Below are 115343 nucleotides of genomic sequence, written 5' to 3'. Positions count from 1 at the left end.
TGATAAGCCAGAGGTGCCCCCTTCAATACCGGATAGAGCAATCCATGTGCATCACAATCACTACTATGCGCAGGAGCGATAGCGCTAGCTTTTTAACCTTTCTCCCTATGAAGAGTGAATTTCGATAAGCGATGGGTACTTTGCCTTGCTAGATCGAGGGGTTGAAGTTCTTCATTAGGGTCTGTTCAATTCTTTCACTTTCTTACATTTTTATATCATTTCTTGAACAGATTAGTTGCTTTCATTCCATGCAAAATAGCCACAGCAGTACCTTCATATACAAACTTCAAATCTCACTAAAAGAAGGATCTTTTATGACGAAAATATATAAGGCTTGGCTTTGCTACGCACTTGCTGGTGTGTTGAGTTTGGGAGGGGCTTTGGTTGGTTGCGAATCGACGTCGCCAGCCAGTCAACCAGAGGTTATCGCTAGCGTTACCTTTAAAATTAAGGTGCCGAACTCTACGCCATCAGAGGACGAGATCTTTATGATTTCAGACTTCGATGATTTTTTTAATCTAGATGTGATAGATAAATATACTGCCACGCGTGAAGAGGACGGCTTCTATTACTTGGAGGTGCCTCAGCCTAATGTCGATCATTTCTATTTTCTTTTTGCCCGTCGCAGTGATGAGCGGCTAAAAGAAGTTGCTGAATCAGGAAAGTTAAGACCTGACCGTTTTTACCAATACAAAGGCGCTGATGAGCAGGTAGAGATCAGGATTGAAAACTGGGAGGACTTCCCTACAGACTTAAAGCTGGGTGATACCGTCAGCCCAAACGTTCATCAAGTGGCTGATTTCAATATGCCTCAGCTGGGCAGAACGACAGATTTAGTTATCTATCTTCCTCCTGATTATCAGAGTGCATCCACCCAGAAGTATCCGGTCATCTACATGACCGATGGTCAGAACCTGTTCGATGAATTTACTTCATTCGCTGGCGAGTGGCGCATTGATGAGATCCTGGATAAGGAGATTGCCGCAGGCAATATGCCGCCAGTGATTATTGTTGGTATCTACAACGGACCGAAACGAGCCAATGAGTATATCCCCTGGGACTTTGGCTTTATGGGCCAGCCAGAGCAGTCCGTTGCTGATCAGTTTATTGACTTTATTCAGGAGACGCTGAAGCCCTATATCGACAGCAATTACCGCACCTTGTCAGGCGCAACCAATACTGGCATCGCAGGCAGCTCTTTTGGTGGCTTGTTTGCACTGTATGCTGGAATAACACAACCAGATACCTTTGGTATGGTGGGGGCGTTTTCCCCTTCGGTTTGGGTCAACTTGGGAGATGCTAAGTACCCTGGAATCAAAGAGCTGGTGACTGCGGGCGATCTGTCTGCTCAATTACGTTTGTACATGGATGGAGGGGCTGAGGAGCCACCCGCTATTGATGAGATGCGCATGATGAAGCGTTTGTTGAAAGAGCATAAATTCCCCGAGCAACAATTGATGATCGTTGAAGATCCTACCGGTGGTCATCATGAGCGTTCATGGTCTGCTCGCTTTCCTGTAGCGCTGAAATGGCTGTTAACAGCAGACTCGTAAGACGTTTGTTCTTTCTGGTTTTCTCTCATTTGCCCAGCTTTGCGTTGGGCTTTTTTGTTTTTTGCTCGGTGTATGGAAATGACTGGTCGAATATGAGACAAATTCTCAATACTTGGTCCTGCTGTGCAAATGGTATCTCTTTGCCGGTACTTCAGGCTCACATTACGGCCTGACATTTAGGTCTTGCCATATCACAACCTATGAAATGGAAAGGCAAGGAAGATGAAAGAAAGCTTAAGAAGAAAGATCATCGAGGTCTGCGACAAAAAAATTGCCAGCAAAGGTGAAAATGTCGGCTTATCTTTTTATGCCTTTTTCGCAAATAAGAATGATGATCCTGAATTGCTCATGGAAGCGGCGACGTGGTGGATCATGGAAAATAAGTTAGATCACTTTGAAAAAGCATTGAAAATAAAGGGAATGATTGAGTCCGTTTAGTAAACATAAGATTTATCAAGCAAGGAAGAATAGGCTGATGAGTTTTGTACTTATGACTAACGCTTCTGTCAGCAAACGCATCATCTTTTAAATATTAAACCGGAGTTTACCCAATGATTGGCAAGTGTCTTTGCGGAAGTGTTGAGTTTGAAATCAACAAAGATCATATCAAACTGTATCAGTGTCATTGTCAGTTGTGCCGGAAGCAAAGTGGCACCTATTCCAATGCAGCGACTATCGTACCGACCTCTCTATTTAAGCTTGTTAAGGGTCAGTCGCAGATCCGAAGCTGGGTAAAACAGACCGGCTTTCGTTCGGACTTTTGCCAGCAATGTGGCTCACCAGTGCCTAACCCATTACGAGATACCCCATACTATTGGGTGCCTGCGGGGTTAATTGAAGATATCGGGGATGCCGAGGTGATCTCCCATCTTTTTGTTGGCTCAAAAGCGTCGTGGGATAAACCTAACCCTGATGCAGACACCCACTTCGCTTTTCCTGAGCATGGTTTGCAGGAGCACATTGAGCAGCTTAATAACGAGTAGGATTAGATAAACGATGAAGGAATCTTTTGCGGGCGATCTGGGGTTTGAGTTCGTTACCTTTAAAAATGAAACGCTGGAGATCTATCACCGGAGAAAATTTGCCACTCGATTTACCGGTGCAAAAGCGGTGAAGCTACAGAGCCAACTAGAAACAATTTCGTTTGCCGAGCAACAGCAACTTATGGCTAGGTTAACCGGCAACTATAAGCGGGGCAGTGAAAGAGTCGCAAAGACCCATGGGCGGAATTATCGATGAATCGGCAGGCATGAGCCCTTGGCGACTGATCTTTTTCAGCTGGTGCTAGAACTCGTAAGCTAGCTGTACTGTGATTGTGCTGGCATTCTCACCAGTACCGCCATCCGACTCGTCGTAGTCTGTGTCATAGGCGTACTCAAACGCCAACGCAGTGTTGTCAAAAATACCGAGCGACAGCGCAGCAACAATGCGCGATTCCGGTAACTCCAGAGCCACCGCTTCATCAGTGCCCTGATAAGCCAATGCCGCTACGGCACCCATGTTGGCTATTGCAAAAGCGTAATCAACTTCCAGGTTCCAGGCTGACGGCTCAGCCCCTTTGCCGTTAAAGGCTATTTCGTCTGCTGCAAAGTTGTCTGTGGCTGATACATATTCGCCGATCAGGGTGAAATCACTGAAGCTGTATGTGGCGTTGAAGGCGATACCGGCGACATACTCCTGCACTTCACTGGAGGGGAGGGTGTCACTCAGCGCATCTGCATCACCGATACTGTTGATGTAGCCGACGTTGGCAGTAAACGCATTGTTATCGTTTTCAAAACGGTATCCAGCGGTGGCACCGAAACTATCTATCTGGTTATCACCGTCCTCGTCGAGGTCACCGTTAAATACGTAGCCAGCTATATGGAAGCCACTATTTTCGACGCCAATCAGAACTGCTGATTCAAGGATCTCGCCAATTTCTAGTGTCAGCGGATCAGATATGGCGCTTGTTTCATAGTTTCCGAACGGCAGATATTGTTTACCAGCGAGCAGATGCCAAGAGCCATCAGGGTTAGCGATGGTGACAGTGGCAACGTCTACTTCAAGATCTGTCTCATCCTCTTCGTAAAGGAACACGATGTCGGCTGCAACCCATGGATGCACTATAGCGGTGACCCCTAGCTCTGCGGTCGCCAGTACAATATCGCTCTCGCTGTCGCCTATAAACGGATCGGCATGGCCAGCTTCTACTTCAACGACCCCTGATACGGTGATGTATTTGTTCCATTCGCTGGCGAGTGCATTCGCTTTAGCTTGCTCATCCTGCGCTTTTTCCAACTGTTCGAGGCGATCTTTTAGACGCTCGATCTCGGTTTTTGGATCGGCTGCGAGTGCGTTCCCGCTGCTCAAAGTAAACAATACTGCAGATGCGATAAGGGGCTTATTCATACTGACCACTTCCCTGATGAGTGAAAGATAAACAGAGACCAATAAATTTTTATTTTAATGACAATGAGAATAAGTTCGATTTGTATTCGTGGTGTTCGGTTGATGCAAATCAACGCAAACCGTTTTTTCGGGGCTGTTTTCGCAGAAGTGCGGATTTTTGTTACGACGGAAGCGTAGCCGTAACCACTTTATGTTGGTGGAGAGGAGTTAACGGCGTGGCTATTTCATTGCCGAAAACTGACGGCGGCAGGGGGCTATATGACTTGTAGCCCCGCAATCGTCCGTTAATGAGTATAGCTAATGGTTACTCGGCGGCAGGTGGGCCTGAATTATCCGGTAGCTTTCATCGCCGATATTAAAGCGGGGTAACCAGCCCCTGAATACTTCAGCGTAGAGGGTGATTTCCCCCAAGCGCTGTTGCTGCTGTAGTGTATGCAGATAAACATCTATTTCGGTTGTGGCGACGGATGCTTGAGTTTGTAGCCAGATAAATTGGGCGCTGAGCTGCTCTGCGTGTGCGGTGTATTCCGCAGCCATGATTGCTGTCTGTTCTGCTAACTCCTCAGCTGCTTCAATATCGCCACAGTAGAGATGTGCTTGGGCGATATTGCGGCGGTGATGGAGGTCGAACAGTGTCCGGCCATGGATCTGATTGAGCTGCTCAGAGAGCCAGCGTTGCATTTTTACGCCGTCGTTTTGTTTATGCCAGCAGTGCAGTAGTAATTGTTCCGCGCGGTGCCTGACAAAAGGGTGATGCTGATAGTCGCGGGTGATACGTTCTATCTGTGCGATCTGCTCCGCAAAGCCATGGTTATCACCTTGGGTGGCGAGGTGGTGCAGGGCGGTTAACACCAGGCAAGGCAGCTGTGCATCTTCTGGCCAGCTGCGGGTAATATGCATCGCCTGTTGGGTATCGACAATCGCGACCTCCCAGTTACCGCGTAGCAGCGCCAGTTCCGCTTCCGTGCGATAGATACACCAAAGTGCATCGTTATATACCAGCTGGTTACGCTTTTCGAGCTCGTGGGCTTCATTGTAAAAACGTGCCACCGTGCCCGCATTGCCCTGATAGAAAAAGGTGGTAGCAACAAAGTGCAGTTGCCACAGGAGGTCGGTGACATAGTTGCGCTTTTTCGCTTCTTGCAGTGCGCCCAGCCAGAGGAATCTGGCTTTCTCGATATCGCCTTCTAGCCATAGCTGCTCTGCCAACGCGGCATAGGCCGACGGTACCAGAATGTCTGGCGCTACTGGTGCTAGTTCATAAGCGGTTTTGGCATATTGCCGTAACAGGGGAAGATCACACTCTTTCAATGCATAGGTGGCGGTAAGGCAGGCGTGGCTGACCTTAATTGCCCGACTGGCTTCGCTATTATCAACAATATGTGCAGCTAGCTGGTCAAGTGCCTGATGAGCGGCGGGCACATCGTTAATCAACAATACCTTGGCTGCCACCATCAGCAGGGCGGGATCCTGCTTTCGGATCGTTTCTGGTATTGCCAGTAGCGTCTCTTTCAGCAGTTGGTGGTAGCCCCGCTGGAACATTAACCAACCGTGCTCAGCCACAAGCTGTTGCATCAGTTGCACATCGTCAGTGGTACGGGCGAGGTAAATCGCTTGTTTCGGCTGCTTATGATCCATCCACCATGTGGCGGCCCGACGCACTAGCCCTTTGGCTAGATCGGCATTTTCACTTAGTAGTACTTGTCGCAGCTTTACTCGCCATAACTGATGAAAGTGAAACCAACCCTGATCGTCATTTTGCCCCAATAGCAGCTGTTGCTTTAATAACCCTGGAAGCAGTGAGTGGCAATCCTGTTCCAGCATCTGCTCTACTAAGGTCAAGTTGAAATAATCCATGAGTGAACTGGCAAGGATAAATTCACGGGCAGCAGGGGGCAGTGCTGCCGTGATCTTTTTCTGGCCGTGCTCTATGAGCTCTTCTGGACTATTGATCGCTTCCAGTTCCTGCTTGTTGAGACAAGCATTTTTGGCGATCCAGGTGATTGCAGGTGAGCCATCGATAAACGGCAGTGCCAGCGATTGTAATGCGGGAGATAAGCTATCACCGAGCAGGGCGATGGTTTCTTTGTCATCGAACCGAATGGTATTTAAAGCGGGTGAGCAGAGCGCTGCGATATTGGTGATTGATAGATGCTTTTGCCATTCCGTTGCACTGCTATTGATCAACAGTTTGTGTTGCTTTGGCCATTGTTCAATCAATTGGTCTAGAGCGCTAAGCGTATCCTGAGTATCGATGTTTGGCAGATTATCCAGTATCAGCAGGGTGGGTGTGGGATTGTCGGCCAGTTGTTGTAACAGGGATTCGAGCAGTGATTTCGGATCATCGATTAACCCTTGTTGAATGCGTTGCAGCAGCGCTTCATCAAACTGCAGTGCGTGCTGGCAGGCACCGATCAGTATTCTCACTAAATCATGTAAGCGGAGATCTATGTCGGCGAAGGTGCACCAGGCGCGCATCCCTTGCCATTGTGCGAATAGCTGTGCCGACAATACGGTTTTACCATAGCCAGAAGGGGCCACTACGGAAGTAACCAATGGCGTTTCTGCCAACTGGTTAAGTAGTTTCTGCTTTATAATCAGCGGTCTGGGCAGTGCCGGTGGTTGAAAGCGCCACTCATCGCCGAGACTGATTTTTGACTGTGACAAAAGCGTTGCCTGCATCCGAAATCGTTTTCCTTAGCCATATCAAGCTTAGTCTAGAACACTGTTTTACCAGCATATTTCGTTAGGTATTGCTAGCCAACTCCCATCTTTCGTATTGCCCCCTGTTTTCATTTGCACGATCGCCTAATGACTGACAGGAAACCAGTCCGGGAGATGTTTTGGCTTTAATGGCTGCGTCAGGGGAAGTACCCACTCATTGTTGCCTAAGTCTCGCGGTACTTTGGTCAGGTCGACTTTGGGATCAATAAACATGGCCAGCTTGCGATAGTTTAAACGACAGTGGCTGCGTACGGTGACCTCTGCATTCTTCACTGATAATTGTTGTGGTGCCCATATCTTTTGCACGTATTGTGCCATTTGCCAGATCATATCTGGCTGGCAGGGCATCTTAAAATTCTGTCGTCTATTAAGTATTGGCCGTGGGTTAAACTTCCATTGTTTACCGCTGACAGGATCTTTGACATAGAAAGTCGCCGAGCCCTGCTTACTGCGCAGTTTCATTCGCCAGCTGAATCTGTGCCCCCCCTCATTCCAGGCAACCTCACCTTGATAGAGCAGATTGCGGGCAGGCACTAAGGTTTGAAAAACTAGCCAGGCGCATACACTGAGCGTGATTGCGGTTTTCACCTGAGTGCCGGGCAGTGCAATGGGGGTGAGCTGTGGCGCGTGGTAGGGCAAGCGGCGGAGTTTAGCCCAAAACTGTCGCGGCCAGTCAGGAGAGAAACAGAGCAGGCTGGCAAACAAGGTAACCCAGGGGAATACACCGATATCAAACACGAAGTGATTCAGCGTGTGGAAACAGGCGTACACACCAATTACATAAAGGCGTGTGCGTTTAAACAGTAATAAGGGGGCGCCGACCAGATGCAGGGCGATGACGCCATAGGCGGCAATGGCAACCGCGGTCGGGTCAACAAAGAGCTGACCGACTAGGGGCATAGCCTGGCGCTTGGCTAGCCATGAAGCGAGTGGCTCAAGCTGCAGCCAGTCGGGGTTGATTTTAACCAAGCCGGCATAGATGAGAATGATCTCTAGCTGCACGATTAACAGGATCAGGCACCAGGTTGGTAGCGTATCACTGGCGATATTGGGGCGGCGTTTGGCATCCAATGACCAGTACCTATGGGCAGGTACAAAAACCATTAGGCTGCTGAACAGGATCAGCAGATAAAGGTGGTTCAAGTACTGTGCTTGATCCTGTAAAAAAATGGCGGCGTTACAGATGGCGACGATGGCGGCACTCAGTCGATAGTGCCAGCCGAACATCAATCCCAGTGACGCGATCGCCGACACACCGTAAACCCAGTAGACGCCCTCTCTAAGTACCGGTACCCACTCAAAACCGTAATATTTAAAGAACAGGACAGGTGTGACATACATACTATCCAGATCAACAAAACCCAGATGGCCAATGGCATCGGCGAACATGACAAAGCCGAAGCCGATGCGGAACACGGCGATAGAGGCAGCATCTATCGGGCGGAAAAAATAGTCTGTTAGTTTGTTCAGCATGAGGGTCAGATCGAAAAAGCAATAAGTCTTAATACGACTCAGTGTGCCAGTGGTTCACTGCTAGGAGAATATTGCTGTGACAGCACTGTGATCTGTAACGTAAGGGAGCTAATCCCTCCACCTAAAACCATAGAGAGAGGGGGGACCTTAATAGGGTCAGTTTTGCAGTGGCAAGCGCACCGTGTCAGGAGTAAAGACCAGTGAGCTAAGCGCTTCACTCAGCCGGATATTAACGGTATTCACCTGCTGGTGGAGATGGCCAAAGAGCAAGCTGTTTTGCAGCTGATAACCGGCAAAGGATGTGGGAGCAGCGACTTCCTGATAGATGAACAGGTAATGGGTGTCTAGCTCTGTGCCTACCCAAAGCAGTGCTTTTTCATTGTTGTTGCCATCATAAAGCTTGAAGTGATTCTCCACATAGCTGCGTATTAGGCTGACTTGCTCGGAGGTAAGTGCATCATCAAAGCGGATGGTCTGTTTGCTTTCTGCACTAAGCACCTTAGCGACATCATCGGCGAAGAAGCGGTGGATCACTTCCAGCTGGCCAGTTTGTTGATTGACTACCATGTCGGTCAGTGTGGCGTGATAGGTGTGAGCGACTGTTGTGCTGGTGAAACCCAGCAGCAAGGCAATAAATAGTGTGCGCAAGGTGATAAGCATCTTTAACTCTCTTTTAAAGCGGGCAAACAAAAAAGCCGACGCCATTATGCGTCGGCTTTTACTGAACGGCGAGTATTACTCTTCGCTCTGCATCTCTTTCATCAGGTTACGCTTCTTCTTGTCTTTGAACAGTTCCAACCGTGATGGCAGGATCTTGCGGGGGAAGAAGTTATTGCTGATATCTGCGTCAGCAGTTTCCCAATGCGGGTCAACGGTCACTTGAGTGATTACCTCTTCGCGCCACAATTGAATTGATGCCTGTTTCGGATCCTGACGCCATACTTCGGCTGGAATTCGTAGCTCTTCCACATCGCCATTGTCATATTCGATGGCTAGGATAATCGGCATCACCAAGCCGCCAACATTGCTGAAGTCGAGCAGGTAGAAATTGCCTTCCGTTTCCAGCAGCTCCCGCTCCCACTCTTCGTAGGGCTTGAGTTTGCCTTCGGCATCTTTGGTACTTTTCGGTGAAACGGTGAACTCATCATGTTCGTTATAGAAGTCTTTGAGTTCACTGTAGTCGTCAACACGGCGATGCAACTCTTCATTACGCTGCTCGGTTAACGAGCGTGGTGCAGCTTCATGGCGCTCTCGTTTCCATTCAGCTTCAATTTCAGGATCGTCGGTATTCACCTGCATGATCCGCACATCGTCGATGCTGATATCTACATGATCTGTACTGTAGAACCAGCCGCGCCAGAACCAGTCCAGATCGACTGCAGAGGCGTCTTCCATGGTGCGGAAAAAATCTGCAGGCATTGGGCGTTTAAACTTCCAACGTTGTGAATATTCACGGAAGGCATAATCAAACAGCTCGCGACCCATGATGGTCTCGCGCAAAATGTTCAGCGCCGTGGCAGGTTTGCCATAAGCGTTGTTACCAAACTGCAGAATACTCTCTGAGTTGGTCATGATCGGTACCTGTTTAGCACTGACCATGTAATCGATAATTTTACGCGGCTCGCCACGGCGAGAAGGGTAGTTCTCTTCCCACGCTTGCTCAGCCAGGAATTGCAGATAGGTGTTAAGACCTTCATCCATCCAGGTCCACTGGCGCTCGTCTGAGTTGACGATCATGGGGAAGTAGATATGGCCAATTTCGTGGATGATCACCGAGATCAGACCATATTTGGTGCGACGAGAGTAGGTGCGTTTGCTCTCGTCTTCTTTGTCAATTTCCGGACGAGGACCGTTGAAGGTCATCATTGGATATTCCATGCCACCCACCGGGCCGTTGACCGAGATGGCCACAGGGTAGGGGTAATCGAAGCTGTACTTATTGTATTGTTCGATAGTATGGGCAATGGCTTGGGTGGAGTAACGCTCCCACAGCGGATTACCCTCTTGCGGATAGTAAGACATCGCTAAAACGGTGTTGTCACCGCTTTTCACTCCCCATGCATCCCACAGGAACTTACGTGAGCTGGCCCAGGCAACGTCACGGACATTGTCTGCTTTAAATGTCCATACTTTGCGTTTGCTAGTGTCGTCTTCTTCGTTAGCGCGAGCTTCTTTTTCGGTGACGATCATCACCGGCTTTTTCGCTGTTTCAGCTCTTTTCAAGCGGTCTTGTTGTGGCCCGCTGAGCACCTGTTCGGGATTTACCAAAGTTCCGGTGGAGGCAACGATATGATCAGCGGGTACGTCATAGCTGATTTCGTAGTTGCCGAACTCGAGGGAGAACTCCCCGCGGCCAAGAAACTGTTTGTTTTGCCAGCCATTAACATCGTCGTAAACGGCCATGCGAGGGAACCATTGCGCGACCAGGAAGATACAGTTGCCATCTTTTTCAAAACACTCGTAACCACCCCGGCCACCATGGGTCTTGGCTTCAACCATGTTGTATTCCCAGTCCAGGCTGAAGCTGAACTGTTGACCCGGCAGCAAAGGCTGATCCAGATCGATGCGCATCATGGTTTTATTGATGATATGGCGCAGCGGCTTGCCATTCGCACCTTTTAGATTACTGATCTGATAACCGCCTTCGAAATTCTGACGGCTAGTGCGACCACGAAAATCTTTCAGCGATTGCTTGTCACCCGCGTTAGAGGGCTTGAGCACATAGCGGGTTTGCGCCCGCATACTCAAGTTATAGTCAGAGTTTTTGTCGAAGCGATTTTGGTCCAGTTGCAGCCATAGGTAGGAGAGCCGATCTGGCGAGTTATTGGTGTAGGTGATGGTCTCACTACCGGTAACGCGCTTCTCTTCTTCATCCAGTTTTACCTGGATCGTGTAGTCCGCCTGTTGTTGCCAATATTTATGGCCGGGCGCACCAGAGCCGGTACGATAGTCATTCGGCGTTGGCAAGATCTCTTCTAGCTGACGGAATTTGTCATCAAACGGTTGTTTGGTCCACGTCTGGGCGTGAACAGGTAACACCGCGCTGGCTACCATAGCCAACCCAGCGAATAGATACCACTGCATACTTCTGCTCCCTGGAGAGGATGATTTATATTATTTTTTTCTTATTTGAGGCTGCATGTTGCCGAAATGTTGGTCACAGAGCAAGGTTTGCTCTGGTTTTACTGCTGTTTTGCGCAGTGGAATTTGTAACTGGTTGTTGTTTGTCGTCCGAGCATCGGGTTTGTGTATTTTGACGAAACAGACACAGCTGATCCTAGGCTGACGATCCCCTTACTAGGCTTGATCCTCTCTCCAAGGAGAGAGGGCGAGGGTGAGGGGTCTATGCTTGCTATAGGTTGGTGTATGTTGAACAAAACAGATACAGCTGAGCCTAGCTGACGATCCTCTTACTAGGTTTGATCCCCTCTCCAAGGGGAGAGGGCTAGGGTGAGGGGTCTATGTTATTTGCTACAGCTCCGGCATTAAGTGCCGTTCAAAGAACTGTTGTATCGTTCGGTACAAGTGAATGCGGGTTTCTTTGCCGCGGATTGAGTGCTTCTTGCCCGGATAGTTCATCATCTCAAACGGCAGCATCGCTTGTTGCAGCTGGCTGTAAAGTTTGGTGCTATGAGTAAACAGCACGTTGTCATCCGCCATGCCGTGGTAGATCAACAGCGGGCCTTTAAGCTGGGGCGCATACGGGAACACAGCGGAGGCATCATAGCCTTTACCATTTCCCGCCGGGTGGCCGAGATAGCGTTCAGTATAGTGGGTGTCGTATAGCCGCCAGTCTGTCACCGGCGCACCAGAGACACCTGCGGCGAATATGTCACCCGCCTCGAACATACTGATGAGTGTCATATAGCCACCGTAGCTGTGACCGAAGATACCGATCTGGTCACCGTCGACATAAGGCAATGATTTAAGATATTGCGCACCTCTGATCTGGTCTTTCAGTTCGACTTTACCGAGATGACGATAGATAGGATCTTCAAACGCTTTTCCGCGGTTGTATGAGCCGCGGTTATCCAGTTCAAATACCAGAAACCCGCGCTGCACCATCACCTGCGTCCATAGATTCTGCCAACTCCATTTATTGACGACGCGTTGTGCGTGAGGGCCGCCATACACTCGAACAATCACTGGATACTTGCGTGATAGGTCAAAGTTGACCGGCTTAAACAAGCGGTATTGCATCTCTTGCCCATCTTCGGCGTCTAAAACACCAAACTCGGGACGGGACCACTGATCTTGATAAGGCGTCAGTGGATGACGGCTATTGAGGCGATTCTCGTCGATCCAAGCCACCTGTTTGCCGAGAGTTTGATGCAAACTGACTTGTGGAGGCATGTTTACGGTGGAGGATGTATCTAAATAGTGGCTGGCATCTTTAGCAAACGCGACATCATGGTAGCTGCGCGACCGGGTAATTCTTTTGATTCTTGGTTCGCCACTCAAGGCGACGTAGTAAAGGTGCTTCTCCAGTGGGGAATCTTTGCGACCGGTGAAGAAGACGAGGCCCTTGGTTTCATCAATGGCTTCGAGTTTATCGACGATCCAATCCCCTTGGGTAAGTTGGCGCAGTAGTTTTCCTTCCATGGTGTAGAGGTAGAGGTGCTTATAACCATCCCGCTCTGACGCCCAAATAAAATGCTGACCATCTTTAAGAAAACGCAGATCATTATGCAGGTTGATCCAGGTATTGGAGGTTTCCCGCAGTACTTCTCGTTGGTTACCGGTTTTAGTATCTACGAGCATTAACTTCAACAGTTGTTGGCTGCGGTTTTGCCATTGATAACTTAACTGCTCACTGGTGCTGCTCCAGCGCACGCGGGGCAGGTAAAAATCGACTTCAGTGCCAAGATCTATCCATTGTGTGGTTTTGTCACTGAGCTGATATATACCCAGTTTGTAGCTGACATTGGGGCGACCGGCGGCAGGGTAGGCCTGTTCTATCTGTTTGATCTCTTCAGCGTAGATTTCGCTGCGTACTATGCGGTCGACCGAGCTGTTATCTACACGAATAAAAGCGAGTTTGGTTTCATCCGGTGACCACCAGTAGCCGGTCATTCGCCCCATCTCTTCTTGAGCAACGAACTCTGCCATGCCGTTCTTAATGGTGCCCCCGCCGTCTGTCGTGACGCGGGTTTCTTCTGCGGTGACAGGGTTAACCAAGTACAGATCCTGATCGCGAACAAAGCTAACGTAGTTGCCGTTGGGGCTGACTTTAGCGTCTGTTTCGAACGCGTCAGTTTTCACCAGTTGGAGCGACTTTTGCTCCGTTAATTGGTAAAGGTAGAGATCACCAGCGAGGGGGAATAGCAGTGTTTTGCTGTCTGGAGACCATTGGTATTCCAAAATACCGCTACCGAAAATACGTTGACGCTCGCGGCGTGCTTTCTCTTCATCCGATAGTGTTTCAGCGCCGCCGGTTAACTCTGCTGCATCGACTAACTTGGCGGTTTTACCTGTTTCCAGATGGTAACTCCATAAATCGTAAGCGTTGTAATCATCTTCGCGGGGGCGGATAAAGCTGACTTGTGAGCCATCGGGAGCCAGTTGAAGTTTTTTCGGAGGAGTGCCGGATAGCGAGGGATCACTGAAGATGCGATCAACTGAAAGCATCTCTGCCTGCAGCGGTAAACTCAGGCTGAATGCAAAAAGTGTCAGACAGGTACGGCGAGAAAAGTGGCTGAAGTTGTACATAGTGACCTCGAATGATAGCAGCGAGGTCACTTTGCGTTTTTTTTTGACTCAGGGCAAGTCGGCGAGAGATTTGCTATCTGGTTAGGCTGTTTCCACCCGGTTACGCCCAGCTTGCTTTGCCCGGTATAGCCGTTTGTCGGCTAAATCCAGCAGTGAATCGATATCTCGTTGCGCCGCGGTCAGTTCGGCGACACCGATGGATATCGTTATATTGCTGGCCTGATCGCCGTGGGATACCAAGGTTTGAGCTATGCGCTGGCGGATGCGCTCTGCGGTTACTTCCGCCAGGCAGATCCCGCATTCGGGTAATAGCAGGGCGAACTCTTCGCCGCCGAGTCGAGCGACACGGTCTGAATGACGACACTCTTCGCTGATTATCTCAGCAACCACGCGGATCACCTGATCACCCATGGCGTGGCCAAAGTTGTCATTTACGCGCTTGAAATGGTCTATGTCGATCATTAACAGACTCAGGGGGTGCTGATAACGTTGGCTACGTATTACCTCTTCGCGTGCGAAGGTCATAAAGGCGCGACGATTACTGGTACCAGTCAGAGCATCGGTGGTGGCCATGTTCTCCAGTTCCATCATCAGTTGTTTACGCTCCTGTTGCAAACAGAGCATTTTCAGTAGGTTCTGGTGAATCTGCAGGCCGACATGGATCATTAAAATAGAGAAGCAAACACTGAGTGCGGCCATCGAGTTGTAGAGCAGCCCCTGCTCAAATAATGGTCGTGTGCATGCAATAATGATGATGGGTAGCATATCGAGCAGAAACAGACGTTTTGAAGGCGAGCTCATGGCGGTGGTGGCGGACATCAAGCCCATGACGATCATGGCGATAAAGATATGGTTGGCGAAGTTACCGGGTTGCCAGGCCCACATCGATAGTCCAGCCCAGTGCAACATATGTAAACCATGGGCCATGGCGATACGCCGCTCCCATTGATAGGCATCTTTTGCCTGCGGTGCGCTTTTTTTGAAGTTACTGTAGACCCGCAGATAATTGCGGGTGATCAGAAAAGAGATCAGCATCCATAGTGCGGCCACCTGCCAACTGACCCAGACGCTTAGTACCGAGCCGGTGATCAATGAAAGCATGGGCGCCAGCAGACGATCGTGCTGGTGATTATCTACGTAGAGATGCAGTTGCTGCAGACGGATCTCAGACAGTTCGAGTGATTCGATATTCAGAGATGATGATCGGGTCAGTGATGATAACCCTGATGAATGGCTCGCTTCCTGCTTCACTAAACTGGCCTCCTTGGACAAGAGGCCAAATTATCAGCTTTAAATGTGACGGTAAAGCGGTTCCAATCGGTTACTTTTGATTTTGCTCAATGAAGCTGTCTACCTGAGTTTCCAGCACGTTCAAAGGTAAAGCGCCGTGGATCAAAATGACATCATGAAAGGCTTTGATATCAAATTTTTCTCCGAGTGCCTGTTTGGCCTTTTCTCTCAGTTCAAGCAGCTTAATCATGCCAATTTTGTAGCTGGTGGCCTGACCGGGCATGACGACATAACGGTCGATAGCGCGTTCCGCGTCATTGAGTGCATTTGGCGTATTTTCCGCAAGGTAGGCGATCGCTCGTTCGCGGGGCCAACGTTTTTCGTGTAGCCCGGTGTCAACCACTAGACGGGCGGCTCGCCATAGTTCCATCGCCAGTCGGCCAAAGTCGGAATAAGGGTCCTGATAGAGGCCAATCTCTTTTGGCAGTAGCTCGGAATAGAGTCCCCAGCCTTCAATGTAAGCGGTGTAATCACCCAAGCGACGGAACAGCGGCAAACTTTCTAGCTCTTGCGCGATCGCCAGTTGCATATGATGCCCCGGGATCCCCTCATGGTAGGCGAGGCCTTCCATCTGATAGCTAGGCATATTGCTCATTTGGTAGAGGTTGGCGTAATAGGTTCCGGGTCGGCTACCGTCTAGTGAAGGTGCTTCGTAAAATGCTTTACCGGCGGTCTTCTCGCGAAACGGCTCGACCGCCTTGACCTTAAGGTCGGCTTTCGGCTGAGTGATGAACAGTTCGTCTAAACGGCTTTTCATATTATCAATCAGTGCCGTGGCTTCGTGCAGATATGCCGCGCGCCCTTCATCGGTGTTGGGGTAATAGAAACGAGGATCTTCGCGCATGAACTGGAAAAACTCCCGTAATGATCCGGTGAAACCTGTTTTAAGCATCACCTGGCGCATTTCGGTGTGGATACGCGCTACCTCTTGCAGCCCTATCTCATGTATCTGCTCGGCAGTGAGATCGGTTGAAGTATGGAAATGTAGTGTACTTTGATAAAACTGCGCGCCGTCTGGAAGCTTCCACACGCCCGCATGATTATCCGCTTTGTTCTCTAGTTGTTGCAGGTAAGCGATCAGCTTTTCGTAGGCCGGGGCAACATGCTCTGTCAAAGCCAATGCGGCAGCATCCAGCAGTTTTTGTTCGCGTTCATCATCCAGATCGAGTGCCAATAACTTAGTTTTGAAATCGGCGAACAGGGTACTGTCTTGGTCAGCCTCTTCAAATGGCACGCCGGTGAGTAAGCTCTGACTGTCACTGATCACCAGTGGAATAATAAATTTGGGGATGATGATGTCGAGCTCTTCGCGTTTTTTCAGTTGCGCCAGCAGCTGTTCAAACAGTCCTGGTACCCCATAAAGACGGGCAACATAGGCGAGGGCATCCTCTTCGCTGGTGACGGTATGTTGATTGATTAGCAGAGATGGTACGTGTGATTGCAAGCCGTCCATCTGCTCGACAGGGTAACTATGGTAGCGCCATTTGTAGTCATCGATTTTATCTTGCAGGTATTGCTTGAACAGCTGGTAGGAGAGGGCGGTTTCACCTACCAGTTCACTACTGTCGATATCTTGCACTCTTCTCAGGTGTTCTTGATATAGCAGCTGTGTTTGCGCGGCATACTCTTCTGAACGATCATCCCACTTGTCATAATCTTGCTTGATGCCAAGTATGGTGAGCATCTCCGGACTGCGCTCAAGTTGAGCCATATAGAGTTCGTCAATGAGCTTATTCACTTCAGTGTTGTATGCCGCTTGTTTGGCATCTGTCGGTTGCACACTGGTATCGATAACTGGTGTTGGTGGCTCAGGTTTTGGTTCACAGGCCGACAATAATGAAATCAGGGAAGCGGCGACCAGCAGAAGCTTTAATTTACGCATATGTCGGGTCATAAATAGGAAGTCCATTTTAATACTACACTCGATGCCTCATGGCGATAATGTTGACAATATCAGGCTTGCAGTGCGGAAGCCTACAATAAACTGCCGACAGCTTTCTGCATCAGCGACTGAGCTACCTGCTTTTACTCTGGTAAAAACATCTCTAATAAGCTGTTGAGGTAACGATGGCCTTTGGCAGTTAACTGAATACTTTCCTCAGTTAAACTCAGCAGTCCCTGTGCCTCGGCATTGGCGAGAATGGGTTCAATCTGGCTCATCGCCTGTCCAGTCAGTTTACTGTATTCGTTCTGCGGAAAAGCTTCAAATAACCTGAGTCGATTCATAAAGTATTCAAACGGTAGATCTGCAACGGCGATTGCTTGTGTTTGATGTCGGTAGCCGTTGCTGGCTTCAAGATAGCCTTTCGGGTGTTTAATCTTGCTGGTGCGAATAATCCGCCCTTCGACAGGTAAAGTGATCTTGCCATGGGCACCACAGCCTATCCCCAGGTAGTCACCAAATCGCCAGTAGTTCAAGTTGTGACGGCAGCGGTAATCCATCTGGCTGTCTGACTTGAAATAAGCCGATACTTCGTATTGCTGATACCCCGCCTGCCGCAGTTTTTCATCACCCTTTTCATAGATATCCCATAGGATGTCGTCGTCAGGTAGGGTGGGTGGACGGCTGTGAAAAAGGGTGTTTGGCTCAATGGTTAGTTGATACCAAGACAGGTGCGGGGGAGCTAAGGCGATGCCTTGGGTTAGGTCGGCCATCGCATCGGCAACCGATTGATCCGGTAAGCCATGCATTAGATCCAAATTAAAGCTTTGTAATCTGGCCTGTTGCGCCATTTGTGCTGCATTAATTGCCTCGTTACGACCATGGATGCGGCCCAGCGCTTGTAGCTTTTGTGGTTGAAAGCTTTGCACGCCAATAGAGATGCGATTGATCCCTGCTTGTTGAAATTGTGCAAATTTGTCGCTTTCCACTGTCCCCGGATTGGCCTCCAAGGTGATCTCACAATCATCGGCAAGCGGTATACGTTTTGCGATACCTTGTAATAGACGTTCGATCGCTTCGGCTGACAGTAGGCTAGGGGTGCCACCACCGATGAAAATGGTCGTTAGCTCGCGTTGCTGCACGTAGTGTAGATCTTGCGTCAGATCGGCGAGTAACGCATCGACATAGTCAGCCTCTGGTACACCGCCTTTGAGTGTGTGGGAGTTAAAGTCGCAGTAGGGGCACTTCTGCACACACCAAGGGACATGGACGTAAAGACTGAGAGGCGGCAGTGTCTGCACAATATGTTTCCGAATTGCAGCCTGATTAGGCTTGAGTGAGTTGAGCCAACAGTTGCTTTAACGCCTGACCACGGTGACTGAGATGATTCTTTCGTTGCTTGCTAAGTTCCGCGGCCATGCACTGTTCGGTAGGTACCCAGAACACTGGATCATAACCGAAGCCTTGCTCTCCTTGACGCGCTACAGCTATCTCCCCTTGCCATGTACCTTGGCAGATCACTGGTGTTGGGTCATCAGCGTGGCGCATATAAACCAGAACACATTGGAAGCGGGCCTTGCGCTCGGCAGCTGGCTTACCACTCAGTTCGAGCAGCAGTTTATCTATGTTGTTGCTGTCGTTGGACGGCTCGCCAGCATAGCGGGAAGAGTAGATCCCCGGCGCGCCAAATAAAGCGTCGACCTCCAATCCGGAGTCATCGGCGATAGTCGGTAGGCCGGTGATTTTTGCCGCGTGGCGTGCTTTGATGATGGCATTTTCGACAAAGGTGGTGCCGGTTTCTGCGACATCAGGCACATCGAATGCACTTTGCGCGATAACATCAAACGGTAACCCGGCAAGCATTTGATTGAGTTCTTTGACTTTGCCCTGATTGCCGGTGGCGAGAACGATTTTTTGCATGAGCAGCGAACCTGATTAGCGACAGTTGCTGCGCATTGTACAGCATGGCTTGCTGACACCCAACGGTATCAGCAGTGCGGGAAGCGGGGCTGTATTGGCCTAATCGGCGTAGAACTTTTGTTGAAACTTGACTGTATTGACTGTGCCGTCGTCATGGGTGAGTTCAATCTCGAAACGGAAAGTTTCTTCGTTGCTGTACGCTATCGGTGAGATGTAATAGATGGCGCTTTCTTCACGGATCTCTTTAAATTTCAGTGTCACTTGGTTGCCTATTAAATTTCGTGCTTCCCCTTTGATCTTCACGGCAACAGCAGGGCTCCCCTCTTTGCCAGTATCGAGTACTGAGATATTCACCAGCCCGTTGGTGCGGCTTCGGGTAATACCATAAGCTTTGGCAATCGCAGGGGTTAAAAATGTGCTGGAGAACGCTACATAATGCACGTGTATGTCGCCGAATTTCTCTACATTGGCAAAGGCGGATTGGCTGGTGATCGCTAGCAGTAGTAACAGTAGGGAGCCGAGTCCACGGTAAAGTTTTTGGCGCAGCATGATGGGTTACCTTAGTCAGATGATTAGTACTTAGTGCAGATGATTAGTAGTTAGTATAGAAGTGGTTAATTGATTTCGTTAGTCAGCAGTGCGGCTATCTGCGGCGGGATCTGCTGTGGTTGCAATATGCGCAAAAGCTTATGTCGACCGGTTGCACCTTTTAGCAGTTGTACCTGATTTTTAGCGACCCGGAACTGTTTTGCTAGAAACTTAATCAAGTGGCTATTGGCTTTACCATCTACAGGCGGGGCAGTAATAGCCAGTTTGATTTCATCGCCATGGATGCCTTGCCAGTTATCACGACTGGCCTTGGGCTGCACATAGAGTCGCAGCTCAAGGCTTTCTGTGGTGCGAGTGACAGCTTGCATCAGAACATGCTGCCGCCAAACAGTAATATTTTTAGAAACTGCAGGGCAATAATCAGTACCAACATCGACAGATCCAGTCCGCCCATGGGAGGAATAATTCGGCGGATCGGTGCCAACATTGGTTCGGTTAGCTGCGCCATCACCGCTTCGATGGGGTTATACCCTTGGCTTACCCAGCTCAGAATAGCGCGTAAAATCAGCACATAGAAGACGATGGAGAAGATCTCCTTGACCAAAGTGATGCCGCCGGCCATCAGAATAAACAAGGCATCAAACGGTACTTTGGCAATAAGAGCGAGCACCACGACTTTGACACAGGCGATGACCAGCGCAAATACTAAGCTGGCAGTATCTAATCGTCCTATGGCGGGGAGTACCCGGCGTAATGGTCCCACCACAGGGTGAGTGGCTTTCACTACAAACTGGCAGAATGGGTTGTAGAAATCAGCCCTGACCAGCTGTAACCATACCCGTAAAATCACTACCATCAGGTATAGATTGAACAGGATATCGATTAGAAATACAAAGGCGGATTGACTCGCCATAAAATGACTCTCCCAAATATGAAAATGCCTGCACTTGGCAACAGCCTAAACTACAAGCACCGATAACTTAAGTGATTCGATGACTAAAACTGTTTAGCCATCTCTTCTGCTCTGGCAACCGCCGCTCGCATCGCTTTAGCAACTAAGGTAGACAACTCGCCCTCTTCAAAAGTTCTCAGAGCTTCAGCCGTGGTGCCGCCTTTTGATGTTACCTGCGAGCGCAATGTGGATATGGGAAGATCGCTTTCTGTGACCATCTGCGCTGCACCTTGGGCGGTTTGTTGCACCAGTAAGCGTGCCGTCTCAGTATCAAAGCCCATATTTTCAGCTTCAGTTTGGATCGCTTCCATGAATAGGAAAAAATAGGCCGGAGCACTACCCGCCGCAGCGATAACATGATTGATACCGGCTTCTTCTTCCACCCAGACCACTTTACCGACGGCGGCCATTAACGATTGACTGAACAGTTTATCATCCTGCTTCGTGCCTGTAGGGGCGTACAACCCTGTCATGCCAAGCCCCAATAATGAGGGTGTATTAGGCATGGTGCGGACAATACGCGGAGCACCGCTAAGATAGGCTTGCAGGGTGTCAACAGTGACGCCGGCGGCAATAGACAGATAGAGTTTATCACCGTGGCCGCCCATATCGGCGACCAAGCGTTCGCAAACAATGTCTAATAGCTGTGGCTTAACTGCTAGCACCACCACATCAGCTTCTTTCGCACCTTTGGCATTATCTTCTGCGGTATTCACACCAAAATCATCGGCCATCCGTTGACGGGTTCTGTCCGTCGGGGCGGTGACCGTGATTAAATGGGCGGGGTAGCCGCGCTTGATCAGACCGCCAATAATACTGCGGGCCATGTTGCCGCCGCCAATGAAGGTAACTTTTTCCTGCTGGTCAAACATCTCTGGATCCTTATTTGATCGCTAATTCGATTGTGCGTGTTCATTATGAAACAGTGGCGGCTATTTGGGCGCGCGAGCCCCAAATATCGCCGTACCGATGCGAACCATGGTGGCACCTTCGGCAATGGCAGCCTCCAGATCGCCACTCATCCCCATGGATAGCGTGTCTAATTCTGGGTGGTGTTGCTGCAAATTGATAAAAGCAGTATTTAGCCGCTTGAACTGTGCGCGCTGAGCCTGATAGTCATCAACATCAGCGGGGATCGCCATCAGCCCGCGAAGCTGTAAGTTAGGTAATTCTGTGACCTGTTGAGCCAAGTCTGGTAAGGCCTCAAGCGAGATCCCGGCCTTTTGAGGTTCGTCACTTATATTGACTTGAATACAAATTTTTAACGGCGTAAGGTGGCTCGGACGTTGTTCGCTAAGGCGTTTGGCTATCTTAATACGGTCTACACTTTGCACCCAGTCAAAGTGCTCTGCTAATAAGCGGGTTTTGTTTGACTGGATCGGACCGATGAAATGCCATTCAAGCTGCGGGTTGGCGATGGCGACTATTTTGTCGACCGCCTCCTGTACGTAGTTTTCACCAAAACAGCGCTGTCCGGCAGCGACTGCTTCGAGGATTGCTGCGGCAGGCTTGGTTTTACTGACGGCTAATAGCGTAACGCTATCTGCCTCTCGACCAGCCTCTGTACAGGCTGCATTGATGCGCTGTTGCGAACTCTGCAGGCGAACTGTTAAGTCACTCATAAGAATTTAATTACCGATACCTTCTGGAGCTAGGCTATGGATGTTACCGAATTACTGGCGTTTACTGTTAAGCATAATGCATCAGATTTACATCTGTCCGCCGGTGTTTCCCCGATGATCCGTGTTGATGGTGAAGTACGTCGAGTCAATGTGCCGGCATTAGAACATAAAGAAGTTCATTCACTTATCTACGATATCATGAATGATAAGCAGCGCCGTGAATTTGAAGAACATCTCGAAGTGGATTTCTCATTTGAGGTGCCTAATCTGGCTCGCTTCCGTGTTAACGCATTTAATCAGGGGCGTGGCGCTGGTGCTGTATTCCGTACCATTCCGACGGAAGTTTTGACTCTGGAGACCTTAGGTGCACCAGAGATTTTTAAGAAGATTTCTGATCTGCCTCGTGGCCTTGTGTTAGTGACCGGGCCGACCGGCTCTGGTAAGTCGACGACGCTGGCGGCGATGATCGATTACGTCAATGACAACAAACATCACCATATTCTCACCATCGAAGATCCTATCGAATTTGTTCACGACAACAAAAAGTGTTTGGTCAACCAGCGTGAAGTCCATCGCGATACCCACAGCTTTAATGCCGCACTGCGCTCTGCGTTGCGTGAAGATCCGGATGTTATTCTGGTGGGTGAATTACGTGACCTTGAAACCATCCGTTTGGCATTGACCGCTGCAGAAACCGGCCACTTGGTATTCGGTACATTGCACACCACCTCTGCCGCTAAAACTATTGACCGTATTGTTGACGTATTCCCTGGGGAAGAGAAAGCGATGGTACGTTCAATGCTGTCAGAATCATTACGTGCGGTTATCTCCCAGACACTATTGAAAAAACTGGGTGGTGGTCGAGTCGCCGCCCACGAAATCATGATCGGTACCCCAGCGATCCGTAACTTGATCCGCGAAGATAAAGTGGCGCAGATGTACTCGGCGATCCAGACGGGTATGGCCCATGGCATGCAAACATTGGATCAGTGTCTGCAGGGCTTGGTTAGTCGCGGTATTGTTACTGCGGATGATGCGCGTCTGAAAGCTCATGACAAGAACGCTATCTAAGGGAGTGTAGGTGATGCTGCTGAATCAACTGCTGACGAGAATGAGTAATGAAAAGGCGTCGGATCTTTTCATTACCGTTGGCTTTCCACCCAGTGCCAAGATTGATGGCGAAATGACGCCGTTGGCGGAAACACCATTGAGTAAAGAGCGCGCGCTTGAGATCGTTGAAAGCGCGATGACCGAGAAGCAAAAACAGCAGTTTCACGACGAGCGCGAGTGTAATTTCGCCATCCCGCTAGCGGGGGTTGGTCGTTTTCGTATCAGTGCCTTCTGGCAACGTGATAGCGCGGGTATGGTTTGTCGTAAGATTGAAACTCAGATCCCCGACCCTGACTCGTTGGGGTTGCCGCCGACTCTGAAAGAGACGGTGATGGCGAAGCGAGGCTTATTGCTGTTTGTGGGTGCCACCGGTACCGGTAAGTCAACCTCGTTGGCGGCACTACTAGGGCATCGAAATCGCAACTCCCGCGGTCATATTTTGACCATTGAAGATCCTATTGAATTTGTTCATCAGCATGAAAAGAGCTTGGTGACGCAAAGGGAGGTGGGACTGGATACGGAATCGTTTGATGCCGCGCTAAAAAGTGCCTTACGTCAGGCGCCGGACGTGATCTTGATTGGTGAAATCCGCTCCATGGAAACCATGGAATTCGCCCTGAGTTTCGCCGAAACCGGTCACTTATGCCTTGCTACTTTGCACGCTAACAACGCGAACCAAGCGTTGGATCGTATTATGCATTTGGCACCAACCGAGAAACACAACCAGTTGCTGTTTGATCTGTCGTTTAACCTGCGGGGCATCGTGGCACAGCAGCTAGTGCCTCGTCGTGATGGCAACGGCCGTAGAGCGGCGATCGAAATCTTGCTGAATACGCCGATGATCGGTGAGCATATTCGTCGGAACGAAATGCATCTGATTAAAGAGACGATCACCAAGTCTCGAGAACAGGGGATGCAGACCTTTGACCAGGCACTGTTTGACCTCTATCAGGCGGGTGAAATCAGTTACGCTGATGCGCTACATTATGCTGATTCGCCTAATGATCTGCGTCTAATGATCAAACTGCAGGGCGATGAACCCGGTGGCGGCTCCGGCTTCCTCGATGGTGTGACGCTCGACAACGATGATGACGATTTTTAGTCCACATCAATCTAGTCGAACTATAACAAGCCCTGAGATTAATCTCGGGGCTTTTTTTATGGTTAATACCAGGTTGGTTAATTGACGATGCTATTGTCATAAGCTATTGATATAAATAACTTATAAATTCTACTCTTTTGTCCATCGCCGCGGACAGGAAAGGGAAGGGGATAGCAAGATGGATAGAGATTGTTTAAGCCGTGTTGTAAGCACTTGGATTTGGTTTGCCTCCGTACTTATAGGCTGTGCTGTTTGGGTGCCATCGGCTGCTGCGGAAGTGAGTGCTGATGCGGTAACCGCGCAACAGAAAACCTTGGTGATAGCGACACGTGACGCCCCGCCTTTCGCTATTAAAACCGAAGATGGTTGGCATGGCATTACGATCGAACTGGTTCGTCATATTGCTGATCAATCTGGTATTCAACTTGAGTTTAGAGAGATGGAGATCGATGAGATGCTGTTGGCGGCCTCGCGTAGCGAGATCTCAGCTGCTGCCGCTGCTCTAACCATTACCGCGGAGCGGGAACAATCCGTTGACTTTACCCATCCCTTTCTTACTTCTGGATTAGGTATCGCTGTGGCGAAAAGCCAGTCGGTTAGTTGGATAAGTGCGGTCAAAGCTCTCTTCTCCGGCCCATTTATTAAAGCGGCAGGTGCTTTGCTAGCCGTACTTACCATTGTCGGAGTGGTTGTTTGGTTGGCAGAGCGTAAACACAATGAGCAGTTTTCTGTTGCGCCAATCAAAGGGGTTGGAGCGGGTGTTTGGTGGTCAGCAGTAACGATGACTACCGTAGGGTATGGAGATAAAGCGCCAAAATCCCTGCTGGGACGGATTGTCGGTTTAATCTGGATGTTTGCCAGTATCATCATTATTTCCGGATTTACTGCGGCCATCGCCACCTCTTTAACGGTGGGGCAATTGGAACAGTCCATTACTGGTATTGATGATCTGTATGGTGAACCGGTGGTCTCTGTTAAAGGCAGCACCAGTTCCATCTATCTGCATGAACAGTTTGTTCGTCATGAAGAAGTGGCATCCGTTGAAGAGGGCTTAAAGCTACTTGCAGATGGCAAGGTGATTGCCATGGTGTATGACTTGCCGATTCTACGGTATGAAATTAACGCGAATTTTGCCCATCAATTGAGGGTGTTGCCGCAAACGTTCCTGCGCCAGGATTATGGTATTGCGTTACCGCCAAATGATCCCACCAGAGAACTGTTAAACCAACAAATATTGAACTTGATAGATACGGATGAGTGGCAGCAAATCAAAGACAGATATTTGGGTGTGACAAAATAGGTTAACGACATAATCCGGTTAGTTGATAGCCTGCGGTGGTCCAGCGCCGTTGCTTAATAGTTAGCGATTCGAAACAGAGTTGCTGCTCGTCTAATGCGCTATCCAGCCCGACCTCTGCTTGCTCTTCCATTTCAGGGTCTGTGATACCGGTTAAAGCAGCGTTTACGGGGGATTGTGGTTCGCGCAGGCTGCGGTATTGCCCCCCTTGAGGTTGCTGACGTTTTTTGTCGTTATTCAGGGTGGGAGTGGTAAACGGCAATGTGTAAACAAACTTAATTGAGCCGTCATCTAAGGCTTCGTAATTGAGTGTCGCTTGGGGAAGCTCTGCTTGGGGTTTACCTGAGCACGCCGATAACAGGCTTATCAAAATCAGTGCGGTACAAATATTTTGGCTTGCCATTCAACTGCTGTCCAAATCCGTTGCGCTACGATACTGCTTGCTATCAAGAAGCTCAGTATATGCTAACGGATATCGGCACCAGACAATATTAAGAAACGTGAAGTTGTGAAGTTGATTAGTCTCGTGGCTTCCCTTTAGCTACTGATAGGCTCGTTGCATGTAGCTTTCGATGATGAGTACTGCCGATACACTATCAATTTTGTCTTTTTGGAGTGCTTGATAGCCACCCAGCTCAAACAATCTTTCTTTTGCATCTGCCGTCGTCAGGCGTTCATCCTGCATCTCAAACGGTGTGCCAAAGCGGCCATGTAATCGTCCGGCGAATTTCTTGGCTCTGGCGGTTATCCATTGCTCTGTGCCATCCATGTTGAGTGGGAGGCCAATCACTAATAGATCGGGTTGCCACTCCTCGATTAGACGTTTGAGCTGATCCCAGTCTGGTATACCATCTTTGGCTTTCAACGCGGGCAGTGGTGATGCGGTACCTGTCAGCTCTTGGCCGATGGCCACACCGATGCTACCCGTGCCAAAATCGAAGCCCAGCAGGGTTCTTTGTGCCGCTTGTGAACCCATTAAGCGTGACCTATTTCTGGGCTGATATTCCAGATGTCGACACCCAGCCGTTTGGCTGCCGCTTCCCATAATTGATCCGCTGGGGTACTAAAAATCAGTTCATCATCGGCGGGGATCGTGAGCCAACTGTTGCGGACCAACTCTTCTTCGAGCTGCCCTTCCGACCAGCCAGAGTAGCCAAGAGTGATGATATATTGCTCCGGTGCTTTGTCTGTGCCCAGGGCGGTTAAAATATCTTTCGAGGTGGTCACCATGATTTGGTCACTGACCTTCAGACTGCTGGTCCAGCCGTGTTGGGCGGAGTGCAGGACGAAACCACGCTCAGGGCTGACTGGTCCACCGGAAAAGACTTTGCGTTGGCGGGTGGTTTCAGGCAGGTCATCCAAGTCAAGGTGTTCAACCTGCTTGAGTAGCTCGCTAACGGTGATGGGCGCGGGTTGGTTAATGATGAGACCCATCGCTCCCTTGTCATCATGCTCACAGATATAGGTGACGCTGCGTGAAAAAAACGGATCTTTCAGCGACGGCATGGCAATAAGCAGGTGATCGCGCAGACTTTCCATACATTTCACTCGGTTACTACAGACACTATTATTATGGCAGTTGCTGGCGTAAAACTCAGCTAAGGCGGCCATAATTCCTTAGCCGCCATATTGAAAAAGGGTTAGTTGGCTAATCGCTGCGCAATAGCGTCCATTAACTGACCAGCAATATCGATATCGAATGCCGCTTCTATTTCACGAATACAGGTTGGGCTGGTGACGTTGATCTCAGTCAGTCCTTCACCAATGATATCCAGGCCAACAAAGATCAGCCCTTTGGCTTTTAACGTCGGTCCGACAGCACGGGCAATACGCCAATCACTTTCACTCAGAGGCCGCGCTTCACCACGGCCGCCAGCGGCGAGGTTGCCACGGGTTTCTCCTTTGGCGGGGATACGCGCCAAGCAGTAGGGGACCGGTTCACCATCGATCATCAGGATCCGTTTGTCGCCATCTTTAATGTCTGGAATAAACGCTTGCGCCATACAGTAGCGTTGGCCATGTTCCGTCAGGGTTTCGATGATCACCCCTAGGTTTGGATCGTTGGGTTTGATCCGGAAAATCGAAGCGCCGCCCATGCCGTCCAGCGGCTTTAGAATAATGTCGTCATGTTTGGCATAGAAACGACGAATATTGTCAGCTCGACGGGTGACTAGCGTAGGGGGGGTTAACTCGGGAAACCAAGCAGTAAACAGCTTTTCGTTGGCATCACGCAGGCTTTGTGGCTTATTGACTATGAGTACACCTTCATCTTCGGCCCGCTCTAGCATGTAGGTGGCGTAGATATACTCGGTATCAAAGGGGGGGTCTTTGCGCATCAATACCACATCAAGTTCCGTCAACGGTAACTCTTCGGCCGCGCCTAAAGTGAACCAGTTTTCTGCATCTTGCTGTACTTGTAGTGGTGCCATTCGGCCGTAGGCTTTGCCTTGGTCGAGGTAAAGATCGGCCATCTCCATATAGCGCAGTTGCCAACCCCGAGCCTGTGCCGCCACTAGCATGGCAAAGCTGCTGTCTTTCTTGATATTTATATCTGTGATGGGGTCCATCACGATACCGACGGTAATAGTCATTCTGTTATCCCAAGTCACCAAATCTGAGTTGCAAAGCGCTGATAGCAACCAACGCTGCGGTTTCTGTTCGTAATATGCGAGGACCGAGTTTGACGGTAAAGAATTGCGCTTGCTCAGCGACGGTAATCTCTTGTTCGGAGAGTCCGCCCTCGGGGCCGATAAGTATCTCTACCTGATCCCCAGGCGCCGCCATGTTGCTAAAGCTGGTATCGGTATGAGGATGCAAAGTGAGACGAGTGGCGTCAGTTGTTCTGGCCAACCATTCCGATAGCGGCTGGGGCGAATTGATACGCGGCACTCTGTTGCGGCCACACTGTTCGCAGGCACTGATAGCCACTTTCTGCCAATGTGCGACTTTCTTCTCCCAGCGTTCATTGTTGAGTTTGACGCCGCAACGTTCAGTAATCAGTGGTGTGATCTCTTGTACGCCCAACTCGACTGACTTCTGTATTGTGATATCCATCTTTTCACCACGGCTTATTCCTTGGCCTAAGTGGATCGCAAGTGGGCTTTCCCGATCTGCGGGGTGAGCTTGCTGTATCTGCACTGACACATTGCGCTTGTCGACAACACTGAGTGTTCCAAGATACTCATGACCGTCGCCATTAAAAAGCGTCACCGGATCGCCGAGGCGCATTCGGAGTACGCGCGCCACGTGACCCGCGGCATCACTACTTAGCTCGACCGTTGACGGAGAGGTCAGCGGTTCTGGGTGAAATAGTCGAATGTTGCGCATGATGTAACTCTTATCCTGACCAAACGATATTGAAAAGCAGTGCGTAGAAAGCGAAGCCTGTTTTCGTGATCAATCAACGCAGTATAAACAAAAAAGGCAAGCTTTCGCTTACCTTTATCTTTGGGATGAAAAAATGCCGCAGGTGTATGGCACCCACAGCACTTTGTGGGGTGTGCTAATGCACGGGGGCGGCAAATTTAGTCAGTCAATTATAAGCCTGCAGAGGCGCGAAGAGCGTCTATTTTATCAACCTGCTCCCAAGGGAACTGCTCACGGCCAAAGTGACCATAAGCGGCGGTTTCTTTGTAGATAGGCTGCACTAAATCTAACATTTCAGTGAGACCATATGGACGCAGGTCAAAGTGTTCTCTAACCAGTTTAACTAACAGCTCGTCAGCCACTTTACCTGTACCAAAGGTTTCGACGCTGATAGAGGTCGGTTCGGCTACGCCAATGGCATAACTTACCTGGATCTCACAGCGTTCAGCTAACCCAGCAGCAACAATGTTTTTTGCCACGTAACGGCCAGCGTAAGCGGCGCTACGGTCAACTTTTGACGGATCTTTACCGGAGAACGCACCGCCACCGTGGCGAGCCATACCACCGTAGGTATCAACGATGATCTTCCGGCCAGTTAAGCCGCAGTCACCCATCGGGCCACCGATAACAAAGCGACCGGTGGGGTTGATGAAGTACTTGGTCTTGTCGTTTAGCCATTCGCGGGGTAGTACCGGATCGATAATGACTTCGCGAACCGCTTCTACCAGGTCACTTTGGCTGACGCTGTCACAGTGCTGTGTCGATAACACCACAGCATCAATGCCAACAGGCTTGCCGTTTTCATAAACAAAACTTACCTGGCTTTTAGCGTCTGGGCGTAACCAAGGAAGTGTGCCGTTCTTACGTACTTCAGCCTGACGCTTTACGAGGCGGTGGGCATAAGTAATTGGCGCAGGCATCAGGACATCAGTCTCGTTGCTGGCGTAACCGAACATCAAGCCTTGGTCACCAGCCCCCTGCTCGCGAGGATCACCGCGGTCAACACCTTGAGCGATATCAGGCGATTGTTTACCGATAGCGTTAACGACAGCACAGGAGTCAGCGTCAAAGCCCATATCCGAGTGCACATAGCCAATATCTCGAACGGTATCACGTACCAGTTGTTCGATATCTACCCATGCTTCTGTAGTGACTTCGCCTGCCACTAGCACCATGCCGGTTTTAACCAGGGTCTCACAGGCTACGCGTGCCATAGAGTCCTGTTCGAGAATTGCATCGAGAACAGCATCAGAGATCTGATCTGCGATTTTGTCGGGGTGCCCCTCAGAAACGGATTCGGAGGTAAATAAATGTTGTGCCATGGGTGTCATCCAGATAGATAGACTTATATATGTATGAACGTCTAGACGTCTATTCTAACCAAGAGAGCTGCAAATGTGCTAGCCCCGATCGTAAAAAAAGCGCATAACCGCTTTGTTGTACGTGTAAACGTAAATAATAGATTACATATATAGAGGCGTAGAATTTCGTTGCTAATGTACACAGAAACATTGACAATATGCGTCCATTTTTTCAGACACTTCAAATTATAGAGCTGGGAGTATTCGATGCCTTCTCGTCGTGATCTTGCCAACGCAATCCGTGCACTGAGCATGGATGGTGTACAAAAAGCTAAGTCGGGTCACCCCGGCGCACCTATGGGTATGGCTGATATCGCGGAGGTTCTCTGGCGCGATTATATGAAGCACAACCCAACTAATCCTGAATGGGTTGACCGCGATCGTTTCGTATTATCCAACGGCCACGGTTCTATGTTGTTGTATTCCCTGTTACACCTCACAGGCTACGACCTCTCAATTGATGATTTGAAAAACTTCCGTCAATTGCATTCTAAAACCCCTGGTCATCCTGAATATGGTTATGCGCCGGGTGTAGAAACTACCACCGGGCCACTGGGTCAGGGCATCACCAATGCGGTTGGTTTTGCGATCGCAGAAAAATCATTGGCCGCGCAGTTTAACCGTGGTGTTCATAATGTGGTTGACCACTACACCTATTGTTTCCTCGGTGACGGTTGCTTGATGGAAGGTATCTCCCATGAAGCCTGTTCATTGGCTGGCACCTTGGGTCTAGGTAAGTTGATTGCATTTTGGGATGACAACGGCATCTCAATTGACGGTGAAGTTGAAGGCTGGTTTACCGATGACACGGCCAAGCGTTTCGAATCATACGGCTGGCACGTTATTCCAGCGGTTGATGGCCATGATGCAGCAGCGATTGCAGCAGCAGTCGATGCGGCGCGTGCAGAAACTGGCAAGCCAACCCTTATCTGTTGTAAGACCGTGATTGGTTACGGCTCGCCGAATAAAGCTGGTAGCCACGACTGTCACGGTGCGCCATTAGGCGATGAAGAGATCGCTGCATCACGTGAATTCCTTGGTTGGAAGCATGGTGCATTTGAGATCCCTGCTGATCACTACGAGCAGTGGAGTGCGAAAGATGCGGGTCAGGCCGAAGAAGCCGCTTGGCATGACAAATTTGCTGCTTATCGTGGCGAACACCCTGAGTTAGCCGCTGAGTATGAGCGCCGCATGAAGGGTGACCTGCCTGCTGAGTTCTCAGCGCAAGCAGATCAGTACATTGCTGACCTGCAAGCCAAAGGCGAAGTCATTGCGACTCGTAAAGCAAGTCAGAACTGCCTGAATGCTTATGGCCCATTGTTACCTGAATTCATGGGCGGCTCAGCCGATCTCGCGGGTTCTAACCTGACATTGTGGAGTGGGGCGAAAGGCCTCACTGCTGATGATGCTGACGGCAACTATATCTTTTACGGCGTGCGTGAATTTGGCATGTCAGCCATCATGAATGGTCTTGCTCTGCACAAAGGTTTCGTACCTTACGGTGCTACTTTCTTAATGTTCGTTGAATACGCTCGTAATGCGGTACGTATGGCCGCGTTGATGAAGCAGCGTAGCATCTTTGTTTATACCCACGATTCTATCGGTTTGGGTGAAGATGGTCCGACGCACCAGCCAGTAGAGCAGATCTCCAGCTTGCGTATGACACCTAATCTGGAAAACTGGCGTCCATGTGACACGGTTGAATCAGCAGTGTCTTGGAAAGCGGCGATTGAGCGTAAAGAGGGGCCTACTAGCCTTATCTTTACTCGCCAGAACTTGGCTCATCAGGATCGTACCCCACAGCAGGTTGCTGATATCGCCCGCGGTGGTTATGTGTTGAAGGATTGTGAAGGTCAGCCTGAGCTTATCCTGATTGCTACCGGATCTGAGGTTCAACTCGCAGTTGAAGCCTATGCCACGTTGACTGCGGAAGGCCGTAAGGTGCGTGTCGTTTCAATGCCATCAACGGACGTGTTTGACGCCCAGGACGCAGCGTATAAAGAAGCTGTATTGCCTGCTGCGGTAAGTAACCGCGTCGCCGTTGAAGCCGGAATAGTCGACTACTGGTACAAGTATGTTGGCCTGAATGGTCGGGTGATTGGTATGACAACGTTCGGTGAGTCCGCTCCTGCGGATCAGTTGTTCGAGATGTTTGGTATCACCACCAAAAATGTTTTGGAAAATTGCCGCGAGTTACTGGGCTAATTCCACTCGATATTAGAGGCGGGCCTTAGGCTCGCCTTTTTATATCTCTTCTTAAATTGCACCTATCAGACTGTGGTATGACGATAAGAGTTGCGATAAATGGCTATGGCCGTATTGGGCGCAGTGTACTGCGTGCACTTTATGAGCGTGGCGAACAAGATATTAAGGTGGTAGCGATTAATGAGTTGGCTGATGTTGACGCCATTGCTCACTTAACTCGCTATGACACTACCCATGGTCGTTTTAACTGTTCAGTAGAATTGGAACAGACGACTTTGCGGGTGGGTGATGATGATATTCAACTCTTACAGCAGGCCGATATCTCTCAGCTACCCTGGGATGAGTTGGCTATTGATGTGGTGTTTGAATGTACCGGTAGCTTTAATCGCCGTGAACACGCAGAGCAACATCTTGCTGCTGGCGCGAAAAAGGTCTTGTTTTCGCAACCTGCCCGTACCGAAACAGACGTTGATGCCACCGTTATTTGGGGCGTTAATGAAGCTGTATTGAAGGCCGAAGATCGGATCGTATCTAACGGTTCTTGTACCACCAACTGCATCGTGCCTGTGATCAAGCTATTGGATGATGAGTTTGGCATCGAATCTGGCGCGATCACGACTATCCATTCGGCGATGAATGATCAACCCGTCATTGATGCCTATCATCCGGATTTACGTCGAACTCGCGCCGCTGGCCACTCCATTATTCCTGTTGATACCAAGTTGTCTGTGGGAGTGGAGCGGATCTTGCCGAAATTCGCGGGTCGATTTGAGGCAATTGCCGTGCGAGTGCCGACGATTAACGTGACTGCGATGGACTTGTCGGTTACAGTTCACAAGAAAGTATCGATCCGTGATGTAAATCAATTACTACAAAGCGCAGCTAAGGGAGAATTCTCCCAAATCCTGTCTTATACTGACGAACCTTTGGTTTCTGCTGACTTTAATCATGATCCACACTCATCGATTGTGGATGGAACGCAAACACGAGTCAGCCACCATCATTTGATCAAATTACTAGTTTGGTGTGACAACGAATGGGGATTCGCAAACCGGATGATTGATACATGTCGGTCTATAATGAATGCGGTCTCCCAAACTCAACCCAATTCGCTTAACTTCAGTCGAACATAGAGGAATCACCATGTCTGTTATTAAAATGACTGATCTGGATCTGGCCGGTAAACGCGTCCTGATCCGTGCAGATCTCAACGTACCTGTGAAAGATGGCAAAGTGACTTCGGATGCGCGCATCCTAGCATCACTGCCTACCATCGAAATTGCCCTGAAAGCCGGTGCAAAAGTGATGGTGACTTCTCACCTAGGTCGCCCAACTGAAGGCGAATACGCTGAAGAGTTTTCACTGCAGCCTGTAGTTAACTACCTTGCGGACGCTGTTAAAGCACCTGTACGTTTGGCAAAAGACTACTTGGCAGGCGTTGACGTTGCAGCTGGCGAGTTGGTTGTTCTGGAAAATGTTCGCTTTAACAAAGGCGAAAAGAAGAACGAAGAAGGTCTGGCAAAGCAGTACGCTGCACTGTGTGACGTATTCGTGATGGATGCCTTTGGTACGGCTCACCGTGCACAGGGTTCAACCCATGGTGTTGCTCAGTATGCGCCTGTTGCTTGTGCTGGCCCTTTGTTGGCGGGTGAGTTGGATGCATTAGGCAAAGCAATGGCTGAGCCTGCGCGCCCAATGGTGGCTATCGTTGGTGGTTCTAAAGTATCTACCAAGCTGACAGTACTTGAGTCACTGTCTAAAATTGCTGACCAACTGGTTGTTGGCGGTGGTATTGCTAACACTTTCATCGCGGCTTCTGGCCACAATGTAGGTAAGTCACTTTATGAAGCTGACTTGATCCCTACAGCGCAAAAGCTGATGAAAGAGTGCTCTATCCCAGTTGCTACTGATGTTGCTTGTGCCAAAGCATTCGACGAAAATGCTGAAGCAGAAATTAAAGACGTGAGTGAAGTGACTGACGACGACATGATTTTCGATCTTGGTCCTAACAGCTCTGCTGAACTGGCTGAGATCCTGAAGAATGCCAAGACTATTTTGTGGAATGGTCCAGTCGGCGTTTTTGAGTTCAAGAACTTCGAAGCAGGTACACTGTCTATCTCTAAAGCAATTGCAGAGAGCGAAGGCTTCTCTGTTGCTGGTGGTGGTGACACATTGGCTGCTATCGACAAGTTCGGTATTAAAGCAGATGTTTCTTACATCTCTACTGGCGGCGGCGCATTCCTTGAGTTTGTTGAAGGGAAAACTTTGCCAGCAGTAGCAATGCTGGAAGAACGCGCGAAAGGTTAATTCAAGCTGGCGGGTGTTGTTTACCCGCCTTTTGCTGTGTTCCTGCTACATTTGTTAGCAAACCATAAGTGATGGAACTGAGTCACAATTTGGAACACTAAGAAAACGTATCTCAATTAGGAAATTTGTTATGTCTAAGATCTTTGACGTTGTAAAGCCTGGTGTTGTTACCGGTGATGATGTTCAGAAAGTATTCGCCATCGCTAAAGAAAACAACTTTGCTCTGCCTGCTGTTAACTGTGTAGGCACAGACTCTGTAAACGGTGTTTTGGAAGCGGCAGCAAAGGTGAAAGCACCTGTTGTTGTTCAGTTCTCTAACGGCGGTGCTGCATTCTTCGCTGGTAAAGGTCTGAAAGCCGAAGGTCAAACAGCGCAAATCTTGGGTGCTATTGCTGGTGCTAAGCACGTTCACCAGATGGCTGAAGCTTACGGTGTTCCAGTTATCCTGCATACTGACCACGCTGCTAAGAAATTGCTGCCTTGGATCGACGGCCTGTTAGATGCTGGCGAGAAGTTCTTCGCAGAAACTGGTAAGCCTCTGTTCAGCTCGCACATGATCGACTTGTCAGAAGAGAGCCTGGAAGAAAACATCGAAACTTGTGCCAAGTACCTTGAGCGCATGAGCAAAATCGGCATGACCCTGGAAATCGAATTGGGTTGTACTGGTGGTGAAGAAGATGGCGTTGATAACTCAGACATGGATACTTCTTTGCTGTATACCCAGCCTTCAGAAGTAGACTATGCCTACGAGAAACTGAACGCAGTTAGCCCACGTTTCACTATCGCAGCGTCTTTCGGTAACGTACACGGTGTATACAAGCCTGGTAACGTTGTTCTGACTCCAACCATCCTGCGTGATTCTCAGGCCTATGTTTCAGAGAAGCATGGTTTGCCTGCTAACTCTTTGAACTTCGTATTCCACGGCGGTTCTGGTTCTACTCAAGAAGAGATCCAAGAGTCTATCGGTTACGGCGTAATCAAGATGAACATCGACACTGACACCCAGTGGGCTACTTGGGAAGGTGTGATGGATTACTACAAAGAGAAAGAAGCTTACTTGCAGGGCCAGATCGGTAACCCTGATGGTGACGATTCACCTAACAAGAAGCACTACGATCCTCGCGTATGGCTGCGTGCTGGTCAGGCTGGCATGGTTACTCGCCTGGAAAAAGCATTTGCTGACTTGAATGCGATTGACGTTCTGTAATTGAACTGTTTTTAGCATTTTTAAAAACCCGCCGTTAGGCGGGTTTTTTTATGGCCGATTCTAGCTCACACTATGGGGCGGATCGCCTGGGAAGAGTTGTACAGGGGTCTCATATTCAGAGAGACGTATAAGAATCAAAAGTAAGGAATGACTCCCATGGAACAAATTGAAGTCTTGATCACTGACAGCCAGCCAATGTTGCAAGCATTGATCACCAATGTGGTGCTGGCCTTAGTCATCTTTTTCGTTGGACGCCTGATCTCCCGCTCTGTGCGTAATATTGTCGAAAAAATGATGAACGCTAAATCTGTAGAAGCGACGTTAGTCGGTTTTATTGGCAATCTGGTTTACTACGCGGCGATGACGTTAACCGTGATCGTCACCTTGTCTCAGTTGGGTATTGAAACAACCTCTTTTGCGGCAGTTATTGCTGCGGCCGGTTTGGCTATCGGCTTGGCGCTGCAAGGGTCGTTATCTAATTTTGCCGCCGGTGTGCTGATTGTTATTTTCCGCCCGTTTAATAAGGGTGATTACGTGGAAGCGGGCGGCAAGTCGGGCAGCGTAGAATCTATTCAGATATTTTCGACGGTACTGAAAACGCCAGACAACAAAGTGATTGTGGTACCCAATGCACAGGTCACCGGTGGTGCGATTACTAACTTTAGTCGTGAATCTAAGCGTCGGGTCGATTTAGTGATCGGCGTTTCTTATGACAGCGATCTAGCTAAGGCAAAGAGTGTTGCGGAGCAAGTGATGAAGCAACATGCCCTCGTGCTAGATGATGATTTCACTATTGGCGTCGCTGCACTGGCGGATTCATCGGTGAATCTTGCTGTACGTTGCTGGGTGAATACCCCTGACTACTGGACGGTCTTCTTTGATCTTAATGAGCAGATCAAACGGGCCTATGACGAAGCAGGCGTCGCTATTCCATTCCCGCAGATGGATGTGCATCTCAGCAAGCCGTAATGTTGCGCTGAATTAGCAAAGCACTTGTTGCAGAGGCTCTAGCACTGCAACAGTGCTAGAGCTTTTGCTTGAATACAGGCATAATCCCCGTCGAATTATTAACCTAGTTTTCACGTCACATTTAAGTAACACACCCATTACCATAACAAAGTGTTGCCCCAGAAAAAGTTAGAGGAATTTTATGAAAGGTTTTGTATTGCCTGTGCTGGCGGTTGCATCGTTGTTATCAGCACCTGTTTTTGCTGAAACAGATTTAACTGAAGAAGAATTAAAGAAACGGGGTTTTGCTGGCGGTATTGAGTTTGGCTTCAATATGACGACGGGTAACACTGAGACCACCGCTTATCGCACCCGTATCGATGTAGACCATTTCCTGATTGGTTGGCGCAACAACTACGTTATCGAAACAGACTACAAAGAAGATGATGAAGAGACCAAAGAAGAGCGTTACTTTGGTTCTGCTCAGGGCAACCGCGAGTGGGAGTTTGCCCCAAACAGCTATACCTTCTTCCGTTACAGCTATGAGAACGACCGCTTTAACGGTATGGAAGATGCCAACACTATCTCTGTCGGTTATGGTCAACGGGTTCTAGAAACAGAAACTCTGTTTTTAGACTTAGAAGGTGGTCCTGGTTATCGTACTAATGATGCCAATGAGCAAGATGATGAATGGATTGCGCGTCTTGCCGGTAACTTAGCTTGGGATATCAGTGATACAGCCAAGTTCACTCAACGCCTAAGTTCTGAAATTGGTCAAAACAATACGATTAGTCGTTCTGAAAGTGCGCTGACAGCCAACGTGATTGGCTCATTGGCTTTGAAAGTCTCTTTTACTGTTACTCACCAGACCGATCCTGCGGAAGAGGATGATGGCGAAGAGCTGGATAGTACTGATACTCGAACGGCTGTGACTTTGCTTTACAAGTTCTGATCTTGTTAAAAGGAGCGGGTCTATGTTCGCTCCGCTCTGTGCTCTCAAGGATTGCCATTCGGTCAGCCTTGAGTAACATAGGCGCATATTGTTGTTTTTTTGTAATCTAGATGGAGGGGAGAGTGCGTTTAGTCATCATCCCTTTTATCTTGTCTCTTTTCTCTCTCTTTAGTTGTTCCGCTTTCGCTGATCTTTGGTCGCCACTGGATGATGAAGTCAGTGATGAAGATTTGGCTCGTAGAGGTTTCGCTGGCTTTGTCGAAGCAGGCTTCAATAACTCTACTGGTAATACAGAAACCACCAGCTATCGTAGCCGTATTGAGGTTGATCACTTCCTAATTGGTTGGCGTAACCGCTATGCATTCGAATCAGATTTTAAAAAAGATGACGAATCTACCTCGCAGGAGCGTTACAAGGTAACGCTGAAAGCAGAGAAAGAGTGGAACGAAACCAGTAGTTATACTTTTGTGCTTGGTGATTACGAAAATGATCGCTTTAACGGTATGCGCAATCTGATCACTATTTCAGCAGGGTATGGCTGGCGCGCATGGCAGGCCGATATTGCTTTTCTAGATTTGGAATTGGGACCGGGTTTTCGGAGCAATGAGGCGGGTGATAAGGACAAGGAGGCGATCGCCCGGGGGGCGGCTAGATTTGAATGGCAGGTCAGTGATACTGCTACTCTCACCGAAGTGTTCTCTACAGAGATTGGCCAAGAGAACCGTATTACCCGTTCAGAAACCGCTCTTTCGGCGGAGTTAATTGGTCAACTTTCTCTTCGATTAAGTTTCTTTATGGTTTATCAAAGTAAGCCCGTGGATGATGATGGCTTTGAAGATGAAACCTTAGAGGAAGTTGACACCCGTACTAGCTTAACCCTGCTCTATAGTTTCTGAGGCGGTCTTGCTCGCAACCAGCGAGGGTAAGCTTTCAATTGTATACTTCTATTTGCGATCGATATTGCTAAATTTCATATTGAAATATCGCAATAATTTCAAAAGCTTGTCTACTCTAAAAGAGTGCTTTCTTAAAGGTTATTGCGGTATACGCAGGATGCTTAGAAACAATAGCTGTGTGTGAATAAGCTTAGCCATTTCTAGCTTGGTTTGGAATTTAAACGGCGTCTAACTATTTAGTTAGACGCCGTATTTTTTTGCTTGTCAGGTCGAACACCCGACTGGGTAACTTAGTGCAAGATACGGCAGCGCATAGTGCCGTCAATTGCACGCAGTTCGGCTAACGCTATATCTGCCTGCTCTGTATCTATATCAATAACGACGTAACCTATATCCGCGCTGGTTTGCAGATACTGGGCTGCGATGTTGATCTCTTTCGCGGCAAACGCTTGGTTGATCTGATTCATTACGCCCGGACGGTTATGGTGAATGTGTAATAGTCGGCTACAACCGGCATGTTCAGGCAGTGATACCTCAGGGAAGTTAACCGCAGACAGCGTTGAACCATTATCACTGTATTTGGCTAGTTTACCCGCCACTTCAATACCAATATTTTCCTGTGCTTCTTGCGTACTGCCGCCCACATGGGGGGTCAGGATCACGTTGTCGAACTCGCGTAGCGGGCTCTCAAACTCTTCGCCGTTAGCTTTAGGCTCTACTGGGAATACGTCGATAGCGGCGCCTGATACCTGCTTACTCCGCAACGCGTCGCATAGTTCGTCAATGACAACGACAGTGCCACGTGCAGCATTGATGAAAATAGAACCTTGCTTCATCTGGGCAAATTGAGTGGCGCCAAACATATCTTTGGTTTGTGCGGTTTCAGGTACGTGCAGTGATACCACATCAGACTGTGCTAATAGCTGCTCCATACTGGCTACTTGACTGGCATTACCCAAAGGAAGCTTAGTTTCGATATCGTAGAACGAAACTTTCATGCCCATAGTTTCAGCCAAAATACCCAGCTGGGTGCCGATGTGGCCATAGCCGATGATGCCGAGGTTTTTGCCGCGGGCTTCGAAGCTACCGACAGCGCTTTTATCCCACTCACCACGGTGTGCTTTAGCATTGCGCTCAGGCACGCCACGTAACAATAACAGGATCTCACCTAATACCAGCTCAGCAACCGAGCGCGTGTTTGAAAACGGCGCGTTAAATACCGGGATGCCACGCTTTTCCGCGGCCGCTAAATCTACCTGATTGGTGCCGATGCAGAAACAGCCTATGGCCACCAGTTTTTCTGCGCAATCGAGCACTTCTTCGGTTAATTGGCTGCGGCTACGAATACCTACGAAATGAACGTCTTTGATCGCTTCTTTGAGGTCTGCATCGGACAACGAGCTTTTGTGGTAAACGATGTTCTCGTAGCCCGCGGCCTTGAGTACTTCCACTGAACTGTTGTGCAGTCCTTCCAAAAGCAGGATTTTGATTTTGTGTTTATCTAGCGAAATTTTGCGCATTCTGAAACCTAATTCCAAACGGATAAATCGGAGCTTCGCCCGCGCCGAGCGGGCTGGCTGTTAGTCTAGGGTAACCTTAGCGATACCCTGCTCACTGCCGATCAGTGCGATGTCTGCACTACGGCGAGCAAAAATGCCATTGGTCACAACCCCGGTCAGTTGATTGATCTGTGTTTCCAGTGCCGGTGGATCCATGATCTTTAGGTTGTGAACATCAAGAATATAGTTTCCGTTGTCGGTGATAACGCCTTCGCGCCATACCGGATCGCCACCGAGCTTGACCAGCTCGCGGGCAACATAGCTACGCGCCATCGGGATAACTTCTACGGGTAAGGGGAAGCTTCCCAAAACCGGTACCAGCTTGCTTTGATCCGCAATGCAGACAAACTGCTTTGCCACCGCGGCAACGATTTTTTCCCGAGTGAGTGCGGCACCGCCACCTTTAATCATGTGCAGATGTTCAGTGATCTCATCAGAGCCATCTACATACACACCCAGTTCGCCGACACTGTTGAGGTCAAACACAGGAATACCGAGAGCTTTGAGTTTCTCAGTTGAGGCTTCCGAACTGGATACTGCGCCTTCTATATCATGCTTGCGCGTGGCAAGGGCATCGATGAAATGGTTCACGGTCGAACCGGTACCGACACCCACAATGGTGCCTTCTTCAACATATTCAAGTGCGGCCCAACCGACCGCCTTTTTCAATTCATCTTGTGTCATGCCTGCCCCTATCTCGGAGTACTGACTGAAGGAGGCGGAATTATAGCCGAGAATCTTGCGCAGTAGAAGTCTAGACGTCTAAATAGATTTGATTGTCCATTGCCATTGTTTACTCGGGGTAATGATTGTCGGCAATGGCACATCCCAATGCTGATGCGGCAGGCTGTCGACATGTTGGCAGTCGTGGGCCAGACCCACAGGCAAGGGTTTGTTATTGGCATTGGTTTGCCATCGACTGAGGGTGCGATCATAGAAGCCACCGCCCATACCAAGACGGTTGCCGTCGGCATCAAAGGCCACCAAAGGGCAGAGGATAATATCCAGCTCGTTCAAGGGGGATATCTGCGTCACATCCAGGCTAGGTTCGGGAATACCAAAACGGTTTCGTATCAGCAGGGTATCGTGTTGATACTGGAGAAACAGTAGGTGGCCTTTACAAAAAGGGTGCAGCAGTGGCAGATACACTTGCCGTTGCTGCTGCCATAGCCATTGGATAATCGGATCGGGGTCGATTTCGCCATCATTGGCGAGATAAAGACCAACCCGTTGTGCATCAACAAATGGTTGAAACGACTGTAATTGGCTAAGCAGGCTTTCAGCGGCAAGGCGCTGCTCGCTATCTGAAAGCTGTTGACGTCGCAGGCGGATCTGCTGACGTATTTGTTGACGGCTGCTATTCAATGATAATCGCTGTCTAAAGTAAGGTGTTTCCCAGTGTGCCGCTGCGAGTGTCAGCCCTTGAACCCTCCGGTTCAAGGCGGGAATCCTGCTCTGCCGTAGGCGTCTCAGTCGAGCTGAGCATGCACAATAGCAGTGACGAGAAAACCCTTTAAATGTGGATATCGGCTCAGGGACGTAACCCGCTGGCAAACACACCAGGAAAGCTAAAAGGTAAGCTTCGCTTGTGCCGCCATTGTCTGTGGCAGATGGGGCTGAAGTCAACCCTATACAGATGACGGAGAGAGATTTTTCATCTAACTCATTGACTGCCGTTGGTCTGGCATCGGGTCAATGCTAGGATATCCAATGAATTTATTACGCAAATGGTTGGGCGATGAGCGCGAACTCAATTTACGATTTTGAAGATTTCAGCGAACTGTTAACTCGGTTTCAAATGTTGGCTTCTGCTGCTGAAGTTCATGGTGTTATCTCCGGACTGGTTTGTGGTGGAACGCCGCTGGATGGGCGCAGTTGGCGCGCGCCGTTGGCCGATGCGATAAATGAAGGCTATGGCCTGCCATCAGATCTTGAAGAAGCGTGTGGCCGTGTTTATCAACAGGTGTGTCAGGTGTTGATCGACGACACCATGGCGTTTGCGCCACTGTTACCAGACGATGAAACCGAACTGCTGTCGCGGGTGGATGCGATGGCAGATTGGGTTGATGGCTTTCTTGCGGGTTTTGCTTTGGCTTGTGGCTCGCTGGAAGAGGCGTCTGATGAGTTAAAGGAAGTGCTTAGTGACCTTTCCGAATTGACCCGGGTATCACTGGGTGATGAAGGGGAGGATACGGAAGAGATGGAATCGGCTTTCGTTGAAGTGGTTGAGTACCTTCGCGTGTCCGCGATGTACTGCTTTAATGAATTTGGTGATCGCAAGGGGCTCGCAGAGCCGAAGCCGAGATTGCATTAATTCCCGATTTTGTTGCAGCCTGTTTCATTGAAGCCGGTTTCGTTGAAGAGAGTAACGTAGTGAGCGCATCCCTAAAAATTTCGACAGCAGAGTATGTTCAGCGCCGGCAGCGTGTTTTAGAACAGATGGCGGAAAACAGCGTGGCTGTATTTTCTGCAGCCAGTGAGTTGACCCGCAGTCGTGACACCGAATTTCCCTTTCGTCAGGACAGTGATTTTTACTACCTGACTGGCTTTAATGAGCCAGATGCTGTGTTGCTTTTGCTTAAGGGGGAGTCGCAGCAAACCCAACTGTTATGCCGTGGTAAAAACAAGCTGGCAGAGGTATGGCAAGGGCGTCGCTTAGGCCCTGAACAGGCCAAAGAAGTGTTAGCCATCGATCAAACCTTCGACATCGAAGAGCAAAGTGAACGCCTGCGTGAAGCGTTAAACGGTAAGTCGCGCGTATATATGATCCAAGGGGTTTACCCGGAATTCGATCAACGCCTGTTTGATATCTTCACTCTGCTACGTAGCGGCCCGAAAAAAGGCTGGAAAGCGCCGACAGAAATTTTTGACGCGCGGACACTGCTGCATGAGATGCGTTTGCTCAAATCGGACGCTGAAATCGCTCTGATGCGTGAAGCGGCTGCTATCTCTTGTGATGCTCATCACCGCGCCATGGCGTTTGCCAATGCTGACGCTACGGAGTATCAACTCGAAGCTGAGATCCATCACGAATTTGCCATGCGTGGCGCTCGTTCACCTGCTTACGGCACCATTGTCGGTGGCGGTGACAATGCCTGCATTTTGCATTACACCGAAAATAGCGACGGTTTGAACCGTGGTGATTTAGTACTGATTGATGCTGGCTGTGAATTACAGATGTACGCTGCTGATATTACTCGTACCTTCCCCGTCAGTGGTCAATTCAGTGAGCCACAGAAAATCTTGTATCAGCTGGTGCTGGATGCGCAGTTAGCCGCCATCGCCATGGTTAAACCGGGTAACACTTTAAAGCAGGTTGGCGACACCGCGATCCGGGTGCTAACCCAAGGGCTGCTTAAGCTAGGTATTCTCGACGGAGAGCTGGACACGCTAATCAAAGAGAAAGCATTTAGCCCCTATTACATGCATGGTATCGGCCACTGGCTTGGCTTGGATGTGCATGACGTGGGTGAGTATAAGCTCGATGATGTTGAGCGGCCTTTTGCGCCAGGCATGGTGTTGACCATTGAACCGGGCTTATATATCGACGCCGACGCTGATGTCGACGCGCAGTGGCGCAGTACCGGGATCCGTATCGAAGACAATCTGCTGGTGACTGCCGAAGGGCATGAAGTGCTGACCGCTGCCGCGATCAAGGAGATCAGCGATATCGAATCCTTGATGGCCGCCGCTAACGCCCTCGCTTAAGGATATCGGCATATGTCAGCGCAAACGACACAGGTAGATATAGTTATTGTTGGCGCCGGCATGGTGGGGGCAACCCTTGCTTGGGGTCTGCTGCAAGCTGTACCTGAGTTGGCTATTGCGTTGGTGGACGGCTCCGCGCTAAAAAGCAGCGCACAGAATAGCGATAACCATCCCTCTTTTGATCATCGCGCGTTGGCGTTGTCAGCTAATACCGTGGGTCAACTGCAGCGGTGGGGGTTGTGGTCGGGGCTGGGCGATAAAGCCGCGCCTATCACCGATATCCAGGTGTCGGATCGTGGCCATTTTGGTGCTGCCAATCTCCATGCGGAAAAACTCGGCGCCCGTTGTTTTGGCCAAGTATTAGAAGTACAGCCATTTGGCGAGAGCATAACGGCGAAACTGAGCTCTCATCCGCAGGTGCAGTGGTTTGCCCCTGACACTGTGGTTGAAGTGGCGCCAGCGGTGGAACTCACCCAGTTAACTTTAGCCAGTGGCCACCGACTCAACTGTCAACTCTTGGTGGTGGCTGATGGCGGGAAGTCGACAACCCGTGACAAGTTAGGGGTCACCGCCAGTTTTTATCCTTATGAGCAAACTGCGGTGATTGCTAACTTGATGTGTGAGCAGCCTCATAATGGCTGGGCATTTGAGCGCTTTACCAGTCAAGGGCCTCTGGCTCTGCTACCGATGAGCGGTGGCCGTACTTCGTTAGTGTGGTGCTTATCAGCAGAGCGCGCTGCCGAAGTGCAGCAATTGAGTGATACACAATTTATCGCTGAGTTGCAGCAAGTGGCTGGTTATCGTTTAGGTCGAATTAACAAGGTTGGCCAACGGGACAGTTACCCATTACAGCTGATGCGTACGGATCATATTGTGCGTCATCGCAGCGTGGTGCTGGGCAATGCTGCCCATGCGCTGCATCCTATTGCCGGGCAAGGGTTCAACTTGGGCATGCGAGATGTTCAATGTCTGGTTGAGTTGATTAAGCAAGCCAAAACGGTGAACAGTGATATTGGCGGCTACGAGCTGTTACGCCAGTATCGCGATCAGCGGGAGCCGGATATCCAGCAAGTGGTTCAGTTTACCGATGGTCTTTGTCGGTTGTTTTCCAACGGCTCTCGTGTCTTGGCACTATCCAGAAGTAGCGGGTTGGCCGCATTACAGTTTATTACGCCATTACAGAAACCAGTGGCAGAGCTGGGTATGGGCTTAGTCGCCCGCTCGTTCTTGTCTGGCCATTCGCCGACATGATCACGATTTTAAGGAATGATAGATGAGCAGTTTTGACTTGATCATTGTCGGCGGCGGCATGGTCGGCCTAAGTTTGGCGGCGGCGCTGGCTGACAGTGAACTTCGCGTGGCCTTGGTTGATAAAGGCGAAGCACCGGTTGTCCCGAGTGGCGAGTTCAGTCATCGTGTCAGCGCGTTGAACCATGCCAGCGATAGTTTTTTGCAACGTATTGGCGCATGGCAATATCGAGATCAAAGCCGTCTAACTGCATACCGCGAAATGGCAGTTTGGGAAAAAGATAGCTTTGCCAGAATTGGCTTTAACAGCGATGACTTGGGCGTCGATTATCTTGGTCATATCGTTGAAAATAGCCACCTCTGTTATGCTTTGCATCAGCGTTTAACCCACGCCACTAATATCCAATTAATGTATGGGGTGGCACCGGAAAAGCTCACCGTCGGCGAGCGAGATGCCTGGCTACTGCTTGATAGCGGCGAACCGATCTCTGCACCGCTGGTCGTGGCCGGTGATGGCGCTAATTCATGGCTACGTAAACAAGCACAGCTGCCGTTAACCTTTTGGGATTATGATCATCATGCCATTGTTGCGACAGTGAAAACCGAACAGCCTCACCAAAGCACGGCTTACCAGACCTTTTCTGCCAGTGGCCCGTTGGCTTTTTTACCGCTACCCGATCCGCATTTAAGCTCGATTGTCTGGTCACTGCCGCCCAGTGAAGCTCAGCGCCTGACATCACTGCCTCTTGACGAGTTTAACAAAGCGCTCGCCAGCGCGTTTGATATGCGACTGGGCCTTTGTGAAACGCTTAATGCACCCGTGGCGTTGCCGTTAACCATGCGCTACGCGCGAGACTGGAGCTGTGATCGTGTGGTGTTGATGGGGGATGCTGCTCACACCATCCATCCCTTGGCGGGGCAGGGGGTTAATTTAGGCTTTAAAGATGCCAGTGCTCTGGCGACTCACCTGTTAGCGTTGCAAGCTGAACATAAAGATTTTGGGCAACGCCGTCATCTACGCAGTTATGAACGTGAGCGCAAAGCTGAAACCGTGGCGATGATAGCTGCAATGGAAGGGATCAAGCGTCTATTTAGTTTGGACATTGCACCATTGAAGTTTGTCAGAGGCATAGGTATGCGCGGAGTTGACGAGTTGTCGCCGCTCAAATCGTTGTTGGCGAAACTGGCGATCCGTGGTGTGACATCGTAGCTTGGATAGATCAAGGCAAGGGATTGATTACCGAATGCATTTTGTGATTTTCGTGGTTGAACTCTAACAATTCCGTCTTCTCTCCTTAAAACCAACTGTTTTTGCTTGAATTATCCTAGGTAGGCTGTTTTTATTAACATTAACTTAACTGGTTAGCGGGTTGGATGTTCTCAATGGTCACTAGTAGCCGACTCGGGCTTATTGCTTTGATGGGTCTTTTATTTGCGCCGATGTCGCAAGCGGATACCACTGAAGAGTTTCCCTTACTGGGCTTAGGTGCGAAATACGGTATTGATGACTTTAGTGATGGCCATGACATCGAGAATCAGGCCGTTTACGCTAATCTCGGCACGCCGTGGGATTGGCAAGTCAGTGATAATATACGCATGGACACAGAGGTTCAGTCGACATTGGGTCGCTATAAGGTCGATGAAGACTATTTTGGTTACTTGATGTTTGGTGTAGATCTACGTTTTCAGTATGCAGATTTTCCTGTGGTGGTGAAGTTGGGTACCGCACCTACTTATCTGTTTGATGATGAAAGCGAAGAGTTCGATGCAGGCGGCCCTTTGCATATGACAACGCACCTCACCGTGCTTGCCAATCCTGTTAAATGGTTAGATATTGGCGTGACCTATCAACACACCTCAAATGCCGGCACCAATAAAGAAAACCCAGGTATCGATGTGCTGTCGCTTGATGTTTCCTATCGTTTTTAAATAAAGCATTCACTTCTTTTTACTGTCCTGACGATAAAACTAAGCGTTAGCACCGTCACGTTTTACTTACCATACGGCCTTTTTCATCTCCACGTCAGGACGCCAGCTCTGAGTTTTAGGTGACGGGGCTGTTTGGATCGCAGTTCCTGACGATGCATACCTATTCAGTACCGGCTAGTTATTTAACTTATTACTTTTTTTGCATTTTTACGTGTCAGCTATTTTATTTAAACGAGGTTAGTTGGTTGTCACAAGGGAATTGCTTTATGTCGGTTGCTCATCGGTTGAGCTGGTTCGCGTGTCTCTGTGCTTGTTATTCCTCTCCTTTAATAGCTGAAACCCGTACTCAATTTCCATTGGTGGGCGTGGGCGTAAAATACGGTAGTGCTGATTTTAGTAGCAGCCATGATGAAGAAGTGGCTGCCATATATGCGTCATTGGCAACCCCCTGGTTTTGGCAAGTCGGTGAACACCGGAGTATTAGCACTGAAATCACTTTTACTGGTGGACGGTATGATATTGACGGAGACGACTTTTGGCATGTGGCGATCGGCCCTACATTCAAGGTCCGGCAAAGGGATTTCCCTGTGCATATCAAGCTAGGTATTGCTCCAACCTATCTTTTTGATGATGAAACTGAAAACTACGATGCAGGTGGTGAACTGCAGTGTACATTTCTTCTCGGTGCGGTGTTCGTTCCTTCTGAACAGTGGCATTTAGGTTTAACGTATCAACACACATCCAACGCTGATACCAATAAGAACAACCCAGGTATTGACGTATTAGCCATCGATATTGCTTATCGTTTCTGAGTTTCAGGTAAATTAACGCCTTGGTTAGCCGACATAACTCAGGCTTTGATTATGTCTATTTTTGCTATGCCGCTGGCTGGGGGAGAGACGTATTCTGGCATTTGGCAGCAAAATGTCGTCAACACTTTACAGTTTTGACCTAAATCAAAGTCAAACGACCTCAGTTAGCTATTTCTCCGACTAATATCGACAGGTATAATCCGCGACCAACAGATCCCCCCGTTGGAGCATGGCAATGTCGCAGAAAACTGTGTTATTCGATAAGCATTTGGCCGCTAACGCCAAAATGGTTGATTTTCATGGCTGGGAAATGCCGATCAACTACGGTTCACAGATCGAAGAGCACCACGCTGTTCGCCGAGCCGCAGGTATGTTTGATGTGTCGCACATGACCATCGTTGATTTGACCGGCGCTCGCACCCGCGATTTTCTGCGTTATCTGCTAGCTAACGACGTTGCCAAACTCAAAGTTGAAGGCAAAGCCCTGTACACCGCGATGTGTAACCCGGAAGGCGGTGTGATTGATGACCTTATCGTCTATTTCCTTGGTGAAAACTGGTTCCGTCTGGTAGTGAATTCCGCGACCCGAGAAAAAGATCTGGCGTGGATCCGTCAGCAAGCTGAAGCCTTTACGGTTGAAGTAAAAGAGCGCCCGGAGTTAGCGATGATCGCGGTACAAGGACCAGAAGCCAAAGCCAAAGCTGCTACTGTATTCAGCGCCGAGCAAAATGCTGCCGTTGATGGCATGAAGCCGTTCTTTGGTGTGCAAGCCGGTGATCTATTTATCGCCACCACAGGGTATACAGGGGAAGCCGGTTACGAAATCGTTGTACCACAAGATCAAGCTGCGGCGTTATGGCAACAACTGCTGGATGCTGGTGTTGCGCCTTGTGGCTTAGGTGCCCGTGATACCTTGCGCTTAGAAGCGGGTATGAACTTATATAGTCAGGATATGGATGAGCAAACCTCACCACTGGCTGCGAACATGGCTTGGACTGTAGCGCTAGAACCGACTGACCGTGATTTTATCGCCCGTGATGTGCTGGCAAAACAAGCCGCCGAGGGCACGGAACAACTGGTCGGTTTGCTACTCGAAAGCAAAGGCGTGCTGCGTGGCGGACAAGCTGTCAAAGTTATTGCCGAAGATGGTACCGAGCATAAGGGGATGATTACCTCTGGTACATTTTCACCAACACTGACTAAAGGGATCGCCATGGCGCGTATTCCATCGGTCACGGTTGCTTCAGTTGAGGTGGAAATGCGCAAAAAGTGGGTTACAGTAAAGCTGGTTCCCCCGGTCTTCGTCCGAAACGGTAAGCCTGTGGTTTAAGCGTCTGAATTGGTTATAAGAACAGAGAATTTAAGAAGGAAGAACTGATGAGCAATGTGCCTAGCGAACTCAAATATGCCGCCACCCATGAGTGGGTACGGAATGAGCATGACGGTACTTACGTGGTAGGTATTACCGAACACGCCCAGGGCCTGCTGGGTGACATGGTATTTGTTGAGCTGCCAGAAGTGGGCGATGAAGTAGATGCCGGCGACGATGTGGCCGTGTGTGAGTCAGTGAAAGCTGCTTCCGATATCTACGCGCCGATCAGCGGCGAGATCGTTGCAGTGAACGAAGAGCTGGAAGGTGCGCCAGAGAAGATCAATGCCGACCCCTACGGTGATGGCTGGATCTTTGCCATCAAACCTTCTGACGAAGAAGAGTTAGAAGCCTTGATGGATGCCGAGAGCTACCAAAACACTCTCGACGAAGATTAATTAATCGAATAATAGATAAGGCCTCGGTGGTTGCCGGGGCCTTATTGATTTTTATCCCTGACGCAGTAATTCAGACAGGTGCCCCTAGATGACGTCACTTTCAAATCGCCCCCTTCATGAACTGGAACAAAAAGATATGTTTGTTCGTCGCCATATTGGCCCCAGCGATGCTGAGATAGCGCAGATGCTGGAACAAACAGATGCCAGTTCGCTTGATGATTTGATGACCCAGACGGTACCCGGTCCGATCCGTTTGCCACAACCACTGGCGACCGGAGAGACTAAAACCGAACAGGAAGTGCTGGCTTACCTGAAAAACGTGGCCGCCAAGAACGTCATCGCTAAATCCTACATAGGTATGGGTTATCACCCGACGTTAGTGCCTAACGTTATCTTGCGCAACGTGATGGAAAACCCCGGCTGGTACACGGCCTATACGCCCTATCAGCCAGAGATCGCCCAGGGGCGATTAGAATCCTTGCTTAACTTCCAACAGCTGAGCATGGATCTGTCAGGGATGGAGCTGGCCAGTGCTTCACTGCTGGATGAAGCCACTGCGGCTGCCGAAGCGATGGCATTAGCTAAACGTGCAGGTAAGAGCAAATCTAACCTGTTCTTTGTGGCTGATTCCGTACACCCACAAACCATCGACGTGCTGCAAACCCGCGCCGAAGCGTTTGGTTTTGAGCTGGAAGTTGGCCCCGCAGCAAGCGTGACCGAGAAAGATGTGTTTGGTGCACTGTTCCAGTATCCCACCAGTCAGGGTGATATCAGCGATATCAGCGCGCTGATTGCTGCGGTACAAGCGGGCAAAGGCGTCGCCTGTGTTGCTGCCGATATCATGAGCCTATTGCTACTGAAATCACCGGGTGAACTGGGTGCCGACGTGGTATTGGGCTGCGCCCAGCGTTTTGGTGTGCCTATGGGTTATGGTGGCCCACACGCTGCCTTCTTTGCGACCCGTGATAAATACAAGCGTGCATTACCGGGGCGTATTATCGGTGTGTCGAAAGACACCAACGGTAAGACCGCACTGCGCATGGCGATGCAAACCCGCGAGCAACATATCCGCCGCGAAAAAGCCAATTCCAACATCTGTACTGCCCAGGTGTTACTCGCCAACATGGCGGCGTTTTATGCGGTTTACCATGGCCCTGAAGGGCTGAAAACCATCGCTGAACGTATCCATCGTTATACCGATATTCTGGCGTTGGGCTTAAGCAAGAAAGGGATGACTCCGGTGAATGGCCACTGGTTTGATACCCTGACCTTAGATCTAGGCGAAGCCAAGGCCGATATTGTTGAACGTGCGCAACAAGCGGGGGTTAACTTCCGCTTAGATCTGGATGGCAAAGTCGGCATCAGCCTAAACGAAACCGTGATCCGTGCAGATATCGAGCAACTGTTCGCTATCTTACTGGGTGATAACCATGGCCTTTCTGTGGTGGAACTCGACGCCGAACTGACCAGCGCAGGTAGTCACTCTATTCCGGCGGAACTGCTCCGCGACAGCAAAGTGCTGCAACACCCCGTCTTCAACAGCTACCACAGCGAAACCGAGATGCTGCGCTATATCAAGCGGCTGGAAAACAAAGATCTGTCGCTCAACCATTCGATGATCTCGCTGGGTTCATGCACCATGAAGCTCAACGCCACCGCCGAGATGATCCCAGTGACCTGGCCTGAATTTGGTGAACTGCACCCATTCTGCCCGCCAGAACAGGCAGTGGGTTATCGTGAAATGATCGATGAGCTGTCTGACTGGTTGGTCAATATCACTGGTTACGATGCTATCTGCATGCAGCCTAACTCCGGTGCGCAGGGTGAATACGCAGGCTTACTGGCTATCCACAAATACCATGAGAGCCGTGGCGAAGGTCACCGTAACGTCTGCTTGATCCCTGCCTCAGCCCACGGCACCAACCCGGCATCGGCACAGATGGTGAGCATGAAAGTGGTGGTGGTTGCCTGCGACAAGCAGGGCAATGTCGATATGGATGACTTGCGCGCTAAGGCCGCAGAAGTGGCCGAGAATCTGTCATGTATCATGATCACTTATCCGTCTACCCACGGCGTCTATGAAGACACTATTCAAGAGATCTGCGATATCGTCCACGAACATGGCGGTCAGGTGTATCTGGATGGCGCCAATATGAACGCACAGGTAGGCGTGACCTCACCGGGCTTTATCGGTGCCGATGTATCGCACCTTAATCTGCACAAAACCTTTTGTATTCCCCACGGTGGTGGTGGCCCGGGCATGGGCCCTATCGGTGTGAAAAAGCACCTAGCACCGTTTGTAGCCGGGCATACGCAATTTGACCTGGGCAATAGCAACAGCGCCGTCTCAGCGGCACCGTTTGGCAGCGCCAGTATCTTGCCTATCTCATGGGTATACATCGCGCTGATGGGCGGTATCGGCCTGAAAAAAGCCACCGAAGTGGCGATCCTCAATGCCAACTATCTGGTGGCCAAGCTGAAAGGGCACTTCCCGATCTTATATACTGGCCAGAACGACCGTGTGGCTCACGAATGTATTCTGGATCTGCGCCCACTCAAAGAGGCCACCGGCATCAGCGAGATGGACGTGGCCAAGCGCTTAATCGACTACGGCTTCCACGCACCCACCATGAGCTTCCCGGTAGCAGGCACGCTGATGGTAGAGCCCACTGAGTCAGAAGCGAAAGTGGAACTGGATCGCTTTATCGAAGCGATGCTGTCTATTCGTGAAGAGATCAGCAAAGTAGAGCAGGGCGAGTGGCAACTGGCCGACAACCCGCTGGTGAATGCGCCGCACACCCAATACGACATTATCGAAACCGACTGGCAGCGCAGCTATGACCGCAAAACCGCCGTCTATCCGGTAGCAGCCGTTAAAGCCAACAAGTTCTGGCCATCGGTAAACCGCATCGATGATGTGTTCGGTGACCGCAACCTGTTCTGCGCTTGTGTGCCGATGAGTGAGTATGAGTAGGGGTTAGTTTTTTGAGGATCATTAATTAAGTTGGTTAACGATTTAATGAAGATGGTTATCTTAATGAAGTTGGTTAACTTCTGAGTTTTAGACTGAAAAAGCGAACCGGTAGGTTCGCTTTTTCTCTTCTGGCTAGCTAGTCCAAGAGTTTGATAATGACTCTGCTTGCTTTAACACAAGCTCTACAGCTTCAGCGGCTTTGTCAGGTGGATATTTGTAACGCTGCAATGTACGCCGCACCAGTATTTTTAATTTAGCTCGAACACTGTCACGAACCTGCCAGTCAACCGTGGTTGACTTCCTGAGTTTGTCAGTAATTTCTACAGCAATCTTCTTAAGGATCTCATCTCCAAGTTCACGCACTGCGCTTTCATTGTTGGCCAGAGCATCATAAAACGCGATTTCATCTGGATTTAACCCCAGTTCAGCCTCGCGCATCATTTCTTCCTGAAACTCTTTGGCCATTTGAATAAGTTCTTCAATTACCTGAGCTGTTTCAATGGCGCGATTATTGTACTTTCTAAGCGTTTCTTGCAAGCGGTCTGCGTATTTCTTCTCTTGCACAACGTTATTACGTGTTTTCGCTTTAATGTCATCCTTGAGTAGTTTTTCAAGTAACTCAATGGCCAAGTTGCGCTCCGGCATCTGTCGCACGTCTTCTAAAAACTCATCCGATAGCAAACCAATATTGGGCTTGTCCAAGCCACAAAGTGCGAACACGTCAGCAACGCCTTCGGCGATCACTGCGTTATCTAGGATCTGTTTCAGTGCCGAGATCTTTTCTTCCTGAGTACGCTTTTTATCAACGCTGGTAAACTTGCTAATAGCGGCCTTAATGGCTGAGTAAAAGGCGATTTCTTTCCTTAATTCTTTAGCTTCATCCAAAGTACTGCATAGTGAGTATGATTTTGTTGCTGCCAACACTAAGTCTAAGAAACGCTTTTTACCATCCTCTAAGCCGAGTACATAGTTAGCGGCAGGCACCAAGAGTTTGTGCGCTTGCGTTTCATACCCTGATATGTCCAAACCATCGGATTTTGGAGTTTTCCCGAACATGCCACGGATAGCATCAATTTTTTCTAAAAGAATTGAAAACGCTTCTTCTGCATTGAGTGTTGGCTCGCCTTTACCTTTAGAGTCTGTATAGGTTTTTAATGCTTGCTTAAGTTCATTGGCTATTCCGATGTAATCAACGACTAGCCCGCCAGGCTTATTTTTAAACACACGGTTAACCCGAGCAATTGCCTGCATCAAGTTATGGCCTTTCATCGGCTTATCTACATACATGGTGTGACAATAAGGCGCATCAAACCCCGTTAACCACATATCCCTGACAATGACCAACTTCAGTGGATCGTTAATATCCTTAAAGCGCTTTTCTAAGCGTTTTTTCGTTTTTTTGTTATAGATATGGGGTTGCAGAAGTGGCTTATCCGAAGCAGATCCTGTCATAACAATCTTAATGGCGCCTTTTTCAGGATCATCCGAATGCCATTCAGGACGCAATGCAACAATCTCATTATAAAGGTGCGCACAGATATCACGGCTCATGGCCACTATCATGGCTTTACCATCCATAGTGGCATTGCGTGTCTCAAAGTGCTCGATCAAGTCAGCCGCAACTTGGCTTAATCTAGGAGTCGCACCAACAAGCTTTTCAAGACGGCTCCATTCCCCCTTAGTTTTCTCACGGTTGCTGACGTCCTCTTCATCCTCGACCACTTCATCAACTTGATCTGACAACTCGGCGATTTCAGCGTGGTTCAAATCAAGCTTTGCCAAGCGTGACTCATAATAAATAGGAACAGTTGCGCCATCATCTACTGCATCTTGAATGTCGTAGATGGACACATAGCCACCAAAAACGGCGCGAGTGTCTTTGTCTTCTTGCGAAATGGGTGTGCCAGTAAAACCAATAAAAGAAGCAGATGGTAGGGCATCGCGCATATGCTTAGCATAACCAAACTTATATTGGCCATCCGCACTTAGAGTGGCTTTCAGGCCATATTGGCTTCGGTGTGCCTCATCTGAGATAACAACAATATTGTGACGATCATTGAGAATTGGATGATGTTTCTCATCGTCAAGCAGGGCAAACTTTTGTACTGTGGTAAAAATGATACCGCCGGATTCTCTTTCAGCTAATAACTGTCTTAACGCATCTCGGTCAGATGCTTGAACAGGCGTTTGCTTCAAGAGCTCAACTGCGTTGCAGAACGTGGCATAGAGCTGACCATCTAGATCATTGCGGTCAGTAACGACAATCAGCGTTGGGTTATTCATAGCCTTTTGCTGAAGCAACATACCGGCATAGCAACACATTGAAATACTTTTGCCGCTGCCTTGAGTGTGCCAAACCACACCTGCTTTTTTACTACCAGGTACAACCTCATCACCATAGGTTGCCCGCTTCTCTGTTACGCCATCAATTTGCTGAGCCGCAATGACTGTCGCCTTTACCGCTTCTCGCACAGCATGAAACTGGTGATAACCAGCAATCTTTTTAATGATCGTCTCACCGTCTGTTTCAAACAATACAAAAAATCGTATGTAATCCAGCAGTAACTCACGATCAAAAAAACCACGAACCATGGTTTCTAGCTGCCACTCCAGTAGCGGTTTATCGTTTTCACTTTTAATAGTGCGCCAAGGCATAAAACGCTCTTGGTTAGCAGTTAGAGAGCCTACCCGAGCGGTGTAACCATCACTGACTACTAACGCCTCATTGAAAATGAAAAGGTCTGAAACTTCATCTTTATAGGTTTGCAGCTGATTAAAGGCATCCCAAATATCGGCATTTTCATCGCTTGGGCTTTTCAGCTCAAGCACAGCAATCGGTAAGCCGTTGATAAAACAAATGACATCAGGCCGACGTGGCTGTTTAGTGCCAGTAATCGTGAACTGATTGACAACTGAAAAGGTGTTGTTGTTTAGGTTATCGAAATCAATGATAAAAGCATGGTCTGCAATTGGCTCGCCATCGTCTTTTTTATATTCAACAGGCACACCTTCCAATAACAACCGATGAAATGCGCGGTTGTTGGTGATTAAATCCAAACTTTCAGGTTTTAAAACAATCGCTTTAAACTGCTCGTAGCAATGCTCAATCTGTATGGCAGGAAGGTGTTTATTGATCGTTTCAAATGCCGTTCTAAGTTGACCATCCAATACCACTTGCGCGTAGTCATTACGAAGTGGGCTGTCGCTATCTGGGGCAATATCAGGGCCATGCAAAACATCCCAACCACCCTCTTGAAACCAGTCTAAGCAGATGCTTTCTAATTGCTCTTCGTTCATTGGTTATTCCCTCCACCCACAACTTCTAAAATATTCTCGACTATGGTATCCCTCGCATTCACGGGGTAACCATACTTACGCAATAATACGCGGGTGGCATTTTTCATTTCGGCTTGCACCGTGTCGCGAGCTTGCCAATCCACTACCATTGATTTTGAAAGGTACTTATTCAACTCATCGGCAATTAGCTGAATTCGACTGGGTTCTACTTCTTGGCTTTCAGGCGTGGACGTCAGTAATCCGAGAATAGAACCAGCATTTTGACCCAATGGCAGTGAAGGTTGTTCTGGCTGCCCAGCTTCAACAATTAAGGGTTCACGGACAGGCTCAATTGGTTGTTGCTGCAAGGCTTTATCACGCTCAATCTCCGCCATAAAAATGTTGCAATAATCAGCCGCGCCAATTAAATCGGGGAATAAACTGGCGTGATGAACATTCATACGTCTAAGGTGTTTTAAACACTCTTGCTGTTCTTCGTTTTTGATGTACACCTTGCAGATATATTTAGCAAGAATGCCTGATTGCTCTCCTTCAGCCGCTGTTTTTAGTTCGTCATCTGGAAAGTCTTCATCGGTTAACACTTCGGTTAACTTGTTTTCAATCGTGGCGTCATAAGGCGAAAAGGTAAACAGCCCAGCTTGGCTCACCAAGCGGCCATGGTCGTCTTTTTTCGGCTCAAATACGCGAATATCCGGGCAAAGTTCATCATCTGATATAAAACTTTTATTGAGAATATAAACCGCACGGTAAGGATTATCTTTTTCGTCTTGCTGGTCTTCTTTGGCAAAAGCAAAAAACAGGGCTACATAAGGCGAGTAGGTCCAATCTAGCAACGGAGTCATCAAACCGTGGTGTTGGCCGATTGACCAAAGCTCATCGTGCTCACGTTCATCCCCATCATCTAACAACGAATGATCAGAGATTCGCCCACGAATTGCCTTACGGAACATATCCAACTGACGCTTAGCTAGCTCCTCTGTTACGATGTCATTTTTCGTCATACGTGCTAAAGTTGGCGTCATTCCCCAGTCGTACATACGTTGCCCACGAAAAATAAACTGGGTATCAATACGATTAAAAAAAGGGCTTTCCAATAGTGAAGTAAAGTCCCGCCAGTGTTCAATTTTGGTTACCGGAATTCGTCCACTTGGCTGTTCTGGCAGAATATCAAAGCTTTTTTCTGGGTGTTCGCTATTCCAAACAGGTATTTTACTGGCATCAAAAGCTGAGGCTGTCATGCAACGACCTCACTCATTAAATTGATTTCTCCGGAAAGCAGTTTAGGAAGTAAAGTATCTCTTAATTCAGCTAACTCTAAAGACTCCTTTCTGCCGGCGCCCACACCATTCAATAAGGATTTACAAATATTCTCAAAATTTTCCATTAACTCTAAGGTGGGCTTAATCAGCTCTATATTTTTTAAGTGTGACGAAGGGCGAGCTATTGATGGGACTCCAACTTGTGACGCATTTGAAAGCAAGACGTGCTGGCCGTAATTTGACTTGAAGAAAAAAACGAGATAATAAGGTGATGCTCTTTCTCTATCTACTCTTAAATAGAACTGACGCTGAGATATAACATATTCATCGTAAGTTGTGTTTTCGGGGATTAAGGACACTTGTCCAATATTCCCAGCATGAGTAAAAACTATATCTTCAGAATGGACACACGAGTTTTTCAGTTTGTTAGCATGTCCAGTTGAAATAAAATTATGATTACCTTCTGTGAGCAATGTTTCTTTTAAGTGGTGACCGCTAATAATTGGAACGCCATTATCGACAAAAGTAGAAACTTTTATATTGGAACCAAATGGACCCATTGCAATCTTTTCGGCAAGTTGTTCAGTTTTTACAACCTCCCAGCCCTCAGGTATCTCTCCAAGCTCAGAGTCTTGCATTGCCGCAGGAAACAGCGCGGCGGTTTGAGCGAGTTTGTTAAATGCCTCGGGATTGCTGGCTTTTAGACTATTTAGTTCATCAATTGTTTTGGCAGAAATAACACGCATGGCAGCCAGTTCGGCATCGTCAGCGCTACCACCCGCTGCCAAGGTTTCCATCTTGGCTTTGACCGGATCAAAATCGACAAACCAACTTTTAAACAATGCTTGGGCGATTTGCTCTAGGGTTTGGTTGGTTTGTGTGTTTACTGCAATTTTGTCTCTAAGATGGTTAAGGGTTCGGTTTAGCGATCTACGCTCATCTATAGGCGGAATCGGTATTTCAATTGTATCTAAGTTAGCTTTGTTTAACTTAGGCTGTACCGCACCTGTTATGTATGGGGTAAGGTCTAAAGTTGAAAAATAGTACTCTAAATAATCTAAGATTCCTTCTTCTTTTTCTTCCAGTATGTGCGCGTGGTTATTTACCCAGAACTTACCGTGAGCTTGAAAAGCAATTGGTGTTTTCCTTGTTCTAAGGTTTTCGCCATCTTCAGAGATTAATAAATAAGAACCGTCAAATATGTAATCATCAATATAGTCAACGACACCTGATGCCCCATAGTAGGGAAATTCACCTTGTCGTTTGGCTCTATCTAAGCTTTTCAGTGGTATACGTTTATTGTTCCGAAAATATGCAACATCTGATATTTTTTTAAGAGGCCAATTAGAACTCATAACCAATCCCCGCAAGATTATCCTTAATCGCCTTTTCTAAGCGGTCTGACTCTTCAAACTGCGATTTCAATTGCGCAGTTAATCGCAGCATTTTATCGGTGAATGGCTCGCTATCCTCTTCTGCATCGGCTGCGCCGACGTAGCGCCCCGGCGTTAATACATAATCATGCTTTTGCATGTCTGCTAGTTTGGCGCTAAAGCAAAAGCCTTTTTCGTCTTCGTAGCCTGTTCCAGATTGCCAAGCGTGGAAAATATCGGCTATTTTGCCAATATCATCATTGGTAAAGTCGCGCAGCACTCGGTCTTTCATAAATCCAAGATTACGTGCATCAATAAACAGGGTTTCACCACGGCGGTCACGCTTACCTTTTTGTGTTGGTGACGTACCGCCTTTTTTGTTTTTGGTTAAAAACCAAATACAGGCAGGGATTTGCGTATTGGTGAATAGTTGCCCTGGCAAAGCAACCATACATTCGACTAGATCAGCCTCAATCAATGCTTTACGGATTTCACCTTCGTTGTTGGTATTGGAGCTCATGGAACCATTAGCGAGTAATAAGCCCATTGAGCCGTTATCGTTAAGGTGGTGCAGCATGTGCTGTATCCAGCCGTAGTTGGCATTACCTTGCGGCGGTGTACCATATTTCCAGCGAGTATCGCCCTCCAGTTTGGCGTGCCACCAGTCTTTGATATTAAACGGCGGGTTGGCCATCACAAAGTCAGCACGCAGGTCGGGGTGTTGGTCATCTAAGAAGGTATCAGCATTCTTTTTGCCAAAGTTAAAGTCGATTCCGCGAATTGCCATGTTCATGGCGGCTAACTTCCAAGTAGTCGGGTTGCTCTCTTGACCATAAACAGAAATATGTTTGCGCTGTTCAGCTGCGTTGTAATGTTTATCAGCGGCATGAGCTTCTATGAACTTATCATTGCTCACAAAGAAGCCACCGGCCCCCATTGCAGGGTCATAGACTCGGCCTTGATAAGGCTGGAGCATTTCAACGATCAGTGTAACGATGCTTTTTGGAGTGTAATACTGGCCACCTTGTTTACCTTCTGCTAGGGCAAATTGGCCCAAGAAGTACTCGTAAACATGACCCAAAATATCTTTGCTGTGTAAATCGAGGTTTTCGCCGTTGTACTCTGGGTTACGGAAGCTAGTATCAGAGAAGCGGTTGATTAACTCAGTAAGGTTGTGATTATCTACCTCATAACGACTGATGCGAGGCAGAACCCCTTTTAGCTTGGGGTTGGCCAGCTTTTCATCAATCTTGTAGGTTTCGATTGCTTCTAATGCATTGTCGATGAGTTTAGAAATTGAGCTAAGTTTAAAAACTTCTTTTTCGTCATTAGGCCCGGCTGCTTGAATCTCAATTTCTGTACCAATAGGCAGCGCCGCTGTACTTTTAAGAAATTCCCAGCGTGACTGTTTTGGCACCCAGAAAACGTTTTTCTCTTGGTAGTATTCGTGCAGTTCTAACTCTGAGTTTACTGCTTCGTTGTACTCTTCGTCCGAGTCATAATCTTCACGAGGCATGAAATAAATATTGTCATCGCTATCGTCCTGAGTAAACAACTGACGTAACTCTTGTTGGCGCTCCTCGAAAGCATCAGATACATATTTCAAAAAAATGATACCTAGTACAACATGCTTATAGTTAGCGGCATCAAGGTTATTACGTAATTTATCAGCCGCTGACCAAAGTTTAATGTCTAGTTCTTTTAAAAATTGCTGTTCTGCATTATTCATGTGTGGTCTCGTTATTAATTCTCAAAAAATTCTTCGTCTATTTTCTTCAGGTGTAGCACCTGTTCGTCTCGGCTACCGATGTTGTAGCGAAGCATCAAACGCGCTAGCTCTTTGCCATTGATAAGCACGATGCGAGTACCCAGATCTTTAGCTGTTTGCATAGCCGATGATGTGAAATCGGATGTGGTAATGAAAATACCTTTTTGCGCTTTTTTTAAGTTCAAAGCTCCAAAGAAGTCTCGGATGTCACCTGCACTGATGTTATTACCTTCGGCATAACGCTTGGCTTGGATGTAGATTTGATCAACGCCTAGTGGATCTTGGTCTATTACGCCATCTACGCCATTGTCACCAGATTTACCTAGCGCATGTGCTGCGCCTTCTCCGCTACCTCCGTAGCCCATAGCCAGTAGCAGCTCGATTAACAGAGCTTCAAAGAAGGCCGGTGTGACTTTGCGAGTACGTTCCAAAATCTCTTCAGAAAGCGCATCGTTAATCTTCTTGTACGCTGCCCGCAATGCTTCATCAGGTGTGACGTCTTCATCGTTGGACTGCTGGGTTGATGGATCTTTAGACGTATTTTGCTGACCGACAAATTGGTGGTATTCGTCAAACTGCTTGAGGTAATTTACGTCAATAGTTGCGCCCGCATCATTCCGCGCGTCTATTCCCCGCTGGGTAATGACGAGGTGCGCGCGTCTCTTAGTTTCCAACAGTTTTGTTTTGGTCAGGTAGGTTCTGGCCCAGCCAACACGGTTGTCCAATATAGTTTGTTTTCCACTGGGGATCGTTTCGGCCCTTTCTTCCTCGCTGAGGCTGAACTTGTCCGCTAGCTCATTGATGACATCACGCAAACGAACCTCATGGCCGTTCGCCGCATTAGCGATCTCCAAAAATGGTCGCATAAATTGCTGGTAGCTGGGGATCACTGACGCTCCTTTATCCTTCATAAGCTTTGTTGTTAATATTCTTTAGCCGCAGGATTACTATCAATTCTCCGGTGTTCGAGAATAAGAGAAATTCCTTAAATGCTCAATGAGGTGGTGCACAAGATATGCGGTTTTCGTTGCAAGGATTATCAAAGATATGTTCTATCTCAATTCTGGCATTCTAGGCTCAGAAAACAAGCTTGCTGGCGCTGAAAGGCCACTTTGGGTGCCCATCTGATCAAAGGGGGCCAGAGTCATTGATTCCAACCCGTGTCCAAGATCACCACTGCTCAGTGGGGGACTCATTTCCTCGCTTAGATAAAGTAATTGTTAATATAGAGAACGCCGGTTGCTGTAAACACAATTTTTGTCTACATTCTCTACCTTAACGAGCTGATGGATATAGCTCTTTTTACCTCTTCATCTAAAGGGATTTAACATGTCAATTTTGCAGCTGAACGCTAGCGATAAAATTCTCGTCGAAAAAGTTACTAACGCACTCTCTGAGGCATCGGCTGAAAAATCAAATGAATTGATGGCTATGTTGGCTGCAGGAAGGGAGCCTGCATGGCTGCGCTTCACTAAAGGCGTTTATAATCATCCGATTACTTGGTGGGTTGGGATATTCCAACTACAAATGCAGTTGGGAGTTTGGGGGCATCAATGGCAGAGCAAGGCGGCTGTGCGCGCTAATTTACTTGCTCAACTTCAAAATCCACTGAAGCGTGAATTCAAGCAACTTTCTCATGGTGATATATCACCAGTGATCTCTTTGCTTGTGCGGTACAACCTTAAATATCGTAAAGCAGATATTGCAGGGCGTCTGCTTGGAGCGCAGTTCACTAACTACGCTAGTACTGGGGGCGCTATAGGTCAGCGGTATGTCAAAGGGAAGGCCAAGGCAGCAGTTAGTGGTGTGAATTTCGCGATATCAACATATGGTGCCGCCATCGCTGCTATTGCTAGTGGCATCACTGATCTGGAGTCAGTGTTACAGTCAGTCTTAACGGGGCGCCCCGAAATCGCACCAAGTAACTATCGTTCAAGTGTCGTTATCACTGTTTCAGATGAAGAGAGACAAGTTGTCGCAAACTTGAATTTAGCGTTAGTTGACGCACTGGAATACACTACGGTTACGTCTGCACCAGTTCCGATTAAAGAGTTTTGCCGACGCCCAGAAAACGTCAATTTGAAGGGACTTTGTAAATGAGTGAGCACAAACGAAATGGTTTTATGTCGGCAGTGAGATCTTTTGCTGCAGGTTATTTTTTAGAAGTCTATGTGCTTATCTTGGCCATTATCTGTTTACTTGTTTGGGCTCGTTTCGATTCGCTGATGGCGGGTGGTCTTGTCGCTGTGGTTGGCTTGGTTATGGGTGGTTTCTTGAGTGATAAAATAAAGGGTAACCTTAAGAAGGACGAGCAGTAAAAGCCTGCTGTGAGTTCTTTGAAATGGCTATGCCATTCTTTATCTTAAATGAGAGTGGTAAGAATGAATAAATGCATTGTATTCACCTCATTTGTTTTTTTGCTGTTCGGAGCTGGGTGTTCGGATTCCAGTACTCCGAGTAGAGACTTCTCTTTTGAGGTGCAGAGCCTGGATCTGGAGTCTCAAGATTCTGGTGTCTATGAAAGCGAAGTGGCCAAACTAAAAAAGCTTGCTGATAGCGACAACCCCATAGCGCAATACCGCTATGCTGATTTATTGCTTCATAAAGGCTCGGTTGGAGATGCCATCCCTTATTTACAACGCTCAATTGCGCTCGGCGAACAACACTCTGCTGAGTTACTGGGCATTCTGTATGTTAGAAACGATAACAAAAAAGATGATCTGGAAGGCTTCGAGTTACTTACTCAAGCTGCGGAATCTGGTCTTGGCACTGCGCAGCTTTACTTGGGGTTCTGCTTTACTTCTGATGAGTGCAAGTTGCCTCATAATACAGAGCTTTCTTACTACTGGCTGAACATGGCTAAGGACAACGGATCTTCTGAAACCAATCTCTTTATAGATGATGTTTCAGAGCTAATTCCAGATAAGGCGTTAGCAATGCAGCGATATGACGAGAACGTTAAGAAGGTCATCTGCGAGATGGATAGCAGCAGGTGTTATAGGCATATGTGAATGAGCGGTTGTTGAGTGATGGCCGCTCGCGGGACACCTTCCCGACGTGATGGTCAACCGATTCAGGTTTTGTGCTGTTGTATTGTGTTAGAGGGCTTTCAGGTGCGCTTGTTTACTATGAGACTGCTGGCTACAAGGCTGTTGTCGTGAGGGTATAGCTGTCAAGCAGTCGAACGGTGCATGTTGTAACGTCCACTTTCAGAAAAGTGGACGTTTGAAAAACTGCAATTTAGTTAGTTGAATTCAACGAAATCGTCGTCGGCGGAAGGTTTTGGAGGATTTTTCCGAAGGGAATCTTCGATTTCAGCCATATTGTCGTCCCACTCAGGCCAATTGGTTGTAAACGTATCCGTTATAACCCCTACACTTGTCCAGCCAACGACTTGTTGCTGTACGTCCCACACTTCACCATTCCAAAATGCAAAGTCACAGCTTCCGAAGCCTGTACTGTAATACACTGCAACTAGGTAGACGCCTTTTTGCTGGGGAGCGCCTTTTTTCCAGTCTATGTTTAGTTTGGTTTTCTTCATCAGAATTTGTCCCTAAATGATTCTGCCGCTGCTATCCATTCTCGCATTTGCTTCATATCTCTGGCTGTCTCATGCGCTTCTTCAGCAACAAAGTCGATGATGCAATAAGTATTTAGTCGTGTCGCCGCAACTGTGTATATTAGCGCTGCGTTACTGGTATTCCCACGCATCTGTATAGATTTTACTTTGTCGAGAACATGTAGGTGCTTTAGTTCCGCTCTTTCTGCATAGGGTTCAGGACGAATGTACCCTACATCCTTACCGAAGTAGTGAATGTATTCTCCACTCTTGTACTTGATAAAGTCTTTAACGAGCGCTGAAAGTGTTGAGTTTACTATGCCTTCCACTTTTAGGCGGGGATGAACGAAAACAGAGGCTTTACCAGCGGTCATTTTGCTAGCTCCTCAGGTTTTATTTCTACGAACTGCTGATTCTTTTCAGACTCTTGTTTCTTTGATTCTCGAACACGTTCGAAGCTTTTGCGAACTCGTTCGATATTGGCGTCGTGAGGAATAAAATGGTGAGATTGGCTCTTAGGGGACTGTCCCATGGTTATCATCCTTGAATATGTGCGCACCACTCCTAGTGCGCGGTGAATTATTGCACACAGGTGTTTGCGGAACAAACGCAATTTTGGCGTTGAGAGTTAATCATGATGCGAACTTTTAACGTCCAATAAGTTAACTAGTTATGGCTTGTTTGGGTTCGCTCGTTATCGACAGATTACCTTGAACGTTGGATACTAATATTTCCTTCTAACACATAGGTGTCCAATGACTAACGAGCGTGAAAATGGTCTAAACCGGCTTCGCCAAAAAGCAGAAGAGATGCGAAAAAACCTGAAGGTACCACCTATCGATGAGGATGAGCCTACAGGTTTGTTTTCTGGTGGCCCCGAACATTTAGACATCGAAGACGAGAAAGAAGATAAAGCGTAAGTCGCATTAGCTTATGGCTGTTACAGCTCATCAGAGCCATGAACACTGCTGTTGCTGCTATTTCCTGAGCTATTATCAGCGTGAATAGCATGTGCCAGCGAACTCATATCAAACTCACGCTGGCGACCAAAGACCACTTCAGAAATATCACGCTTCATAGATGCGTAGCTGGTGTCTACCCCCGCAGTGCTGCAGGCTCTAGCGCTTACTTGGGGGGAGCAGTACATAGCGTAAGCGTAACAGTTGTTTGCTGACATATGACTGGTTGATCTAATTAACCTCTTCCGTTTAAGGGCGCGCTCAACTTCACGCTTTGAGTAGTATCTTTTCTTGCCGTACTGAGCCCTTAGATCTTTAAGCAATCTCGTAAGCTGTCTGATTTTCCATCGCCTAAAAAGACGTTTAAGCATCGTAAACTTCCTTATTGAGCAAAGCGTTAACACAACGAAATAGCCCGGCGGTAGCTTGATGTTATAATGACATTCCTGCTGCAGCACGAGAGAAAACATCAGTTTCTCGCTCTTGTTGAGCTCAATCCGGTGGGACACCAGTCACTCGCTCGATGGGATGGATGATGTTCTACAAGTCGCTTTTCATTTCGTCAGGTGAAAAAGTGAGTGTGTTTTGCTTTCTGTTGAGCTGCGAGAGTTAGTGAAAGCTCCTTAAAAAAGCGCCATGAAACAAGCATGAAGTCATGTAAAACTACTGACCGCAATATACAGCTATCTCGTCTGTCTTTGGTGTTTCGGCTTTAAAAGCCGAAATGGACGCAGGGATAACTTCACCGTTATAGGTCATAGCGACATACTCATAGTACTGAGGTTCAACCGCTTCCGAAATGATAAAGCTAGGGTGCCCCTTTTTTGCAAAAAATACCGTGTAGTCAGACACATTGAATTCGGGATGATCGCTGGAATGATAGACTCTAATCTTATCCGCGTTAGCCATGGCAAAGTCATTTAGATAGGCTGACCAATCAGCGTACCACTCGCTATCGTCAGGCTTTGTATTTCCCACTACAGCGATAGCATCCCCAGAATGATATTGTTGGCATATAGCTGCCGTGTCTTTTACCGCGCTAGTCGTCGCCTCACATGCAACACAGCCAGCGAGTAGCAGCACGGAAATAATAGTTCTTAAAAACATTGTGGTGTCCTCATTAAACGACAAGTGGAAGCATGTGGTTGTTGACAACAGAGTGAATCGACCAGCCTTTCGTAGACCACTCGTTAGTTGTAATTTCTAAGTTTCTCATAAGCCAGCGGAGGCATGTCTCCAACGTTGCTGGATTGTCTGGCTGAGAGCATCAATGCTAATTTTTCCCTGCTCCGTTAAATCCGGCCATTCGTACCTTTTCAAGACTGGTGCTGGCCATCGCAGCGATCTCTTGCGGAAAGACTGGCACCTTTGATTTGCTCCAGTTTAAGCAGGCTCGCGGGCCCCCCCGACGCGATGGTTAACTGATTCAGATTTAATGCTTTTAACACTACCTCTACTGGACTTGAGGAACACTTGTTGAGAGGGTGAGGGGTGGGGGCTGAGGCTTGCCTCCAATAGAAAAGGCTCATGTTAGGTAACCCATGCGCCTTTTTGCATTTGTTACCTGACTAAATTCGCTTCGGGAAAAAGACCTCTTTTGTTTTTCCTGAACGAATCAATGCATGCATCGTGCTTGCGAACATGACGGGATCTGTTTCGAGCAGTTTGATTCTGTCCAGGTACTCAGACAGGTAACCTGACACCAAGAACAGCAGCATATCCACACCTTTTAGGTCGTATCGCATCAGTTGCCAAAGTCGGGGGCAGTCTTGTTTTAGTCGACGGCTGTATGATGCGCAGTCAGCTAACATACCATTCGCTTGTAGTAGACCAGCTAAAACCGTTGCCAAGTTGCCTTTGGCTGCTTTTCTTAGGGCTCTGAATTCTTTTTTAACTTTTCTGCTTAAATCAGGCGACTTAAGTATTTGAAGAGAGATGTTGTAGATGATGATGGAGGTGAGTGCTTGCGTGGTTCTCACGCCTATCTGTTTACCAATGATTCGACCGCTGGTACCTTGCAACAGGCTTTGGGCGTCTGCCAAGTCGGGTAACGAGGGGGTCGGAATAATGCCTAGTTCGCCAGCCACTTTCAGAAAGCCCTTGTCGTAATCTGTGGGTACTTTAATGGCACCCGCTTTAGCGACCGCATGAATGTATTCATGTGGCAACAAAGAGACATAGGTGCTGACAACCGTTGTTACACACTGTGCCACGGGACTAAGAATGGCAGCAATATCCAGGTCCATCGATTTGCGTATTACCGCCGTAAACGCATCCAATACGACAAGGTTTTCTCCCCCGACCTGTTTGAATCGCTCTTCGCCTGCTAACCCTAATCCTTCTGCGGTTCTCGTTGCGCCTTGGGCGATACGTGTCGGCTTTTTAATTGCCTGTGCGTGAACGCCGTCAACGACACCCGCAAGTAGCGTAGATTGGTCGTTTAGACTACCTATGAACACATCGTATGACGTATCGGCTGTGACACGCCGGTATGAGGGGGTGTGGCACCCAAAGTCGCATGCTTCCCACTTTCGTTGGTAGAAGGCGTCGTTTTCCATATGTTGGACATTGGAGAAGGGGAGAGCTTTGTACGCTTGAACGTACTTCTTAACACCCAGTTCGCTAACTAAGTTTCCATCATGAGCCATGAGTAATTCCTTTTACTATTTGTTGTTGATGCTATCTATCAGCTGATTAAATTGAGCAAGAATCCTTTCTTTGCTTTCAAGGGGAGTATGAAGCGTGACATACGATTGATGATCCACATATTGCATCTCAATCACTTCGACATAGTAGGCTGTGTCTAGCTCGTCATTGAGATTAACTTCGACAAAGTAGCCTCGGCCCTGCTGGCGATCGACTTCACCGTGAGTGAGTTTGACTGAATCGCGCTGTGCCATGGGAATGGCATCAGCCATGTATTGTTGCAGGTATAGTTCTAAGTTTGGTCTGGTTGCGCTGTTATCGAAGATCTCGATGCGAGCTCTAGATGCTATCGATGTTGAAAGTGTGATAAGGCGCTGTGTTGCTTGTAGGTAGTCATCCTGTGATACGTCCCAATCTTGTGGGAGCACCATTGAAAATCCATCTTTATGGTAGGCTGTGCCAGCTGGGGGCGTCGGTTCGCTGCAACCGCTTAGTAACGAGCAGCATATAACGATTAATGTAAAAAAAAGACGGCTGGGGAAGTTGTTGGCTTTGTTCATTATCTGGTCCTCCGTGACGCAAGGGACTATAGCTTTCTCAGTATGCACTGACAACCTTGATTGCCGATTATGTAATCAACATAACAGTCTACTTAACTGACTAATTTCTAAATTACTTTTTCCTTTTGTGTTGCTGTTTAAAAGATCAGAGCTATTGATTTCACGTATGCATTCCAATGACCTGTTTTTTTCAATAAGTTGCGCGCTGGATGGTTATTCTAGTCATTTAGTTTCTTAGCCAACAGACTAAATAACAGAGTAATGATCACTGACGAAACGATGTAGGCAGGTACGGTCGTTTGGAGCATCATTAATCCGTTTTCAACGCGTTGTTCTTCGGTTAGAAATGGAGTCGCCTGAGTATTGAATGAATAGTTGTATATGATGAAATTCAAAACACAAATTAAGACGCCCATCAGTGTATAAGCAAAATATTTTTTCATCGACTTAACTTCCTAAATCCATTTTTCTAGCGCTAACTTCTGCCTACAAGCCGTCCGCTTGAATAGCTGTTACCAATTTCCTTGGTGCGACCTAACGCTATAGGCGTCGCTACGAGTGTGCACTCATTAACGGGCTACGGTTTGTCCCAAAAGGTTTCTGTCACTTGGCCATTCTCATTCACGACAAGGTAAAAATAGCGGCTTAGTACGAGCTCAGATTGATAGCGATTTAAAGCGGTCAGCTGTTCGTCTGTAGGGGCGTTGTAATACATCACGTACACTTTATCTTGCTTGTCTTGTATCGGGGCTTCTTGCTCAATCAAGGTCAATTGAACATTCCGAACACCGCCCTTTAACGCCTCAACGTCTATGGCGGCATGCTGTTGCAAGAAGGTGTGCTTCCAGAACTCCAAGTGATCGGCAATGCTTAGCACTCTTGCTTTTTCGATGGCAAGTGCCTCCTCTTTTAGATACAGAGCCACCTGAGACCAGGCGATGTAAGCAAGCATCACCACCGTCAGAATGATTGAACTTCGGCTTATCTTAATCACTGTCATCTCCCCCTACTCATACGCTAGGTTGACCTATTTGTTGTTCCCTGCAGTTGGGCTCAGATTGAAGGAGTCAGGCAGCAGTTGATGCTCGTCGTTACCCATCTGATACGCTTTATCCCAAAGCTCAACTTGGCCCTTGGGATAAGGCGGATACCACTGGACGTTTATTTAGCTGGTTCTATACGGTTGCAGCAACCGCTTAGTAGTTGTTGCTCTGGGGTGAGCAACATGACTTCATATTCATAGCTGAAATCGGACATGCCATCTGAACACTGATTGGTTTTGCTGAGAGCTACGGATACCGACGCGCTATCGGCACCGGTTGCAGTTAAAAACCAACGGTTGGTGTGATTGCTACTGGTGATAGCTTTGGTTAATTTAAACTGGCCTTGGACGCTATCCATGTCTTCTAAGACAATCGTCTTGTCCTTTAACTCCAATGACCAGAAAGGTTCGGTGCCAAGGCATTTTAGTGAGCCAAACTCTGCGTCTTGCTGATTGCCATCTTCAGCACATGCCGTTGTTATTAGCAGGCTGAAAAAAGCCGCTATCAGGTAACTATTTCTTCGCACAATCTCACCTCATTAAGCCAATTTTTGTGCCGCGATGGGGCCAAAAAGTTTTTGTTTGGCAATCAGAATCAGCATCAGGAGCTTACTCACTGCAAGATTCTACTTTGACGATAATGCTACCTTCTACTGTTAGTTGAATTCATTGATTTTTTTATGATCTTACTCTGTCGTCATGTCTCAGAAGTCGCAGCACGTTCGTTTCTGGTCAGCTTTCTTTGACCTCACTCATGGAATACTTATCCGGTTCTCTCTAGAGTGTTGTCAACTTGTTGATTTTTTGTTACTTTTTTGTTCGTTTTGTCCGAGGGTGAGTTGAGCTAGAGGCCGGTAGTTATGCGTCTTGAGCCTTAACTGTCTTCTTTCTCTTTTATTCTCTAGAGGTCTCAGAAGTTGGTTATTCATACGTTCAAGTTGTCGATTCTATGCCTTGCTATGGCCTGTGCTGGTTGTGGAGGAGGAGGCGGCGGTGATGATCCCGTTATGCAAGCCGATGCTGACCAAGACGGTATTATTGATAATGTCGATTCTTGCCTAAATACCCCGGCCGGTATGACTGTTGATAGTGAAGGATGTGAGATCGTTCCAGACGATACGGTTGGCGATGACGACGATACCGTTGGCGATGACGACGATACGGTTGGCGATGACGACGATACGGTTGGCGATGACGACGATACCGTTGGTGATGACGACAATGAGGTTATTGCCGAGGTGTGTACTGAGATAAAGGCCGTTGATTTTGCACGATATGCCGATATCACTGGTTTTTCTAATGCGACTAAAGACACCAAAGCCGGATTGGAGCTATTACAAATAGCTGAATCGGGAGCGACTGCTGCTGCACAACAGACATACACTGGTATCGATAGTGATGTGATATTTAAGCTGCATACCATACAAGAAGCGGACGGTGAGCCGAGCTATGTGCTCAAAGTTAATGGCACCTCGGTTGGTCAGGCTACTAATACCCGCATACACGGCACTGATACGCCAGAGTACAGCCTCGAAACTCATGTGCTGAATAGTGCATTTTTCTCATTACAAACGAACGACTTTATCCAACTAGAGTTTACTAATCATGCCAATGGCTTGGTGATGAATGGTGATGTCGCCGATAGCGCCCGCGCTCGTTGGTTTAGTTTGAATATTTGTACTGAAGGTACAGACCAAGACAGTGACGGTGTTGCTGATGCGGTGGATCAATGCCCGAATACACCGGAAGGTAGCGTTGTAGATAGTGACGGTTGTGTAGAGCTTCCAGCTGCGGGCGGTGATGAGGTGATCACGGGTGAGTTACGTCAATGGCACAAGGTCACCATCTCCTTTAATGGGCCTGAAGTGGCTGAAACAGACACGATTAACCCGTTCACGGACTATCGTATGGATGTCACTTTCTCTAACGGTGATAGCCGTTATGTGGTGCCGGGCTTTTTTGCCGCAGACGGTGATGCGGCTAACAGCGCTGCGGACGAAGGTAACCAATGGCGGGTTCATTTCTCTCCTGACAAGGTGGGAGAATGGAAATATGAAGTATCATTTCGCACTGGTGAGAATGTTGCCCTAAATGCGAATGCATTAGCAGGGCAGTCCGGTGGCGACATCGACGGTGTCTCAGGGGTATTTGTTGTCGCTGATAGCGACAAAACTGGCAGGGATTTCCGCGGTAAAGGCCGCTTACAGTACGTCGGTGAACGTTATCTACGTTTTGCGGACAGCGGAGAGTACTTTCTGAAACAGGGTTCTGATTCCCCTGAAAATTTGCTGGCTTATGCTGACTTCGACGGTGACTTTAAGTCGGACAGTCATAAAGACGATAAGATAAAAACCTGGCAACCCCATGTTGCAGACTGGAATAACGGTGATCCGACTTGGCAGGATGATAAAGGAAAGGGCTTAATCGGCGCGGTTAATTATCTCGTCAGCGAAGGTCAGAACGTTATCTCTTTTCTGACCATGAATATTGAGGGTGACGACCAAAACGTCTTCCCCTACACAGATTATGATGAGCGCTATCGTTTTGATGTTTCTCGTTTAGCTCAGTGGGACGTTGTTTTTTCCCATATGCAGAACAACGGCATCTTCCTGCATTTCAAAACTCAAGAAACTGAAAATGATCATCTGCTTGATAACGGCGAATTAGGTGCCCAGCGCAAGCTTTACTACCGTGAATTGATCGCCCGTTTTGGCTACCACCTGGCATTGAATTGGAATTTAGGTGAGGAGAACACGCAATCGACTCAGCAGGTACAGGATATGGCGAGCTACTTTGCCGCGAACGATCCTTATCAGCATCCCGTTGTTCTGCACACATACCCTGGCCAAAAAGATCAGGTTTATGGGCCGCTATTAGGTGATCAATCTGATTTGCATGGTGCTTCAATGCAAATGGGCCAAGCAGACTTCAGCGATGTTCATAGTCAGGTACTGGAGTGGATTCGGCGCTCAGAAGAGACCGGGAAAGCCTGGATAATTTCGGTCGATGAACCCGGTGATGCGAAGTTTGCGTTACGGCCAGATGATAACGCTGGTGATAGTCAGGTCGATGGGCGTAAAAATGGTGTTTGGGGTACGTTGATGGCAGGGGGAGCCGGCAACGAATGGTACTTTGGCTACGATTATGCTCACTCAGATTTAACGTTGGAAGATTTTCGGAGCCGAGACGCTTGGTGGGATGTCACACGCTATAGCCTTGAGTTCTTTAAAAACAATAACGTCCCTTTCTGGGATATGGTTAACGACAACAGTATCAGTAGTGCTGAAAATGACTATGGCTTCTATAAAGCGAACGACACTTATGTGGTTTATTTGAAGCAGGGTGGCAGTACGGAATTAGATCTGAATGGTGCATCTGGTACATATGAAGTTGTCTGGTTCGACCCTCGTAACGGGGGAGAACTGCAACAGGGATCTGTGACGGGTGTTGTTGGCGGTGGCTTCGTTGATTTGGGTGAGCCGCCTCAGGAGCCTTCTTCTGATTGGGTTGTTTTGGTGCGACGAGATGATGATTTGGTCATCCCTCCGGTTGTGCCACCTGTTGACCCTGATGAAGACCTTTACGTTGATGTGGATGGCCTGGTGATTATTGAGGCCGAACATACCACCGATGCGTTGGGTGAATGGATTGTGAAGCAAGCGGTAGCCGGGTATACCGGTTCCGGTCATGTTGAATTCACCGGTCCAAATTCATATTCCGCCCCGCAGTCAGCAATATCCTATCGCTTTAAAGTCTCGCAGCCAGGTGATTATCAACTGTATATCCGCGCGCATAAGCGATTAGACGGCGAAGCTGCTGACAAAAACAATGATGCATTTTTCCGTTTGGAAGGGGATTTTGAAGCCAGTACGAGTCATGAAAAAAATGCCGCATTAGCACTACTGAAGAACGACACTAAAATTTTTGGTGGCAGCGCCACTGGATGGGGCTGGGCTACGCAGCTCAACCCTAAACATGGGGAGTTTTATAACCCGGTGTACAAACTGAAAGCGGATACGGAGTATAGGTTTGTGATGAGCGGCCGCTCGACAAAGTTCAACGTAGACCGTTTTATCTTCAGGCATAGCAGTGTCGGTGTTGCGACCGCGAAAGATCCATCGCTTCCTGAGACACTACAATAAGCTGGCTGAGTGACTCAGAGCACCGTGCTCTGAGTCACTGCTTGTTGAGCCAGTCCTATATGATCACCAGACAATGTCCGACACCCACAAGTCTTGCGGCGCTTGAAGCCCAGAGTGACTGTAGTTGCGCAGAGATTGGTTTTAACTGGGATGCTGATATAGTTGACGTTACCAGCACGCTGTTTTCTTCGGTACTTATGTCATGAAAACCACCCCTGAAAAACTACTAAAAAAGCGGCCTGAGCTTATTCATACCGATGATTGCCAGGTGAACTCCCATGTACAGCGGGAGGAGGGGGATTGGATCCGCCACACATTGATGATCGAAGGTTACGAGGTGCCATTTGTATTTAAGCGGCAGAAGCAATATCAGTCTCTAAAGGGCGCGCGGGTTAATCTTAGTTACTACCCCGAGACCAAGTCCGTGGCAGGATTTGAGATGGAGTTTATGAAGGTAGTGCGTGTGCGTCGCGCTTGATTTAACTCGTTGACCTGACTAGCCATAATCCCCATCTGGTGCGATGGCTAAATGATGCATGTTTTATGCTGTTCACGCTGTGTACATGGATTTTGGCAGCGCCTGTTGATTTGTCTGCTTAGCTGAACCTGTGACTCGGTTTATATATGAACGCCTACTCAATTAGATTGACGACTCTGTGCGTATTCATACGTTGTTTAAGCAGTTTTTTTATTTCGTCGGTGGGGGCGAGAGCAATGGCTTGCTCAGCATTTTTCTCTGCTGAATCGAGTTCATTGGCGCGATATTGTAAATCGGCAATTACCGCATACCAATGATATGAGCAGCTAAGCCAGGTTGGGATGTTTGCCTGTTTAATAATTTGTAAGCCATCAGCCGGATTTTTGTATTGTGCCGTGGCTAAGGCTCGGTTCAACAAATGCATAGGTGAGGGAGCGAAGGTTTCTAAAAGTTTATATGCGGCAGCGATCTTCTCCCAGTTGGTGCTATCGTAATTTTTTGCCAGGCAGTGTTCAGCAGCAATACCTGCCTCGATATGGAATCTTGAAATAGCGTCTCCACTGGCCGATTGTTCTAGATAAACCAAGCCCTGGACTATTTGTGATTGGTTCCATTTGCATCTGTCTTGATCTGCCAACAGTACCAATCCTGAGTCGTCTCTTCGACTATCTAATCGCGCCAAGTTAAAGTGCATGAGGGCTAGCAAAGCAAGAGTAGCTGGCACATTACCTAACTTGTTTTGAGACAAAACCAAGGTCAGTCGCGTCGCTTCTTCACACAAGTCTTTGCGAATAGCGGTGTCAGGGTGAGAAGAGAGGTAGCCTTCGGTAAACATGAGATACAACACGTTATGTACCGTCGCGATACGCTCGTTTACCTGACTGTCTGATAATTCATTGAGGAGCCGTGGCTGACTTTTTAAGTATTTTTTTGCGCGGGTGAGCCGCTTGTAGACATTGGCTTCAGTTATAAAAAGTCTGGTGGCTATTTCAGGCACGCTAAATCCGCAGAGGCTTTTGAGGGTAAACACCAGCTGTGAGGCCACTGGAATGTTTTTGTCACACGCCAGAAAAAGCATGCGCAGAAGTGAATCGGCTAATTCGGAGGAAAAGCTAACATCAAGGTGCTCACTTGTTGGCTCATCCCGTGCTGTTTGTTCTTGATGCAATAAGTGATGGTGCCGTTGATCTGCCCGCAATTCAGAAAGGATCTCTCTTAGGGCTACTTTATAAAGCCAAGCGGCAGGGGTGTCAGGCGGTTGATTGCCAGGCCAGTGCGTTAGCGCTTTAAACATGGCTGTTTGTACGGCGTCTTCGATTGTCTCAAGATGCTGTATACCAAATTTACGCGCCAAGCTCGCCACGAGAGCGCCATACTCGTGGCGAAACAAATGCTCCGTTAACGTTTGTTGGATTTTATTGTTCAAGGCGTTGATATTTCTCTTATCTCTAAGCTGGTGGCTGGGTTTGCCACCATTGGACTCGCTTGAATGACCCTAACCGCTGTCGCCAGGCTATCGGCGCTTAGGAGCATGTAGCCACCGACCATCTCTTTTACTTCAATAAAAGGGCCATCCTTAACGGCATCGCTACTTACTACTGCCCCCTCTTTTGATAAGGCGCCCCCCATATCAAGAATGTTGTCTGCAAACTGGCTTTGCCAAGCTTGATATTTTGCATACATGGCCTCCATGTCTGACGGTGAGGGCTTTTCACAGCCCCCTGCAGAGTTTCGCAAAATACACATATATTTTTTATTACCCACGCTATTGCTCATTACTTGGCTCCTGACTGTTATTGAGGTGTAGCAGGTTATTTCATACTAACAATGTAATGACGCACAACAGATGCAGAGTTGGACACTTATTTTTAGAAAATTCATAAATGGCTATATACATATCTTAGATGACGCATCTAGGTTGTTTGTGTTGCCTTTTGGTATCGCTAACCATATTAGGATTTAATGTGTTAGCTGTCTCTTGTTTGTATTATTTTTATCCACGTTAAGTTTAAGTTGATATTAAGCGGTGTTGATCTAGCTCATTGATTTGATGTGCCTTTGTTTTTGTTTTGTGATCGGTTGAAGATAGTTATTTATTCGTTTGAATAAATAATTTTGTCACATGTAAGGTGTTACGGTGTATCAGTAAGGCGATAGTTATAATCGCTTAATGATACATTGTGTCAATTCAATTATTAGTCTGAACTGTATAAGGAAGTAATTAATGAAAGCTGTTTTATCATTGCTATTGGGCGCTGCTGTTTTATTTGGTCATGGGGTTAATGCACAAGAAGTAAAGCTGCTACAAGCCACATCCACTATTGATTTCTCATTTGCCAATTTCTTTAAAGGCGACATCCTGGTTGAGAATCTGGCCTATGACAAAAAAGTCACTGTCGTTGCTAGCATCAACGGGGAAGAGTGGCAGGAGTATGAAGCTAATTACGCAGAGTCATTAGACAATGGCTTGGAGTTATGGCGCTTTTCTGAGATGAGCCCCTATTCTTTGTCTGAGTACCAGTTTGCCATCAAGTACGAAGTGAATGGGGAAACTTTCTGGGATAACAACAACCACTCTGACTACCTTCTGACCAAGGTTGAAGGTGGGCGAGTTGAGAATAACTTTATCCTGCATTCTGATTTCATGATTAAGAACCAGAAGATGAATGATTGGTATCGTTCTCGAGATGGTTTCTACTACATGACCGGCACGCTCTACCTGCAAAACTTAGGTTTCGAGAAGCAGGTGGATGTTGTTTACACCACCGATGGTTGGCAAACCGTGGAAACGGCTGAAGCCAGGTACGTTGATTCAAACAATGATGGCTCGTCTGAGGAATGGAGTTATTCACTAAAGAGTGAAGTCGCTAATCAGCATGTTGAGTTCGCAATTCGCTATCGCGTGAATGGTGATGAGTATTGGGACAACAACTTTGGCCGTAATTACAGCCGTTAAGTTTGTCTTGAGCTGTTGCCTTTAGATTGAGAAAAGAGTGACAGAGTGTCTATGGCTACCGCAGCATAAATGCTCTGTCATTTTCTAGTTTTTAGGCGGATTCAAATCACCTGAGATAGGCTTGTTCGCGTTGTATGAGAACAACGACGCGGCGCCTTTGAAGTTGAACATCAACAGAAGTTTTTACATGAAGCCGCGGTGATTGCAGCACCGATGACTAAAGTGGCGACAAGTTGTTTGTCACCACTTTCTATTGTCATGACTTGTTATTGTCATCACTGCTGCGTTTGTCGATATTAGCTGAATTCGCTGACATCAATTCCTAGCAACTTACCAATGCCCTCACCGTAAGCGGGATCGGCTTTGTAGCAGTGTTTAAGATGACGTAGTTGGATCTCTTTAGGTACGCCATCCAGATTTCTTGCCGTGTTATCGAATAAGATCGCCTGCTTCTCTGGCGTCATCAGACGGAAGAGGTCGCCAGGCTGGCTAAAGTAGTCTTCATCTTCCCGATGATCCCAATGCGCTGCTGCGCCGTCCAAGCTTAACGGTGGCTCTGAGAAATCAGGCTGTTCTGCCCACTCCCCCTGATCGTTGGGCTCATACCCCAAGGTGCCGCCGTGATTGCCATCAACACGCATAGCACCATCGCGATGGTAACTATGAACCGGGCAGCGAGGTGCATTCACCGGGATGCTGTGATGGTTCACGCCTAAGCGGTATCGCTGTGCATCGCCGTAGGAAAACAGACGGCCTTGCAGCATTTTATCTGGCGAGAAACTGATCCCCGGCACCACACTTGCGGGGTTAAAGGCGGATTGCTCGACTTCTGCGAAGAAATTCTCAGGGTTGCGGTTCAGCTCCAATACGCCCACTTCCATCAATGGGTAGTCTTTATGAGGCCAGATCTTGGTCAGATCAAACGGGTTATAGGGTACTTTTGCGGCGTCTGCCTCCGGCATGATCTGTACTTTCATCGTCCATTTGGGAAAGTCTTGGTTGTCGATGCTGTCGAGCAGATCGCGCTGATGGCTTTCTCGGTCTTTGCCTATTAGTGCCTCGGCTTCGGCATCGGATAAGTTTTTAATGCCCTGTTGTGATTTGAGATGAAATTTGACCCAAAAGCGTTCGTTGTTGCTGTTGATAAAGCTAAAAGTATGGCTACCAAAACCATGCATATGACGATAGGTTGCTGGAATGCCGCGATCACTCATGACAATGGTGATTTGGTGGAGTGCCTCGGGCAGGGATGTCCAGAAATCCCAGTTGTTTTTCGCGCTACGCATGTTGGTTCTTGGATCGCGTTTCACCGCGTGATTCAAATCCGGGAACTTCAGGGGATCACGTAAAAAGAATACCGGGGTGTTGTTCCCCACCAGATCCCAGTTTCCCTCTTCAGTGTAGAACTTCACTGCGAAACCACGGATATCACGCTCAGCGTCGGCTGCACCCCGTTCGCCGGCTACCGTGGTAAAGCGTGTAAACAGCTCAGTTTTCTTACCTACTTCTGAGAATATCTTCGCCTTGGTGTACTGAGTAATATCATGAGTCACGGTGAATGTGCCATAAGCGCCTGAGCCTTTGGCATGCATTCGACGCTCTGGGATCACTTCGCGATCGAAGTGAGCGAGTTTTTCTAGAAACCAAACATCTTGCAGCAGCTGTGGGCCTCTCTTACCGGCCGTTTCTACATTTTGATTATGGGCAACAGGACAGCCTGCTGCCGTTGTTAGCTTCTTACTCATAAGGGGAGCCTCTGTTTTTTGATGCGACTATCACGAAGTCAAAAACTGAATTTAGAGCATAGGTTCGATAACTTTTTTACGCCAAGTGATGGCTTGTTTTCAATCAAATTTACCTAGCTTTACGTTTGTATTCTTTTGTTAATAAATCTTGGACGGACGAGGCATAGAAGGGGCATTGAAAATGAAAAAAGCAGCAGGCCAGGCCTGCTGCTTTTGGGGTTGTGTATCGGTTTATCTGTGCGTTTTACTGTATCTCAAGTACCGCAAATGAGTTTGCTGCCACGTCGACGCTGAAGCTGCCGCCGCTGACGGTCACGTTGGTCTCGTTATATGTGCCATTCGCGCTATCGGGCGTGAGTAAGCGATAACTGCCGTCAGTGAGGTTGTTGAAAGTGTAGCTAAACGCTGCGCCTTTGGTCAGGGCTACGTAGGCTGCTACGCCGCCCAAATCACGTTTAAATGCGGCGTGATCGCCTTCGATAAGCAGGTCGATCTGAGTCCCTTTCTGCAGCGCGGTAGACGAGCTTCGTAGGCTGTTAAGCATCTGCAGATGCTTATACAGTGCCGGGCGATTATTTTTGGCGTAGCTGATCCCTTCTGAGCCCAACATCCAACGCGCGACTACATCATCTTTTTCTGTGGTGGTGATGTAATGTGGCCAGCTTGAATAGAGTACCTCTGTACCGTAGAACACGACCGGCAAGCCGCGGAATAGGTAAACAAAGTTAAGGTTATTCATGTACTGCGTTTGCGACAGGATACCGTTGGCACGGGTGACATCGTGGTTGTCGACAAACGTAGCTAGATAGGTTGGATCGTAGATCCCTGATGCATCGCCATCTGCCCCGGCAATACGAGCGTAACCGTTGCCATCGTCAAAGCCCGTTTCACCTTTAAAGGCTTTGCCCATCCACCCTGGGAAGTCCATCGAAGAACCATGCAGGTCGAGCATGTGGAATCTCTTACCTTCACCGTTATAGATCAGGTCAACAGCTGCCGTACGATCACCGGTCCATGCTTCACCGCACATATAGAAGTTGTCGTTGCCTTTACTACGCGCGTGCTCGTCCATCGCTAACGTAAACTCTTCCCAGAAATCGGCACTCATGTAAGACACTGTATCGATGCGGAACGCGTCTACACCGTGGTCGATAAAGCGCTTATAGACGTTGATCAGGTGGGCTTTAGCATTTTTGCCATCTTCGCCGTTTTCGTTGAAGTCGAGCAGGTCTAACAGCCAGGTGCCATTACTGTAGCTGAAGAAACCGTTGCTGCTTGTTGTGCCTTCGTAGTAAGGGTCTTGATCACCAAACTTCCAAATCTGGCCATCCATCTTAATTTCCAGCGCTTTGTCCGCCCACTTACTCTTTGAGCCGACTACGGAGTCGCCGGGTTGACCATGATTGACGACGATATCCAGCATCAATTTCATGCCACGGGCATGCAACGCTTCAACCAGTGCGTCAAAGTCGCTCCAGCCGTCATTGTCTTTGCCAGAGGAGTGCAGGTGCGGATCGATTTGGTCGAAGTCAGCGCCCCAATAGCCATGGAAAGCAGATGCTTCATACTGACCGTCAGCGTTAAAGCGACGCCCTTCAGGTTGTTTCACTACCGGTGTGATCCAAATGGCGGTGAATCCCATGCCCTGAATGTAATCAAGGTTATCCATGATCCCTTTAAAGTCACCACCGTGATAGTAGGACAGAGGACCTGTTTTGCTGGTATCGCTGATCTTGTATTTATCCGCCGCACCGTTTGGCAGGTATTCATCACCCCAAATATTGTTATTGCTGGTATCGCCGTCGGCAAAACGGTCAGTCATGATGAAATAGACGTTCTCAGAACGGAAATCACCGTCATTGCCGTTGTCGCCTATGGTGTATGAGAAGGTTGAGATTGCGTCATTGCCGGTGGCATCAACTGCGAGAACTTTCAGCACCAAATCCGCACCCGTGTCTTGGATGTCTGTTGCTTGGTAGGTTTTGTCGTTACAAGGAGTTGAAGCTGTAGTGGGTGTTGACCCATCGGTGGTGCAGTAGATCTTAGCGGCGGGATCCTGGTCGTCGGTCACGCTTAAGCTAATTGTTTGTGCTTCCAGGTAGGTGCCAGGGTTTGGTGAGGCAGTGACGACTGGCGCTTTTCTATCGACACCGTCATCAAACTCCGTAACGTCAATATCTTTGCTGTTAGCATTGAAGCAGATGTCATAGGTGGTGTTACCTACGACGGTATAGTCTTGCGCCGGATAGTTTTCGATCCAGTCACCATGATGATCGATCTTGAAGCGTGGATCGTCAGATCCAAATGTTTGCGTTGTACAGTAGTTCACACTATCCGTGGTGGTCATCAAGGTTGTCGCCCAATCATTTGGCGTACCTCGGAAATACCAGCGATCATCGCCCTGGCCATCTTCTTCGACCGAAATGGTGACACTAGCGGTGCTATCGGCACCTTGATCGTCCGTCACTGTCAGGCTGATGGTTTGTTGGCCGAGGGTGTCAAATACCACGGTAATACTGGTGCTGCTGTCGCCTGTGCTCCAGTCATAGGTAACGATGGAGCCATCACTATCGCTAGAGTTGTCAGCGTCGAAAGTAAGGGAATCACCCAGAGTGACCGTTTGTGCTGTATTTGGATTGATAACGGCAATGGGTTTCTGATTGCCGCCGTCATCGACGAGAGTGATTGTATAACGCAATGTTTCGTCGTTAACCTCTACGACGTAATTGCCAATCACATTAGTAAAGATATCGCCACCACCAAAAGTGAGCTGGCCATTACTGCCGCCATAGTTCTGAGACCAGTTTCCGGTAACATCAAGCTTGAATCTTTGCTCGGTCTGACCGTCGAAGCTGACCGTTGTTTGCCAGGTATTATTCGCCGTCAATGTCATCGGGGTGGCAGCCCAGTTATTTGGCGTGCCGCGGAAATGCAAACTGGCGAAGTTATGGGCGAATTGGCCATCATCGTCATCGCCGTCACAATTGCCGACGGGATCTGCCGTGATGCTGGTGCTATCTACCAAGAACGTGATGAGGTAACTCTGATTTGGATCGACGGTAACATCGCTGTCGGGGTAGTTCTCGTTCCAGTTACCGTATCGGTCGATCTTAAAACGCGGCCCACCTGTGGCATCGCCAGACCCAAACGTGGTACATAGTTGATATTTGTTATCAGTGACTTGCTCGAGTTGCGTGGTGCCCCAGTTGTTGGCGGTTCCTCGAAAAAACCAATCCGCTTGTGCGGGTAGCGTGAGTAGGGACAGACCGGCCGCTACAGCTATTGTACGGTACCTCATAAGAGATCCTTATTTTAATTATGTAATAGAAAATGGTTAGTAGGGTGCTTCTTCAACGCGTTGGCTCCGCGTTGCTTTAAGGCGATATAAGCTGATTTGCTTATCATCGTTGAAAGTCAGTTTTGCTAGGCGGGTGTTAGCGTTAACGTGGGTGAAAATAAACCATTTTTAGGTTTATTTTTGAGCAAGTTTTAATAAGTGTGATTTTCTTCTCATGGTAAGTGGAACAAAGAAGATCTGACGCACACTAATTAGGTGTAGTTAAGTAACCTCTTGAAAGTAAAGCGGTTGAGTGTCATTGAAACTATTCGCCTGGCATTCTTATAATATTGAAAATTGAAATGATCCAGGTCAATTAGAGTTCGACTTTTTTAATTTTTAAGTTAAGCAAAATGATTCTTAACATCTGGCTGTTGCGGTGAGATGTTCGATGCCAGATCATGTGTCATCCGTTAAAGATATTTGCGGCTTGGTAAGACTAATTAGGGATGTTTTTTGCTTGAAAACACCCGTCCTGCTGATGCCGAACGGGTGCTGTTTTTGCTAATAAGTGCTGTTTACTTCTCTGTTAATTTAACGTCGTCAACAATAAAGCTGCTACCGGCGTTCGGGCCAAAGAAGTGGATCGCAGCTTCCTGCAGTGCACCCGATAGCTCTAAGGTGACTTCACCGCTTAACATGGTCCATTCTGTGGTTGCGCTGACTTTATCAAGCCTGATCCAATGACGACCCGTGTCATCGACATACGTCAATCGAGCTTCAATGTTGCCACTGCCTGAAGCCATGCGAGTCCATGCTTCAAGTGCGTAACTCTTACCGTTGTCTAGTTTTGTGGTGACCAACTGTCTGGGGCCATCGTACCAGGCCCAACGACGGTAGCTTTGCAGCGCATAGTTTCCGCTGTGGGCGCTCGCAGTTAGTTTTATTCTTCCCCAAAAACCTTCAGTCCAATTGGTGACATTACCCTCTTCAAGGTTGCCGTTATCGATCAGGTTATCAGGTTCGGTCGGATCGGTTGGATCTGTTGGATCTGTTGGATCGGTTGGGTCCGTTGGGGCTTGGTCTTCTGCGACAACGCTGACTTGATCCAGGTAGAACTCGCGACCCGCTTCAGGTCCGTAGAACAGGATATAGGCACTTTCGATGCTGGTTGAATCCGTTAGATCCAATTCGGCGTTTATCTCAGTCCATCTGTCTGAAGAGATACCGATTTTACCCAGACTAATAAAGCGAGAACCGTTATTGTCAGTGATTCCTATAGTGGCCGAACCCGGTTGAGAGCCGTCGCCCTTTAACTTCATCGCCCCAGAAACTTTATACTTTTTGCCTGGTGTTAGGCTGTTTGTCAAAGTATATGCTGGGCCTGAATAGCTATATGGGCGACTAAACGAACGCACACTTTGCTCGCCGGTATATCGCTTGATCTGGTCCAGTGCGACTTGGGCGTCATATTGACCGAACCACGGTGTTAAGCCATTTTCAAAGCTGGCATTGGTGATTAGGTTGCCGTCGATAGTGGGGACTTCACGGATCGGATCAGCCGGATCTGTATCTCCGCCGCCGTCACCGCCATCGCCGCCGTCACCGCCGTCACCGCCGTCACCACCATCACCACCATCACCGCCATCGGTATGCTTGGTTGGATAGAAATCAGCCATTTGAGCTGAGATTTGGTTTACTGCGTAGGAAGCATCCGCTGAATTAGCGGCGTTTCTGTCTACGCCGCAGGGCAGGCCATCACAGATACTGATGCGGGGGTTAGAGAATACGTCGATATAGTTATTGGTATTGAACAGATGGGCGTAGGTCATGATGGTACCAAAGCGGTAGTCAACACCGTGGCCTAGACCATAGGTGAAGATGCCACCACTGGTGTCCTGTTTTCGGTCGTGGCCTAGTCCCATGTTGTGGCCCACTTCGTGAGCAAAGGTTAAGGCACCACAGTTTGAACCAGAAATTGAGAATGCATAGTTCTTAAACCATGAGCTCATCTGTCCATCACCAGAGCCGACATAGCCTAAGCCACATGCGCCGCCTGAAGCGACCGTGAGGTAGGCGACGACATCGGCGCCGTGTTCGGCACGCATCTCCTTGACGGTTGCGTCATTGAGGAAATTGCTCAAGCTACTCCCATCAACAGCATTTACACCGTTAACAGCGAGTTTTTGTTGGTGTACTAAGCGCAGCCGTACGTTCATATCACTGGCTTGGTATGCGCTATTGGAATAGGAGATAAGTTGGTTTACGTAGGTTTCTATTGCACCTCGGCGATCCTGCTCTGCAGCCGTATCATAGAGCACCATTACATCAACAATATCGTTAGCAGCGACCGCCGTGGTTACCGCCATCATTGATACTGAACCGATCAAAGAAAGCGCAACGCTTTTTGATCTATTTCCAAATTTTTGCGAGAAAGACATCCGTATTACCTATGTGATTATTAAATTTATTTTCTATTGTTTAATTCTATTTCTAGATTTAATTAGACGGGCTTGGTATTGAAGGCTCAGGTTGACTAGGAATCACATAATCAGGCTTGTTGAAATCCTGAAGGTTATGAATATCTACTGTCGATGCAATCCATCCATCCTGGTTATCACTTTCCATGATAAACCCCCCTTTGGGTGTCGAAATATTGGCGAAAGAACCATTTTCTCCCACCGTGATTGTCACTGGGTAGCCTTCACCATATTGATCCTGCACCTGGCCTTTAATCGTTTTGTCGCCATTACTGTGGTACTCAATTTCGTCGGCACTTATTTCAAAATGTTCATTCACTTGTGGGATGTAGAACTCAAATTCATCACCAGTGTCGATCGCTGATAGAACATCTGGATTGACCTTTAGGTAGGTTCTGTCAACCGGCTCATTTTCTAGCGAGGCATAAGTCGATGGAACAGAGGTTTGTGTCTGCCAAAGTCTTGTCTCATCAACGTCTGGGCTGAGTTTTGGCGGCAACATTTCCATCTCTTGAGCAACCGAGTGGTGCGCTAAGTCAGTTGCTGATGTTTGTTGTTCTCCTTCATGTTGTGCTTCTCCAGCATCATTGATGAGTGTGGAGGATTGCAGCTCTGTTGACATATTTTGTTGCGGTTGAGCATCAGGAAACAGTGAATCTTTATAATTTATTAATAAGAATGATGTCAGCAATACAATTGACACCATTACGGTTATCAATTTGTCCATGAACCCCTCCAAAATAGTTATCTTAATTAGCGAGTTAAAAACATTGATTGTGTGTCAATTTATTGACACACTCTATCACCGGTACCTTTGTAATGTAAGGTTGTTTGGCATTAAAAATAGAAGTTAGTATTGTTTTTATATTTCTAAATCACTGCTTTGAGGGCGGCTGTTCAGAAGTTTTATGGTTGTTTCGTGAGTGAGCGTGTTTTTATTTTTCGTGGTTTTATTCGCGGCTAATTAATTAGATGAACGGAATTAAGTAAACATGAATTTAAATAGAGTTGTGCTTAACGTATTTGTGTCATTTTTGCTAATTAGCGTAGCTAATGTCGCTTTTGCCAGGCCCTCTACCTTTCTGCCTGCCGAAAAAGAGGTTTTTGCGATTGGGGACTTGCATGGCGATTACAGTGCCATGGTGTCCATATTGCGTGCAGCAAAGCTGATTGATGGCAGTAACAATTGGATTGGTGGTAGCAAAACACTGGTGCAAGTGGGTGACCAGCTAGATCGTGGCGACACTGAAAAGCAGATATTGGATCTGTTTGAAAATCTGATTGTTCAGGCACAACAAAGCGGCGGCCAAGTGCTTGTCCTTAACGGCAATCATGAAACCATGAACGTGGAGCTGGATTTTCGCTATGTAACGACAGGAGGCTTTCGCCAGTTTGAGGGCTACTACAACAACAGCATTACTGATTCTGATGTGGTTAGCTTGCCATCGAGCCAACGCGGCAGAGCTGTTGCCTTTAAGCCTGGAGGACCCTATGCCAAGGTGCTGTCGGAGCATAATGCCATTGTGATGGTTGGCCGTACCGTATTTGTGCATGGTGGCATTACTCCTTCCCATGCCCGTTACGGGATTGACAACATTAATGCTGAGATCAGTGAGTGGATGAAGGGGTACTCCCGCGAGCCGTCTTCCGTGGGCGGTTCGGGCCCTTTGTGGAATCGTGATTACGGTGACGACACCTTGTCTGCCAGTGATTGCCAGCAATTGAACGAGACTCTGAGTGCGCTAAATGCGTCGCGCATGGTGATCGCGCATACCCGTCAACGCAGTATTAATCAGGCTTGTGACGGAAAGGTATGGCGCGTTGATGTTGGTATGGCGAGTTATTATGGCGGTCGCCTGCAAGCGTTGAAAATTACCAATGATGACCTGATCCAAATCGTTAATCAGAACGGGTCTATTTCTGATACCGGATTTGGTGGAGGAGGTGGTAGCCAATGCGATCTACTTACAACGCCAAACGATCCCGTTGCCAGTAATGTCACAACTTCGTCGTTTACTGTTTCCTGGATTGGCGTGGCTGGCGCTGACTCCTATCTGATAAAGCGTTGGGATTCAGCCGCTGGAGAATGGGTAGATTACAAGACGGTGGCAGAGACCTCTTTGCAAGTCACGGGTGTGCAAGATGAGAAAGTCTATTTGACCGTGACAGCATTGAGCGATTGCGGCGAGCGAAGTGGCACTTCGGGCTACGTGACAATTACTATGCAGGTGGATGGTGGCCAATGTGAAGCGCTGGCAAAGCCAACCCCCCCCGTGGCGAGCAGTATCACTAGCAGTTCATATACCATTTCTTGGGATGGCGTGAGTGGTGCTGACAGATATTTAGTTAAGCGCTGGAACGAAGCAAAGGGGGCGTGGGAGGAGTTTACAACAACCACGGATACGAAAATCAGTGTGACTGACGAGCAGGAGTCCGTGGTTTACTTCAATGTGTCAGCGCTAAATAGTTGTGGTGAAGCGAGTACAGCCTCTTCGTATGTGACGGTGACGCTCACTGATGGGAGTGGCGGTGGCAGTGGAACCTGCCCAAGCGGATACACCCATTACAACGGTACGCTTAACGCGGATGGTAAAGCGAGCCCGGTGGACGGTGGTTATTACTATGCATCCAGTTATGGTACCCACGGCATGGAGAATATTGGCACCAGCTTGACGATGTCTTTCTATAAGTGGAAGAGCAGTCAGTGGGAGCTGAAACGTTCATCGACAACATCGCTCAGCTATACCAGCACCGAAGGGTATTACTACCCCTATCTGAGCGGTACCCCTGGCGCTACTTATGATATTTGTCTGAAGCGGCCATAAACCTAGCGTGAAAGTGCCATGTTTAGTAGCGTCCCTACTTTGAGGGACGCTACTTTCACGGAGTGTTGATGTCGTGGGGTATCCATACAATGGTTGTGGATTACGATATACAGATCATGCGTTGTTTGCTATATTCCTGCCCTTAATGAAGCGTTGAAGTAGTACAGGAGATATTGATGATTGTAGTTAAAACCCACCCGGTGAAGGCCGAGAAATAGTCAGCACTACAAACAAAGATCCGCGTCTATTTCCTTCTCCTTTGCCCGGTGTACTCTCACCGGGGTCAATGATTTTTCGTTTGCCCCAAGCATGATCTATCTGTGCTCACGCAACGTTGGTTTTGCGTGCGTAGGGAAAACAAATGAATTCTATAATTTCTCTCAACCTATTGGGTTGGCAACCTTTTTTTCAACAACAACTGACGTTAGACGAGTTTGAGCAGACAACCGTTGCTCGTGTTGTTGCCCACCACCGCAGTGAATATGTGGTGCGCACTGAACAGGCATTGAGCCGGATGCCGATTACTCCATCATTACCGCCAATGGCGCTGGGCGATTGGTTGCTGCTTGATGGTGACAATCGATTTTTGCGTCAGCTGGATCGTAAGTCGCTGTTCAAGCGCAAGTCTCCTGGCAGTAAGCTCGGTGAGCAGTTTATCGCTGCCAATGTTGATACGCTGTTTATTGTCTGCTCGCTAAATCAGGATTTTAACTTGAGCCGGATTGAGCGTTATTTAGCGCTTGCCCATGAGGCCGAAGTTGAACCCGTCGTCGTATTAACTAAGCAGGATCTTTGCGACGATGTGGATGAAAAACGACAAGCGATCCAAAGCTTAGACCCCCTGCTGCTGGTGGAATCGGTCAACGCGTTAGATTGTACAAGTTGCGAAGTGCTGTTGAGCTGGTGCCGACCGGGGCGCACGCTGTCGTTGTTGGGATCCTCCGGCGTGGGTAAATCGACGTTGATCAATACCTTATTGGGCAATGAGATCCAGGATACCGGATCTATTCGTGAGGATGACAGCAAGGGGCGGCACACGACTACGTCGCGTTCGATGCATTTTATGCCATCGGGGGCGGTTTTGATCGACACCCCGGGAATGCGTGAGTTGCAGTTAACGGCATGTGAGCAGGGGGTTAGTCAGACCTTTGCTGATATCGATGAGTTGGCGCAGCGGTGTCGATTTGGCGACTGTCAGCATACCGGTGAGCCTGGATGTGCGGTGCAACAAGCGATCGACCGTGGTGAATTGGCACCGCGGCGTTTGGCAAACTACTTCAAGTTGATGCGAGAGCAAGCGAGAAACAGCGCCTCTCTGGCAGAACAGCGGGCAAAAGATAAGGAGTTTGGCAAGATGGTGAAAGCGGTCATGTCTGAATCTCGGCACTATAAAAAAGGCTTATAGCCAAGATGGGCAGTGCTGGCTTTGTTCAGCACTGCCCAACTATTTTTAGGTTAATGAGGCCAGAGTCGTAGATCAGATAGGATTGGATATCTGGGTTGGTTAATTGCTTTTTTTGCTTCACTCGCATTAGCGTGTGTGCATATTGCTAATTATTTGCTTGCTCAGTAGACTTCATCCGTCTAACGGAGCTGTTGTCAAAATTGGTTCGTTTTTATCCCCGAGTAGATAAGGATGTCGTGTGAGATCATCGCTTCAAGTCGTCATGATGAGTGTCAGTGTGTTTTTTTTGGTTGCTTGTGCAAGCACGCAAAAAAGCGAAAAAGCGCAGTATGAAGAAACCCGTAAATCATTTAGTTATGTTAGCTTTCAGAAGCTCTCAAAGCACACTGTGGATCCCAGCTTGGAGCTTTACAACAAGAAGGTGAAAAGTGCTGAAGCAGATGAGGTTCATAAGGAACTGGTGCATTCGATGGCTTCGGTAGGATTAGCGCTAGGACAATATCCCGTGTTCTCGTTGGCTGAAGCAGAACTCGCGCGGAAGGCGGCGAGTGATGACCCTGGCAAGTATGTCGCTTACTCGGCATTTTCACTGGCACTCTACAGCAATGGGTGGGAAGGGTTGGGCGCAGAATATGCTGCTAAAGCACGTCTATTGGCCAATGGTGTTGAGCTGGACCGGAAATATCAGAAGTCTCGAATTACGGCAAAGGCGATCTTAGGCATGGTTGCAGTATCGCAAGGAGATGGGCCAGCGGCCGAAGCGTTGTTTGCTGAGCTGGCGGAAGAGTCAGGCCAAGAGTGGTTACCAATAGCAAGTCATGGGGCTGCAATTATTATTGATGGACCAAGCTTGCAGACCGTGGAAAAAATAGAGACCTTAGTTTCGCGCAGTGACATCCCATTTTCTGCAAAGCAAAAGTTGCTTGAACTGCAAATACTGGCTGATACCTATCAGGGAGAACAGAGGAAGGCAAAGGCTGAAGTGAGTGAGCTGATCACCAAATGGTCTTTAGATGCGTTGCGTGAGGTGGGGGACGCCAGCACAGCCTCATTGGTCGACTCCGTCGTCAAGCTAGCAGCCAAACAGTAGATTGTTGATATCAGTTATTTGAGTAGCCCTTGCAGGGAGTCGATCAAACCAATGCTAATTATCTGACAGATAGCACTTTATTTATGGATTGCTCAAGTTAGAGTGCGGGGTTGCTTTTACCTACGTTGGTTTATCACTTTCGCTATTGCAGGGAGCGCTCTATGAGTATGCTTGGCCTTCATTCGTTACTACGCGGTCTCCCCAGTGTGACCTTATCTGCCATCACTTTAACTATCACGGCCTGTTCCAGCGGAGGCTCCTCTTCGGTTGAAGGCCCATTGCAATCACAGTATATCGACGCGCAACAGCCGCAACTGTTGATCACTGGTGGGCAGGGGGATGTGATGGTGACATTATTGGATGATGATCTCCTTCATATCGCCTACCACAGTGAATTGTCTGCCGGACAACCTTACTTTTCGCCCATGCTGGCGCAGACACAGTTCGATGGGCCTGCCAGTCATCAATATGACCCCTCTTCTCAGACGTTAAGTACTGCCTTGTTGAGTGTGACATTAGAGAAGGGTTGTTTGCTGACCACCGATTTGAGTCAACCTGAGCCGATCACGTTAACCCGTCTTTGTCTGGCTGAAAGTGACGGTGACGAGCTTGAGCTGACACTGAGCCAGGAAAACTTTAGTCATATTTATGGTTTGGGCCAGAAGTTAGATACCAGTGACGACGGTGCGAATTGGCTCGGTGAGGAGCGTTTACCTGCAACCTCTACCGGTAACGCGATGACCTATTCCGATATCGCCGCATCGGGTGATACCCAAATCCCCGTGGCCTATGTGCTCGGGGAGGGGATGGATAACTACGGTCTGTTCTTCGATACACACTATCCGTTGTCGTTTGATTTCGAATCACCTCAATGGCAGGTGAGTAGTGAAGAGCCGTCGTTAGGCGTGTTCCTGTTTACCGGTGCCGACCTAAAACAGCTACGCAGTCGATACCTAGATCTGACTGGGCGCGCACCTGTGCCACCGTTGAAGGCTTTCGGCTTATGGGTTTCCGAATATGGCTATGACAATTGGCAAGAACTCGACAGTAAACTCGCTAGCCTGAAACAGGCGCAATTTCCCATCGATGGATTCGTGATGGATCTGCAATGGTTTGGCGGTATTGAGACCAGCTCTGAAGATACTCAGATGGGCTCGTTGACCTGGGATCGTGAAGCTTTTCCTGAGCCTGAGAAAAAAGTGGTAGCGCTGGCAGAACAAAATATTGCGCTGATACATATTGAAGAGAGCTATGTCGGTGCTGGTTTACCGGAGTACCAGCAGTTGGCAGAGAAGCGCCAGTTGGCGATGGATTGTGAAGCCCCTTGTACAACGCCCAGTAAGCTCAGCTCCAATCCCTGGTGGGGGATCGGTGGGATGATCGATTGGACCTCTTCGTCGGCGAGGGTTGATTGGCACAATGAGAAAAGGGTAGCGCTCATCGATGATGGATTTTTGGGTCATTGGACCGACTTAGGCGAGCCTGAACTCTATGATTACAGCAGTATTTACAGCGGACTTGAATGGTATGGCGAGTCGAGAACTGATCATCCCAGCGTACATAACCTGCTAAATTTCTATTGGAGTCAGGGCATTGCCGAGCAGACGGCTGCAAGCCATCCAGATCGCCGCCCTTGGATCCTCAGTCGTTCCGGTGCCGCAGGTAGTCAGCGCTTCGGTGTGGCGATGTGGTCGGGAGATGTCGCCAGCCGCTTTTTGGCTGTAGAAGCGCAGATGCCCGCACAGACCAACATGAGCCTGTCCGGATTTGACTACTATGGCTCGGACATTGGTGGATTTCATCGTGGCGGTACCTCTGGCAGGAATCTGGATACCCTTTATACCCGTTGGTTAGCGACCTCTGTGTTGATGGAGATCCCTTTACGCCCCCACACCGAAAACCTATGTAACTGTAAAGAGACGGCCCCGGATCGAGTCGGTGATCAGGTCAGTAATTTGGCCAATCTGCGTACCCGTTACCGCTTAACACCATATCTCTATAGCTTGGCTCACCACGCCACCTTAACCGGTGAGGCGATGTTCCCACCGCTGGTGTATCACTTCCAGCAAGATGCCAACGCGCGCGATGTCGACCAGACCAAAATGATTGGTGAGAGCTTGCTGTTCACTGCCATCACAGATAATGAAGATCAGGTGAATAGCTACCTGCCTGCAGGTTCATGGGTGAACTATTACGATCTTGCTGAGGTCACGCAATCGTCAGGAGCCGTGTTCCAACATTCGGTGACGGGCCCGTTGAGTGAGGGCGAAACCGTTGTCCGTGCGCCGCTGTTTATGCGTGCCGGTGCTATCGTGCCGACGCTGGGCGAAGACGTTGCCGATCTTGGTCGAGTGGCTGCAGCTGATATTCAATGGTTTGAAAATCTGCAGCTGAACGTTGTTGCCGATAGTCAGTCTCACCAGTTTTCCTTATATGAGGATGACGGCCTGACGCAGAGCTATCTAAATGATGGCCTCGCTGAAACCGTGATTGAGCTTGCGCCACAAGCCGACGGCTATCTGGTTACGCTGAGTCCCAATCAGGTTGCGAAGTCCTCCGCAGCACAAAGGCAGCTTAGTGTCACTTTTGTCACCCCCGAAGACACCATTAGTCAGGTCGAAGTGAATGGCGAAAAGTTGCCACAAGTGACCCCGCAGAGCGGTGATATCGGTTGGTATCTTCTCAAGGGTGGCTTAGTGGCGGTATTGGGCGAGGTGAGTGTTGGTGCAGAACAAGCGATTCGTTTTGTTCGTTAGATTGCTGACGGCTTAAAGTAGGCGAGCTTGGGCTCGCCTTTTTTATGCTCTCGATTTGTCAGGTTGCGTGATACCCGGTCTAGAACTGCCGCCTTACTATCGGGAAAGGCTGAAAATACCCTGTTAGATCAAATAAGTGTTCGAATAGGATTGAAGTTATGTAATTAGATTGTAAAAATTTTAATCGTAATGTTTATGATTATCATTTACTCAGGGTTTGGCCGGAATTATGCACGAACAAAATATCGCCCCGTGGCAACATTCTCATGATTTTGCAATGAAAAACGCCAAAGGTGAACGTCGAACCTTGTATGTGCTGATCTTGACAGCCATTACGATGGTGGCTGAAATCATTGCTGGCACTATTTCAGGGTCTATGGCGTTACTTGCTGACGGCTGGCATATGGCGACCCATGTGGCCGCATTTATGATTACGCTGTTTGCTTATCACTATGCGAGAAAGCATGCGAACGACCCTGCATTCTCCTTTGGTACCGGTAAAGTGAATGTACTAGGTGGTTTTGCCAGTGCGATTGCATTGGCTGTGGTTGCGCTACTGATGTTAGTGGAGTCGACACATCGTTTGATTGAGCCGCAAAGTATCAGTTTTGATGATGCGATTGCCGTTGCTGTCATCGGTTTATTGATAAATATTATTGGTGCTTTTTTGCTTAAAGATGAGCATAGCCATCATCATGACCACCACCATGATCATAATTTGCATGCTGCCTACATGCATGTACTGGCTGATGCTTTGACCTCTTTGCTGGCTATTTTCGCTTTATTGGCAGGGAAGTTTGCAGGACTGGATTGGCTTGACCCTGTCATGGGCATTGTTGGATCTGTCATTGTAACCCGTTGGGCGATTAGCTTACTCAAACAGACCAGCCCTATTTTGCTTGATAGAAATATCGAGCCTAGATTTCGTCAAAAAATTGTAGCCTCTATTGAAAGTGATGCTGATAACCGGGTGTCGGATATTCATATTTGGAAGATCGGTGCTAATCATTACTCTGCGATTATCGCAGTAGTTACTCATGAGCCTAAACCTATTGAGCACTACAGAGCTTTGTTAGCACCATTCCGTCAGCTTTCACATTTGACGATCGAGGTAAATCAGTGTCAGGAACACTAGGGGGTGTAACTCTTGGTGGAAAGCTCAGGCCCAATTGAATTAATCATCTGTTAGTTGCCTCAAAATGTGTTGTGTTGATTTTTCTTGATTATTTGAGGAAGAAATCTAAGTAAGTTCATAAACTTATGTTTGCGCCTGTCGCCATCGATAGCTACCTTTTATATATTGTTCAACGATGCATGTTGGTGAAGACAAATGGTGTCTCAAGCGGAAATTTTGGTACTTCTGCTCTGCTCTGGGCTGTTGGGGATGGTTTTTGCGTTTCGCTCTAGCCTAGCTCAGATCCCCTACTCACGATTGCTCCTAGGTTCACTTTTTGCGTTTGTCTTTGGTTCTGTATGTACCGCCGTTGAACACATATTTTGGTCAGGCTTTTTTAATATCCTCGAGCATATCGGCTTTTTGTTAAACGCCGTACTGATGGCTGCATGGTGTTTTCTTGCCACCGAAGAGGGTATGGCGAAGGATGCAGATGGATGATTGCAGCCATCGATTTTTTCGCCTCTGTATTCTCAGTTTTAGCCTTGGTCATGCTGAGTTTAAGGCATAAACGTGTTAAGCAAAAACGCGCGTTTTGGGCGCTATTTTCACTCATTGCTGTCACCACCTATATAAATTTTTTCAGTGCCATCGAGTGGTATGAATTGTGGTTTAAAGGTGTCGCGTTAAGTGATCATGGTAGAGAGCTCTTTCACGACTATTTTCAAGTTCTCCAGCCCGTGCTGTGGGGGCTTTTTCTCTACATATTCATTCAGACCGAGCAAGCGCGCCGGTTAAAAGCGGCTTATCAGCAAACGCGAGATGTGCTGACCAATATGCCGGTGATTTTGCGCGCCTATAACCATGCCGGTGAATTGATTGAGTGGAATAAAGCGGCAGAGCAGGTGAGTGGGTACGCCGCTGATGAGGTGATTGGGAATCGCGACATTACTAACGCTATCTTCCCTAGCGACGAATTGCCTCCTGCCATGGCTGCGACCCTCAGAGAGCTTTCAGACGGTGATGTGAATAGTTTGCTTTATCGCAAGGACAGCTCCAAACGTATTGTCTCCTGGTATTGCTTGCCACAAAACGCTGAGGTTATTCCTGAATGGCAGTCGTGGGACATTGGTGTTGATATCACCGAGCGATATGAGTCTCAGCAAGAGCTGATCAAACTGGCGACCACAGACCTACTGACCGGGCTACCGAACCGCTACCTATTACTCGACAAATTGAAAACCGTTTCTTCCCAAGCGGCAAAAAGTGGTCAGCAATGTGCGCTGGCGTTTGTGGATATTGATGATTTTCGTGCTTTGAACGATACCCTAGGGCACTCGTTGGGAGATGAAGCATTAAAATCATTTGCCGAGGTACTTCATGGTACCCATTGGTTCCGGGAGCAAATGGTTGCCCGAGCGTCGGGTGATGCTTTTGCGATTATTGTTCGGGGCTGTAATCAACACTATTTGATGGAAGGGTGTCAGCGCTTGCTTGATGCGTTGGGACAGCAGGAGTTTGATCTTGCCGGTAGTCATGTTCAATTAAGCGCGAGTATCGGATTGTGTCTGTTCCCAGACGAAGGCGTCAGTGCTGAAGAGATCATGAAAAATGCAGAGCTTGCTATGTATTCGGCCAAAGCTTCAGGGAAGCGCTGCTACGAATTCTTTTCTGACTCGTTGTATGTGGATCTGGTGTGGGAGCGGGAAACCAGCAAGCAACTGTTTACTGCGATTGAGGAGCAAGAATTCACGCTGAACTACCAACCGCAGATCTGCCTGCAAAGTGAGCAGGTAATGGGGTTTGAGGCACTGATTCGATGGCCTCGAAGTACGCCTGATCGCTTCATTCCGTTGGCTGAACGAAACGGAATGATCCACGGTATCTCTGAATTTGTTATGGTGACCGCTTGCGAGCAGCTAAAAAAATGGCAACAGCAGGGGTTGAATACCCGCATTGCCATCAACTTATCAGCGCTGCAATTTTATCAATCTCATCTTTGTGACAGCTATTCAAAAATCGCAGCCGAGAAAGGGGTCGATCCTTCGTTGATTGAGCTTGAGATCACCGAAGGCACGCTGATTAAAAATGTCGCACAGGCGATTGAAACCATCACCCAGTTTAACGCCCGTGGCTTTACCGTCTCTTTGGATGATTTTGGCACGGGGTACTCCTCTTTCGCCTATTTGAAATCTTTGCCGGTCAGCAAGATCAAAATTGACCGTTCATTTATCAAAGATATTCATGAAAGCGACGCGGAAGTCGCCATCGTGAATGGCATTATTAACTTAGCCCATAATCTAGGTATGCAAGTGCTCGCCGAAGGGGTTGAACTGCGTTCGCAGTTCGACCTATTGAGAGATCTTGAGTGTGATGCCATGCAAGGCTGGTTGTATGCGCCAGCAATGCCGCCTGATGACGTGACCCACTGGCTTAACGAAAAAGAGTTGGCTCTGATGCCGCTTTAATTGTCGGTGGCGCAAGGCAACGGAGAGCGTTTTTGTCCTCTGTTGTCGATAATTCTTTGTTAACGTCGCTTCTCTATTGGATTGTCGGTCGGTAGAATTAAGCCATCTTTCCGCAACGTGAATTAGCCCTTTGAGTACCTCTGCGCCCGCGAATACCGTTATTGTTCTGGATTTTGAAACCACAGGTCTTTCGCCGAATCAGGGTGACCGGGCGATTGAAATTGGTGCGGTGATGCTGGAAAAGGGGCAACCTGTGGCGCGTTTTCAGGAGTTGATGAACCCTGGGTTTCGCATCAGTCGGTTTATTGAAGATTACACGGGTATCAGCAACCAGATGCTTAAAGCCGCAGCTCCGTGTGAAGAGGTTATGACCCGTTTTTATGACTTTATCGGCGGACACAACCTCGTTGCCCATAACGCGTCATTTGATCAGCGCTTTCTTGATGCCGAATTCGCGCAAATAGGGTGCCGCTATAGCGGTGAGTTCAGCTGTTCAATGTTGCTTTCCCGACGGCTTTTTCCTGATGCACCTAACCATAAGCTAGGCAGCCTGGTGGCATATAAAAATATTGCCAACGACGGGGTGTTTCACCGAGCGTTGGCGGATTCAGAAATGACCGCCAAGTTGTGGAACTGCCTGCTTGAAGAGCTACAACAAAGCTACCAGTTGCACACGCCAAGTTTTAAATTGATGCAGCAGATCTGCAGTAAAAGCAAAGCGGCCGTGCCTAAATTTCTGCACGCACAGAACTAAGCGGATTGTGGTATAGACGCTGAATGCAGCTTTAACTGGCTTGCGCTTTTTATGTGTGGATTGCCAACCGAGTTCTATGCTGTTCGCGCTGGCGAGCTTTTCACTGTTTATCCCAATAGGGCGTACTGCCAAAGTGCGCTGCAAAATAATCGATAAATGCTCTGACTTTAGGTGCCAGCAGGCGTGAAGTGGGGTATACCGCCCAAATGGCGGTGCCTGATACTAGCGGGAAGTCACGGAGTATCGGCACTAACTCGCCTCTTTTAACGTGTTGATAGGCACACCAGCTGGAGCTGAATGCAATGCCCAGTCCGTTGGCACAAGCATCGCGTACGACTTCACCATTATCGGTACGTAAGGTCCCTTTGGTCTTAATCGTTTGCTTCCCTGTGGGGGTTTCAAATACCCAGCTCTCCAGTCCCATTAAGTTGATACATTCATGCTTTAGCAGCTCCTCCGGTGTGCTAGGTTCGCCATGTTTGGCAAGATAATCAGGGGATGCGTAGACACGGCGGGTATCTGGCGCCAGTTTTCTTGCTATCAGTGTCGAATCTTCGAGTTCGGCATTGCGAATGGCAATATCAAAGCCCCCTTCGACCAGATCGACGATGGTGTCTGAGAAACGAAAATCGACAGCAAGCTCTGGGTAGTCGATCAGAAACGTTTTAAGTGCTGGCATTAGGTGCATGCGACCAAAAGAGGCGGGGGCGGCGACGCGCAGTGTGCCTGTAGGAATAGCGCTGCCGCCACCGACGGCGGCGCGAGCTGCTTCAACGCTGGATAAAACTTCTTCGGCGTGGGGAAGAAACGCTTTGCCCTCCTCGGTCATCGACACTTTGCGTGTGGTGCGATGGACTAAACGCACCCCCAAACTTTGTTCAAGTTTACTGATGTGTGTGCTGGCGACGGCAGGAGATAGACCTAGCTCTTGGCCTGCGACACTGATATTGCGGGTGGCTGTGAGGCGAACAAAGAGCCGTAGATGTTCAATATTCATATCTGCTTTCTGTGTTGAGAGCCTAACTATTATCAATTAAATCTAAAAACTGATTACACAGTTGGCGTTATTTTCATTATCCACTTTAGTAACTAGAGTTGTAAAACACAACTCAACAGAGATCCATCCCAATGAAAGCAATGATAATTCGTCAAGCTGGTGGCCCAGAGGTATTTGAAGTGGCTGAACTGCCTAAACCAGAGCTTAAACCTGGCCATGTGCTGGTGCGCATAGCTGCGACCAGCGTTAATACAGTCGATACCATGATCCGCCAAATGGGAAGTGAGCTGCCATTGTCCCCCGAGGTGCCCGCCCTTTTAGGGATGGACCTTGCCGGTACCGTTGAAGCCGTGGGCGAGGGTGTCACGGAATACCGTGTCGGTGATGAGATTTACGGCTGTGTGGGTGGTTTAGCTGATCTGCCGGGCACCTTGGCCGAGTATGTGGTGGCTGATGCGCGCCTGATTGCTCATAAACCAAAAAATCTATCTATGCGCGAAGCGGCTGCGTTGCCGTTGGTGGGTATTACGGCTTACGAAGGCTTGATCCGAGCGGGAATCGCTAAAGGCCAAAAAGTGCTGGTGCATGGTGGCTCCGGTGGCGTCGGCCACGTGGCTTTGCAGCTGGCGCGCTATTTTGGCGCCGAAGTCTATGCGACAGGTGGCGGAGAGCAACAATCCGAACTGATTGAACAGCTAGGTGCAACAGCGATCAACTACAAAACTGAATCTGTCGCGGATTATGTCGCGAAGCATACTGCTGGTGCAGGGTTTGAATTGGTGTTTGACTCGGTGGGCGGGGCGAATATGGCCAACTCATTTGAAGCGGCAGCGCTGAATGGCCAAGTGGCTTCTACGGTCTCTATGGTGGAGCTGGACTTAACCACTGCACATTTCAAAGGGTTGTCGCTGCACGTGGTGTTCATGCTGATCCCCATGCTGCATGACTTTCATCGAGAAGCCCACGCCGATATTTTGCGTAAGTTGGCTGAGATCGCTGAGGCTGGCGGCTTGCGCCCAGTGCTGGACGAAAACCGATTCACGTTGGATCAAGTGGGCGATGCTCATGCCCGGTTGGCCAGTGGTCAGGGGATGGGCAAGGTTGTTGTCGAGGTTTAGGAGACAACTTAGGTGTGTCGGGACGTAATTTTTTGGCGCATAGCCGCGCTTAACCGTGTTTAGTTATTGTGGATCTTTTAATGAAAATCCCCAGCGAGTGCTGGGGACTTTGGTAGAACGAAGTGAGTTCGTTAATGTAGAGCTTAGTATGCTCTTGTTTCTGGTTCGTAAAAATTAATCCGGACAGAATACGGAATATCACTAACTTGAGCGGCCGGAGCCCCGCGGCGGAAAGCGTCGCCGTCATGGTATAGTGTTTCTTTTACGTAGTAGCGCTCACCCACCTTCGCCAGTACTTCCCAAGTGCGGAATTGGAATGAGTAGCAATCAACATCAGTGCGATGATCACACTGGCTCCATTCAACGAAAGAACCATCTTGCCAAATGTAGTTTCGCGAGGCTTGAAACAGACTTTCTTCGAAGTACCAGAGCATTGGTGCGCTCCAGTTGTGGGTTGCAGAAGGGCGATCGTAATTATTCGCTGAGCCTAGGCCTCCTTGTTCAAATTCAAAGAAGAACAGTGCATCAGAAGCTTGGTCTGAAGGTTCACTTAGGTTGAAGCCATGATTCCATTTCCCTGGAAAGATCGCTTGATGCCAGGGGGTATTCTCATCCTTTATCACGGCCATACCTTGGAAGTATTTGTGTCCCTCAGAGGCGCGATATTCGGCGGCAATGGCCATTGGCCCTGCGTCAACACCAACGTCACGGGCGTCGTAGAGTCGACGCCAAATAATCGTGAAGTCATTTTCGAACATCAAGACTAGCTCACCGTGGGTATCTATAATCCAATTAAAGTGTTCATCGTACTCAGGTATGTAGCCACTGGTGCCTTCTAAGAATTGATAGGTGACGACTGGCGCGTCCGATTCTAATAGCGGGTTACCATCAACACCGGGTCCATAAAAGCGGAAAGCGAACTCTCTTCCTGCAACTTCTGCGTCAGCCCACTTTTCCATATTATTTCGCTTGTAGGCGATTACAGGAGTCTCACGTTGTTCTATTTTTTCATCTAATGACAGGCCGTCTGCGTTGATACAAATTTGCGATGTGCTGTCTCTAAACAGTATATGTTGAACCCCGTACTCGATAAGCTTTAGTGGTTCAATGCTCTTCTCGGTGAGTGTTGTGGTGCATGTAAAGTGTGAGTTGTGCTCAGCGAAATAGACATTTTCTTCAACATGCACTGGCCAATTTGTCGTATCTATTAAAATACGTCCATCGTCAAATTGGTAAGGTGCGGTGGTGACCGTATCAAATCCGTAGCTTTCGAAAAGGCCGTTTCTTAGCCTGATCCGCTCCGTACCTAGAGATATACCTAAGCGAACGGTTCCAGGCGCACTACCAAGAGATAGGTAGTAATAGGTGTTGTCATCTAACACATTTTCTATTTCTTTGCGGGCGTTTTCGCGGATCTTTCTTTTCTTCTCGATGAAGTTTTCAACTGAAGCGTTGTCAGTTTTGTAAGCACTGATCCAACGAATAATATCGTCTAGGTGAGACTCATGAACACTGGTGCGTGAACCATCAATGGTAAAAGCTGCCGCAAGATCCCAAAGCAACTCCGTATCTATCCGTTTTAGTCGGTTTTGAAAGTCGAGCCATGTCCATGTGGTGTAGCTGAAATTGTTCGAATAGTAGCGCATGAGAAGTGAACTCAGCGACGTCGATAGGTAATCCTGATGGATTGTTTTAGCACGTTGGTATTGCGTACTTGTAGAGAAGCTAAACGCCGTGGGCTGGATTTCTTGAACCGGCAATAACTCTGACACAGCACCTATATTTGCCAGTTCTATATCGCTTTGCTCACCAGATCCTTTGGTTGTTAGGGTATAGACACGCTCCATCGAGCGCTTATCTATGTCGGTAGGAATACTAAATACCCCTTCTGAGTCGGTTGTTGATGACACGACAAGTGTCCCGATAGTGAGCACTACATTTGCGTTTAGTAACGGAGTATCGCCAGCCATACTGGTTCCAGAAACAATAACTTGTTCATGGGAGTCGAGGATGGTTACAGGCACCGAGATACTGTCTTCTTGGCCTTCGTTATTCGATATGTGAAGTTGAAACAGCAGTTCACTGTCCGCGGACACTTTAGGTGCTTCAAACTGTAAATGAGCTTTTTCTGAATTGGATAGTTCGACTTCAGGCCCAGACAATTGCGTCCATGAATAGATTGGGTTGGTGCCCACATTTTCTACTTCCGCAATCAATGATATCTGATCCACTTCATCGAATATTGCTGCTGAAATAGGAGTGATAGCAAGTTCTGGTATAGGTAGATCTTGCTCTGCAGATGAGCCTCCTCCGCCTCCACAACCAAATAAGAAAACAGGAGTGAAAAGGGCCCAAGGGGCTAAGTACTTAATTCGTGTTGAGCGTTGTTTCATGGTGTTTCGTACCTCAGGCCAAAATGAATGACCAACTGCTGGGTATCAATTTTCGGCGGATGCTGACATAACTTTGAGTTACTGACATACCTCCTTTTGGGTGGGTGAGAGGTTGCTCACCTTTTGAACAGGAGAATTGTTGCGACTGTGAGGGGTGTCGAATATTTTTACAGTTAATTGTGTGGCTGTATGGCTCAATAGGATTAATCATTTTGGTTTGTCATCACATCTTGATGTGAGTGATCACTTTTTATTTGCGCTATGTTGCACTTCGGTTGAGCTTGGTGCGAAATCTGTTCCAGAGTTGTACTGCAACAAAGTTCTGCCTTATCTGATATGCGATAGTGGCCGCTAGCCGCTAATTGACATACTGATACAAGGATGTGTTGTGATACAACGAATTACAGAACAGCGCCCTAAATATTCCCCACTTTTTATCTTGGCGACTTCTTTGCTGTTGGTTGCCTGTGGCGGTGGGGGAGGTGGATCTGATACTCCGGTTGACGATGCACCTGTTGCGATGGCTTTAAGCCTGAGCGCTGGTAAAACCGAGCTTAAAATGGGGGACACCAGTCAACTCGTGCTTAATGTTGCCTATGATGATGGTAGCAGTCAGCCTGTCTCCGCATCCGATCTGCAATGGCAATGTGTTTCATCGGCGGTGGAGATTGATCAAAATAACTTGCTCACTGCAAAACAATCTGGCACCACCGATTGCACGGCAAATTGGCAGCAGTTGAGTTTATTGGTGAGCTTTTCAGTCGCTGAAAGCTCTGTGGTGGTTGATCTGATCCGCACATCGCCCCTCGGTCCGCTGACGCTCACTGTGGGCGCACAACAAACAGTGGGTGTGTTCGCTCATTATTCTGATGATTCAAATACCCAAATTAGCTCAGGCTTAGTTTGGCAGTGTGACAGTGATGCCGTCTCAATGAGTGGGGAACGTACTGGTCAGGTTGGCCATGTGTTGACTGCCGTCGCGCCAGGCCAAGTAACTTGTAGTGTGCAATGGCAAGGATTAAGTACCGAGTTGCAGATTACTGTGCAACAAGTCAGTGAGGTGTCTGCTGAGCTTTCGCTCTCTTTCTTGGATCATCTCAAAGATTCAGATCAAGATCTGAGCCGTTTTACCGCCTGGGTGGAGCGTGCGGTGGCCGGCAACCCCGGTTATGGTTTTTCGCCTGTCGATGCCGTGTATCTCTATTACCTCACTGCAGATGAACGTTATATTCAGCACGCGATTACGCTGGTGGAGCAGCAGGTTTTAGACGCTGAAACCAAGATCGCTGAAGGCCAAAGACCGAAAGTCAGCTCCGACTCTTATCTTCATGTCGGTCGTTTTATCTCTGAGTTGGCGTACACCTATGCTTATGGCGGTGAGCTGCTGAGTGATGGTCAAAAGCTGCGTTGGCGCCAATATGCTGAACAGGCTGTGTGGAACGTTTGGCATCATAAAGAGGCTGAGTGGGGAGGACAGCCATTCCCATGGAGTGGCTGGGCGGTCACGCAACCGGGTAATAACTATCACTTCAGTTTCTTAAAAGCGACCATGACCTGGGGCTTGGCAGATAAAAATGAACACTGGCTAACGCTGTTAAAAGAACAAAAACTACCGACGTTAGTCGCCTACTTCGCAGACTTTGAGGGTGGCGGTAGTCGTGAAGGCACCGGCTATGGCGTCGCCCAAGGGAATTTGTTTGATCTGTACCGGATCTGGAAGGATGCCACGGGCATGGATTTAGCTGGACGGTCGCCCCATGCAAGACAAACGATTGATTACTGGATCCATGCCACCACGCCTACGTTGGATCAATTTTCTCCTATCGGTGATCAATCCAGAGTGTCATTTCCCCGTTTGTTTGATTACCACGAAAACCTGATACACCGTGCTGCTTCGCTTAATATTGGTTCGCCTGAGGCCAAGCGGGGTAAATGGTGGTTGGATAATAATTCGGTGACGGAGATTGTTTATGGCTTCAATTTGCACACCACACTACTAGCGCAAGAATCGGAACCGGTTGCCCCTACTGATTTGGTTTATCACTCAAAAGGTGCTGGTCACTTGTTTGTGAGATCCTCTTGGCAGCCCGATGCCACTTGGTTATCTGTTGTCGCAGGTATTTATGATGAGTCCCACGCTTCTCGAGACCAAGGCGCGTTCTCTCTGTTTAAAGACGAGTGGTTAGCTGTGACCCAGAATATCTGGTCCCACAGTGGTATTCATCAAGCCACCGAGGTGCATAACACCTTACGTTTTGTCGAAAATGGCGAAACGGTGCGCCAGAATCTGGATGCGGAATCCTCTATGGATTATCAAGTTGTGGGTGATACAACCACAATCCAGATGGAGCTGAGTCCCGTCTACGGTAAAAACAACAGCATTACATCGTGGCAGCGCGATATCACTTTTACTGCCGACGAAGTGATGGTGTTTGATCAGTGCGTGATTAGCAGTGATGTTGAAGCGATTTGGCAGATAAATCTGCCGGTTCAGCCAGAAATATTGGCGGATGGCTCCATTCAATCTGGGCAACTATTGATTACACCAATGGTGCCGGCTGCACCTGACATATCAGTAATTAACTGGGTTGATGTAAATGCGAGTGAGTATAAGAATGGTCACTATAAGCTGGAACTAAGCGGTGGCGATTGCCGTTACCAAGTGCGCTTAAATGTTTTATAGCTGGGGGATCACATAGTTGATCTTGGTGGCTGCCTGCGATGGGAGATGTTCCGACAACGATAAAACAACCAAGCCTGATCGATGGCTTGGTTGTTTTTTTGCGGCAGGCCAGTCGGATGTCCCGATCTTAGATTGTCGTTGCTGCATCGTTAACGGCATTCAGTTGTTGTTCTATAAATTGCCGCACTTCACCCTGTGATAGCAGCCCGACATTTGCGCCGCTGATCTTTCCATGGTTAAAAAACACTAGCGTAGGCATGGAACGTATTCTTAGCAGGCTGGCAAGATCCGGGTTCTCGTCAACATTCACCTTGATCAGCTTAACCGTGTCACGATATTCAACAGCGAGCTTTTCAAGTACTGGCGTAAACGCCTTACAGGGACCACACCAGGGAGCGTGAAAATCGACCAGAATAGCCGGTTCAGATTTCAGCAGCTCGGAAAAATCTTCTTCATTCACTTCTGTTAGGTATTGGTTCATGGGGCTTCCTTACTTATGGCAGCGTTAATGCATGTCAAAATAGCGGTAGAGGTCGTCACAACCGCCGACATGTTGTTCGTCAAAGAATATCTGCGGTACGGTGCGTCGCTGGCTCCGCTGACGCATCTCGGCCTGTAGTTTGATGTTATGGGTGATATCAAGTTCGTGATATGACAACCCTTTGTTTTGCAATAAGCGTTTAGCTGCCTTGCAGTAGGGGCAGTAATCTTTGGTGTAGAGGGTTATCTGGCGCATGGCTTGCTCCAAAGGTTTTAACTGTTGCTCTGCAACCCGGTCAAATCGTTGTAAAGACCGGATTGCCCGAAAGTACCGCGTGCTAACTAGCCTTTTTTAATCACATCCAAGTCATACCAAGGTGTCGGGTTGATTGGGCAGCGGAATCGCACTCCGTCTTCACCAATAGTGACGCGGCTTATACGGGTTTCGCCCGGCTCCAGAGGAAACATATCCAGTGTTTCTTTATCGGATAGGCGTTGGATCTGAAAGCCCACCAGCTTTTTTGCCTTGTTTGTAATGACGAACTCGTATTCGCCAGCTTTTAGTCCTGCGACCGTTTCTTCGGCAGAAAAATAGCCGCTGTATTCATCCAAGTGGATGACTGTGACGCCGTCATCACGGGTTATTGGAGTGTCTGCATTGGCAGCGGTAACTGCAGCAAAAGTGATGGCGATAACAGCCGTTGCGCGCTTCAGGATATTGATGAGTTTCATGGTCTATTCCTTTTATTCAGTTAGGTGATGAAAGTGGTTCAGTTAACTTTCGGAAGAGACTATAGTGTGACTATTGCGAATTAATAATGTCTAAAAGTTCGCCAAATGTAGCCATGAGTACGATTTTTGGTGGCTCCCCTAAATAAAAATTAGCGACGGTGGTAGAGAGTGCGTCATGTTGAAAAACCAAGACCCATTGAGTGAGCTACTACATAGTTTGAAGCTGCGGGCGGAAGTGTATGTGCACGCAGATTTTTGTGGCCATTGGGCTGTGGATACCTCAGGCCAGCGTCGTATCCCATTTCATATGCTTGGTTCCGGGCAAGGCTGGTTGCATATTGAAGGCAACCAGCCCAGATTGCTGAAGGCAGGGGATTTAGTTGTTTTCCCCCATGACGTCAAACATCTAGTATCAAGTGAAACAGAGATCTGTGCCGGTACTCGATTGAATGACCCTGGCAATGAGTTGGATGGTCCTGCAGTAAACCTTTTATGTGGTTTTTTCGATTTTGAGAGTCTGGGGAACTCACCGATACTCGACCAGCTGCCTGATGTGATCGTTTTGGAATTGGGAGAGCAGAGTCGTTATCCCCACATTCGTACCTTGATACAGTTGATGGTTACCGAACTGGAAAATTCAGAACCGGGTAGCTATGCAGCTGTTAACCAGATTTGCTATCTGTTGTTTGTGCAGGTGTTGCGGCTACAAATTGCGGAAAGCGTGGACACAGGATTACTTGCCGCTCTATTTGATAGCCGTATCGGTAAAGCCTTAGATGTAATACATAAGCAGCCTGAAGTCAGTTGGGATCTTGTCTCTCTCGCCCAAACAGCCGCCATGGGGCGCACCAACTTTGCAGAACGTTTTCATCAGCTGGTTGGGCTGACCCCGATGAAATACCTGACTCGCTGGCGTATGCAAAAAGCCAAAATGCTATTGGTGACTAGCGATCGTTCGATGATGGATATCGCCGAAGCTTGTGGTTATCAGTCTGAAGTTGCGTTTCGTAAAGCCTATCGAAGCAACGTGGGTGAGCCACCAGGCCAGACGAGAAGGGCGGCGGGCTAATCAGAGCTTGAGAAAGGGTTACGGGCATCGATGAATAATCGATGCCGCAACACGCTGATGTTTCAATAACCTAGAGTTTATTGACCTGATAGCGACGGATGTTATCTGTCAAAGTGATCTGATAAGTCCCTGGCCCCTGAGTGATAGCAATATTGGCGTACTCGTTACTGTGGGTTTCGCCGTCGGGCTCATCATCGCCATACCACTTTCCGTCAGCGTAAAACTTAAAGCTGGGGTTGCTGTCGGTGACAGTGACAGTGATCTGCCAGCGATAATCGCCCACTAAGCGCATGGCGGTTTTACTCCAGCCATTTGCTGTGCCGCGAAAATCAACACTGCTAAAGTCTTGTTTGTAATCGGTGTCGTCAGTGACCGTGATGGTGATGGTATCGGTCGCTGTTTCGCCTTTGTCATCAGTCACCGTTAACGTGACAGGATAGAGCCCAGCGTCGGCATAGAGTTTAGTTGGGAAGATGCCAGTTAAGCCATTGGACCATTGATAGGAGACAATGCTGCCGTTAGCCGATGTTGAGCCACTGGCGTCAAACTGCACTGTGTTGCCTATCATCACCGTGATGTCGTCACCGGCATCTGCGGTTAGCCCCTGTTTACTATAAGACACAGCGTCAATGAGTTGCTTGCTACGATCATTGCCGGAGCGGTAGCCTGATGGCTGCTCCTGAGTACCAACACTGCCCATGCCATAGGTTTTCAGGTCAAAATGATTACCCGAAATATTGATGATGCTAAAGCCGATCTCATACGCGACGCCATTGCTGTTGTGGGGGTAATAGGCAAGCATATGCATATCACTGCTGCTGTTATTCCGGGGCCATTGTCCCGCTGGCGCTGCGATCATATAGCCCACCCCTTTATTCGCATCACGGCCATACTCAGCCTTGAAGTCCAGTGAATGGCTGGTGGCTGTGACAGGCTTCAAGCGCTGGTACTCATGCACATGGCCGGTAATCGCCCAATCGAGTTTTTGATTAAAGTAGTTTACATACGGGCGTAGATATTTGACCTCATCCTTGCCGCCTGCCGGGTTGATCGCCGGTACATGCCAGTACGCAAAACTCCAAGGACATGATTGCGCTTGATTGACTTCATCTTGCAGCCAGTTGCCTTGGGCCGCTGCATTGTTGCCGTGGTCGCGCTCAGGATAGCGGCCATAGAACACAGGGATCTCTGAGTTCACGCTCATAAAACAGGCATTACCGTATTGGAAGCTGTAGTAATCGGGGTAACTCATATCCGGGGTGAGATAGAAGTATTTTCTAAATGAGCGAGTGTCCTCAGCGTTACTCCAATACTGTTCAGAGTCGCTGACGTTGCTGTTGCCTGGGGTGTCATGGTTGCCCATGGCTGGCAGCATGGCTTTGGAAGCAAACAGTGTCTGACCTTTATCAAAGAACACCTTCCACCAATAGAAACGCTCGCCGTTTTGTGGAATATCATCTTTTACCATGTCGCCGACGGTGATGATGAAATCAAAGTCATCCATATGCTCATTGACGATCGCCTGGGCGACGTCATGCCAGCGTTGTTGGCCTTGTTCATCTTGCATGTCACCAACCACGAGAAAGCGACTGTAGTCCATCTCATTTTTGGCGGTGATAAAGGCATATTGGCTGGAGAATTCGCCGGCAGGACTGGTGACTTTGTACTCATACTCCGTATCCGCCTGCAAATTGCTTAGGGTAATGTGATGCACCTTCCCCCAGCCCGGTGCGAGATCGGCAACGTTGTCCTCTGCCTGTACTTGCCATTCTGTATCACCCGCTTTGCGGAAGTAGGCTTGGGCAGTAAAGTTGCTGTGACTGCCTGCCAGCTCATAATTGATCACCATATTGCTGGCAGGATTAAGGACGGTTGCCGTGTTGTACGCGCCCGTAGTTGTCGGTTGGATCAGTGTGAGGTAGGGGCCAATATATGGAGAGAAAGGCTGCTCAAGGCAATCTCCGAGATTGTCGAACCAGCGGTTATCGCTGTAGCAACCGCTGGTGCTGCGGCTGAATTCATCGGCTTTGTCGATAATAAAGTTCAGTTGAAGCCCTGAATCGATTTCCCCTTGGTATTTACCAGGTAGTGACCAGACGTAATAGCCACTGTCAGCATCTATGGTTAAAACCTGCTGGGCATTCCAGCCATAACCTTCTAGTTCAGAGATCGCACTACCGTTGGGGATCCAGGCCCAAATGGTGGGGGCTGATGAGAAGTCATTGGCGTCGAAATAGAACACCAAGTTACTTGTATCGTTATCACCGTCATCCCCATCATCACATTTAGCCACGGCAGTGGCATCAACCTGCTTTGAACCGCTGTTAAAAGTGATCTGGTAACTGCCGCTGTTCTCTATCAGATAGTCACTATCGGGATAGTTTTCACTCCAATCACCGTAGTGATCAATCTTAAAGCGCGGATTGCTGCCGCTGAACTGCTGGCAGGTGACGTAGTCATTGTTGCCGCTGGCTACCATTGGGGTTGTGCCCCAGCTATTTGGTGTGCCTCTAAACTGCCAGCTATCAGCATATACACTGGACATGCTGCACAGTAAAAAGAGGCCTAACACTGTCCGCCAGAGGCGGCATTCTGCCTGCTTGGGTACCGATATCATTTTGCGTTCCTTGGATCTGTCCTTGCGCATCTGCGCACCGAGTTCTGCAGGCTAGCATGGATAGTTTTTGCTGTTTTTTTACTCAGCAAAATACGAGAGGTAGAGCAAATAAACAGCGGAAAAATCGATTTGTTTTTGCGCTAAGTTAAATTAAACCGATTTAAAACAATGGTGTATTAGGTTTTGTTTATGTGGTCATCGTCAGCGTTGTGCCGATGCTTAATATAACCTTTGCAGGTGCTGAATTGAGTCCAGAACAATAGGGGGTCAACTGTTAGTCAATGTTAGCTGTATCTTTTGTGGCGGTATGTTTAGTGTTCTATGAGCTATGGATTCTCCGTTTTCTCCGTTGTTGCTTGCCTGTGGGAGAGCTCATTTGATACAGGCGCCTAGTCGTCACTCATCGGGTGAAACTTGGTGCTTACAGGAGTCAATAATTAGGATCTAATTAACTGAATTTAGGAGATATTAAAGGATATACTGACAGCGCTGCTTGGTTGGAAGAAGTGAATGAAGGGAGTTAGGCATGAGTCATGCAGAAGATTACTACGGGCCAACACTATATTTGGTGATGGTTATAGCTTGTGGTGCTATCACTATCGCAGGTTACCCTGCGGCCGTTGGCTACCTGCTACTGATAAAGCTGGTTTATTCGGTTGTTGTGTCCATGATAATTCATCGATGGCGAGAGTCGTCTGATGTGCTAGTGGAGTCAGAAGAGAATCGTTGGATGGCGAACCTGCACGGTATCCCTGTGAAGGAGGTCTCAAATGCGCTTAAAAACCTTCACTTTACTAGCGAAGATATGATGGTTCGTCGGTATCAGACGTTACTGTTGCCAAAGTTTATACTTATTTCTCTGTTAACTTTCTCGACGATACAACCTCTCTATCAGAATGTTACACAGCAAGGTTTCGGCATGGCTGACTGGTTCGGCGTAGTGCTGCTCGGATATCTGTGCTTCCAGTTATTTTATACGTTTCAGTCCTTAATGATGGCAAAAACGATGCGCTGGGAAGTAAACCGCTACCTACTTGGGGAACATACCTATTATTCGGCATTTACTAGCCATAAAAAGGGCTATTTCATGCCTTTTCTCGATAAGGTGTTTCGGTAAGCGGTGCGATTTGTCTCCGCCGATATAGGTAGGGCGCTAAAGTTGCAGCGGAGGATCATCTGCACCGCACTATTCGTTTCAATGGCTGATCAATGTCAACGATCTCAGTGAGTCTCGGGCGCACACTGGGGTTAACTCGTTCCGAGGATGCTGCCTATGATTACAATGGCCGCGCCATGTTCCGGGTTTCTTCCCAGATGGCGAAAAAGCAGGACGTCCATGAATGCCATGGACGCCCTGGTTTACTTCTAGTCTGCTGCTTAATCGGATTGACGACTACTGGATTGCACCTAGCATCACATTAAAGATACTGGTGTTATCAATGGTTTTATCGTTGAAAATGTTGGCGTTAACACCCCAAGCCATCAGTGGCACATTGACGTTGGTGTGGCTGCCCCATTTCCATGTTACGTCGGGATAGATACCAGCACCGTTATCTTTTTGCACTTCCAAGCCGCCACACTCGTGATCGGCAGTGACCAGTAGCATGGTGTCTGTCCGGTTAGTGGTCCAGGCAATTGCCTCGGCAACTGCTTCATCCATAGCTATGGTTTCCTGTACGTTTTGCTCAATCAGGTTAACGTGACCCGCCCAGTCAATTTGTGAGCCTTCCACCATCAATACAAAGCCATTTGGATTTTGAGACAGTATTTCGATTGCCTTGGCGCTCATCTCAGCTAGTGTTGGGATGTCGTATGCCTCATAGGTATGACCGTTGTTGGCTTGTTCCTCAAGAGGCAACACATAAGGGATGCCGCTGCTGTTGTTGCTGAAGTCCTGTGGGCCAAAAATACCAGCGAACTTGAAGTTGTTATTGCCGAACGTAGCAGTATCCACAGTCACGGCATTGAGTGCGGTCTCTGTGTTTATGACGGTATAACCGCCGGCTGTGGCGTTAACTGTATGCATGTCATCGGTGCGGTCATAGGTCCGTGTCCCACACAGTGTCAGGTTCGGCTGCACTTCCTGATAGATGCTGATGGATAATGCTTCGTAGTCGCTACGGTTAGGACCGTGGGCGACGAACGCAGCAGGCGTAGCGTGGGCGCAATCCGACGTGGCAACAACACCAACGGACATGCCGTTCGCTTTGGCGTACTCCATGATCGTGGGGTAGTCATCACCGTTACCCGGTTGCGCTACGGAGATCGTACCGCTGGTGGCTTTGTGGCCAGTGGCAAAGGCTGTTGCTGCGGCGGCAGAGTCGGTGTAGTAGTTGTCGCCGTGATGCTCATCTAGCTCATAGCCTAGAGTGTCGGCGCTGGCTGTATAGATTTCAGCGTTGGCAGGCGCTTGTTCCATCGCCAGTGTACTGCCGTTGAAGTGACGTGCCGCTTCGATTTGCGGGAAACCCATGCCGTCACCGATAAAGAAGATGACATTTTTAGCTGGCGCGGCATCAACTACTTCAATGCTGACGGTGTCTAATGCTTCGGTTTCTGTATCGGCATTGATGGTCAACGCCGCATCAAACTGACCCGTGGTTGGTGCGGTCGCGTTAACACGTGCATCAGTTTGCGACTGAGTAGCGTCAGAAATCAATGTTGGGGTGACAGTCCCTGAGGTTGCCCAGCTAAAACTGTCGGCGAACAAGCTGCCGTCTGCTGTCAGATTGGTTGCTTGGTTGGTGACAGCGATCTGATCGTGACCCGCTGTGGCACGGACTTTATTCATCGAAACGGGGACACCGATCTGGCTATCTCCCAGCATGGAGATATTGAACACGTAAACGCCAGCTTCTACTTCTGCTGCAATGTTGCCGCCTGGATAAGTGGTCAGTACAGAGCTGCCATTTTCCAGGGTCAGCGGCGTATCTTTTAACGAACCGTATTTGTTGCCATATTCATCGCCTTGTTGGATCTTGAAGCTGATGAACTGTGGCTCTTCAAATGCAACAACCACTTCATAGCCGCCTGCGCCAACATAGTTGAACAGGAAGTCTTGATGAGCGCTCCAATTATTGAACGTGCCCACCAAGTACAGTGGCTTGGTTAAATCGCTACTGTCTGTTTCAGTGACATTTTCGAGCAGTAATGGCGGTTGGTTAATGGTTTCTGAGGCATCAAGGGTAAAGCGGAATACCTGATCTTCGTCGCCGGTGACCGAGATATCCATGTTTTGATTGCTGTATTCAGTGCCGTCATCGGCTGTGTACTTGCGCTGCATCAGCATCGGTGCATCAAATACAACGTCGGCCGCGACATCGGTACCGATGGCAATATCCCGCTCGGGGCTCCAATCTGGGTCGGAAATTTTGAAGCTGTAATCGCCAGGGCTCATACGAAATAGGGCGATGTAGATGCCGTTGCCTTGGTGGGTAAGTTCCGCTTCAGGACGAGCAGACCAGCTGTTCATGCTGCCTTTGATATATAGGCGACAGTTTTTGTTTGGGTTCTCAGCCTGCTCATCTTCCGTACATTGGTAGGGGCCAATATCAATACTGGTGGCCAGATCCGGATTGGTCAGATCTTGGCCATCAGAGCCCGGAGCCCCTTGTTCGCCCTGAATACCTTGGTCGCCATCGGAGCCGTCGTCACAGGCTGTTACGCCGGCGACGAGCGCCAGTATCAACAGCAAATGCTTACAAAATTTAATACGCATAACTAAATCCCTGAATAAGTAAAATTTGATAAATGAATAGGCAAGCGCGTTTGTTTTTAAAATGATTGCGCGTTTGATTAGCGCTGGAGACTTGCCTTCAACACCTTGAAAAAAGGCGTTGTTAGTATTCTTGCGATTTGTAACAGTCAGGTGACAGTTTGATGAAGATCACGTTTTGTTGATTTGGTGAAAGCTTTGTATTCCACGAGTGCCGTTTCACACCGTGAGTGTTCGGGGCGCATAGCCTCCTAGGTCGATTTGTTGTACTAGGCTTTTAGGTGTCTTTATTAGCAGAAAAGAGGGATAGCTTGCCGTAAATCAACGGGCCATAGAGACAGCCTCTGTAGGCTAATTTTTCCCGATTGGCGTGTTCAAGGAAAGACAATGAGTTACCTACGGAGAAATAGAGATATGTTTTATGTGTTGCGCGGTGTTGTCCGCGACAAAGAGCGAAATTAGTGGACACATCATCGCCGTCAGAAACCTCTCTTGAGAAAGTTAAGGCGAGCAGTGCGAACGTATTCGAACTCTTCTTACTTCAATCAAAGATTACTCGGCCACCAAGCTGTAAACATTGGTTAATTCGTCCGCGCTTATTGTCGTTGCTAGATCAGGGGAGTCAAGAACGTCTCATGGTGATTCATGCAGGCGCTGGCTATGGAAAAACGACATTGGTCCAACAGTGGCTGGACTCAAACGACACAATGCATGCTTGTTGGTATGCCCTAGACGAAGAAGACAATGATCAGCATCTATTTGTCGCCTATTTAGTTAAAGCAGTAGATGCACAACAGCCTCTATCTGAAAATTTACTGAATTTGTCTAGGTCTGGTTGTGCTTCGCCAATGCTATTGGTTAAGCGTCTAGCTTATGAACTCAGTGTTGTGGTGTCTCCTCTATATCTTTTTTTTGATGATTTTCATCGAGTTGATTCTTATGAAACTCTGAATCTTCTGAGGCTATTGATAGATTCAACCCCTGCGAATATCCGCTTCGTATTTACATCTCGTAGTGAACTTCCTGCTCAGTTGTCGAGATCATTACTGTCTAATAGCTGTTTCTATCTCTCTGCTGAAAACCTAGCTCTGCTTGACTCTGAGACAGAGGAGTATGTCTGTACAAATTTGAAATTTGTGACAGACAGAAAAGATATTCGAGAACTTCATCGATTGGTTGAGGGCTGGATCGCAGGTATCAAATTGATGGCGTTGACGGCCGATAGTCATTCAAGCTTTAGACAAATGATACGGCAGGGGACTTTAAGTAACTCAGGATTGAGTGGCTACTTGACCTGTGAACTGTTGGCAGCTTTGCCGCGAACCGTGCAACAGTTTCTTTCTGATATCGCGGTTGTTGAACGTTTCGATTTTGAGCTGGCATCACGGCTGGCCTTATCGAGTGATGTCACTCAATGTTTGAGCTATATGAAGCGCCATCAGATTTTCCTTGTTGAACTGGATTCAGAGGGGAAGTGGTTTCGACTTCATCATTTGGTCACAGAGTTCTTGCGTGAACGTTTAAAACAGCAGGATCTATCTCGTTGGCAAACTTTGAATGGTCAGGTTGCGAAGTACTATTTTGATAGTGGCCTTTATAGTGATGCCGTACACCACTGTGAATTAAGCAGTGACGTTGAGCTAGCGATTTCATTCCTGACAGGTACAACGGAATTGGCTGACAGGGGGCTTTATTCGCTGTTGAGTCGGTTGTTCAACATGCTGCCTAAAGATAAGCGTGAGTCCAACCTGAAATTAATGCTTGATTACAGTTTGGTCGAAATTTTGCGTGGCGATCTGTTTTTGGGTAAACAGCATCTGGGTTGTTGTAAAAAGCTTCTGCAACAGCAATGCAGTGGTGACGCTGATTGGGGTAGCTATTATGCCAATTGGGCACAGTATCACTTGCTTCGGGCAGATTATGCGGAGTCGAGAGGTGTCGCTAATCAGGCGCTTGAGTTACTTACTGTAGAGCATCCTGCTTTCCATTTAGCGAAGTTGGTTTTGGCGGCTGCGTTATATGATTTGGGTGAAATTGAACAAGCAATTATTTGCCTTAGGCAACATCTACCTATGTTGGTTGAACAACGCCGACTCGAAGGTGCGCTTTGGGGGTATGCATTCCTGAGCCATCTACTGATGATGAATGGGCAACTGAGTGAAGCTGCAGTTACTAATGCCGCAGGTGCTGATTTTGCTCGCCGCTATTGTTTAGAGTACAGCGACAATATGTACTTTATTCACCTGTTTGCCGGATTTATCTATTTACAGCAACTTGAACTGCCGACCGCAGATCAGCATTTACGTCAGGCATTACAGATCGCTGACTGCTTGCCTCAATATTTTCAGGAACAGTTGCTTCCATTGCGCTGCAGGCTGCAACAGATAAAAGGTCGTCAGTCTGAAGTCACTCGATTGATTACAGAGATGGAAGTCCGAAGAGTCGATGCTGCACGCACTGGGCTTCGTATCCACTTTGATGAACTATTGACTGGATATTGGCTGCGGCAGGAGCAGCATCACAAACTTGTGGACTGGTTGGGTGAAGAGACCACTGCTAAAGGGTATGGAGAGAAGTACTTAGTCTGGTTACGTCAACAAGCTCGGGCATCACAGGCCATGGGAGAGAACGAAAAGGCGTTAAGGCAATATACCTTTGCGGTAGCAGAAGCTGAGCGTTTGCGACTGGCATTAGAGCAGCTGTATTGTTTGGATGCGTTGATCCATATTTGTGCCGAACTCCAAAACGATAGCCTGTCTGGCTCTCTTATGCT

At 48.3% G+C, this 115343-nt stretch carries 95 protein-coding genes and 1 other RNA gene (2 of these 96 cut by a window edge); 44 read left to right on the top strand and 52 right to left on the bottom strand.

What is annotated here, in order from left to right; all coding sequences use genetic code 11:
- From EZV61_RS15080 to EZV61_RS15060, 5 genes are all read left to right on the top strand, one after another.
- A protein-coding gene (locus EZV61_RS15080; protein ID WP_131416627.1) for a hypothetical protein crosses the window boundary here: on the top strand, window positions 1-82 show its 3' portion. 344 nt of this gene lie to the left of the window's left edge; the window shows 82 of its 426 coding nt (coding positions 345-426); its start codon lies off the left edge, out of view; it ends in the stop codon at window positions 80-82.
- 232 nt (window positions 83-314) lie between these two features.
- Entirely contained in the window at window positions 315-1553 is a 1239-nt protein-coding gene (locus tag EZV61_RS15075) for an alpha/beta hydrolase (protein WP_165569631.1), read from the top strand.
- A gap of 222 nt (window positions 1554-1775) precedes the next feature.
- Window positions 1776-1991: a DUF6500 family protein gene (locus EZV61_RS15070; protein WP_114339085.1), complete on the top strand. Its 216-nt coding sequence runs from the start codon at window positions 1776-1778 to the stop codon at window positions 1989-1991.
- Between the two features lie 113 nt (window positions 1992-2104).
- On the top strand, window positions 2105-2536 hold the full coding sequence (locus EZV61_RS15065; protein WP_131416623.1) for a GFA family protein: 432 nt from the start codon (window positions 2105-2107) through the stop codon (window positions 2534-2536).
- Between the two features lie 13 nt (window positions 2537-2549).
- The gene (locus EZV61_RS15060; protein ID WP_205695395.1) at window positions 2550-2792 is read left to right on the top strand and encodes a hypothetical protein; all 243 of its coding nucleotides are present in this window, start codon (window positions 2550-2552) and stop codon (window positions 2790-2792) included.
- Between the two features lie 45 nt (window positions 2793-2837).
- Here EZV61_RS15060 and EZV61_RS15055 read toward each other — a convergent pair whose 3' ends face one another.
- From EZV61_RS15055 to EZV61_RS14985, 15 genes are all read right to left on the bottom strand, one after another.
- Window positions 2838-3944: an LbtU family siderophore porin gene (locus tag EZV61_RS15055; protein ID WP_131416621.1), complete on the bottom strand. Its 1107-nt coding sequence runs from the start codon at window positions 3942-3944 to the stop codon at window positions 2838-2840.
- Window positions 3945-4241: 297 nt separating this feature from the next.
- Window positions 4242-6626 carry a winged helix-turn-helix domain-containing protein gene (locus EZV61_RS15050; protein WP_131416619.1) on the bottom strand — a complete coding sequence of 795 codons (2385 nt, stop codon included), beginning with the start codon at window positions 6624-6626 and terminating at the stop codon, window positions 4242-4244.
- Between the two features lie 126 nt (window positions 6627-6752).
- Window positions 6753-8141 (bottom strand): HTTM domain-containing protein, encoded by a 1389-nt coding sequence (locus EZV61_RS15045; protein ID WP_114339089.1) that lies wholly within the window; start codon window positions 8139-8141, stop codon window positions 6753-6755.
- Window positions 8142-8297: 156 nt separating this feature from the next.
- On the bottom strand, window positions 8298-8801 hold the full coding sequence (locus tag EZV61_RS15040; protein ID WP_130567667.1) for a DUF6702 family protein: 504 nt from the start codon (window positions 8799-8801) through the stop codon (window positions 8298-8300).
- 75 nt (window positions 8802-8876) lie between these two features.
- Complete coding sequence (locus tag EZV61_RS15035; RefSeq protein WP_205695394.1) at window positions 8877-11225, bottom strand: M1 family metallopeptidase; 2349 nt, start codon at window positions 11223-11225, stop codon at window positions 8877-8879.
- Window positions 11226-11612: 387 nt separating this feature from the next.
- Window positions 11613-13850, bottom strand: coding sequence for a S9 family peptidase (locus EZV61_RS15030; protein WP_131416617.1), 2238 nt, complete (start codon window positions 13848-13850; stop codon window positions 11613-11615).
- Window positions 13851-13931: 81 nt separating this feature from the next.
- Window positions 13932-15101 carry a GGDEF domain-containing protein gene (locus EZV61_RS15025; RefSeq protein WP_114339093.1) on the bottom strand — a complete coding sequence of 390 codons (1170 nt, stop codon included), beginning with the start codon at window positions 15099-15101 and terminating at the stop codon, window positions 13932-13934.
- A gap of 70 nt (window positions 15102-15171) precedes the next feature.
- Window positions 15172-17022, bottom strand: coding sequence for a DUF885 domain-containing protein (locus EZV61_RS15020; RefSeq protein WP_131416685.1), 1851 nt, complete (start codon window positions 17020-17022; stop codon window positions 15172-15174).
- 143 nt (window positions 17023-17165) lie between these two features.
- A complete protein-coding gene (gene hemW / locus EZV61_RS15015; RefSeq protein WP_131416615.1) occupies window positions 17166-18323 on the bottom strand; it encodes a radical SAM family heme chaperone HemW in 1158 nt (385 codons plus the stop codon).
- 25 nt (window positions 18324-18348) lie between these two features.
- Window positions 18349-18942, bottom strand: a complete 594-nt coding sequence (locus EZV61_RS15010) for an XTP/dITP diphosphatase (RefSeq protein WP_130567670.1) — start codon at window positions 18940-18942, stop codon at window positions 18349-18351.
- 99 nt (window positions 18943-19041) lie between these two features.
- The gene (locus tag EZV61_RS15005; RefSeq protein WP_131416613.1) at window positions 19042-19491 is read right to left on the bottom strand and encodes a DUF4426 domain-containing protein; all 450 of its coding nucleotides are present in this window, start codon (window positions 19489-19491) and stop codon (window positions 19042-19044) included.
- A 65-nt stretch (window positions 19492-19556) separates the two neighbouring features.
- Window positions 19557-19859 carry a DUF167 family protein YggU gene (gene yggU / locus EZV61_RS15000; protein WP_130567672.1) on the bottom strand — a complete coding sequence of 101 codons (303 nt, stop codon included), beginning with the start codon at window positions 19857-19859 and terminating at the stop codon, window positions 19557-19559.
- Window positions 19859-20404, bottom strand: coding sequence for a YggT family protein (locus EZV61_RS14995; RefSeq protein WP_114339098.1), 546 nt, complete (start codon window positions 20402-20404; stop codon window positions 19859-19861). Before EZV61_RS14995 ends, yggU begins: the two co-directional genes overlap by 1 nt.
- 83 nt (window positions 20405-20487) lie before the next feature.
- Window positions 20488-21315: a pyrroline-5-carboxylate reductase gene (proC, locus tag EZV61_RS14990; protein ID WP_131416611.1), complete on the bottom strand. Its 828-nt coding sequence runs from the start codon at window positions 21313-21315 to the stop codon at window positions 20488-20490.
- Between the two features lie 60 nt (window positions 21316-21375).
- A complete protein-coding gene (locus tag EZV61_RS14985) occupies window positions 21376-22065 on the bottom strand; it encodes a YggS family pyridoxal phosphate-dependent enzyme (protein WP_114339100.1) in 690 nt (229 codons plus the stop codon).
- 36 nt (window positions 22066-22101) lie between these two features.
- Here EZV61_RS14985 and EZV61_RS14980 point away from each other — a divergent pair, with 36 nt between their 5' ends.
- The 3 genes from EZV61_RS14980 to EZV61_RS14970 all read left to right on the top strand — a co-directional run bounded on the left by EZV61_RS14980 (window position 22102) and on the right by EZV61_RS14970 (window position 25577).
- Window positions 22102-23136 (top strand): type IV pilus twitching motility protein PilT, encoded by a 1035-nt coding sequence (locus tag EZV61_RS14980; RefSeq protein ID WP_114339101.1) that lies wholly within the window; start codon window positions 22102-22104, stop codon window positions 23134-23136.
- A gap of 13 nt (window positions 23137-23149) precedes the next feature.
- Window positions 23150-24277, top strand: coding sequence for a PilT/PilU family type 4a pilus ATPase (locus EZV61_RS14975; RefSeq protein WP_114339102.1), 1128 nt, complete (start codon window positions 23150-23152; stop codon window positions 24275-24277).
- A 178-nt stretch (window positions 24278-24455) separates the two neighbouring features.
- A complete protein-coding gene (locus tag EZV61_RS14970) occupies window positions 24456-25577 on the top strand; it encodes a transporter substrate-binding domain-containing protein (protein WP_131416609.1) in 1122 nt (373 codons plus the stop codon).
- A gap of 1 nt (window position 25578) precedes the next feature.
- Here EZV61_RS14970 and EZV61_RS14965 read toward each other — a convergent pair whose 3' ends face one another.
- From EZV61_RS14965 to metK, 6 genes are all read right to left on the bottom strand, one after another.
- A complete protein-coding gene (locus EZV61_RS14965) occupies window positions 25579-25977 on the bottom strand; it encodes a hypothetical protein (RefSeq protein ID WP_131416607.1) in 399 nt (132 codons plus the stop codon).
- A gap of 138 nt (window positions 25978-26115) precedes the next feature.
- Complete coding sequence (gene ruvX, locus EZV61_RS14960) at window positions 26116-26550, bottom strand: Holliday junction resolvase RuvX (RefSeq protein WP_114339105.1); 435 nt, start codon at window positions 26548-26550, stop codon at window positions 26116-26118.
- Window positions 26550-27113 (bottom strand): YqgE/AlgH family protein, encoded by a 564-nt coding sequence (locus EZV61_RS14955; RefSeq protein ID WP_114339219.1) that lies wholly within the window; start codon window positions 27111-27113, stop codon window positions 26550-26552. Before EZV61_RS14955 ends, ruvX begins: the two co-directional genes overlap by 1 nt.
- Window positions 27114-27214: 101 nt before the next feature.
- Complete coding sequence (gshB, locus tag EZV61_RS14950) at window positions 27215-28165, bottom strand: glutathione synthase (protein WP_131416605.1); 951 nt, start codon at window positions 28163-28165, stop codon at window positions 27215-27217.
- Window positions 28166-28169: 4 nt separating this feature from the next.
- Entirely contained in the window at window positions 28170-28901 is a 732-nt protein-coding gene (gene rsmE / locus EZV61_RS14945; RefSeq protein ID WP_131416603.1) for a 16S rRNA (uracil(1498)-N(3))-methyltransferase, read from the bottom strand.
- Window positions 28902-29110: 209 nt separating this feature from the next.
- Window positions 29111-30262, bottom strand: coding sequence for a methionine adenosyltransferase (gene metK / locus EZV61_RS14940; RefSeq protein WP_114339108.1), 1152 nt, complete (start codon window positions 30260-30262; stop codon window positions 29111-29113).
- Between the two features lie 246 nt (window positions 30263-30508).
- On the opposite strand from metK, the gene tkt reads away from it, so the two are divergent.
- The 7 genes from tkt to EZV61_RS14905 all read left to right on the top strand — a co-directional run bounded on the left by tkt (window position 30509) and on the right by EZV61_RS14905 (window position 38816).
- Entirely contained in the window at window positions 30509-32506 is a 1998-nt protein-coding gene (gene tkt, locus EZV61_RS14935; RefSeq protein WP_114339109.1) for a transketolase, read from the top strand.
- A gap of 77 nt (window positions 32507-32583) precedes the next feature.
- Window positions 32584-33639, top strand: a complete 1056-nt coding sequence (epd, locus tag EZV61_RS14930) for an erythrose-4-phosphate dehydrogenase (RefSeq protein WP_131416601.1) — start codon at window positions 32584-32586, stop codon at window positions 33637-33639.
- Between the two features lie 10 nt (window positions 33640-33649).
- Window positions 33650-34813 (top strand): phosphoglycerate kinase, encoded by a 1164-nt coding sequence (locus tag EZV61_RS14925; protein WP_114339111.1) that lies wholly within the window; start codon window positions 33650-33652, stop codon window positions 34811-34813.
- A 130-nt stretch (window positions 34814-34943) separates the two neighbouring features.
- A complete protein-coding gene (gene fbaA / locus EZV61_RS14920) occupies window positions 34944-36020 on the top strand; it encodes a class II fructose-bisphosphate aldolase (RefSeq protein ID WP_114339112.1) in 1077 nt (358 codons plus the stop codon).
- 156 nt (window positions 36021-36176) lie between these two features.
- The gene (locus EZV61_RS14915) at window positions 36177-36989 is read left to right on the top strand and encodes a mechanosensitive ion channel family protein (protein WP_130567679.1); all 813 of its coding nucleotides are present in this window, start codon (window positions 36177-36179) and stop codon (window positions 36987-36989) included.
- Between the two features lie 181 nt (window positions 36990-37170).
- Window positions 37171-37920: a DUF481 domain-containing protein gene (locus tag EZV61_RS14910; RefSeq protein ID WP_114339114.1), complete on the top strand. Its 750-nt coding sequence runs from the start codon at window positions 37171-37173 to the stop codon at window positions 37918-37920.
- 122 nt (window positions 37921-38042) lie between these two features.
- Window positions 38043-38816, top strand: a complete 774-nt coding sequence (locus tag EZV61_RS14905) for a DUF481 domain-containing protein (RefSeq protein WP_165569630.1) — start codon at window positions 38043-38045, stop codon at window positions 38814-38816.
- Between the two features lie 290 nt (window positions 38817-39106).
- On the opposite strand, the gene serA is transcribed toward EZV61_RS14905, so the two are convergent.
- From serA to ssrS, 4 genes are all read right to left on the bottom strand, one after another.
- Complete coding sequence (gene serA / locus EZV61_RS14900; protein WP_114339116.1) at window positions 39107-40336, bottom strand: phosphoglycerate dehydrogenase; 1230 nt, start codon at window positions 40334-40336, stop codon at window positions 39107-39109.
- Between the two features lie 60 nt (window positions 40337-40396).
- Window positions 40397-41059 carry a ribose-5-phosphate isomerase RpiA gene (gene rpiA, locus EZV61_RS14895; RefSeq protein WP_130567682.1) on the bottom strand — a complete coding sequence of 221 codons (663 nt, stop codon included), beginning with the start codon at window positions 41057-41059 and terminating at the stop codon, window positions 40397-40399.
- 78 nt (window positions 41060-41137) lie between these two features.
- Window positions 41138-41740 carry a 5-formyltetrahydrofolate cyclo-ligase gene (locus EZV61_RS14890; RefSeq protein ID WP_130567683.1) on the bottom strand — a complete coding sequence of 201 codons (603 nt, stop codon included), beginning with the start codon at window positions 41738-41740 and terminating at the stop codon, window positions 41138-41140.
- A gap of 23 nt (window positions 41741-41763) precedes the next feature.
- Window positions 41764-41944, bottom strand: a non-coding RNA gene (ssrS, locus tag EZV61_RS14885) — 6S RNA.
- Between the two features lie 169 nt (window positions 41945-42113).
- Here ssrS and EZV61_RS14880 point away from each other — a divergent pair.
- The 9 genes from EZV61_RS14880 to gcvP all read left to right on the top strand — a co-directional run bounded on the left by EZV61_RS14880 (window position 42114) and on the right by gcvP (window position 52813).
- Window positions 42114-42689 carry a UPF0149 family protein gene (locus EZV61_RS14880; protein WP_130567684.1) on the top strand — a complete coding sequence of 192 codons (576 nt, stop codon included), beginning with the start codon at window positions 42114-42116 and terminating at the stop codon, window positions 42687-42689.
- A gap of 59 nt (window positions 42690-42748) precedes the next feature.
- Window positions 42749-44083 (top strand): Xaa-Pro aminopeptidase, encoded by a 1335-nt coding sequence (gene pepP / locus EZV61_RS14875; protein ID WP_276320501.1) that lies wholly within the window; start codon window positions 42749-42751, stop codon window positions 44081-44083.
- A gap of 12 nt (window positions 44084-44095) precedes the next feature.
- Window positions 44096-45334: a 2-octaprenyl-6-methoxyphenyl hydroxylase gene (ubiH, locus tag EZV61_RS14870; RefSeq protein ID WP_130567685.1), complete on the top strand. Its 1239-nt coding sequence runs from the start codon at window positions 44096-44098 to the stop codon at window positions 45332-45334.
- A gap of 22 nt (window positions 45335-45356) precedes the next feature.
- Window positions 45357-46541 carry an FAD-dependent oxidoreductase gene (locus EZV61_RS14865; RefSeq protein ID WP_130567686.1) on the top strand — a complete coding sequence of 395 codons (1185 nt, stop codon included), beginning with the start codon at window positions 45357-45359 and terminating at the stop codon, window positions 46539-46541.
- A gap of 173 nt (window positions 46542-46714) precedes the next feature.
- Window positions 46715-47260, top strand: a complete 546-nt coding sequence (locus EZV61_RS14860) for an acyloxyacyl hydrolase (protein WP_165569629.1) — start codon at window positions 46715-46717, stop codon at window positions 47258-47260.
- A 266-nt stretch (window positions 47261-47526) separates the two neighbouring features.
- Window positions 47527-48072, top strand: coding sequence for an acyloxyacyl hydrolase (locus EZV61_RS14855; RefSeq protein WP_165569628.1), 546 nt, complete (start codon window positions 47527-47529; stop codon window positions 48070-48072).
- A 235-nt stretch (window positions 48073-48307) separates the two neighbouring features.
- Window positions 48308-49402 carry a glycine cleavage system aminomethyltransferase GcvT gene (gcvT, locus tag EZV61_RS14850; RefSeq protein ID WP_131416593.1) on the top strand — a complete coding sequence of 365 codons (1095 nt, stop codon included), beginning with the start codon at window positions 48308-48310 and terminating at the stop codon, window positions 49400-49402.
- A 47-nt stretch (window positions 49403-49449) separates the two neighbouring features.
- The gene (gcvH, locus tag EZV61_RS14845) at window positions 49450-49839 is read left to right on the top strand and encodes a glycine cleavage system protein GcvH (RefSeq protein ID WP_130567690.1); all 390 of its coding nucleotides are present in this window, start codon (window positions 49450-49452) and stop codon (window positions 49837-49839) included.
- Between the two features lie 88 nt (window positions 49840-49927).
- The gene (gene gcvP / locus EZV61_RS14840) at window positions 49928-52813 is read left to right on the top strand and encodes an aminomethyl-transferring glycine dehydrogenase (protein ID WP_131416591.1); all 2886 of its coding nucleotides are present in this window, start codon (window positions 49928-49930) and stop codon (window positions 52811-52813) included.
- Between the two features lie 132 nt (window positions 52814-52945).
- On the opposite strand, the gene EZV61_RS14835 is transcribed toward gcvP, so the two are convergent.
- The 5 genes from EZV61_RS14835 to EZV61_RS14815 are packed head-to-tail and all read right to left on the bottom strand — an operon-like array spanning window position 52946 to window position 61421.
- The gene (locus EZV61_RS14835) at window positions 52946-56110 is read right to left on the bottom strand and encodes a type I restriction endonuclease subunit R (protein ID WP_131416589.1); all 3165 of its coding nucleotides are present in this window, start codon (window positions 56108-56110) and stop codon (window positions 52946-52948) included.
- Window positions 56107-57348 carry an FRG domain-containing protein gene (locus tag EZV61_RS14830; protein WP_131416587.1) on the bottom strand — a complete coding sequence of 414 codons (1242 nt, stop codon included), beginning with the start codon at window positions 57346-57348 and terminating at the stop codon, window positions 56107-56109. The genes EZV61_RS14835 and EZV61_RS14830 overlap by 4 nt, the downstream gene beginning before the upstream one ends.
- Complete coding sequence (locus tag EZV61_RS14825; RefSeq protein WP_131416585.1) at window positions 57345-58724, bottom strand: restriction endonuclease subunit S; 1380 nt, start codon at window positions 58722-58724, stop codon at window positions 57345-57347. Before EZV61_RS14825 ends, EZV61_RS14830 begins: the two co-directional genes overlap by 4 nt.
- Window positions 58714-60471 carry a class I SAM-dependent DNA methyltransferase gene (locus EZV61_RS14820; protein ID WP_131416583.1) on the bottom strand — a complete coding sequence of 586 codons (1758 nt, stop codon included), beginning with the start codon at window positions 60469-60471 and terminating at the stop codon, window positions 58714-58716. The genes EZV61_RS14825 and EZV61_RS14820 overlap by 11 nt, the downstream gene beginning before the upstream one ends.
- A gap of 14 nt (window positions 60472-60485) precedes the next feature.
- The gene (locus EZV61_RS14815; RefSeq protein WP_240695216.1) at window positions 60486-61421 is read right to left on the bottom strand and encodes a restriction endonuclease; all 936 of its coding nucleotides are present in this window, start codon (window positions 61419-61421) and stop codon (window positions 60486-60488) included.
- Between the two features lie 418 nt (window positions 61422-61839).
- Here EZV61_RS14815 and EZV61_RS14810 point away from each other — a divergent pair, with 418 nt between their 5' ends.
- The 3 genes from EZV61_RS14810 to EZV61_RS14800 all read left to right on the top strand — a co-directional run bounded on the left by EZV61_RS14810 (window position 61840) and on the right by EZV61_RS14800 (window position 63521).
- Window positions 61840-62610: a hypothetical protein gene (locus EZV61_RS14810; protein ID WP_131416579.1), complete on the top strand. Its 771-nt coding sequence runs from the start codon at window positions 61840-61842 to the stop codon at window positions 62608-62610.
- On the top strand, window positions 62607-62828 hold the full coding sequence (locus tag EZV61_RS14805; protein WP_131416577.1) for a hypothetical protein: 222 nt from the start codon (window positions 62607-62609) through the stop codon (window positions 62826-62828). The genes EZV61_RS14810 and EZV61_RS14805 overlap by 4 nt, the downstream gene beginning before the upstream one ends.
- Window positions 62829-62891: 63 nt before the next feature.
- The gene (locus EZV61_RS14800; RefSeq protein ID WP_131416575.1) at window positions 62892-63521 is read left to right on the top strand and encodes a tetratricopeptide repeat protein; all 630 of its coding nucleotides are present in this window, start codon (window positions 62892-62894) and stop codon (window positions 63519-63521) included.
- 233 nt (window positions 63522-63754) lie between these two features.
- Here EZV61_RS14800 and EZV61_RS14795 read toward each other — a convergent pair whose 3' ends face one another.
- From EZV61_RS14795 to EZV61_RS19470, 3 genes are read right to left on the bottom strand one after another with little or no spacing between them, the layout of a single operon-like run.
- Window positions 63755-64051 carry a hypothetical protein gene (locus EZV61_RS14795; RefSeq protein ID WP_131416573.1) on the bottom strand — a complete coding sequence of 99 codons (297 nt, stop codon included), beginning with the start codon at window positions 64049-64051 and terminating at the stop codon, window positions 63755-63757.
- Window positions 64051-64443 (bottom strand): type II toxin-antitoxin system YafO family toxin, encoded by a 393-nt coding sequence (locus tag EZV61_RS14790; RefSeq protein ID WP_131416571.1) that lies wholly within the window; start codon window positions 64441-64443, stop codon window positions 64051-64053. The genes EZV61_RS14795 and EZV61_RS14790 overlap by 1 nt, the downstream gene beginning before the upstream one ends.
- Window positions 64440-64601 carry a hypothetical protein gene (locus EZV61_RS19470; protein WP_165569627.1) on the bottom strand — a complete coding sequence of 54 codons (162 nt, stop codon included), beginning with the start codon at window positions 64599-64601 and terminating at the stop codon, window positions 64440-64442. The genes EZV61_RS14790 and EZV61_RS19470 overlap by 4 nt, the downstream gene beginning before the upstream one ends.
- A gap of 223 nt (window positions 64602-64824) precedes the next feature.
- Here EZV61_RS19470 and EZV61_RS19465 point away from each other — a divergent pair, with 223 nt between their 5' ends.
- Window positions 64825-64989 (top strand): hypothetical protein, encoded by a 165-nt coding sequence (locus EZV61_RS19465; RefSeq protein WP_165569626.1) that lies wholly within the window; start codon window positions 64825-64827, stop codon window positions 64987-64989.
- 20 nt (window positions 64990-65009) lie between these two features.
- On the opposite strand, the gene EZV61_RS19685 is transcribed toward EZV61_RS19465, so the two are convergent.
- The 6 genes from EZV61_RS19685 to EZV61_RS14765 all read right to left on the bottom strand — a co-directional run bounded on the left by EZV61_RS19685 (window position 65010) and on the right by EZV61_RS14765 (window position 69803).
- Complete coding sequence (locus tag EZV61_RS19685; protein ID WP_338068554.1) at window positions 65010-65399, bottom strand: DUF6559 family protein; 390 nt, start codon at window positions 65397-65399, stop codon at window positions 65010-65012.
- A gap of 292 nt (window positions 65400-65691) precedes the next feature.
- On the bottom strand, window positions 65692-66135 hold the full coding sequence (locus EZV61_RS14785; RefSeq protein ID WP_131416569.1) for a hypothetical protein: 444 nt from the start codon (window positions 66133-66135) through the stop codon (window positions 65692-65694).
- 461 nt (window positions 66136-66596) lie between these two features.
- Window positions 66597-67676 carry a hypothetical protein gene (locus tag EZV61_RS14780; RefSeq protein ID WP_130567699.1) on the bottom strand — a complete coding sequence of 360 codons (1080 nt, stop codon included), beginning with the start codon at window positions 67674-67676 and terminating at the stop codon, window positions 66597-66599.
- Window positions 67677-67691: 15 nt separating this feature from the next.
- Complete coding sequence (locus EZV61_RS14775) at window positions 67692-68105, bottom strand: hypothetical protein (RefSeq protein ID WP_131416567.1); 414 nt, start codon at window positions 68103-68105, stop codon at window positions 67692-67694.
- A 706-nt stretch (window positions 68106-68811) separates the two neighbouring features.
- Entirely contained in the window at window positions 68812-69228 is a 417-nt protein-coding gene (locus EZV61_RS14770; RefSeq protein WP_131416565.1) for a hypothetical protein, read from the bottom strand.
- 167 nt (window positions 69229-69395) lie between these two features.
- A complete protein-coding gene (locus tag EZV61_RS14765) occupies window positions 69396-69803 on the bottom strand; it encodes a hypothetical protein (protein WP_131416563.1) in 408 nt (135 codons plus the stop codon).
- A 390-nt stretch (window positions 69804-70193) separates the two neighbouring features.
- Between EZV61_RS14765 and EZV61_RS14760 the strand changes: the two genes are divergently transcribed.
- Complete coding sequence (locus tag EZV61_RS14760) at window positions 70194-73418, top strand: DUF5060 domain-containing protein (protein ID WP_205695393.1); 3225 nt, start codon at window positions 70194-70196, stop codon at window positions 73416-73418.
- A 202-nt stretch (window positions 73419-73620) separates the two neighbouring features.
- Window positions 73621-73896 (top strand): hypothetical protein, encoded by a 276-nt coding sequence (locus tag EZV61_RS14755; RefSeq protein WP_114339149.1) that lies wholly within the window; start codon window positions 73621-73623, stop codon window positions 73894-73896.
- A 154-nt stretch (window positions 73897-74050) separates the two neighbouring features.
- Here EZV61_RS14755 and EZV61_RS14750 read toward each other — a convergent pair whose 3' ends face one another.
- Both EZV61_RS14750 and EZV61_RS14745 read right to left on the bottom strand, forming a co-directional pair.
- Window positions 74051-75259: an RNA polymerase sigma factor gene (locus EZV61_RS14750; RefSeq protein ID WP_240695217.1), complete on the bottom strand. Its 1209-nt coding sequence runs from the start codon at window positions 75257-75259 to the stop codon at window positions 74051-74053.
- A 59-nt stretch (window positions 75260-75318) separates the two neighbouring features.
- Entirely contained in the window at window positions 75319-75672 is a 354-nt protein-coding gene (locus EZV61_RS14745; RefSeq protein WP_240695215.1) for a YciI family protein, read from the bottom strand.
- Between the two features lie 448 nt (window positions 75673-76120).
- Between EZV61_RS14745 and EZV61_RS14740 the strand changes: the two genes are divergently transcribed.
- The gene (locus EZV61_RS14740) at window positions 76121-76852 is read left to right on the top strand and encodes a carbohydrate-binding protein (protein ID WP_131416559.1); all 732 of its coding nucleotides are present in this window, start codon (window positions 76121-76123) and stop codon (window positions 76850-76852) included.
- A gap of 296 nt (window positions 76853-77148) precedes the next feature.
- On the opposite strand, the gene katE2 is transcribed toward EZV61_RS14740, so the two are convergent.
- From katE2 to EZV61_RS14720, 4 genes are all read right to left on the bottom strand, one after another.
- Window positions 77149-78597 carry a catalase KatE2 gene (gene katE2, locus EZV61_RS14735; protein WP_131416557.1) on the bottom strand — a complete coding sequence of 483 codons (1449 nt, stop codon included), beginning with the start codon at window positions 78595-78597 and terminating at the stop codon, window positions 77149-77151.
- A gap of 244 nt (window positions 78598-78841) precedes the next feature.
- Window positions 78842-81895 carry an alpha-amylase family glycosyl hydrolase gene (locus EZV61_RS14730; RefSeq protein ID WP_131416555.1) on the bottom strand — a complete coding sequence of 1018 codons (3054 nt, stop codon included), beginning with the start codon at window positions 81893-81895 and terminating at the stop codon, window positions 78842-78844.
- 557 nt (window positions 81896-82452) lie between these two features.
- Window positions 82453-84246, bottom strand: a complete 1794-nt coding sequence (gene mep72 / locus EZV61_RS14725; RefSeq protein ID WP_165569624.1) for a biofilm-associated metzincin protease Mep72 — start codon at window positions 84244-84246, stop codon at window positions 82453-82455.
- A 127-nt stretch (window positions 84247-84373) separates the two neighbouring features.
- Window positions 84374-85081, bottom strand: a complete 708-nt coding sequence (locus EZV61_RS14720; RefSeq protein WP_131416551.1) for a hypothetical protein — start codon at window positions 85079-85081, stop codon at window positions 84374-84376.
- Window positions 85082-85346: 265 nt separating this feature from the next.
- Here EZV61_RS14720 and EZV61_RS14715 point away from each other — a divergent pair, with 265 nt between their 5' ends.
- The 8 genes from EZV61_RS14715 (at window position 85347) to EZV61_RS14685 (ending at window position 96766) form a co-directional block, all read left to right on the top strand.
- Entirely contained in the window at window positions 85347-87179 is a 1833-nt protein-coding gene (locus EZV61_RS14715; protein ID WP_131416549.1) for a metallophosphoesterase, read from the top strand.
- Window positions 87180-87540: 361 nt separating this feature from the next.
- On the top strand, window positions 87541-88584 hold the full coding sequence (gene rsgA / locus EZV61_RS14710; protein WP_131416547.1) for a ribosome small subunit-dependent GTPase A: 1044 nt from the start codon (window positions 87541-87543) through the stop codon (window positions 88582-88584).
- Window positions 88585-88822: 238 nt separating this feature from the next.
- Complete coding sequence (locus EZV61_RS14705) at window positions 88823-89674, top strand: hypothetical protein (protein WP_131416545.1); 852 nt, start codon at window positions 88823-88825, stop codon at window positions 89672-89674.
- Window positions 89675-89835: 161 nt separating this feature from the next.
- Window positions 89836-92430 (top strand): TIM-barrel domain-containing protein, encoded by a 2595-nt coding sequence (locus EZV61_RS14700; RefSeq protein WP_131416543.1) that lies wholly within the window; start codon window positions 89836-89838, stop codon window positions 92428-92430.
- Window positions 92431-92707: 277 nt separating this feature from the next.
- Entirely contained in the window at window positions 92708-93565 is an 858-nt protein-coding gene (locus EZV61_RS14695; protein WP_338068553.1) for a cation diffusion facilitator family transporter, read from the top strand.
- A 195-nt stretch (window positions 93566-93760) separates the two neighbouring features.
- Window positions 93761-94045: a hypothetical protein gene (locus tag EZV61_RS19455; protein WP_114339160.1), complete on the top strand. Its 285-nt coding sequence runs from the start codon at window positions 93761-93763 to the stop codon at window positions 94043-94045.
- Window positions 94042-96012, top strand: a complete 1971-nt coding sequence (locus EZV61_RS14690; protein ID WP_165569623.1) for a putative bifunctional diguanylate cyclase/phosphodiesterase — start codon at window positions 94042-94044, stop codon at window positions 96010-96012. The genes EZV61_RS19455 and EZV61_RS14690 overlap by 4 nt, the downstream gene beginning before the upstream one ends.
- A 130-nt stretch (window positions 96013-96142) precedes the next feature.
- Complete coding sequence (locus tag EZV61_RS14685; protein WP_131416537.1) at window positions 96143-96766, top strand: 3'-5' exonuclease; 624 nt, start codon at window positions 96143-96145, stop codon at window positions 96764-96766.
- A gap of 100 nt (window positions 96767-96866) precedes the next feature.
- Here the strand turns inward: EZV61_RS14685 and EZV61_RS14680 are convergent, their stop codons facing one another.
- On the bottom strand, window positions 96867-97763 hold the full coding sequence (locus tag EZV61_RS14680; RefSeq protein WP_131416534.1) for a LysR family transcriptional regulator: 897 nt from the start codon (window positions 97761-97763) through the stop codon (window positions 96867-96869).
- Between the two features lie 131 nt (window positions 97764-97894).
- Here EZV61_RS14680 and EZV61_RS14675 point away from each other — a divergent pair, with 131 nt between their 5' ends.
- Window positions 97895-98881, top strand: a complete 987-nt coding sequence (locus EZV61_RS14675; RefSeq protein ID WP_131416532.1) for a zinc-dependent alcohol dehydrogenase family protein — start codon at window positions 97895-97897, stop codon at window positions 98879-98881.
- 143 nt (window positions 98882-99024) lie between these two features.
- Here EZV61_RS14675 and EZV61_RS14670 read toward each other — a convergent pair whose 3' ends face one another.
- A complete protein-coding gene (locus tag EZV61_RS14670) occupies window positions 99025-101274 on the bottom strand; it encodes a PKD domain-containing protein (RefSeq protein ID WP_131416530.1) in 2250 nt (749 codons plus the stop codon).
- Between the two features lie 388 nt (window positions 101275-101662).
- Here EZV61_RS14670 and EZV61_RS14665 point away from each other — a divergent pair, with 388 nt between their 5' ends.
- Window positions 101663-103957: a hypothetical protein gene (locus EZV61_RS14665; protein WP_131416528.1), complete on the top strand. Its 2295-nt coding sequence runs from the start codon at window positions 101663-101665 to the stop codon at window positions 103955-103957.
- Window positions 103958-104084: 127 nt separating this feature from the next.
- Here the strand turns inward: EZV61_RS14665 and trxA are convergent, their stop codons facing one another.
- The 3 genes from trxA to EZV61_RS14650 form a co-directional block, all read right to left on the bottom strand.
- A complete protein-coding gene (gene trxA, locus EZV61_RS14660; protein ID WP_131416526.1) occupies window positions 104085-104438 on the bottom strand; it encodes a thioredoxin in 354 nt (117 codons plus the stop codon).
- Window positions 104439-104462: 24 nt separating this feature from the next.
- Complete coding sequence (gene grxC / locus EZV61_RS14655) at window positions 104463-104693, bottom strand: glutaredoxin 3 (RefSeq protein ID WP_131416524.1); 231 nt, start codon at window positions 104691-104693, stop codon at window positions 104463-104465.
- Window positions 104694-104779: 86 nt separating this feature from the next.
- The gene (locus EZV61_RS14650) at window positions 104780-105169 is read right to left on the bottom strand and encodes a hypothetical protein (protein WP_205695392.1); all 390 of its coding nucleotides are present in this window, start codon (window positions 105167-105169) and stop codon (window positions 104780-104782) included.
- A 175-nt stretch (window positions 105170-105344) separates the two neighbouring features.
- On the opposite strand from EZV61_RS14650, the gene EZV61_RS14645 reads away from it, so the two are divergent.
- Window positions 105345-106238, top strand: coding sequence for an AraC family transcriptional regulator (locus tag EZV61_RS14645; protein WP_131416522.1), 894 nt, complete (start codon window positions 105345-105347; stop codon window positions 106236-106238).
- 70 nt (window positions 106239-106308) lie between these two features.
- Here EZV61_RS14645 and EZV61_RS14640 read toward each other — a convergent pair whose 3' ends face one another.
- The gene (locus tag EZV61_RS14640) at window positions 106309-108855 is read right to left on the bottom strand and encodes a PKD domain-containing protein (RefSeq protein WP_165569622.1); all 2547 of its coding nucleotides are present in this window, start codon (window positions 108853-108855) and stop codon (window positions 106309-106311) included.
- Between the two features lie 526 nt (window positions 108856-109381).
- Between EZV61_RS14640 and EZV61_RS14635 the strand changes: the two genes are divergently transcribed.
- Entirely contained in the window at window positions 109382-109972 is a 591-nt protein-coding gene (locus EZV61_RS14635) for a hypothetical protein (RefSeq protein ID WP_130567719.1), read from the top strand.
- A gap of 276 nt (window positions 109973-110248) precedes the next feature.
- Here EZV61_RS14635 and EZV61_RS14630 read toward each other — a convergent pair whose 3' ends face one another.
- Complete coding sequence (locus EZV61_RS14630; RefSeq protein WP_131416518.1) at window positions 110249-112573, bottom strand: alkaline phosphatase; 2325 nt, start codon at window positions 112571-112573, stop codon at window positions 110249-110251.
- Window positions 112574-113205: 632 nt separating this feature from the next.
- On the opposite strand from EZV61_RS14630, the gene EZV61_RS14625 reads away from it, so the two are divergent.
- On the top strand, window positions 113206-115343 hold the 5' portion of the coding sequence (locus EZV61_RS14625; RefSeq protein ID WP_131416516.1) for a winged helix-turn-helix domain-containing protein. The gene runs 391 nt beyond the window's last position; the window shows 2138 of its 2529 coding nt (coding positions 1-2138); it begins with the start codon at window positions 113206-113208; its stop codon lies off the right edge, out of view.

This window comes from Corallincola luteus, from assembly GCF_004336975.1.
GTDB classification, from domain to species: Bacteria; Pseudomonadota; Gammaproteobacteria; order Enterobacterales; family Neiellaceae; genus Corallincola; species Corallincola holothuriorum.
This window is presented reverse-complemented; position numbering and strand designations above follow the sequence as displayed.

What these genes read in the sequence shown, in the direction of transcription:
- EZV61_RS14720 (WP_131416551.1), bottom strand. Translation starts at nt 85,081, where the DNA reads ATGGACAAATTGATAACCGTAATGGTGTCAATTGTATTGCTGACATCA.
- EZV61_RS19465 (WP_165569626.1), top strand. Translation starts at nt 64,825, where the DNA reads ATGACTAACGAGCGTGAAAATGGTCTAAACCGGCTTCGCCAAAAAGCA.
- EZV61_RS14825 (WP_131416585.1), bottom strand. Translation starts at nt 58,724, where the DNA reads ATGAGTTCTAATTGGCCTCTTAAAAAAATATCAGATGTTGCATATTTT.
- EZV61_RS14970 (WP_131416609.1), top strand. Translation starts at nt 24,456, where the DNA reads ATGGATAGAGATTGTTTAAGCCGTGTTGTAAGCACTTGGATTTGGTTT.
- EZV61_RS15035 (WP_205695394.1), bottom strand. Translation starts at nt 11,225, where the DNA reads ATGCAGTGGTATCTATTCGCTGGGTTGGCTATGGTAGCCAGCGCGGTG.
- EZV61_RS14630 (WP_131416518.1), bottom strand. Translation starts at nt 112,573, where the DNA reads ATGCGTATTAAATTTTGTAAGCATTTGCTGTTGATACTGGCGCTCGTC.
- EZV61_RS14975 (WP_114339102.1), top strand. Translation starts at nt 23,150, where the DNA reads ATGCTGCTGAATCAACTGCTGACGAGAATGAGTAATGAAAAGGCGTCG.
- EZV61_RS14835 (WP_131416589.1), bottom strand. Translation starts at nt 56,110, where the DNA reads ATGAACGAAGAGCAATTAGAAAGCATCTGCTTAGACTGGTTTCAAGAG.
- EZV61_RS15060 (WP_205695395.1), top strand. Translation starts at nt 2,550, where the DNA reads ATGAAGGAATCTTTTGCGGGCGATCTGGGGTTTGAGTTCGTTACCTTT.
- EZV61_RS14910 (WP_114339114.1), top strand. Translation starts at nt 37,171, where the DNA reads ATGAAAGGTTTTGTATTGCCTGTGCTGGCGGTTGCATCGTTGTTATCA.
- EZV61_RS14740 (WP_131416559.1), top strand. Translation starts at nt 76,121, where the DNA reads ATGAAAGCTGTTTTATCATTGCTATTGGGCGCTGCTGTTTTATTTGGT.
- EZV61_RS14650 (WP_205695392.1), bottom strand. Translation starts at nt 105,169, where the DNA reads ATGAAACTCATCAATATCCTGAAGCGCGCAACGGCTGTTATCGCCATC.
- EZV61_RS14775 (WP_131416567.1), bottom strand. Translation starts at nt 68,105, where the DNA reads ATGGTGCTCCCACAAGATTGGGACGTATCACAGGATGACTACCTACAA.
- fbaA (WP_114339112.1), top strand. Translation starts at nt 34,944, where the DNA reads ATGTCTAAGATCTTTGACGTTGTAAAGCCTGGTGTTGTTACCGGTGAT.
- gcvP (WP_131416591.1), top strand. Translation starts at nt 49,928, where the DNA reads ATGACGTCACTTTCAAATCGCCCCCTTCATGAACTGGAACAAAAAGAT.
- EZV61_RS14860 (WP_165569629.1), top strand. Translation starts at nt 46,715, where the DNA reads ATGGTCACTAGTAGCCGACTCGGGCTTATTGCTTTGATGGGTCTTTTA.
- serA (WP_114339116.1), bottom strand. Translation starts at nt 40,336, where the DNA reads ATGCGCAAAATTTCGCTAGATAAACACAAAATCAAAATCCTGCTTTTG.
- EZV61_RS14700 (WP_131416543.1), top strand. Translation starts at nt 89,836, where the DNA reads ATGAGTATGCTTGGCCTTCATTCGTTACTACGCGGTCTCCCCAGTGTG.
- proC (WP_131416611.1), bottom strand. Translation starts at nt 21,315, where the DNA reads ATGTTTGACCAGCAGGAAAAAGTTACCTTCATTGGCGGCGGCAACATG.
- EZV61_RS14680 (WP_131416534.1), bottom strand. Translation starts at nt 97,763, where the DNA reads ATGAATATTGAACATCTACGGCTCTTTGTTCGCCTCACAGCCACCCGC.
- EZV61_RS14815 (WP_240695216.1), bottom strand. Translation starts at nt 61,421, where the DNA reads ATGAAGGATAAAGGAGCGTCAGTGATCCCCAGCTACCAGCAATTTATG.
- EZV61_RS19470 (WP_165569627.1), bottom strand. Translation starts at nt 64,601, where the DNA reads ATGGGACAGTCCCCTAAGAGCCAATCTCACCATTTTATTCCTCACGAC.
- EZV61_RS14695 (WP_338068553.1), top strand. Translation starts at nt 92,708, where the DNA reads ATGAAAAACGCCAAAGGTGAACGTCGAACCTTGTATGTGCTGATCTTG.
- EZV61_RS15075 (WP_165569631.1), top strand. Translation starts at nt 315, where the DNA reads ATGACGAAAATATATAAGGCTTGGCTTTGCTACGCACTTGCTGGTGTG.
- EZV61_RS14865 (WP_130567686.1), top strand. Translation starts at nt 45,357, where the DNA reads ATGAGCAGTTTTGACTTGATCATTGTCGGCGGCGGCATGGTCGGCCTA.
- EZV61_RS14795 (WP_131416573.1), bottom strand. Translation starts at nt 64,051, where the DNA reads ATGAAGAAAACCAAACTAAACATAGACTGGAAAAAAGGCGCTCCCCAG.
- EZV61_RS14755 (WP_114339149.1), top strand. Translation starts at nt 73,621, where the DNA reads ATGAAAACCACCCCTGAAAAACTACTAAAAAAGCGGCCTGAGCTTATT.
- EZV61_RS14830 (WP_131416587.1), bottom strand. Translation starts at nt 57,348, where the DNA reads ATGACAGCCTCAGCTTTTGATGCCAGTAAAATACCTGTTTGGAATAGC.
- EZV61_RS14925 (WP_114339111.1), top strand. Translation starts at nt 33,650, where the DNA reads ATGTCTGTTATTAAAATGACTGATCTGGATCTGGCCGGTAAACGCGTC.
- EZV61_RS14640 (WP_165569622.1), bottom strand. Translation starts at nt 108,855, where the DNA reads ATGATATCGGTACCCAAGCAGGCAGAATGCCGCCTCTGGCGGACAGTG.
- EZV61_RS15045 (WP_114339089.1), bottom strand. Translation starts at nt 8,141, where the DNA reads ATGCTGAACAAACTAACAGACTATTTTTTCCGCCCGATAGATGCTGCC.
- EZV61_RS14855 (WP_165569628.1), top strand. Translation starts at nt 47,527, where the DNA reads ATGTCGGTTGCTCATCGGTTGAGCTGGTTCGCGTGTCTCTGTGCTTGT.
- EZV61_RS14985 (WP_114339100.1), bottom strand. Translation starts at nt 22,065, where the DNA reads ATGAGTGACTTAACAGTTCGCCTGCAGAGTTCGCAACAGCGCATCAAT.
- EZV61_RS14730 (WP_131416555.1), bottom strand. Translation starts at nt 81,895, where the DNA reads ATGAGGTACCGTACAATAGCTGTAGCGGCCGGTCTGTCCCTACTCACG.
- epd (WP_131416601.1), top strand. Translation starts at nt 32,584, where the DNA reads ATGACGATAAGAGTTGCGATAAATGGCTATGGCCGTATTGGGCGCAGT.
- yggU (WP_130567672.1), bottom strand. Translation starts at nt 19,859, where the DNA reads ATGCAAGCTGTCACTCGCACCACAGAAAGCCTTGAGCTGCGACTCTAT.
- EZV61_RS14715 (WP_131416549.1), top strand. Translation starts at nt 85,347, where the DNA reads ATGAATTTAAATAGAGTTGTGCTTAACGTATTTGTGTCATTTTTGCTA.
- EZV61_RS14645 (WP_131416522.1), top strand. Translation starts at nt 105,345, where the DNA reads ATGTTGAAAAACCAAGACCCATTGAGTGAGCTACTACATAGTTTGAAG.
- EZV61_RS14780 (WP_130567699.1), bottom strand. Translation starts at nt 67,676, where the DNA reads ATGGCTCATGATGGAAACTTAGTTAGCGAACTGGGTGTTAAGAAGTAC.
- EZV61_RS15050 (WP_131416619.1), bottom strand. Translation starts at nt 6,626, where the DNA reads ATGCAGGCAACGCTTTTGTCACAGTCAAAAATCAGTCTCGGCGATGAG.
- gcvH (WP_130567690.1), top strand. Translation starts at nt 49,450, where the DNA reads ATGAGCAATGTGCCTAGCGAACTCAAATATGCCGCCACCCATGAGTGG.
- EZV61_RS14880 (WP_130567684.1), top strand. Translation starts at nt 42,114, where the DNA reads ATGAGCGCGAACTCAATTTACGATTTTGAAGATTTCAGCGAACTGTTA.
- EZV61_RS14995 (WP_114339098.1), bottom strand. Translation starts at nt 20,404, where the DNA reads ATGGCGAGTCAATCCGCCTTTGTATTTCTAATCGATATCCTGTTCAAT.
- EZV61_RS14965 (WP_131416607.1), bottom strand. Translation starts at nt 25,977, where the DNA reads ATGGCAAGCCAAAATATTTGTACCGCACTGATTTTGATAAGCCTGTTA.
- EZV61_RS14955 (WP_114339219.1), bottom strand. Translation starts at nt 27,113, where the DNA reads ATGGAAAGTCTGCGCGATCACCTGCTTATTGCCATGCCGTCGCTGAAA.
- EZV61_RS14675 (WP_131416532.1), top strand. Translation starts at nt 97,895, where the DNA reads ATGAAAGCAATGATAATTCGTCAAGCTGGTGGCCCAGAGGTATTTGAA.
- EZV61_RS15030 (WP_131416617.1), bottom strand. Translation starts at nt 13,850, where the DNA reads ATGTACAACTTCAGCCACTTTTCTCGCCGTACCTGTCTGACACTTTTT.
- rsgA (WP_131416547.1), top strand. Translation starts at nt 87,541, where the DNA reads ATGAATTCTATAATTTCTCTCAACCTATTGGGTTGGCAACCTTTTTTT.
- EZV61_RS15010 (WP_130567670.1), bottom strand. Translation starts at nt 18,942, where the DNA reads ATGCAAAAAATCGTTCTCGCCACCGGCAATCAGGGCAAAGTCAAAGAA.
- gshB (WP_131416605.1), bottom strand. Translation starts at nt 28,165, where the DNA reads ATGACTATTACCGTCGGTATCGTGATGGACCCCATCACAGATATAAAT.
- rpiA (WP_130567682.1), bottom strand. Translation starts at nt 41,059, where the DNA reads ATGACACAAGATGAATTGAAAAAGGCGGTCGGTTGGGCCGCACTTGAA.
- EZV61_RS14800 (WP_131416575.1), top strand. Translation starts at nt 62,892, where the DNA reads ATGAATAAATGCATTGTATTCACCTCATTTGTTTTTTTGCTGTTCGGA.
- EZV61_RS14915 (WP_130567679.1), top strand. Translation starts at nt 36,177, where the DNA reads ATGGAACAAATTGAAGTCTTGATCACTGACAGCCAGCCAATGTTGCAA.
- ruvX (WP_114339105.1), bottom strand. Translation starts at nt 26,550, where the DNA reads ATGGGTTCACAAGCGGCACAAAGAACCCTGCTGGGCTTCGATTTTGGC.
- EZV61_RS14745 (WP_240695215.1), bottom strand. Translation starts at nt 75,672, where the DNA reads ATGAGCAATAGCGTGGGTAATAAAAAATATATGTGTATTTTGCGAAAC.
- EZV61_RS15005 (WP_131416613.1), bottom strand. Translation starts at nt 19,491, where the DNA reads ATGCTGCGCCAAAAACTTTACCGTGGACTCGGCTCCCTACTGTTACTA.
- EZV61_RS15070 (WP_114339085.1), top strand. Translation starts at nt 1,776, where the DNA reads ATGAAAGAAAGCTTAAGAAGAAAGATCATCGAGGTCTGCGACAAAAAA.
- mep72 (WP_165569624.1), bottom strand. Translation starts at nt 84,246, where the DNA reads ATGATGGCGGTAACCACGGCGGTCGCTGCTAACGATATTGTTGATGTA.
- rsmE (WP_131416603.1), bottom strand. Translation starts at nt 28,901, where the DNA reads ATGCGCAACATTCGACTATTTCACCCAGAACCGCTGACCTCTCCGTCA.
- EZV61_RS14635 (WP_130567719.1), top strand. Translation starts at nt 109,382, where the DNA reads ATGAGTCATGCAGAAGATTACTACGGGCCAACACTATATTTGGTGATG.
- ubiH (WP_130567685.1), top strand. Translation starts at nt 44,096, where the DNA reads ATGTCAGCGCAAACGACACAGGTAGATATAGTTATTGTTGGCGCCGGC.
- EZV61_RS14790 (WP_131416571.1), bottom strand. Translation starts at nt 64,443, where the DNA reads ATGACCGCTGGTAAAGCCTCTGTTTTCGTTCATCCCCGCCTAAAAGTG.
- gcvT (WP_131416593.1), top strand. Translation starts at nt 48,308, where the DNA reads ATGTCGCAGAAAACTGTGTTATTCGATAAGCATTTGGCCGCTAACGCC.
- EZV61_RS19685 (WP_338068554.1), bottom strand. Translation starts at nt 65,399, where the DNA reads ATGCTTAAACGTCTTTTTAGGCGATGGAAAATCAGACAGCTTACGAGA.
- EZV61_RS14810 (WP_131416579.1), top strand. Translation starts at nt 61,840, where the DNA reads ATGTCAATTTTGCAGCTGAACGCTAGCGATAAAATTCTCGTCGAAAAA.
- metK (WP_114339108.1), bottom strand. Translation starts at nt 30,262, where the DNA reads ATGGCACAACATTTATTTACCTCCGAATCCGTTTCTGAGGGGCACCCC.
- EZV61_RS14980 (WP_114339101.1), top strand. Translation starts at nt 22,102, where the DNA reads ATGGATGTTACCGAATTACTGGCGTTTACTGTTAAGCATAATGCATCA.
- EZV61_RS14785 (WP_131416569.1), bottom strand. Translation starts at nt 66,135, where the DNA reads ATGTTTTTAAGAACTATTATTTCCGTGCTGCTACTCGCTGGCTGTGTT.
- EZV61_RS14690 (WP_165569623.1), top strand. Translation starts at nt 94,042, where the DNA reads ATGATTGCAGCCATCGATTTTTTCGCCTCTGTATTCTCAGTTTTAGCC.
- EZV61_RS14670 (WP_131416530.1), bottom strand. Translation starts at nt 101,274, where the DNA reads ATGAAACAACGCTCAACACGAATTAAGTACTTAGCCCCTTGGGCCCTT.
- EZV61_RS14805 (WP_131416577.1), top strand. Translation starts at nt 62,607, where the DNA reads ATGAGTGAGCACAAACGAAATGGTTTTATGTCGGCAGTGAGATCTTTT.
- grxC (WP_131416524.1), bottom strand. Translation starts at nt 104,693, where the DNA reads ATGCGCCAGATAACCCTCTACACCAAAGATTACTGCCCCTACTGCAAG.
- EZV61_RS15055 (WP_131416621.1), bottom strand. Translation starts at nt 3,944, where the DNA reads ATGAATAAGCCCCTTATCGCATCTGCAGTATTGTTTACTTTGAGCAGC.
- EZV61_RS19455 (WP_114339160.1), top strand. Translation starts at nt 93,761, where the DNA reads ATGGTGTCTCAAGCGGAAATTTTGGTACTTCTGCTCTGCTCTGGGCTG.
- EZV61_RS15065 (WP_131416623.1), top strand. Translation starts at nt 2,105, where the DNA reads ATGATTGGCAAGTGTCTTTGCGGAAGTGTTGAGTTTGAAATCAACAAA.
- EZV61_RS15040 (WP_130567667.1), bottom strand. Translation starts at nt 8,801, where the DNA reads ATGCTTATCACCTTGCGCACACTATTTATTGCCTTGCTGCTGGGTTTC.
- EZV61_RS15020 (WP_131416685.1), bottom strand. Translation starts at nt 17,022, where the DNA reads ATGCGTAAATTAAAGCTTCTGCTGGTCGCCGCTTCCCTGATTTCATTA.
- katE2 (WP_131416557.1), bottom strand. Translation starts at nt 78,597, where the DNA reads ATGAGTAAGAAGCTAACAACGGCAGCAGGCTGTCCTGTTGCCCATAAT.
- tkt (WP_114339109.1), top strand. Translation starts at nt 30,509, where the DNA reads ATGCCTTCTCGTCGTGATCTTGCCAACGCAATCCGTGCACTGAGCATG.
- EZV61_RS14820 (WP_131416583.1), bottom strand. Translation starts at nt 60,471, where the DNA reads ATGAATAATGCAGAACAGCAATTTTTAAAAGAACTAGACATTAAACTT.
- trxA (WP_131416526.1), bottom strand. Translation starts at nt 104,438, where the DNA reads ATGAACCAATACCTAACAGAAGTGAATGAAGAAGATTTTTCCGAGCTG.